Genomic DNA, 110,838 nt, shown 5'->3' on the forward strand with positions numbered 1-110,838 from the left:
ATCTGCACGGCGAGATCAGCGACCTTGCCCACCATCTCGGTGCAGAAAAGCTTTGCCGCCGAGGGGCCGAGACGTCGATCCTCACCGCTGACGTACCGCGCAGCCACCTCACGCACCATCGCACGCCCGGCCATGACACCGGCCTGCTGGTCAGCCAGCATCGCTTGAACCAGCTGGAAGTCACCGATAGCGGTGCCGCCCTGTTCCGTGACCACGGAGAACGCGACAGATTCGTCGAGCGCTCGCTGTGCTGCTCCCACCGAGAGCGCCGCGATATGGACTCGTCCGCGCGCGAGAGACGTCATCGCTGCGCGGTATCCGGTGTCCTGGTCGCCACCGACGAGGGCCGACTCGGGAACCCGGACGTTGTCGAAGGTGACCTCGGAGGTCCAAGCACCTTCCTGACCCATCTTCTTGTCCTTGGGACCAACTGTGACTCCTGGCGTGTCAGCCGGAACCAGGAAGACTGCAATTCCCGGACCATCGGAATCCGCCGGGCGAGTGCGCGCGAACACCACGAACAGCTGTGCCAGTGGAGCATTGGTGATGAACCGCTTGTTGCCGTCGATCACCCATTCGGATCCGTCCAGAACGGCCTTGGTCCGGAGGCCGGCCGGGTTTGAGCCCGCGCCGGGTTCGGTGAGAGCAAAGGAAGCCACGACGTCGCCGGAGGCGATGCGCTCGAGCCACTGAGCCTTCTGCTCGTCGGTACCGAAGCCGACCAGCACCTGCCCGGCAATTCCGTTGTTGGTACCGAACATCGAACGCAGCGCCAGGGACGTGTAGCCGAATTCCATTGCCAGTTCGACATCTTGGGTGAGGTCGAGTCCGAGCCCACCCCATTCCTGAGGAATCGCGTAGCCGAACAGCCCGATGGCTGCGGCCTTCTTGCGTATGTCCTCAGGAATGGCGTCGGTGTCGGCAATCTCCTGCTCACGCGGAACTACTTCCTTACGGATGAACTCCCGCGCAGTCGCCAAGATATCTGCGAAGTCATCTGCATCGACCTGCATTCCCACCACTCACCTTGCTGTTTTCCGAAGTCCATGCCGTCCTCCGAAGTCAATACCGTGAGGCAATCGGAGTCAAAGACCTGAAAACGAACCGAAGGTAAGGCAGAACCTATAGCAGGTGTCAGACGGTGCGCAGTTCCCGCTTGAGCAGCTTTCCGCTCTGATTTCGCGGGAGTTCGGCCACGAAACGCACGTGCTTGGGGACCTTGAACGGGGCAATTCGCTCCTTGACGTGGGCAATCAACGCCTCAGGCGTCAACTCGTCGTTGCCGTCCTTGAGCACGACGATCGCGGTGACGGCCTCGATCCACTTCTCGTCGGGCGTACCGATCACGGCAACTTCTGCCACAGCCGGGTGTGTGTAGACCACATCTTCGACCTCGCGCGACGCCACCAGGATGCCGCCGGTGTTGATGACGTCCTTGATTCGGTCGACGACCGTGATGAACCCTTCTTCGTCCCGCACGACAAGATCGCCCGAATGGAACCAGCCGTCACGGAAGGCCTCGGCGGTGGCTTCCGGATTTTCCCAGTAGCCGTTGCACAGCTGCGGTGAGCGGTAGAGAACCTCACCGGACTCACCGTCGGCAACGTCGTTTCCGTCGGCGTCGACGACACGGGTTTCGACGAAGAACACCGCTCGCCCGCAAGAAGACGGACGATCAGCATGCTCGCCGGGCTGGAGAACTGTTGCCAGCGGACCGATTTCGGACTGGCCGAAGCAGTTGTAGAAGCCGATGTCCGGGTAACGCTCACGCAGACGATTGAGCACCGTGACCGGCATGATCGAGGCGCCGTACTGCGCCTTCTTGAGCGAAGACAGATCGCGGGTCTCGAGGTCCGGATGGTTGGCCAACGGTACCCACACGGTCGGGGCCAGGAACAGCGATCCGATCTTTTCTGCTTCGACGCGGCGCAGGATCTCCGGGATGTCCGGCGCCTGCATCAGACTGACCGTCGCACCGACGGACAGGTACGGCAGCATGAAGACGTGCATGCCCGCGGAGTGGTACATCGGCATGCAGATCAGCGGGTTGTCGTTCTTGTCGAGCCCGAGCGCGATCACCGAGGACACGTACTCGTGAACCAGTGCGCTATGAGACATCATGGCGCCCTTGGGCTTCGAGGTTGTGCCCGAGGTGTACAGCAGTTGCGCCAGATCCGTCGACGTCGCACGCGGTTCGAAAACAGGCACCTCGCCGGCCTCGCTGATCGTGACCACCGACAGTTCCGCGTCCCGCAGTGCGATCACGTGGTCGAGATCGAGGTCGGAGCGAACCGAGTCGAGCGTCGACGCCAATGCCGGATCCACCAACACCGCGCGGGCGCCTGACTGCGCCACGAGGTACCGGAGTTCCTCCCCCTTGAGTGCGTAATTGACCGGAACATGCACCAAACCTGCTCGCGCACAGGCAAGGAATCCGATTGCATAGGCGTCGGAGTTGGTTCCGTATGCCGCGACGCGGTCGCCGTGTTCGAGGCCCAGACCGAGCAAGTGGGCCGCGACCCGCGTCACCGCGTCGTCGAGTTCGCGGTAGGTGCGAGTGCGATCTTCGAAGACGACGGCTACGCGGTCGGGGTACTTGGCTGCCGAGCGCCGAAGCACTCCGTCGACGGTGTTGGTGCGTGGATCCAGGCTCATTCGCTCAGGTTATAGGACGTCCAACTAAACCGGAAGAGCGATCGTTACTTATTGCGCCATTCAGGCTTTCGCTTGTCCACAAAAGCTTGCATACCTTCTTGAGCGTCGCAGGTCACGGCATTGGTTGCCATCGTTTCCGCCATCGCCTCGTACGCCTGGGCTTGCGGCAGATCGATCTGGTGATAAAACGCTTGCTTACCGATCTTCACCGTCAGGGGGCTGGCCGTCGTGATCTTGCCGGCCAGTTCGCGCACCTCTCGGTCCAGGTCTTCGGGCGCGACGACGAAGTTCACCAGACCCCAGTCCGCAGCGGTGTCGGCGTCGATCGTCTGCCCGGTGAGCAACATCTGCATCGAGCGCTTGCGCCCTACTGCCCTGCTCAGGGCCACCATGGGCGTCGAGCAGAACAGTCCGATCTTGACGCCGGGAGTACCGAAGACAGCGTTCGACGCAGCAACAACCAGATCACACGACGCGGCCAGTTGGCAGCCCGCCGCGATAGCCGGGCCCTGTACTGCGGCAATCACCGGCTGCGGAATCCGCTGTACGGTCTCCATCATCTCGGTACAGCCGTCGAAGATCGCCCGCTCGTCTTCGAGGGTTCTCCCGATCATCTCCGTCAGATCGTGGCCGGCGGAGAACACCGGGCCTTCGGCGCGCACGATCACGACCCGCACGCGCTCGTCTGCAGACAATTCGAGAATGGCAGCCGTCACCTCGCGCATGGTCTCCGCCGAGAGCGGATTGCGCCGCGCCGGCCGATCGAGCGTCAGGAATCCGAGTCCCACCGACTCCTCGACGGAAATCTTCACTGCAGTGTCTTCTACCTGTGTCTGCGACATGTGTTCTCTCTACCAATCGAATCCGTCCCGGTCAACGAGACGAAAGGGGCATCTGTTCGCGCCGCGTCGATACGGTCCGGTCAATACTTCGCCACTACGAGGAGTGCCCATGAGCACCGATGCCGCCGTCACCACCGATCTCGAAGAGATTCTGCGGGCCCAGCAGGAAGCAACTCGCGCCGCTGGTCTTCCGTCCGCGCAGACACGACGCGAGCGCATCCAACGCGTCGTCGATCTTCTGGTGGCAAACCACAAGGATCTGACCGAAGCGATCAACGAAGACTTCGGCGGCCGAATCCCGGCCTACTCGGTGATGAATGATGTTCTGGGATCCATGGTTTCACTCAAGCACGTTCGTGATTCGCTCGAAGAGTGGATGATTCGCTCACCGAGAGCCACCGGGGCGATGCAGGATCAGCTGGGTGCCACGGCGTACGTGTCGTACCAGCCGAAGGGTTCGATCGGCATCATCGGAACCTGGAATGCTCCCCTTTTCACTCTCCTGAGCCCGCTCGCCTGCGCCCTCGGAGCGGGAAATCGCGCCGTTCTCAAACCGTCGGAGATCGTGCCGAACACTGCGGCGGTCCTGGCCGAGGCGGCGCGTCGAACGCTCGACCCCGTGGAGGTCGCGGTGGTGACAGGTGGACCGGAGGTCGCTGATCTGCTGACGTCGCTGCCTTTCGACCACCTCGTCTTCACCGGCAGCACAACCGTCGGAAAGCTGGTCATGGCCAATGCTGCGAAGAACCTGGTGCCGGTCACCCTCGAACTCGGCGGCAAGTCACCGAGCGTCTTGAGCCGCAGTGCCGATATCAGCTCTGCTGCATCACGTTTGGCCATCGCGAAGTCGACCAATGCCGGCCAACTCTGCGTCTCTCCCGACCTGATCTACGTCCCGCGCGAGAACACAGAAGCGTTCATCGACGCGTTCACCGATCAGTTCACCGGACTGTTCCCCACGATCGCCGACAACAAAGACATGGTCTCGATAGTCAGCGATCGTCACCTCGCACGCATCGAGGGGTACATCGCGGACGCGGAAGAGCGTGGGGCACGAATCATCACCGTTCCCGACGAAGAACTCTCCGCAGACACTCGCCGCCGCCCACTGCGAATCGTGGTCGACCCTCCGACCGACGCGCAGATCATGAAGGAGGAGATCTTCGGACCGGCCGTCGTGATCCTGCCGTACGACCAACTCGACAGCGTCGTCGCCGACATCAATTCACGGCCGAAACCGTTGGCGCTGTATTACTTCGGAACCGACCTGGACGAGAAGGAATCCGTACTCGAACGCACCGTCTCGGGCGGCGTCACCATCAACGACGCGATGTCACACCCGGGCCTGAGCGACGCACCCTTCGGCGGCGTCGGAGCTTCGGGTATCGGGCACTACCACGGCCGCGAGGGTTTCCTCGAGTTCAGTCACGCCCGAACGGTATTCGAAGCAGCGCAGCATGACCCGCGCGGTGAATGGGGAATGCTCCCGCCGTACGGTGAGGGTTTCGAGCAGATGATGTTGGCTCAGGTCACGCCCTGAGGCCTCCGGCCCCGTGCGCCTTTTTGGTAGTGCACGCTACCGGAAAGGCGCACCGGCAAGGCCGCGGCTGAGGAACTCCACCAGCTGACCGGGTTCGGTATCCACCGACTCGATCAGTTGGATCAGTTCCCTCTTGTCCTCTGCTGCAAGCGGTTCGATGCCACCGAAGGTGCGCATCGTGGAGCCGGCGGGGAGAACGCGTGCACAGACGAGCGTGCCCGGCTCGAGATTGACTGAGCCCCACTCGTCCGTGACCTTCACCAGATGCCCGTTGCGGACGTCGCTGAGGGTCACCAACTGTCCCGGCTCCGTCGAGGCGACCTTGTACACCGAGCGCGGAATCGACAACCACTGATCGGCCAGTTCGCGTTCGTCGGCAGGCAACAGTTCTCCGCGCCGCTCGACAAATGCCGCGAAAATACCTGCATCGAACAAGGCAGCGTCGACGGCCAATCCGCCTTCGACGGCCAGCGTCAGTGCTTCTTCGCTGTTGAACTGCTCGGCACGGATGAGCGCAAGATCGAACACGGCGTCGAAGTACTCCGGTGTGCGCGAGAACAACTGAGCCTTGACGTAGAGCCAGTTGGCCCGATCATCGAACGTCACCTCGGACTTGCCCAGATGGCAGACCTTGAACTTGCGACCGGAACCGCACCAGCACTTGTCATTTCGGCCGAGTTCGGGGTGCTCGGCCGGGGCATAGCGCTGAAGAACCTCGTGCAGAACCTCGGACTCGCCACCCTCGATCCGGCCGAGAAGTGCCAGCGCGCGGGTCACGTCGCTGCGATCGGCCGCCAGTAGTGCCAGATCGAAGATCGCGGGAGTCCAGTCGGGATCGAGATCGTGCGCCGTTTCGTACGACGCCTCAGCGACAAGGATCTTGCCGAGACGATCCGAAGCCTTGCCTGCCAGCCAATGCGCTGCCGGCTTGACACGACGCGACCCTTTCTCGGCGAGAGCAGTTGCAACAGAATGCAATACGGAATCATGATCGTCGAGTTCGGACAACAGCTCCAACGCTGCCGCAGCCGCGGGCGGCTCGGCGATGCCGGCGAAGGTCTGCGGATCCTCCTTGATCTGCTTGCGCGCCCAGTCCGAGACATCCTCGACGGCTTCGGCTTTCGCGGCCATGACCACATCGACGAAGGCAATCACCGAGGCGGCTTCTTCCGGGTGCAGGTTCTCCCGAACCTCGAGCATGCGGGCTCGGTTCGCCAGGTGGTATGCCTCGAAATCGAATCCGTCGACCGCAACGTAATCACCGTCGCGGACGTAACCTGCCGCCTCGAGCATTTCGCCCAGCGGTGCGGTGGGCTGACGGAACAGCGACGGCTCGTCGAGCATCAATTGCCAGACAATGGCATCGAGGGTGTCAGCACCGATGTCTGCGAGGACCGTCCCCAGGCTCTCGCCGAATCCGGGTGCGGGATCCAGTACCTCGGGGATGGTGCAGAGCGTCAGCTCACGGTCAGCGACGAACAGTCCGATCAAATCGCCCGCAGAACATTCGGCGAGAGTATCGGTGTCGAGGAGAAAACCCTCGTCGTGCGGGAACTCCGGATCTTCGATCCCACGATCAGCCAACAGGTCGTCGTCGATCCCGCGGTGCACGACGCTGATGCCATGAATCTCGTCGTCGTCACGATCGAGGAACACCCGCAGCATCATCAGATCAGGGTTCGCGTCGAGAACGCCGGACTTTATTTCGGCTTCGGTGAGCCGATGGGTCAGCACTCGATGCTCGAACAACGTGTCGAGTGCGGCGTACCGCTCCTCACTCAAGTAGCCGAGCAGTGGGTCCTCGACGTACTCGACGAATTCGGCCATGTCGTCGGCTGTACCGTGGCCGGCATCGGCCAACAGGGTGCCCCAGTCCGCCGCTGTCTGCGGGCCGTGCTCACGCAACAACTCCATCGCGGCTTCGGCGATCAAGTCATTGGCATCCATCGGTTCGTTCACCTATCCAACTTTAACGGGGTCGACTCGATACATCGTCACCGGTCATCGGTCGAGTGATCGGCGCCTCCACGCGACTCGCGGACCAGTTCTTCGGCGTCGAGTTCCTCGGAAGCGAGAACCTCGAGTACCCTCGCAGCCTGCGATTCCGAGGACATGACGACAACGCCCACCGCAAGCGCACCAGTGGGGGCCGTCAGGAGCCTGGCACTGATCAGGTCGCCGGGCTTTCCTTCGACCGGGTGACCAACGGTGACGGTTTCCTCGGACACACGATCGAGCAGCACGACGCCGGTGTCGGAAGTTTCGATCACCTCGTACACCGACCTCCGGACCCCGAGCCACTGTGCGGCTGTCACTACTTCCGCCTCGGGAAGTAGTTCGCTGCGTCTGGCCAGGAAGTCGGCAAAGATCCCACCCTCGAACAGAGCCACGTCCAGTGCCGAGCCGTCGAAGATCGTGGCGGCGATCAGTTCGTCCTCGGAGAGATTCGCGTTTTCGAGATCGTCGAGCCCGGTCACGACGTCGACGAATTCGGAGGCAAACGCAAACAGGCACGCCTTCTTGTACAACCAGCGACCATCTGCCTTGACCGATTCATCGGCCTTTCCGAGGTGGCAGACCTTGTACTTGCGGCCGGAACCGCACCAACACTTGTCGTTTCGCCCGAGTTCCGGGTGATCGACTGGGACGAAGTCCTGCAGTACGGCGTAGAGATTCTCTTCACTTCCGCCGTCGATCCGCCCGAGCAGTGACAGCGCCCGGGTCGCGTCGCCGCGGTCCGACGCGAACTGAGCCAGCTCGAACAAGGCCGGACCCCAACCGGATTCGGCAAGGAGCGCTTTCTCGTAGTGCGCCTCCGCTTCGAGGACGCGCCCCAGCCGATCGACGGCCTTACCGGCGAGCCAATGAGCCGCCGCCCTGACCGACCGTGGCCCTCGCTCGGCCAGTTCGGACGCAAGCGCTTCGAGGATTGCGTCGGTCACCGGGTCCTGATTCCGAAATCCGAGATCGAACACGGCCACTGCAGCACCCGGATCTGCCAGTGAGACAAAGAAGTCCGGGGCGGCGCTGACGTGACGGCGAGCCCAGTCCACGATGTCGAAGTCGGCGATGACGGCATCGGTGTATCCGCGGTCCGCCAGATCGACAAATGCAACAGCAGCGACGGCCTCGTCGTGGGTCAGGTCGTAGGTACTGGCGACCAAAGCTGTCCGAATCTGCAGGTCGTAGGCATCGAAGTCGAATCCCCGCCGAGCCAGTAGTTCACGCTCGTGCTCGTAACCTGCCGCCTCGAAGATCTCACCCAGCGGCGCAACAGGAACCGTGAAGAGAGACGGATCCTCGAGCAGGAGTTGCCAGCACACCGAATCCAGGGCCTCGACTCCGTCCTCCTCGAAGAGTTCGCCGAGCGCCGGAGCAAGATCGGGTTCGTCCTCGATCTCGACCAGACGAAACGCAAGTCTTCCGTCTTCGACTGCCAGGCCGATGAGATCACCGTCGGCGCACTCGCCGAGGGTTCCGGCTGGAAGAACCACAACTCGTCGACTCCGGAAGGGAGCAGCTCCACGTTCCACGGCCGCTTCTTCCGCCAGGGCCACCCGGATCGCCCCGTCCTCGCCGTCGCCGAATGCCAAGATCGGTTCCAGATCGGGGCTCGCGTCGAGGATGTCGGACGCAATCTCGAGCTCGCTTAGCCGGTGAGTGAACACGAGCCCTTCGAGGACCGTGTCGAGGGCGACGTACTTTCCGTTGGGCAGGTACCCGAGCATCGGTTCGGACAGATACTCGAGCACGTCGGCCAACTCGGTCGCAGCTCCGTACTCCTCGAGATGGGTCGCCCACTCTTCGAGACTCAGCGGGCCTTGCTCGCGCAGAACAGCCAAAGCAGCGGAGGCAATGGAACCAGCAGCGTCGGAACCAGCGGTTTCGTCGTCGAAATCAGTCACCCGCCAATGGTAGGCGACTTATTGCAGTCCACTGAGCCCCTCGCCCAGCACGGTCGCACCGAGGATTGCCAGGATGACCGTCATCATCACTGCGTTGTTCGCGGTCATCCATGACTTCGCTGATGCGAGGATCTCGTCGGCTCGCTTGCCGGAGAACACCTTGACCAGGATCGGCGACGCGATGCCGACGCTCGCGATGACCGTGAAGATCACCGCGGCAACAATCTGTTGGGCAACAACATTCGTGGCGACCGCGATAGTGGCCGCACCGGATACCGCCAGCGCTGCATTTTTGGGATTGACCGCCGCGGACAAGAACGCCAACCCGAACGCCTTCCGCGGAGTCAAGCCGTCGATGCTCTTCATCCACTTCGGAACTGTCGGATCACTTCCGTCCCTCGGACGCGCTCGCCACTGCTTGTACGCCAATCCGAACAGAACGAGCCCCAACACGATTCGTACGACGCTCGACCACACCGAAGTCTGCGACGACTCCGACTCCGCAAACGAATAGTCCGCGATCACGATCGTCACCGCAACGACTGCCGAGATTCCGAGGACCCACCCGAGTAGAAAAGATGCCGCCCCTCGATGTGCTCCAGCGGTGATCATGACGAGCACGATCACCGCCATGGGCATCGAGACGAAAAGCAGGCCGAGGGCAATCGGAAGAGACAGACCGATCGCAGCTAGCACCAAAACCTCCAGTTGAATGCAAAATCGACGATCGATTCGAGGTCGAAATCACGACGGCGGAGGCAGCATGACCTCGATGAGATGCGGGCCGGGTTCCGCCAGCGCTGCGGCAAACTGTTCGGCCAACTCCTCCGCTGTGTTCGCCCGCGACGCGGGCACTCCCAACCCCTCGGAGATCTTGACGTAGTCCATGTTCGGAGACGACAGATCCAACATCGACTGTGCGACGACGCCGCCACCTTCTGCGCCGACTCGTTGCAGTTCGCCACGCAGGATGGCGTATGCGCGATTGTTGAGCAGAATCGTCGTGACGTTCAACTGTTCTCGCGCCTGCGTCCACAACGCCGTGATGGTGTACATCGCGCTTCCGTCGGCTTCGAGATTGATCACCGGCCGCTCCGGCGCTGCCACAGCGGCGCCCGTCGCCACCGGGATGCCCTGGCCGATGGCACCTCCGGTGAGCGTGAGCACGTCGTGGCGCGGCGCTCCGGCAAGGGCAATCGGGATCGCCCAACCGGAAGTGGCCGCCTCGTCGGAGATGATGGAGTCGTCTGGCAGCAGGGCCCCGATCACGTCGGCCCAATTTCGCACGTCGAGAGGCCCGCTCGGCAGCGACGGCCGATTTGCCTCCTGCAGAACGGGTTCCACTCCGGGTGCCACGAGTTCCGCCACTGCTTCCAACGCGCCGACAACATCGTCGCTGACATTCGCCAGCGTTGTCACCGCGGCGCCGTCCGGGACCAGATCGCTCGGTTTTCCGGGATACGCAAAGAACGAGACCGGCGAAACCGCGCCGGCCAGGACGAGCTGAGTTGTTCCGCGAAGTTGTTCGGTGGCGTGCTCGGCGAAGTATCCCAAGCGCTCGAATGACGGTAGTCCCGCACCGCGTTGAAGCCTGGCCGGAAAGGTCTCGACCAGAATCTGTGCACCGGTCGCGACTGCAATTCGGGAAGCGGCGCGCAGTCCGGCTTCGGAACACGCTACGCCGCCCAGCAGTAGCGTGGCGCGCCCCTCGGCATTGAGCGCGCCTACCACCGAGTCGATCTGTGCTGCAGTTACTTCCGCCCGCCCCGGTATGTCTCGAGGACCCGCAAGAACTCCACCTTCGCTCCACGAGACGTCGGCGGGGAGGACAAGTGTGGCAATGCGTCCGGGCGGATCCATGGAGGCGGCAACGGCGTCGGCCGCATCGCTACCGACGGTCGCGGTGGAGTCGGAACGTCGACTCCATCCCTCCAGCCACTCGGTCAGCGCGTCGATATTCGATTCGAGTGGAGCGTCGAAACCGTGGTGGTAGGTCGCGTGGTCCCCGACGATGTTCACGATGGGGGTGTGGGCGCGGCGCGCGTTGTGAAGGTTCGCCAGTCCGTTCGCCATTCCGGGGCCGAGATGAAGCAGCGTCGCGGCAGGCTTTCCGGCGATACGCGCGTACCCGTCCGCGGCACCGGTGACGGCGCCCTCGAACAAGCCGAGTACCGCACGCATCTGGGGAACGGAATCGAGTGCGGCAACAAAATGCATCTCGGACGTTCCGGGATTGCCGAAGCACACCTCGACACCCGAGTCGACCAAGCTCTGGATAAGCGATTGTGCACCATTCATTTCGGTCACCTCTTCTTCATGAAAGCTGCGAAGGCTTCTTGCGCTTCGTCGGATCGCCGCCGTCTCGCGAAATGATCCGACTCCACGTCGATGGTTTCCAGCAGGGCATCGAGATGTGGGCGGCGGAGGAGCATCTTCGTCAGCGTCACCGATTCAGCCGGGGAGTCTGCAATGCGCACCGCGCGCTCCAATGCCACGTCGAGCGCGGTCTCGGCCTCCACAACGCGATTGATCAGGCCAACTTCGGCAGCCTCCTCCGCCCCGAACATTTCTCCGAGCATCAGTAGTTCCGTTGCCCGCTTGAGCCCCGCGATCTGCGGCAACAGGTAACTCGATCCGCCCTCGGGCGAGAGCCCGAGCGGAACGAACGGCAATCGGAATCGTGTACCTCGCCCCGCGAATGCCAAGTCGCAGTGCAACAACATCGTGGTGCCGATTCCGACTGCAAACCCCTCGACCGCTGCGACAATCGGTTTGCGTGCGGTGACGAGTGCGATCAGCAGGTCTTTGGCCTCGCCGCCGTCTCTCCCGGCAGTGTCCTGGAAACTTCCGATGTCGTTGCCGCTGGTGAAGACACCACCGGCGCCCGTCAGCACCGAAACCCGCACTGCGTCATCGTCGTCAGACTCCCGGATCGCGTTCGTCAGTTCGCGGTAAGTCTTGGGGTCGAGCGCGTTGCGCCTCTCCTGGCGGTCCATCGTGAGCAACCGGACTCCCGGTGCGTGCTCCTCGATCCGAACAGTCATCCGTACCTCCGTCGTGGCCGAGAGTCTCGATTCAAGCTACTCGGTCGGGAGTTCAGCGTTCATAGCCCTTGCGCATATCGTCGACGATGCGCGGTCGGTCGAGTGTTGACGGCTCCATTTCCCGCCTCGGGCGATCGCGAGGAAACACCGAGGCCGACGCAAGGGTGGGCTCGTCGAGGAACCGCAGGTTCGGCACATCAGCGGGCAGACGAAGCTCGGGCGGCGTGGAACCTCTTTGCGCGAGCACGTATCCCCAGTCACCGAAGCTCGGCACGAAAACGTGATAGGGCGAGACGCTCAGTCCGACAGCCGATACCGTCGACACCGTTCTCCAGTACGCATCCGGCGTCGAGTACGGACTGCCGGACTGGACGACCATCAGCCCGCCCGGATTCATCGCGGCAGCGGCAAGTCCGTAGAACTCCATTGAATACAAGCGGCCAAGTGCGGGGGTGTCAGGATCCGGGAGGTCGACGATGACCGCATCGAAGCCTGGATCCGGACGCTCGCGCAACCACCGAAACGCGTCGTCGAGTACGACGTCCACCCGTGGATCCTCGAGTGCTCCCGCGTTCAGATCACGAAGACGCGTGTTGGCCAACTCGATGACTGCCGGATCGAGTTCCACCTGAACTATCTGCTCGACGCTGTTCATTCGCAGCACTTCTCGTGCAGCGAGGCCGTCACCTCCGCCCAGAATCAGCACGCGCCGCGGGTCGTTGACCAGGGCCGGATACACCAGCGACTCGGTATACCGATGCTCGTCGACACTGGAGAACTGCAGGTCTCCGTCGAGGAACAGTCGCACGTCGTTTCCCCGCTCGGTGACGACGATTTCCTGGTACACCGATCGCTCGGCGGCCACCACGGGATCGGTGTAGAGCCGCTGCCTCGACGTGGTCTCGATGTCCGAGGCCGCGATCAGCAGCCACCCGATCAAGCTCGCCGCCAACAGCATTGCGACGACGGCGATCAATCGTGCACGCAGGCTGAGCTGCCACCGAAGAAGTATCAGCGCGACAACTGCCGCAGCCACGAGATTGATCATGCCGGTGAGTGCGGCACCGCGAATCATGCCCGCCCACGGCAACAATACGAACGGCCACAGGAGGCCGCCGATCAGCGCGCCGAGATAGTCGGCTGCATTGAGGTTGGCCAATACCTTTCCGGTGCTCTGTGCGTCGTTGTCGCTACGACCGGACTGCAACAGCGTCATCAGCAGAGGCACTTCGGCACCCACGAGGATACCGATCAGCGCGGTCGCAGCCACCAGAACTGCTGCGCTGGAACCGAAGAACGTGAAGGTCACGTACAGCGTGACGGCACTGAATCCGCCGATCAGCCCGAGCAGGATTTCGACGGTCACAAACGAGATGGCCGCATGCCCCAACAGCGGTTTGGCGGCCAGCGCTCCGATACCCAGCGCCGCAACAAATCCCGCGACGATCAACGACGTCTGGGTGATGCCGCCGCCGGTCAGACTCACGCTGAGCGTCAACAGGGCCAGCTCGTAGATCAGGCCGCACGCCGCGCACGCGGCAACAGCCGCAAGGAGAAGCACGCGTGCGCGTGAGCCGAGCATCGTCGAACGCTCGGCAACTTTCACATCGCGATCAGCGGCAACCATCAGGTGAGCGCTGCGGCGTTCACCAAACCGATGGACAACAAGCTCACACCCACCGCCCACGCGGCGCCGCACATCTTCGGATCCTGCACCAGTGCAACCAACTTGCCGGGAAGGAATGCGTTCATCAAACGCAGCGCGATCGCTTGCAACACGATCGCGAACAGTCCGTACACCGCGGAGTCGGCGAGTCCCTGGGCAAAGCCGTCCGAACTGGTCAGGATTGCCGTCACCACGATGATCGCCAGCGCAAGATGGTTGGAAGCCAACAGAATCGCAGCGTTCGGGTTCTTGTCGACGTAAACCTGGTGGCGGAGATTTCCGGGTGTCATAAGGTCGAGGACCAGGAATCCCGTCGCCAGAACCGCTACGCCGACGACGAAGTAGGCGAGCGTGCCGAGAACGCCCCCGACGAGCAATGCCGGATCCACCGTTCCGATCTCGACGGAAGTGGATGCAAAGATGTTCGTCACGCCGTTCTCCTTCTCATTGAGCACTACCGTCATTTGGCACTACCCGAGCCGCCGCTGCCACTACTTCCACCCGCCGGGGATCCCGGGTTGAAGCCCGGTCCCAGGTACGCGTATCCGCCGCTGCGATACGTGCCGTCGATGTCCTCTACCTTGATGGTGCTGCCACCGCCCGAAGCCGAACTGACAGTGACGATGTCATCGTCGTAGCGCAGGTATTCGTTGCCGCCGTCAGCACTTCGCGCCGCTGGTTCGTCCGCGTCGACAATCCGTGAGACGGTCGTGCCCACTGGATCTTTCGACGAGTACAACACGACGTCGCCATCCTGGGACGTCTTGGAATAGTTGTCCGCGATGAAGTCTTTGGCTCCACCACCGCACGCCGACAACATAATTGCGGCTGCCACCATCACCGGAGCAAACCACGTCCGCCCCCTCACGGGCGCCACCTACTGCGCGTCTTCACGATCACTCCTGTCCCCTCCCCCGGGTACAAATGCCAACTCTGCCAACTCCACCCCTGGCGGTCTCGCACGCCACACAACGCGGTCAACGCTGTGTCGTCGCCGGGAAAGGATCCGCAGATCCAACCGTCCTGGCCGGCGGACTCTCTCAACGATGCAGCTTCCGAATCGAATTCGACTCGGTCCAGGATCAGCGACGAAGACTCGAACCGGTAGTTTCCCGTGGACTCCACTGCCGGCAAGGGTTCACCGCCGGCGGCAAGAGCATCGCACGAAACCTGCTCGGTCAGTTCCTTTCCCGACGCCCGGGCCGTCACCACGTGAGATGCCCCGAGCACTCCGAGTGTCAACGTCGCATCGGAGGTTTCGATCACCAACTCGGCGAGGGTCGGCGGCGAGGGAGCTCCCAGCACCAACCCCAGTGCCGAGGCATTCACGTCGGTCGGTTCCACATCGAGTCGATACAGACTCATTCCGGTGGGCCCGAGTGGATGACGGTGAGTTCGCTGCGGGTGACCGCACGTCCCGTGGAAACCTCCCACGACTGTCCGCGCGCCCACTTCTCGAATGCGATCAGCCCGGTCTTGTCGGCGGTCGCGTAGTCCGCGTATTCCATCGAGCCGGAGGGGGCCGTACCCGTCGTACCCTCGGCCGTGAACTTCGCCGTTCCACTTTCGATCTTGCGGTGAACCTTGTCGTCGAGAATGACGTCGCCGTTCGGGACCAGGTTGGTTCCTTCTCGACGCATCCAGAGAGTCATCTCGAGTTCGCCCTCGTCGTCCTCCACTGTCAGCCAACGACGACCGGTCGACCCGTCGAGAAGGTGCTCACGCCAGATGTATCCCTCTTCGTCGAGCGTGATGGTCCCTCGAACAACGTGGTCGATACCCGCGTACGTGATGATGTCGCCGACCCCGATCTTGTGGGGGTCGTACACCTCGGGATAGTCGGCGAGCGGGTCCACGCGAGCATTCGGCTTGCCCTGGCGTCCACGCAGGACCACAAACGCGACGGCAGCGATCACTACGAGTATCAGGACAACTATCAGCACGTTGGTCAACGGTTTCTCCGAAATCGTCTCGGCAGGGTTGCCGCGGGCCATACCCTACCGATCCGTTCTCAGCCTTTTCGGATGAGACTGCCGGCAAGCTGACCCGCCGCCGGCCGGGCAGGTCTCCAGCGCCGCGGGCAGATCGAAAGACTGCCCCGGCGCACCTTTGCGTTTACGCTCAGCCCGAGGAACTCCGCGCGAAAGAAAGCCGGTCGACTGACGATGAGCAAGAACCCGGAGCCGTCTGCCCGCACCGTCATGCACACACCACGATTCTGGTTGACGCCGTTGATAGTGGTCACCCTCTTGATGTCGGCGCTGGCAGCGCTGTACATGGGCGGAATACTCGACCCAAAGAAACACCTGGACCAGTTCCCGATCGCCCTGGTCAACCAGGACGAAGGCGACACCCTCCCCGGCGGCGACCCCGCCGACCGCAAGAATTTCGGAAACGACATCGTCGCCGGCCTCGAAAACGGAATCGACCACCAGAAGATCGACCTGCAGCAGATCGGTATCGCCGAAGCCCAATCTCGGTTGAACTCCGGCACGCTGTACGGCGCGATCGTGATTCCCAGTGATTTCACGAAGAGGACGATCATCCTGGCGGAGGCCAGTGTCGTCGCCGGTGACGTAGAGCAACCGATCATCACGATCTACACCAATCCACGTGCAGGTTCCGTCTCCGCATCTCTGGTCCAGTCGATCGGAACTACAGCCCTCGCCTCGGTCAACAAGAATATGGGCGAGCAACTCACCACCCTGGTCACCCAGCAGTTGGAAGCGGGAGGCACCGGAACCCAGATCTCAGGAGCGAGCCGCCTGCTGCTCGAAAATCCGGTGAACGTACTCACGGTGGCCCACGATCCGCTTCCCGACGGCACCGGATTCGGTTTGGTTGCATTCTATTTCGCGCTGCTGTTGGTCCTTGCGGGATTCACCGGAGCAACCGTGGTCAATTCCTTGGTGGACGGCATGCTCGGATATGCGCCTACCGAATTCGGTCCGCTCTTCGTTCAGAACGACGTTGTGGGTATCAACAGGTTTCGGACGCTGCTCGTCAAATGGGCGTTCATGATCGTGTTGTCCGGCATAGTCTCCGCGTTGTTCCAGTGGATCAGTCGCGCCCTCGGAATGCCGGTCACTCACGGGCTTGCATTGTGGGAGTACGGCGCGCTGGTCATCACTGCAGTCGGCATCACGGCGATGTCGGTGATGGCCGCATTCGGCTCGTTGGGCATGTTGATCAACCTGTTCGTGTTCGTCATTCTCGCGCTGCCCTCGTCCGGTGGCACCATCCCCCTCGAAGCCAGCCCCAGGTTGTATGCCTGGCTGGCGCAATTCGAGCCGATGCACCAGATCTACATGGGTACGCGATCGATCCTGTTCTTCGGCGCACGCGGTGAGGCAGGGCTGCTGCATGCCGTCTGGATGACGTTGGTGGGTCTACTGATCGGCGTCGTACTCGGCATCGTGACCACCCGTTTCTACGACCGCAAGGGCTACGAACGCACCCATCGCCCCAAGGTAGCGTGAGATGGTACCCAGCCGGGATTTGATCGAAACCTGTTGGGCCGATTCAATGTGATTGCGCGTTTCGGGAATCTTCGACCCCCTTCCGCACGTTGTACAACTATGGCTAATTACAAAACAGTCAATCCCGCGACAGGTGAAACCGTCAGGGAATTCGATACTTTGGATGACGCCGGAGTTGAAGCCGCACTTGCGAACACGCATCGCGGCTACTTGACCTGGCGCAACAGTGCGCCACAGCAACGTGCGGCAGTCCTGAGCAGGACCGCCGAACTGTACACAGAGCGGGCGGACGAACTGGCCCGAATGATCTCGTTGGAGATGGGTAAGCCGGTCCGCGAGGCCAAGGGCGAAGTACAACTCTCGGCCGCGATCTATCAGTGGTACGCAGACCACGGTCCGGCGTTGCTCGAGGAAGAACGGCTCGACGTTCCCGGGGCCGAGGAGTCGGTTGTGTACCGGCGACCGATCGGTGCCCTGATCGGCGTCATGCCGTGGAACTTCCCGTACTACCAGGTCGCCCGCTTCGCGGCACCGAATCTCATGCTGGGCAACACGATCATTCTCAAGCACGCGTCCAACTGTCCGCAGTCGGCTCTGCTGATGGAAGAGATCTTGCGACAAGCCGGATTGCCGGACGACGCCTACGTCAACGTCTTCGCGACCAACGAGCAGATCGCGGACATGATCGCCGATCCACGAGTTCAAGGCGTGTCACTGACTGGCAGCGAACGCGCCGGCACCAGCGTCGCCGAAACTGCGGGACGCAATCTCAAGAAGGTCGTCCTCGAACTCGGCGGATCGGACGTGTTCATCGTCCTCGATTCCGACGACATGGATGCCACCGTCAAGTCCGCAACCAAGGCGCGTCTGTCCAATGCCGGCCAGGCCTGCAATGCGGCCAAACGTTTCATCGTCACCGAAGATTTCTACGACGACTTCACCCGCAAATTGGCGACGTCCTTCGAATCCGTTTCTGCCGGTGACCCGTTGGACGAAACCACCGTCCTGGGCCCGCTGTCCTCACAGAGCGCGGCAGACACTCTGATCGAGCAGATCGACGACGCTGTGTCCAAGGGAGCGACGCTGCTCACCGGCGGAAGGAAGATCGACGGCCCGGGCGCCTACGTTCAGCCGACGTTGCTCGCAGACGTGACCCCGGACATGCGGGCTTACAGCGAAGAACTGTTCGGACCTGCCGGCGTCGTCTACAAGGTCAAGTCGGCCAGCGAGGCTGTGGAACTTGCCAATTCGTCGGTCTACGGTCTGAGCGGGTCCGTCTGGAGCAGCGATCTCGATTCCGCCCGGTCGGTCGCTGCCGATCTCGACGTGGGAATGGCGTTTGTCAACGAGCACGGAACGACGTTGCCCGGTCTGCCCTTCGGCGGAGTCAAGCGCTCCGGAGTCGGCCGCGAGCTCGGTCCGTGGGGAATGGACGAGTTCGTGAACAAGAAGCTGCTCCGCGTCTCCAAGAAGTAGCTCGGTGCAAAAGTAGCGCAATACAAAGGAAGGCCCTGATCTCTGTTGAGGTCGGGGCCTTTCCTCATATCCCACGGACCAGCAAGAGCAATGCCCTGGTCACTCGCTTGCCGGAGTGACACTCCCACGAGTGAGGCTCCACCCGAACCTCGTCGCGATGACAGCTGACAGCCTGTAACACCCATCCAGATGAAACCGACCTGCTGGTATGACACTTTCACGAATCGCTCGCACTACCGTGATCGCCGCCGCCATCAGCGCGAGCGCCGCCATCTGTTCCGCGACGTCAGCTTCCGCGGACGTAGTAGACGTCACGGTCCTTCCGGGTCTCAGCAGCGGGCCGACAACACCGTACGGGACGGGCTGCACGTATCTGGTGGTTGCCAGGACAGCAGCGTTGGACGAGTCGAACGTCTCGATTGTCGACCTGAACCGGGCGTCGACCATGTTCCCGCAGGAATTGATCTGGGACACCGTCAATCCCTATTTCACCTTGCCGGTTGTACTCGGCCACGCCGTCACGCTGTGGACTCCGACCGCACCCGGCGAACATTCTCTGATGGCCTACCAGACGTCCGCGGGCGGGCCGGTCACAACGGTCGATGTCAATCCGGCCACCCCGATCGGTCCGGGGTGTGTCGTCGCACCCTGATCCGCTAGCCCTCCAAGAAGTCGACGAGCACCCGGTTGAGTTCATCGGCGGGAACCATCGGAATACTGTGATGTGAAGCATCTTTCAGCACCTCGACACGTGCTGCGGGAATCCTCTCCCGCACCGACTTCGACACCGTTTCCGCATCATGCACCCGTCCGTCCTGTGCGAGGACCACCAGCAACTCGACATCCAGTGCGCTCAAGTCCTCTTTCGAAGGACGTTGAGGCACTACGAGATCGGGTCGCGGTAGATCCGAAGTGCCCACTTCCACAAGAGACAGCCAGTCGGAGTCGATACTCGACTCACCTGTCTCCCACTCCAACAGTCGTCGTCGGCGTGCTCGCGACGGGGACAGCAACAGCGGAAGCGCACGCAGAAGGTAGCCCGCCTTCATGCCGGCGAAACTCGAATTAGGATCGAGCAGAACAAGTTTCCCGACACGATCCGGTCGATGCAGCGCAAAGGCCAACGCAATCATTGCGCCGTAGGAATGTCCGATCACATCGACGGTGTCGGCGCCGGTGCAATCGACTATCGAGTCCATCCACTCGATCAGATCGTCGACGGACTTCATCGGATCACCATTGGGAATGCTGAGTCCGGCATCGCCCAGGGTGTCGACGGCAAAAACACGCCGGGATTTCGACAGCGCCGCAACGTTGTCGAACCACACCGTCGAAGTGGCACCTCCCCCGGGCAGAAGGATCAACGGCCGCGAGTCTTCAGGTCCACAGACGTTCACATGCGTTCGGCCGAACCGGCCTGAGAGATCCACACCCAGCGGTTTTTGCGGCCATTTGGTCAGTACGGCGTCGTATGCGCGATTGAAGTCCATTCCCCACCCCCATTTTCTCTCGACTATCGAGATAGTAGACAATCGAGAGACAACACACCAGGGCTGGAGGCATCCATGAGCGTCGGCGATGCAGAAGACGAAGCGATGGCGATCGTCCACTCGCTTCGCGCACTGACCGTCGACTTGAACGTGGCGGTTTCCGGCTTTGCGAACAAATACAAAATGCACTCCACCGACGTCCGCGCACTGATCTGCCTTCTCGATGCCGAGCGCTCGGACACACCGGCGACGCCTGGTTGGTTGGGCTCACAGCTCGGGATCAACTCGGCGTCGGTGACTGCACTGGTCGACCGGATGGTCAAAGCGGGGCACGTAGCTCGGGAGCGAGATTCAGCGGACCGTCGACGGGTGCTCTTGCAGGTCACACCATCGGCGGTCACTCTGGGCGAGAGCTTCTTCGGCCCCCTCATTTCACGGGCTGCGAGCACCGTCGGGAATTACACCGCGGCCGAGCGAGCTACCATCGCGAGTTTCATCGTGGCGATGCGAGCGGACGTGGAGCGGACTCGAATCGATCGGGAGCCCTCCCTGTGACTCGCATACTTCCCGCGGGAGAACGCGCATTTCTCGTAGACCTCGATTCCGAAGCTGACGTTCTCGCGTTCACCGAAGCACTGACGCGTAACACCCCGGTCGGGGTCGAAGACTTCCTCCCCGCAGCTCGCACGGTCCTGGTCACGTGCACCCAGGCGGCAGATCTCACGTACGTCCGGAAGTGCTTGAACGATCTCGAGCAAACCAATTCTGCCGCGACCACAGACGAGCATTCCGAGACGGATGCACTCACCATCGCCGTCAGGTACGACGGGCCCGACCTCGACGACGTCGCACAGTCACTCGGAATGAGCCGTTCCGAGGTGGTTGCGGCCCATACCGGGGCGATGTGGCGTTGCGCCTTCATCGGATTCGCACCCGGCTTCGCCTACCTGACTTCAGGCGACACTCGGCTCGACGTTCCACGTCGAACTCAGTCGCGAACCGCAGTGCCAGCCGGTTCCGTCGCCCTGGCCGCTGGATACAGCGCGATCTACCCGCGGGCATCGCCGGGTGGCTGGCAGATCATCGGGAGCACCGACGCCGTGATGTGGGATCTGAACGCCACACCACCGGCCGCCGTTCAGCCCGGGTGCCGCGTGCGCTTCGTCAACGAGGACGACCGATGAGCGGTCTGGAGATACTCGACACCGGGCCGCTGAGTTTGATCCAGGACCTCGGACGGACCGGACACCTTCGCTCAGGCGTCGGGGTTTCCGGTGCTGCGGACAGGCGATCGCTCAAACTCGGCAACCGGCTCGTCGGCAACGACGAGGGCGCGGCAGGCGTCGAGGTCCTCCTGGGCGGATTGAGCATTCGAGCGCAGCAACAGGCAACGATCGCGTTCACCGGGGCGCCCGCACAGGCCTACCGCGACGGCATTCCGGTCGGGCATTCGAGCGTGATCGCTCTCGACGTCGGTCAGACCGTCCGCCTCGACTACGCACCGAGTGGCCTGCGGACGTATCTGACCGTTCGAGGCGGCATTGTGGTTCCCGAGATCCTGGGATCGCGCAGCACCGACACCATGTCCGGGATAGGTCCGGCGCCTCTCGAGCCCAAGGTTGTTCTCCCGATCGGGCCTTCGCCGACCGCGTTCTCGCTCGTCGACCTTGCACCAGTTCCACCGATGACAAACGAGACTCTCGAGATTCGAGTCGTATTCGGGCCGCGCGCAGATCGATTCACCAACCCCGAATCGCTCCTGCGGGGGCAGTGGGCGGTCTCCACCGACTCGGACCGAATCGGGGCGCGACTCGATCGTGTCGGCACCGACGAACTGCTGCAACAAACGAATGACGCCGAACTCCCCACCGAAGGCGTAGCGCTCGGATCGATCCAGGTCCCACCCAGCGGCCAACCTGTCGTGTTCCTCGCCGATCACCCGATCACCGGCGGGTATCCGGTGGTCGGAGTGGTCGCGGACGCAGATATCGACCGACTCGGCCAAGCCCGCCCGGGTCAGCACATCCGGTTCGTCGGGGCCTGAGCAGCGCCGAGCGATGGCGTGTCGGACCCTGCCGTCACACTGATGTCGTGCGAGTTGTCCTGGTCCCCGGTAGTACGACGTCCACGGGAGCTGTGACGGCAACTGTCCTACGGACCGATCCCGGTGGAACGCCGCTCGCCGATCCCGTCGAATACCCCGACCTGATCGCAGCGGTGCGCACCATCGAGGAAGCCGAGCACCCGCGGTGGGTGTGGCCGAGTACGGCGACCGTGTACCCACCGCTACTGCGGGCAGGCGTACGGGTTCAGCGGTGCCACGACATCTCCCTGACCCGCGCGATACTCGGAATGCGCGTCGGCAAACCGTCACCGCCTGCCGAGGAGTTCGACGACGATCGACTCGGACTCTTCGACACTGCACCCGTTCTCGATCCTCTCGCCGTCGCCACCGAATTCGCCGATCAGCGCGCAACCATCGGCACGGACGCTCGACTGGACTTGTTGATCGCAGCAGAATCGGCCGGCGCTCTCAGCGCCGCCGAGATGACGCACACGGGCCTGCCGTTCTCGACGCAGAAGCACCGCGAACTCCTCGAAGAACGACTGGGGCCGCGGCCGACGGGATACGACCTCCCCGCACGCATGCAGGAACTTGCCGCCCAGATCAGCGAGGTCTTCGGGCGCACCGTCAATCCTTCGTCTTCGGTGGAGATCACCGAGGCGTTCGGGCGTCAGGGCATCGAACTGCCGTCGACGCGCAAGTGGTTTCTGCAGGAAATCGATCATCCGGCTGTGCCGCTGCTCCTACGTCACCGCGAACTCGCCAAGCTGTACAGCACCAACGGTTGGCAGTGGATGGACAGTTGGGTGCGGGGCGATCGATTCCGCCCGATCTACGTTCCCGGTGGTGTCGTGTCCGGCAGGTGGGCGAGCCGGGGCGGCGGGGCCCTCCAGATTCCGAAGACCATGCGCTCGAGCGTCGTCGCCGATCCGGGCCACGTGTTCGTCGTCGCCGACGCCGGTCAGCTCGAACCCCGAATTCTGGCCGCCATGTCCGGCGACCGCCGCATGATGGCTGCCGCCGGCGACGACGATCTGTACGCACTTGTCGGTGCCGAAGCCTTCGGCGGGGATCGTGCAAAAGCCAAGGTCGCAATCCTCGGAGTCCTGTACGGGGCGACGGCAGGTGAAGCCAAAGCACTGCTCATCTTGTTGCGGAAGCGATTCCCGGTCGCCGTCGAGTACGTCGAGCAAGCTGCCAAGGCAGGTGAGCGCGGCGAGGTGGTGAAGTCACTGCTCGGCCGGGCCTGTCCCCCACCGTCTCCCGACTTCTACTCCCACGGCGACGCTCATGCCCGCGGTCGTTTCACGCGAAACTTCGTCGTTCAGGCCACTGCGTCCGAGTGGGCGTTGTGCCTGCTCGCCGACCTCAGGCGACGCCTCGCCGAAGATCCGGACGGCGAGTTGGTCTTCTTCCAGCACGACGAAGTGGTCGTGCATACCCGAAACCCCGAGTCAGGTACCGCCCACGTGCTGGCCGCCGCGGCTTCGGCAACTCGATTGTTGTTCGGCGACACAGTCGTTCGTTTTCCCATGGACGTCGCAGCCCGCGAGACTTACGGCAAAGGCACTTCGTAGCGTCGTCAATTCCACTCCAAGTGGTTCCACCGCGCCCGTATTGCGTGTTCTACTGGAAAACGTTGCTTTGTTGGTGCTGGTCGACTGCGTTCGAGGAGAACCATGACCAAGCTGAATACAATTGATGCAGAACGGAACGAGCGCGGAACGGTCAAACGCCGTCGACTGCCGATCTTCACCGTGATCGCGCTTGCAATCTTTGCCTTCGTCGCAGGCGGATTCGGCGGTTCGTTCCAAGGCAAACTCGCCGAGGTTCAGAAGAACGACAACGCCTCGTACCTTCCGAGTTCCGCAGAATCGACGATCGTCAGCAATCAATCCGCGAACTTCCTCGCGGTCGAGACGATCCCTGGTTTTGTTCTGTTCCATCGAGATTCGGCCCTCACCGAGGCGGACAAATCTGCAATCAACTCGGCGTACGGCGCTATTGCCGGCATCTCCGGAGTAGACGCCGACGGAATGCAACCCACTCAGTACTCCGCCGACGGCACAACTGCGTCGATCTTCGTGCCACTCGTCGCCAAGGACGGAGACACATCCGTGGCAGGCGATGTCCTGGCGACCACCGAGCAGAACGTCATCGACGCAGCAAAACAAGCAGCTGGTGATGTCGAGGTACTCCCAGCCGGGCCAGGTGGGCTACTCGTTGCGTTCATCGACGCCTTTGCCGGTCTGGACGGAGCGCTCCTTGGCGCGGCACTCCTGGTCGTGATCCTCATCCTGCTTGTCGTGTACCGATCGCCGGTGTTGTGGTTCTTCCCGCTGTTCTCCGCGCTCCTCGCCATCGGCTTGTCGTCGATGGTGATCTATTTCCTCGCGAAAGCCGAATTACTCACTCTGACCGGACAATCTCAAGGCATCCTTTTCGTGTTGGTGATCGGTGCCGGTACCGACTACGCCCTACTCTTGATCTCTCGCTATCGCGAAGAACTGCACACGTATCCCAACCGCTTCGACGCGATGATCAAGGCCTGGCGCGAGTCTGCGCCGGCCATCACCGCTTCGGCTGTCACCGTCATTCTCGGTCTGCTTTGCCTGACGTTCTCTCAACTCAACTCCAACAAGAGCCTCGGACCCGTCGCCGCCATCGGGATCGCCTGCACCTATCTGGTGATGATGACGTTCATGCCGGTCGCTCTGGCCGCCACCGGACGGTGGGTCTTCTGGCCGCGCAAGCCCAAGGTCGATCACGCCGCAGACCTTACGACGCACGGGATGTGGGGCAAGATCGCCGAGGCCGTCGGCAGCAAGGACCGCCCACTGTGGATCGGCGCCACAGTCTTGTTGATCATCCTGTTCGCGGCCGGGATCGGCAGTCTCAAAACCGATGGCCTGACATCCACCGAAAGCTTCACCAATCGTCCCGACGCTGTTGTCGGACAAGAACTCTACGACTCGAAGTTCGATCCCGGAGCCGGCGCACCGGCCGTGATCACCGCAAACGCCGACCAGGCCGACGCCGTCATCAAAGCAGCCAGCGGCGTCGAAGGTATCTCGCAGGATCCCGGCGCCGTCTGCACCCAGGTGGACGTCGCAAAGGTCAGCGAGCTGATCAAGACCAACCCCGCTGCCGTCGCACAAGCCGCCGCTGCGGGTTGCGCCCCTGCGGCTTTCACCGTTGCACCGATCGACGGCCGAACCATGATCAATGCAACCCTCGCCGACTCTTACGATTCGCCGCAGGCACTCGAAACTGTCAAGCGACTGCGGACTGCCGTCCACGACGTGCCCGGCGCCGACGCACTCGTCGGCGGCAGCACGGCCACCACCCTTGATGTCCAGGCCGCCTCGGTCCGCGACAGAAACCTGATCATCCCGATCGTGTTGGTGGTGATCTTCCTGGTCCTGGCCGCTTTGCTCCGCGCTCTGCTGATCCCGGTGATTCTCATTGTCACCGTGGTGCTTTCCTTCGCGGCGACGCTCGGTGTGAGCGGATTCTTCTTCACACACGTATTCGGGTTCGCCGGGGCGGATCAATCGTTCCCACTGTTCGCCTTCGTGTTCCTGGTCGCTCTGGGTATCGACTACAACATCTTCCTGATGACCAGAGTCCGGGAGGAGACCGGAGAATTCGGTACCCGTGCAGGTGTCCTGCGCGGTCTTGCGGTGACCGGGGGTGTGATCACCTCAGCCGGAATCGTCTTGGCCGCAACATTTGCCGTACTGGGCATCCTGCCGCTGGTCTTCCTCGCCGAGATCGGATTTGCCGTGGCCTTCGGTGTGTTGCTCGATACGATCATCGTGCGCAGTGTCCTGGTGCCTGCGCTCTCTCACGACATCGGGAAACGTATATGGTGGCCGTCCGAACTGGCCCGCGCGAAAGACTGACCACTACAGAAACGCTTCCTTGGTCCACAGATGAAAGAGTGCGTACGCTCGCCAGGGTCGCCAGCGCTCGGACAACGCTGCGGCTTCTTTGCCCGACGAGACCCCCAACGCTCGCTTCAACACCAGATCGTCGGGTACGAAGGCGTCGCGATCACCGAGAATTCGAACAGTGAGATAGTCAGCGGTCCACGGTCCGATTCCCGGTAGCGCCAACAACTCTTGTCGAAATTGGACAGGATCCGCATCCCAGGAGAGATCGAGACCGTTCGCTGCCGCAGTTGCCAACGTGTGCACTGTTCTTGCGCGCGCTGTGGTCAATCCGACGGCTTTCTGTATGTCCTCCGGCGATTGCGCTGCAACCGCGTCCGGATCAGGGAAGGCAAGAAACTCCCCTTCCACCGGCGCTCCGAATGCGCCGACAAAACGACCACCGAACGTCCTCGCTGCGGCGAGCGAAACCTGTTGCCCCAGAACGGTGAGCACTGCGGTCTCGAAACCGTCCACCGAGCCGAGCACCCGCAATCCCGGACGGGCGGCAACGAGTGGGGCCAACAACTCGTCGCTACCGAACGCTGCTTCGACAGCAGTGTGATCGGCGTCGAGGTCGAGCCAACGACGCACGATCACCTCCAGCACTGCGGAATCCCCGGCTGGCACATCGGAATCCACGACGACGCCGCCGTCTGTCCACGACACCGACACGACAACCGGGCCGGAAGGCAACGGTATGACTCTGGTGTGAACACCGTCGTCGTGACGCTCGAGGCCTGCGACGCAGTGAGCCCGCAGGGCACCGGTGAGCGGTTCGACTGCATAGGGTGCCTGAAAGCACAGGATCACTGCGCTCACCGGCCGGCTTCCAGATCCAGCAGAATCGCTTTCAGTTCGGGGCCGCCGGCGTACTGCCCGAGGCTGCCGTCGCTGCGCACCACCCGGTGACACGGGACCACCAACGGCAGCGGATTCTTTGCGCATGCGGTCCCGACGGCACGCACCGCACGCGGGCTTCCCGACGCTACTGCGACCACCGAATAGCTTGCAGTGTGGCCGTATTCGATCTCGGGGAGATGACGCAACACTTCGCGTCGGAACCCCTTCGCGAGTTGGAAGTCCAAGCGCAGATCGAATTCTCGACGCGCACCGGCAAAGTACTCGTCCAACTCGCGAGCGACAGTGTCCAGCCTGCGCGGGTAATGAAGCACACGGGGGCTGACGGTGTCCGCCAAACGTTCCAGAACGAGGTCGTGCCCTTCGACGGCAAAGGCAACCCGCACCAGGCCGACATCGGTCGCCGCCAGGAGCAGCTTTCCGACCGGCGAATCGACGGTTCGATATGCCACGTCGATCAATTCAGCTTCGGACGCCTGCGCAGCCAGGCGCGCCCGTAGGCGGATCATGGCGTCGGCGTCAACGGCTGGAAGCGCCTCGAACACATCGTTACTCATGAGTGACTCCCTTCCGCAGCGGTAGCGGACAAGTAGGTTCTTCGTAGTGTGGCGATACCGTCGGCACCCGCGCGTCTGGCGGCCGCCGGGGTGTTGCCGAGGATGTCCGCGATCTCTGCGTACGGCAGCCCACCCAGAAAGTGATAGGCGACTGCCGCACGTTGTTTGAGCGGTAGCTGTTCGAGTGCGTCCCAGAGTTCGTGATCCCACGTTCCGGGTACGCCGATTCGCGTCGGCAACTCCGGAACCTCGTCTGTCGGCACGGCCACGCGGGCGCGCACTCGGGTGATGTCGATTGCCTTGCGGTGCGCGATGGTCACCAGCCAGGCTTCGATGTTCGCGTCCGGATTCAGATCCGGATATGCCCGCATCGCTGCGATGAACGTCTCGGACCACGCGTCCTCGGCGTCGACGGGACCGACCACCGCGCGGCAGACACGGAGGACCACTGCACCGTATTCGGTCACGACGTCTTCGAACGGTTTGAGTCTCACGATCGGTAGACGTTCCCGATCACCGAATTGTGAGCCGAGCGCATCAGAAGAGGACATCCGATTCGCCGCCGTGCTCGCGGTCGAGCAGGAACCGCTTGCGTTCGAGGCCGCCGGCGAAACCGGTCAGACTTCCGTCGCTACCGACCACACGATGACAGGGAACGATGATGCTGATCGGATTCTTGCCGTTTGCCGCGGCGGCGGCACGGATCGCAAGCGGGTTACCCAAAGTTTGCGCGAGCTCCATGTATGTCCAGGTTTCGCCGTACGGGATCGTTCGCAAGGTATCCCACACCCGCTTCTGGAACTCGGTACCCACGGGCGCCAGCGGCACGGAGAACTCCGTGCGATCACCCTCGAAGTACTCGGTGAGCTGCGATTCGACTTCACCGAAGACCGCCGCGGAACGATCACCGAACGTGGACTCGTCCGGCTTGTGGCGATGCTCCGCCATGTACAGCCCGCAGAGGTCGTCACCTGCTGCTACCAGCGTCAACGCCCCGATCGGCGAGTCGATCACGGTGTGCGTACGGATAGCCGTCATGTCTCGATCCTTCCAGGTTGCGCGGTGCAGCAGGCAGCGGGTGAATTGATTGTCCGCGCCGGCACCGACACCTCGAAGACGCCGCTGGCCTCGTGAATGTGAGATTTACCTGTACTTTGACGTCACATCAGGCAGTATCGAGGGATGGCTCTAGTTTTGCCCGGCAGCTCCACCGTCGTCCGCTCCGTCGGCGACGTGGTGCACTGGTCCCTGTCCACGGTCGCTTTTGCGGTCACCCTGCCCACTCGACTCGAGGCGCTCCTCTTCTCGGTCGAGAGGTTGGTGGCACGCATCAACCAGATCGCCGACAACGCCGACCGCGTCGTCATCGGAGCCGCCGCCGTGACCGTTCGAGCTGAGACGCTGGTCGAGGCCGTCGAACAGACCTCGGACATCGCGGGACAACTCCTCGAGATCTACGAGCCCATTGCGTTGCAGCTCGCGCCGCTGGCGGCCAGATTCGCCGACGACCTGTCCGAGGCAGAGGTCAGCGCCGCGATCAAGCTGATCGACCAACTACCGGAGCTCACCGACCGGGTGGCCGCGGTGCTGCCCATCCTCGGAACTCTCGACTCCGTCTCACCCGAGATCCACGAACTCCTCGGAGTGGTCAAGGACCTGCGGCAGGCAATCGTCGGAGTGCCTGGCTTTCACTTCTTTCGCAAGCGGGGCGAAGCCAAGCTGGATTGAAATTTCAGGCGGAGTAGCCGTTGGTCCCAGCACGCGTCATGACGACCTTCGGAACTACCGCTCGAGACGAGAGCTTGAGCAGACCGTCCACCAACTCCACGATGTCGTCGACCTTGATCATGGTGTCCGGTGTGATCCGATCGCGCGTCCACGCCGACATGTCGGTATCGACGTAACCGGGAGCGATGGCCGTCGCACTGACGCCGTTTCCGGACTCCTCGGCGTTGAGTGCCTCGACCATCGAAATCAGCGCAGCTTTGGTGGCTCCGTAGACGGCCAAGCCGCTCTCGGCATACACACCGGCCATCGAGGCGAGAGCGATCACCTTTGCTCCCCCGACGAGGTCCGCGTCCGCCGCTGTACGCAGGAGCGGCAGCGACGCTTGCAATAGTGCGAACGGTGTCCGGAGATTGACGGCAACGGTCTTGTCGAAACGTCGCATGGGGTAGTCAGCCACTCGCCCACTGGTTCCCACTCCGGCGTTGAGGACGAGGGCTCGCATGGAGCCGAATCGCTCGCCGTGCGTGGCTACGAGTGCTGCGGCGAAGTTCTCGTCCGCCATGTCGCCGGCCGAGACGACGACGTCCGGCGATCCGGCGCGCGTAAGTTCTTCGGCGACAACGGCGAGCCGTTCGGCATCACGCGCCGTGATGGTCAGCCCGTACCCTTGCGAAGCCAAGCGTGTTGCGATGCCGAGCCCGATTCCCTTGGAGGCGCCGGTGACCAGTGCTGATCGAGTCATTCGAATTTCCCTTGCAGTGCGTTGAGTCCGGCCGAGATCAGTTCCGGCACAGAAGATCCAGCCTTGTCGAATCCCCCGCCGACGGTGGCTCCTGCTCGGAATCGGTGATCGATGCCCTGCGCCACGACGGCGAGTTTGAAGAACCCGAGCGCCATGTAGAAGTTCCAATGCGCCAGTTCACGACCCGAAACGGACGAATACCGTTGCGCCAGATCGACAACGGACGGTAGCGACGGGCTCGTCCACGCAGCAGGCTCACCCAGAACCAGATCCAGCGCGGGATGCCGATAGACGCACATCATCGCGATGTCCGCCAGCGGATCTCCCAGCGTCGACAGTTCCCAGTCCACCACTGCGGCAACCTTGGTGACGTCGTTCGCCGCGAGAATCGTGTTGTCGATCCGGTAGTCGCCGTGAACGATCGACGAAGCCGATTCAGCCGGAATCAATTCCGCGAGGCTCGACGCCAACCTGTCCACATCGGCCGAGTCCTCGGTCTTGACGCGTGACCATTGACCGGCCCACAACTTCACCTGACGGGCTACGTAACCGTCGGGTCGGCCGAGTTCGCCGAGACCCACTGCGTTGTAGTCGACGTCGTGCAGGGCAGCGAGAACACGCACCAACTCGTCGGTGCACTGCGTGACCTGCTCTGCCGGAACAGCTTCCAACTCGGTTTTGGTCCGGATCACTTGACCGGTGACGAACTCGACCACCGTGAACGACGCACCCATCACCGAGGCGTCCTCGCACAGCACGACGGTCGGGGCGACCGGCACGGCGGTGTTCTGCAACGCCGAGGTGATTCGGAACTCGCGCGCAACGTCGTGCGCCGAAGGCGTGAGGCCGGCCGTGGGTGGACGACGCAGAATCCACTTCGAGTTGTCGTCGAAGATTCCGTAGGTGAGATTGGATTTGCCGCCTGAAATCAGTTCGGCTCGCAACTCACCGCTCACCTCGACGCCTGCGGCTTGCAGATACTTGTGGAGCGCCACGAGATCGAGTCCTGGGAAGTCCGTCACTTCGACTCCTCCCGAGCAGCGCGCTTCGCAGCGCCGACAACACGTTTCGCAATTGCCCAGCGATGAACCTCGGACGGACCGTCGTAAACGCGGAAGGGACGCACTTCGCGGGACAACCGTGCCAGCGGAAGATCGCCGGACACGCCCATTCCGCCACACATCTGAATGGAGCGGTCGACGATCCGGAAGATCGCCTCGGCCGCGTAGGTCTTGGCGATGGACGTCGCGTTGCTCGCGTGCCCGCCCTGATCGAGTTCGAAGCAGGCCTGCACCAGAAGTGCGCGACTGGCTGCGATGTCGATCTCGTTGTCGGCGACCATCTTCTGGATCATTCCGAGATCACCGAGTTTCGAGCCGAAGCCTTCTCGTTCGGCAACCCTGGCCACGGCGACGTCGTGGCCGCGGCGCGCTGCACCGAGCCAGCGCATCACGTGCGTCATCCGGGCGGGACCGAGACGAACCTGCGCGTAAGCGAAACCCTGATCGACCTCACCGAGAACGGCCTCGTCGGGAACGAAGAGATCCTCGAACGTGACCTCGCAGTGCCCGCCGATCATGGCCTTGTCGAGGGTGTCGATGTGTCGACCCACGATGAGACCCGCTGTGTCCGTCGGCGTCAGGAACATGGTCGCTCCGCCGCGCTGCCCGGGCTCGCCGGAGGTGCGCGCCATGATGATGAAGAATCCGGCGCCGTCGGCGCCGGTGATGAACCATTTCTTACCGTTGATCTTCCAGCCACCGGGGACTTTCTCGGCGCGGGTGTTCAAAGCCGAGGGATCGGATCCCGCTCCCGGCGCGGGTTCGGTCATGGCGAATGCCGACCGCATGTCCCCGCTTGCGAGCGGCGCGAGGAACTGCTGCTTCTGTGCTTCGTTCGCGACGTGGGCCAGCATGTGAACATTGCCCTCGTCCGGCGCAGCGATGTTGAGCGCCGTCGGCCCGAAGAGCGAGTAGCCGGCTTCCTCGAAGACAGGCGCGCGATCACTCATGTTGAGTCCGTGGCCGCCGTACTCGATCGGTGCATGCGGTGCGAAGACACCGGCTTCTTTTGCTGCCGCCTGCATCTCGATGCGGATGGCATCGCCACCCGCGACGGCGATGTCACCGGCGTGTTCGTCTTCGATGGGGAGCACTACGTTGCGCGTGAAGTCGCGCGTCTTCTCGATCAGCGCCACCACCTCGGGCGCGTACGTCAGATCGATTGCCACCAGCCACCTCCGAAAGAACATCCCGACCGAGCGATCGCTCGGTAACAGCACTCTCGCACATGCCGATGCGCCGGGTCAACAATCTTCGAGCATCGCCTCGCCCTGATCGAGCCGGCCGGCAACCACCATGTCGCGGTACAGATCGTCCTTGTCCATGAGCTCGTCATGGTTGCCGATGTTGCGGATCCGACCGTCTTCCATGACCACGATCCAGTCGGCGTCACGCACCGTTGAGAGCCGGTGAGCGATGGTCACCACGGCCCCGGTACGTGCACGTTCGTTGATCGCGTCGACAATCGCGGCTTCGGTGAGTGTGTCGACCTGGGCAGTGGCTTCGTCGAGCAGAAGCAAAGCACTCGGTCGCAGAACTGCGCGTGCCATCGCGATCCGCTGACGTTGGCCGCCCGACAGCGAGGTGGCCGTCAGAGCGGTGTCGAGTCCGTTCGGCAGGGCCTCGATCGCGTCGTCGAGTCGGAGCAAGCGCAGAACGGCCTGGACTTCTTCGTCCGTCGCGTCGGGATGGCTGAAGACGACGTTCTCCCGAATCGTTCCGGGCACCACCGGCGTCTCTTGCTCCACGTACGCGAGACTCTCGCGCACAGCGCGGTGATCGAGCGCGTCGTAACCGACTCCATGCAGGAGAACCTCACCCGATCGCGGTTCGACAAATCGCAGCACAGTCGAGAGCAAGGTCGTCTTTCCGGCACCCGACGGGCCGACGATGGCCATGTGCCCACGCGTCGGAATGACCAGCGAGACATCGCGCAACGCCGGCTGGTTCGATCCGTGATAACTCACGGTGACGTCGCGCAACTCGATCAGCGGCGCGGCAGCGCTTGTTTTCGCGACCACGTCCACGACCTCGTCGTACTGCTCGGTGGGCAACGACTGCATCTCGCGAATCCGGATAGCTGCCGCGATTCCCGACTGAACGGAAGTCACGTTCTGCGCCAGCTCCGACACCGGCCCCATCAGGGTGAAGGCGTAGAGCAGAAACGCGATGAGCGTCGAGACTGCCATTTCGCCGTCGGCGACTCGCCACGCACCGAAGCCCAGGATGGCAATGATCGATCCTTGAATGGCGGTCCACGCGACAGTCCACGCGGTTGCCGACACTCGAACCGCCGTGATTGCATGCTTTTTCGCATCGGACGCATTGTTCGTCACCAGAGCGCCGACGCGATCCTCGGCGAGGGAAACCTTGACCGTCCGGATCGCACGCAAGCCACCCTCGAGTACGCCGCCAAGCTGACCGAGCGATTCCTGGGTTCGCGCTTCGGCTGCGGAAATCCGAGGCATCAGAACGGCAAAGAGTATGGAGGCGAACACGATTGCCACCATGGTGACCCCCAACAACGGCAGATCCAGAACGCCCATCAGAACAATCGTTCCGATGGTCAACGCGGCTGCGTTCAGAATATTCACCGCGGCCGACGACGCCGCCTCCCGCAGCAGCAAGGTGTCCGACGTGACCCGGGTGACCAATTCACCCACGGATCGCGATTGCAGCGAAGGTACGGTCGCCGCCAGGAATCGCCTCACCAGCGAAGACCTGGCGTCGAAGACAACCTTCTCGGCGGCGGTTCCGAGAACGATCCACTGAGCACAACCGAGCACAGCACCGACGATCAGAAGGACGACGAGCGTGAGGATCGGTCCCTTCAGCGACGCACCGGTATCGAGGGTGTCGAGAACCCACTTGGTGACCATCGGCGTTGCCAGCGTCGCCGCCGAGCCGCACAGCGCCAGTACCAATCCGAGGAGGAGCGACGGCAGATGCGGTCGAGCGAACTCCGAGAGGACGCGGAGATTGCTCCATTTCGGTGCGGGCTGAGAAGCGTCGGATTCAAGCATGAATTTATGGAACACGAATGTTCCATAAAGGGCAAGAGAAATTCCGATTCGGAAACACTGGATACCGAAACCGGACACGGCTACGCTTCGAATTCGTGACAACGATCCACAGCGCACCAGAACAAAGCGCGACCCGCGAGCGCACACGGAAGGCCATCCTCGATGCTGCCGTTTCGGTGTTCGCATCCAAGCCTGCTGCGACCCTCAGCGAGATCGCTTCGGCCGCGAAGGTCGGCCGGACCACTTTGCACCGCTACTTTCCCGAACGATCCGACCTGGTCGACGCAGTCGCGGCCGAGGCCACTCGCGCCGTCGGTGAGGCCGCAGCAGCGGCGCGACTCGGTGAGGGCACCGGAGCCGAGGCACTGGTTCGCCTCTGCCACGAATACTTCGAACTGGCCGACCTTTTGACGGTCCTGTTCTTCACTCCCGGCGTCTATCAAGAAGATTCGTTTGCCGAGTCCGCGTCGAACGACGACGGAGTCACCGACGCCATCGAACGCGGACACTCCGACGGGTCCATCGACCCCGACATGGGTTCGGACTGGGTGCAGAACCTACTGTGGTCACTGCTTTACACGTCGATGGACTACGTGAACCGCGGTTCCGGGACTCGACTACAAGCCTTGGATCTGACGGTTCGCAGCCTCCGTCGCGGAATCGCCCCCGATCCCGCGGTCTAGGTTGTCGGCTGCTTGAACAGCGGCACGCCGCTTGGCCACACCTAATTTGCGGTAAATCGAGCGAATGTGAGTCTTCACAGTGGGATAGGCGATGCCGAGGTGCGCAGCGATCTCGTCTGCAGTCATCGTGGTGCGCAGAAAAGTGAGAATCTCGTTCTCGCGTTCGGTCAGGACTCCGGCGAGCTGGGCAGAGAGCCGGCTCCGTTTTTCCAGAATCGTGCGCAGGAGGTCCTGGTGTCTCGACCCCCGTATTGCGTGCGCGTTCAAGAGATCGACAATTACCGGATCGCCGCTGAGAAAGGGGGCGAGGATCTGCTCCGGGATTGCCTCAGCCAGCGCACGATCCAGCTGCTCGTGCGCCTGCGGCCCACGCCCTGCGACGGAGCTCAGCGCTGCAGAGGTGACAAGTGTGCTCACCAGCGCATATCGCGGCAGCGCGGCCGAGCTTGCCAACCGAAGCGCCTGCGCCGACGGTTCCGGATCCCCCAAGACTCGATAGAGCTCGGCGAGCAGCGCGTGAGCGACCGCAGCACCTGTTCTGGTCAGCGTGGGCTTCGCGATGCGGCGCGCTTGCTCGTCCTGCCCCTGAGCGTGGGCGAGCCAGGCCGTGGTGACGCGCCGCAGCGTATCCCAAGGAATGCCGTGCTTGTCCGCAGTGCTCACGCCTCGCAGTAGCCGAGCGGCGTTGTGGTACCGGTCTTTCCGGTTCAGAGCGATCAGGCTCATCACCAGGTACAGACGGGCGAGCGCCTCGAAGTTGGTTCCGGGACTGCCCTCGACGATGATCGAGTCGAACTGAGCGATCGCTTCCTCGAAGTCCCCACGCCAATAGGCGATGCAACCTCGATTCGACTGTGGGAGTCCACCTTCGAAGCGTTCCCAGTCGGATGCAACCTCTCGGGCAGGAAGGCCGTCGAGGATCTGTTCGGCTTCGGTGAACACTCCCGCGTGGGTGAGCGCAAAAGCCAAATTGGATTGCGCGAGACGCAACGTCTCCGCACGCGACTGCAACCGCGCTTCATCGCCGGCGGAGCGAAGTAGCGCGATGGCGCGAGGTAGATCACGACGAAGCCTGATCTCGGTCCACCCGAGGAGGAAAAGCGCGGACGGGTAATCGTCCTCCGGCTCGCACTGGGCGAGGGCGTGACGCGCGCGATCGGCGATGACGGCTTTGGTCGAGGTGTCCGGAGCGAGCAGTAGGTCGGTGAAACAGACGACAAAATCGTCGGATGCGACCCGTAGACCCTGCCCGCGGAGAAACTCCGCGCCGTACGGATCGCCGCTGAGGTCGCGGCAGCACGCCCGTATCAGCAGGATGTGTGGATCGTGTGGATCGGGATGCGCAAGGCAGAGTTGCTCGAGTTCCCTGGTATGAGATTCGAGAATCAGACGGAGCCAATTCTTCCGCAGGACGCGTCGAGCCTGCTCCGCCTCACCGGAGGCAAGTGCGTCACGCACGGCTTCGATCATGTGTCGAAGATACTCGAGACGTTCGACGGCCGTGGAAATCCCGTCTCATCCGCTTCGGATGAGACAGCGATCGAAGCATGCGGAAACCGGTGAGAATTGCCGGAATCAACTGAAAAGCGCGAGTCGGCGGAATGCCGACGCGCAGGCCTGACACGAACGGACAAGACACATGAGTTTCTGGGAAAGCCTCGGCTGGATGCTGTGGGCGACCGTCTTCGTCGGATATCTTTTCGCGCTGTTCGCGATCGTCGCCGACCTGTTCCGCGACCACAAGCTGAGCGGCTGGTTGAAAGCTGTTTGGATATTCTTCCTGCTCTTCCTACCCATCCTCACCGCGCTCGTCTATCTCGTCGCCCGCGGCGATGGGATGACGGAACGCAGCAACAAGGCCGCACGCGAGGCCGAGAGCGCGGCCGAATCGTATATCCGCGAAGTCGCAGGAAAGAGTCCCAGCGAGGAAATCGCCACAGCTGCAGCACTCCTCGAAGCCGGATCGATCAGCGAGGAAGAGTTTGCCGCACTCAAACTGAAGGTGCTCTCGTGAGTGACGCGCGTTTCGGCCCCGTCGACTTCTACCTTCTCGGTCTGCCGGGGCAGAGCCTCGACCCCGCCGCGTTCTCCGCGCTCACCGACCTCACGGATACCGGCCTGGTACGACTACTCGATCTGATCGTCATCTCCAAGTCCGACGACGGTGAACTCACCCTCGTCGAGGTCGAGGAATTGCCGAACGGCTTCGAGATCAACGTCGAAATGCTCGGCGCGTCCGGTCTGCTCGGGCATGAAGACATCACCGAACTCGCAGAGGCAATTCCCGCCGGCGCTTCAGCGCTGCTGGTCGCTCTCGAGCTGGTCTATCAGCGCGAACTCGCCGCCCGGACCGCCGAGTCCGGCGCGGTGTTACTGGGTTACGAGCGGATACCCGCACCCGTCGTCAATGCCCTCATGGACACGATCATCCCGAAATTGGAGGTCTGACATGCCGTACATCCCGAGACGAGGACGCCCCGGACTGCTGGGCCTCGCCGCCCGCACCGCGGTCGTGACCGGTACCGCGACCGCCGTCAGCGACGGTATGGCCACCCGCCGGCAAAGGAGAGCTCAGGCCGACTACGAGCAGGTGCAGTACGAATTCGCCCAGCAGCAAGCCGTACTCCCCACACCCGCACCCCCGGTCGATCTCGTCGCCGAGTTGCAGAAACTCGGCGATCTCAAATCACAAGGCCTACTGAGCGACGCCGAGTTCCAAGCCGCGAAAGCACGACTGCTGGGCTGATTCACCCGACGGGCCATGGATTACCGCGCCCGCTTCCGTACCCCGACACCGATTGGAACCCGCTATGTCCACGATCGCCGTCAACGTCCTGAACTTCAATCGGGCAGAATCCGATCTCATGTTCGCTCGCCTGGCCGCGGGCGTCGGCCTGGGCACGTGGAACCACACTCGCGAGCTCGGGTCACTCGACAACCAGCCGATCATCCGCCAGAACCGCGACACCCTGTACAGCAGCGCGATCATCGACGTGCACGAAAACGTCACGATCACGGTGCCCGATACCGGCAAGCGCTACATCTCCGTCTGGGTGGTCAGTCAAGATCATTTCGGTCCCGTCATCCTGCGCGATCCGGGAGAGCACCTGCTCACACGCGAATTGGTCGGGACCGACTACGCCGCACTGATCGTGCGCATCCTCGTCGATCCGAACAGCCCCGAAGACGTCGCCGAGGTGAACCGGTTGCAGGACGCCCTCACCATCGACGGCGGCGGAACGGGCGAGTTCCCGTTGCCCGACTACGACGAACAGTCGCAGACCGAGACCCGCGACGCGCTCCTCGCACTCGCGCGTGGCATCACCACCTACGACCATTCATTCGGCACCGCGACGGAAGTCGACCCGATCAGGCACCTGCTCGGTACCGCATCCGGCTGGGGTGGCCTTCCCGAGTACGAGGCCACCTACGTCAACTTCGACGAACGTCTCCCGGTCGGAGAATACCGTCTCCGCCTGAACGATGTTCCCGTGGATGCGTTCTGGTCGGTCTCGCTGTACAACGCAGCCGGATACTTCGAAGAGAACGCCTTGGGCGTCAACAGCATCAACAGCCTCACAGCCACCCCCGACTCCGACGGCAGCACCACCATCCGGTTCGGCGTCAATCTCGACGGCGTCGCGAACGCACTGCCCATCATGCCGGGCTGGAACTACGTACTGCGCCTGTACCGCCCCCGCCCCGACGTGCTCGACGGCACCTGGACGGCACCTCGTCCCGAGGCCCTCCAGCAAAGCGTTCCCCACGCACACACCACTCTCGGGTGACTCGACCTGATCACGGAGGTACAAGCCATGCGTCTGTTATTTCAGCTCGTTTCGCAATGCGTACTCGGCGCGATCGCGCTGATCGTCGTGCATTTCGCTCTTCCCGGGGTCAGCCTGAGCGTCAACGGTTTCTTGGCCGCTATCGGTGTATTCACCCTCGCCCACATGATTCTCGGCCCATTCGTGCTCAGCGTGGCACTGCACTACGCGGCTCCGCTCGCGGGCGGTGTCGGCTTGGTCGCCACGCTGCTCGCGCTCTGGGTTGCGACCCTGGTCCCCGACGGCATTGAGATCAGCGGCGTCGGGTCCTGGATCCTCGCCCCGATCATCGTGTGGGTGATCACCGCGTTGGGAGGATGGATCTTCATGGCTCTCGTCATCGACAAGTGGATCAAGAGACGCAATGCCGAAAAGCTCGTGCGCAGTGTGCAGAAGGCATGAATGATCAGTTCGGAAACGGAGCCCACAAGGAGTCAGCCATGCCAACTCACCCGCTCGATCGTCGCGTTCTCCTGAAGACCGCTCCGAACTTCCGGGATCTCGGTGGCATTCCCGTTGCTGATGGCACCGTCCGCGCCGGCGCGCTCTACCGTTCGGCGACGCTCGCGAAACTCGACGGCGACGACGTCGCCGCGGTCGCCGACTTGGACGTCCGGACGGTCTACGACCTGAGGACCGCTGCCGAGCGCGACGGCGCACTCGACAATCTCCCTGACTCGACGCGGACGGTCTGGCTCGACGTACTCGCCGACAATGCCCAAAACGCCGCGGCCACCGGACTACTCATGACGGACCCGGTCGCATACGCCGAGACCATCAGCGATGGACGTGGGATCGCACAGATGGAGGAAGCGAACCGCAACTTCGTCAGCCTGCCGTCCGCCCTCGACGCCTACCGCGCGTTCTATCTCGACCTCATCGACGAAAAACGCACCGGTGCAGCACTTTTCCACTGCACCACCGGCAAGGATCGCACCGGGTGGGCCGCGACCTCTTTCTTGCTCCTCCTCGGCGCCGACGAAGCCGATGTACGCGCCGACTACCTGGAGACGAACACCGATCTGGCACCTATGACGGAACCGATCCTCGACTTCGCCGCAAGCAAAGGCGTTGACGGAGAACTGCTCCGGCCGCTCCTCGGAGTCCGCGACAGCTACTTCGACGCCGCGCTCGACGAAATGCGCACGCAATTCGGCGCAGTCGAGGACTACGCAATCAACGGACTCAAGCTCACCTCAGAACAAATCACCGCGCTCCGCGAGCGGTTCACATCACGATCGGGCTTCGTCAGCGCGACGTGATCGGAGCTCTTACCGGGCAGGAATCCGTGCTCTCGTCCTGCTTCTTCGGTCGATTGTCCACCCGGGTGACCACGACGACGGCGACGATGCCCACCGCCAAGCCGAGAGCGGTGAACGGAGTGAAGGATTCTCCGAACATCAGTGCGCCCCAGACCGCGGTGACGGGGGCGATCAAGAACATCAAGGTGTTGACGGACGTGATGCCGATGCGACGAAGCAACAACCAGTACAGCCCGTATCCGCCGAAGGTCGACAACACGATCAACCAGAGCAATGCGATCCAGAATGTGCCGACACTCGGCGGTACGGCAGCACCCGAGACGATCGCCAGAGTTGTGAAAACTATTGCGCTGGTTGAGCAGTGGATGGCCAAAGCCTGCAGTGGCGGCGTGGACGTGGGAGCGCGTTGCTGGACGAAGGTGGATGCAACCAGGCTGAGCATCCCCAGGAACGGAATCGCGTACGCCCACCACGGGGCCGATGTACCGGCCCCGGCGTCGGCTGCCGTGACCATCGCGACGCCGGCCAGTCCGATCGCCAGTCCGATCCACTGCATCCGAGGGACTGCGACGCCGAGGACCGGACCGAGCAGCGCGGCGGCCGCCAGCGGCTGAATACCGTCGATCAGCGCTGTGGTTCCGGTGTTCACGCCGAGATCGACTGCCCAGTACACAGACAACAGGTAGCCGCTCTGGGAGAGTATTCCGATCACCACCTGCCTGCCGAAAGCCCGCGGTGTCGGCATCGCGTTCCGGCGCCGGGCGGACAGCCAGACAATCGGGACCAGTACCGCCGCAAGCGGGAGAAAACGCCACATCAGCAGCGTGGAGACCTCGGCACTGCCGGCGCCGAGTTTGGCTCCGATGAATCCCGAACTCCAGCACGCGACGAACAGGACCGACAAGGTAGCCGTCACGGCAGATCTCGAGGTCACGATCCGAGGTATACCGATCTGTTTACTCATGAGCTCGACTATACAGATCGGTATACTTTTGTCCATGGCAGACGAATCCGTACCCGAATTGACTCCGAAAGCACGTCGCATCCTGGAGTCGGCGTCGAAGCTGTTCTACGAAAAGGGAATTCACGCCGTAGGCGTGGATACCGTCGCACTGGACGCCGGGGTCACGAAGAAGACTCTGTACGAGCGGTTCGGCTCGAAAGACGGCCTCGTCGTGGAATATTTGAAGGATCGAGATCGGCGGTGGCGAGCCTTTCGCGACAAGAAGCTCGCATCAGCCGGGCACAGCCGCGCCGAGCAGTTGAGTGCGGCATTCGACGCTTCCGCCTCCTGGTCCAAGGCGAGCGGAGGCAAGGGTTGCAGCATGGTCAACGCTCACGCCGAGTTCAGCGATCGGTCACATCCGGTGTTCGCTGTCATCGCCGAACAGAAGCAGGAAATGTTGGACGTCTTTCGGCGCATTCTGGCGACGGACGGGGAAGCCGACGAACGTCTCGTCGAGGCAATCATGCTGCTTCACGAAGGCGCCCTCGTCGCAGACGGTATCGGTATCGGCACCGACCCCTTCGACGTCGGCCGGGATGCGGCCCTCGAAATGCTGAAGCATTCCGGGTGATCGCTCCTACGCCCCCACCATCCGACGCGCTATCTCCAGATACCTCTCCACCAACTCGTCCGGAGACAACTCACCGTCCGGTCGGTACCACACCGCGACGGCGACGCACATCGTCACGACAGCTCGGCTGGCATCCTCGGGATGGTCGGCATCGAACACACCCGAAGCAACGCCGTCGAGGACGATCCGGTCCACCTGCTTCTGCTGTTCGTCGCGCTGCGCGATGTAACTAGCCCGACTGTCGGGCTCCATGCTGCGGATCTCGGAGGAAGCGACGAACGACTGCTCGCGTCGAAACATGTGGAACCGCAACAGAGATTCGATCACCGCGTCGAAGCGATCAGAGGGATCGTCCCCTGCGTCGAGTTCGGCGGCGCGACTTCGCTCCAACAACTCCGTCATCACCACGGTCGCCAGACCGATCAACAGAGCCTGCTTGGACGGGTAGTGATGGTAGAGCCCCGGCACCGACAGCCCGGACCGCGACGCGACGTCACGGATCGAAGTCCCGTGATAGCCCTGCTCGACGAACGCCTCCAGCGCCGCAGCGAGCGGTTTCGGCAGTCCCAGGTCTTCGTAATCGCGCCAGGACCCGCGTACCGGAAGCTCGTTCGTCATACCGATACCGTAGATCGCCGTTGCGCCGCCGCCGAACGCGTCGGTGCCATTGGTTACAGTCGATGTTCACCGAAAGACAGGGACCAGTCATGATCCATGTTCGCCACTCCGCGGTTGCTGCCGTGCCGGTTGATGTCGCCTTCGACTACATCGACGACTACCGCAACGTCCCGACGTGGATGTTCGGTGTTTCCGAGTTCACACCGTTCGGAGAGTTCGATCAGGGGCTCGGCGCCACGTTCGACGCGGCCATGCAGATCGGGCCAAGCACGTTGCGCTCCAAGCTCGAGGTCACCGAGTGGGAGAAGAATCGGATCATCAAGCTGTCTTCGCTCGGCGGTGTATCCAACTCGTCCACGTGGGAGTTCGCCGCGATCGACGATTCCAAGACCGAGCTTTCCGTCGACTTCGCCTACAAACTCCCCGGCGGCATTGCCGGCAAAGCTCTCGGCCGCTTGATCGGGCCGTTCGTCGAAAACGCTGTCAGGAACAGCGAGGAGACGTTGCGCCACAGCCTCGAGCAGCAGTTCGCGGCCCGCGGCGAAGGCTGAAACTACCCGCGGTCGCCTTCGAGGCCCAGCGCGTTGGCCCACACCTGAGTAGCCGTCTTGACGACGTCCTCGAACGGGACGGGGTTGCCGTCGGCGCCAGGTTCCTCGGAGACGAACGAACTGTAGGCAAGACGGCTCACCATCGCCGACAGTGCTCGGGAAGCCAACAGCGGATCCAACGAGCCGTCTGCCTTGCCAGCTGCTTGCAAGCGTTCGATGGCTCGGGCATTACGAGAAATGAAGGTCTCGGCTCGGTCCCGACGCAGTTTCGCGAAGGCCGGATCGATGTGCGATACCTGCTCGAGCAGACCCATCAGTTTGGCGTTGCGGCGAAACGCCGTCAGGTAGGCACGGTTGCTCGATTCGAGGACCGCATACGGATTGTCGACGTCGCGGACCCGTCCCATGCCGGGGTGCAACATGTCTTCCTGCGCAACGTCGAGAACTGCGGCGAAGATCTGCTCTTTGTTGTCGAAGTAGGTGTAGAACGTGCCGGTGGAGCAGTTCGCTTCCTTGGTGATGTCCGTCAGACGGGCATCGAGATACCCTGCGCGCTCGAACACCGTTCGAGCCGCTGCGACCAGAGAAGCCCTGGTCCGGACGCCGCGGGCAGTCACCGGCAGGTCACGCAGAAGCTCCGTCGCAGCCATGGATGGTGGCGGACGGTCTTCCCAGTTCTCCTGAGGTTCGGCGCGAGAGGTCACCAGCTACTTATACGGCAAAGCCGGCGACATCTCGGCATCGGCGTCAGGTGATGGTGATTCCTCCGTCGACGGCGATGGTCTGACCGGTGACGTATCCGCCTGCCTCGGACGCGAGCCACACCATGGTGGCCGCGAGCTCTTCAGGATCGCCCATGCGGCCGAGGATCAGGCGCGGAGCCATCGCGTCCAAGTAGCCGTCGTTGTATTGGTCGGTCATTTCCGACTTGAAGAAGCCTGGCGCGATCGCGTTGACGCGAATGCCCTTGCGCGTTCCCCACTGCTGTGCGAGGTCACGGGTCAATCCGACGACGCCTGCCTTGCTCGCCGCATAGGCGGCCTGTGGGAGTCCGGCGGTCGTCAATCCGAGAATGCTCGAGATGTTGACGATGGAGCTGCCCGGGAGCATGACGCGGCCGCAGGCCTGCGCTGCCCAGTAGGACCCATTGAGGTTGATGTCGATGACGGCGCGGAACTGGTCCGGGGTCTCACGGGTTGCCGGAACAGCGGTTCCGACGCCGGCGTTGTTGACCAGTACGTCCACGCGGCCGAACTTCTCCATCGCGGCGTCGACCATGTTCTGAGCCTGAGCCGGATCGACGATGTCGGTGGCCACGCACAACGCTTCGCGGCCTGCGTCACGCACGAGCTTGGCCGTGTCTTCGAGCTTGTCGACGCGGCGAGCAGCGAGGACGACGTCCGCGCCGGCCTCTGCTGCGGCTTTCGCAAACGCCACCCCGAGGCCCGACGACGCACCGGTCACGATGACCACTCGATCGGTCAGAGAGAACTTGTCGAGAACAGACATGCGCGGTGATGCTCCTGTGTCGTCGGGTTCGGGAAGTGACGTATGGACTGCAGTGACATATGGACTGCAGTTGCGAAATTACAGGCCGAGATCGCGGCCGATGAGTTCCTTCATGATCTCGTTGGATCCGGCCCAGATCTTGGTGACGCGGGCGTCCATCCACGCGCGAGCGGCGCGGTACTCGGTCATGAAGCCGTAGCCGCCGTGCAACTGAACACAGTGATCGAGGACCTCGTTCTGAACCTGCGCGGTCCACCACTTCGCCTTGGCGGCGTCGATGGCGGTCAGCTCGCCGGCAGCGTGTGCTGCGACGCAGTTGTCGACGTAAGCCTGGGTGACCTCGATGCGGGTCACGAGATCCGCGAGAAGGAATTTGTTCCACTGCAGCGAGCCGATCGGCTGACCGAAAGCCTTGCGGTCCTTGGCATATTGCAGCGTCTCTTCGAGGATCGGAGCGGCGTGCGCGATGTTGGACACCGCAGCGCCGACGCGCTCCTGCGGCAGCATTTCCATCATGTGGATAAACCCGCGGTCGATCTCACCGATGATGTTGGTGGACGGCACGCGAACGTTCTCGAAGAACAGTTCGGCGGTATCGGACTCGTGCTGGCCGACCTTGTCGAGCTTGCGTCCGCGCTCGAAACCTTCCATGCCGGTTTCGACGGCAAAGAGCGTGATGCCCTTGGACTTCTTCTCGGGACTGGTCCGCGCCGCCACGATCACGAGATCAGCGTTGTAGCCGTTGGTGATGAAGGTCTTGGAGCCGTTGATGATCCAGTCGTCGCCGTCCTTGACCGCAGTGGTCTTGAGCGAGGCGAGGTCGGATCCGCCGGAAGGCTCGGTCATGCCGATGGCCGTCAGCATCTCACCGGTGCAGAACTTGGGCAGCCAACGCTGCTTCTGCTCTTCGGTGGTGAGCTGAACGAGGTACGGAGCAACGACGTCGGCATGGATGCCGAAGCTCGAGGCAACAGCTGCACTGGCACGCGAGAGTTCTTCGGCCAGAACAGCGTTGAAGCGGTAGTCGCCGGCTTCGCTTCCGCCGTACGCCTCTGGAACCTCGAGTCCGAGGAAGCCGTTGCGCCCCGCTTCGAGCCAGATTTCACGATCGATGAAGCGCTGGTCGATCAGCTTCTCTGCGACCGGAAGGATGTTCCGGTTGACGAATTCGCGGGCAGATTCGCGAAATGCCTCGTGATCGGGTCCGTACAGAGTGCGACGCATGACGAGTTGCTTCCTTTCGGCGTGGCAATGCCACACGTAACGATGTTCCTAAGCATTCGCTTAGAATCTAAGCATCTGCTTATAGTGAATCGAGAGCGGGATATTGTCAACATCGAAATCCGTCACACCTGGAGGAAACCGTGAGCGATTCACCTGACGTGGTGATCAGCCCCTCCAAAGCTGCGGCCCGTATACGCGCGGCAGCCGTGGACGCTTTTGCGTCCGCGGGCTACGGCGGCACCACCACGCGTGACATCGCCGCACGACTCGACATGAGTCCCGCCGCCATGTACCCGCACTACCGCTCGAAAGAAGAGCTGCTTTTCGCGATCAGCTTCGAAGGTCACACCGAAGCGTTGAAGGTGGTCGAGGGCGCCGACAGACCGGGTGAAGAGCCGTCCGTTCGCCTCCAGGAACTGGTCAGCACCTTCGCCAGTTGGCAGGCCGGGCACCACTCACTCGCTCGCGTCGTCCAATACGAACTCACTGCACTCACACCAGAGCACTACCGAACCGTCGTCGCGCTTCGTCGCAGCACGACGCGGGTGGTCCGGGAGGTTGTCGACGCCGGCGTCCAGTCGGGTGACTTCACGATCCCCGATGCCGAAGGCGTCACCCTCGCCTTGATGTCCCTGTGCGTCGACGTGTGCCGCTGGTTCCCAGCCGGCAATTACACGAATCCGGAAGACATTGGAAAACTGTACGGAGACCTGGCATTGAGGATGGTGGGCGCCGCCTGAATCAGGTGACACCGACCGCAGAAAGGACTCGGCCAGTGGCCAACCGCACCTATCTCTACTCGACCCCTGTTGCTCCGCATGAGAATCCGGCTGCCGCTCGCGCCCGAGGTCTCACCGGTATCTCCGAGTGGTCGTACGCGATACCGCTGGTCCCGAGGATCCTTGTGTCCGTGAATCCCTTCGCCCACCAGTCGGTCATCTGGGACGACACCCCAGACCTGATCGCGGTCACCGCGCCCTGCGGTCCTGGTATCGCCCGGCTCGAAGACTTCCTCGGCAGAATCGATCACCCCGAACTCGGCACGATGGCCGGCGATGCGCTGCGTTTCCTGCGCAGCCACACCGAGCCCGACCACTACTTCGTCCTCGAGTGCGGCGAGATCTTCGACATGGACGACGAACCGTTCGCCGAACAGGGCGCGGCCCTGATGACCGGTCTGGCGGACATCGACGCCGAGATGGAGGCGGCGCTGGCCACACTCGCACCCGCCAAGCCGCGCTTCTGGGAGCGGCTGTTCACGCCGACTCAGGAGAGCGTCGAGGAACCGCTACGCGAGCTCGGCCTCGGTTACTGGTCCGAGACCCTGTACTTCGATCTCGACGTCCCGCAATAACCACCGATCAGTCAGAGATCTCACCGAGCCGACGCTCCAAGTAGGCCCGCTCCGGTTCCGTACCAACCAAATTCAGCGCACGTCGGTATGCAGACATTGCCGCGTCGGTGCGCCCCAACCGGGCGAGCAGTTCGGCGCGCGCGAGGTGATACGGGTGGTAATCGGCAAGTTTGGGCTCCGCTGCCAGTTCTTCCAAAGCTGCCAGCCCAACCTCCTCGCCGTCGCGCATCGCCAGCGCCACTGCCCTGTTGACTGCGACGACAGGCGAAGGCGTCAACGTGAGGAGCACTCCGTAGAGCGCGCAGATCTGCGGCCAGTCGGTGCTCTCCACATCCGCAGCCTCGTCATGCAATGCGGCGATGGCAGCCTGCACCCCGTACGGCCCCGGCGCTCCCCCGGTCAACGCGACCACGACGAGGTCGCTGCCTTCCTCGATCATCGGCTGGTCCCAGCACCCGCGATCCTGATCTTCGAGGAGGACGATCCCGCCACCGGCGTCAGTACGGGCATCCCGACGCGCGTGGACGAGAAGCATCAACGCCAGCAACCCGGCGATCTCGCGCTCATCGGGAAGCAATGCGCGCAGGATCCTCGCCAGCCTGACCGCCTCTACCGCCAAGTCGACGCGTTGCAGATCCGGACCCGAACTGGCGGCATACCCTTCGGTGAACACCGAATAGATCACCTGCAGAACACCGGGCAGACGCTCCGGGAGTTCTTCGGCGCTGGGAGTTCGGAAGGGAATCCGAGCCTGACGTATCTTCTTCTTCGCACGCACGATCCGCTGCGCCATGGTCGCCGAAGGCACGAGGAAGGCCCGAGCAACCTCGGGCGTCGTCAACCCTCCGAGGCAACGCAAGGTGAGTGCGATTCGGTCGTCCTCGGCCAGCGCCGGGTGCGAGCAGGTGAAGAACAGCTGCAACCGCTCGTCGGGAAGTTCTCCGTCGACCGTGGGCGGCGCCGGGTCGGCACGATCGGCGTCCACCTGCATCACCGCCAATCGCGCCGCATAGGCCTGATCACGACGAAGCCTGTCGACGGCTTTGCGACGCGCCGTGGTCAGCAGCCAGGCGCCGGGTTTGGCCGGCACTCCGTCCACCGGCCAGTGCACCAACGCGGCCTCGACGGCTTCGGAGGTAACTTCCTCGGCCAGATCCAGATCACCGAAACGGCGGACGAGCGAGGCCAAGAGTCGTCCACGTTCCTCCCGGAACACTGACTCGATGGAGTTCTCGGCCTGCTCGTCCACGGCGAATCAGTCCCCGAACCCGGCCAGTGGACGCACCTCGACGCTGCCGCCGTCGCGCGCGCCGGGGCACCGCGCGGCCCAGGCCAGCGCCGCGTCCAGATCAGGAACGTCGATGACGTCGTAGCCGCCGAGGATCTCACGGGTTTCAGCGAAGGGTCCGTCGGTGACGGTCTTTTCTCCGGACTGCGAGACTCGAACCGTTGTCGTAGTCGTCAGGTCGGCGAGGGCATCGCCGGACACCCAGATACCGGCATCCTTCATTTCCTTGTCGTATTGCTGCCAGTCCTCGAACGTGCACTGGGGTTCGGTGTCTCCGCCGGGCGCGGTGTAGATGAGCAACATGTACTTCATGACTGACTCCTTGGTCTGTTGTTTCTCTTCCGGCTTTCTTGCCTTACAACATGACGACGAACGGTTCTCCCCGGAATCGACAGGCGACTCGAAAAAACTTTCGGCGGGTTCGTCCGAGGTGCTGCCGTTAGGCTGAGTGTATGACCGAACGCGACCGGGACGCCGCTGGAAAGCCCCTCAATTCGCGGCCCCGCGACGGACTCGGCCGTCCACTGCCACGTGACGCGGCGGGCGGCGTCCCGCGCATTCCCGACGATGTGCGCCTCCCTCCGGACGAGTCGATCACCGAGGCTCAGCGTCTTCTCGACCACGGGATGCCTTTTCACGCGCACGAAATTTTCGAAGGAACGTGGAAGGACGCCCCCGCCGAGGAGCGTGACCTGTGGCAGGGACTGGCTCAATTGGCCGTCGGGCTCACCCATCTACTTCGGGGCAACAACACCGGTGCCGTCTCACTCCTCGGCCAGGGTCACGACCGCATCAGGCACTACGAAGTGGAAAGCCCGCACGGCCTCGACGTCCCCGGCCTGCTGATGTGGTCCGAGCACTTGCTCGCTGAAATCGATCGCCCCGGCGATTTCCCCGCCCCTCCGATTCCGAGGTTGAGAATCCCCTGATGCCCATCTTCCCCATGTTTCCGCTCGGCTCTGCATTGCTTCCGGGTGAGGTGTTGCCACTGAACATCTTCGAGCCTCGGTACCGCGCACTGGTAGAGAACGTTCTCGAAGCTGCCGACGGCCCACTGTTCGGAGTAGTGCTCATCGCTCGTGGCCACGAGGTCGGTGGCGGTGAATCACGCCACGACGTCGGCACTCTGGCTCGGATCGAGTCTCATGTCGCAATGGGTGCCGGACGGTATCAGTTGTATTGCCGGACCGAAGACCGCATCCGCGTCAATCGCTGGCTGCCGGACGATCCTCACCCACTCGCCGAGGTCGAATTGTGGCCTGACGAGAACAACGGAACACCTGTCACCGCTTACGAATACGACTCTCTCCTCGAGCGCATCGAGTTCATGTACGGAATGTTGGGAAAGCTCGCACTTCGGGCCGGCGAACAGACTCCGCGAATGCCCGTCCCACCGGATCCCTTGGATCCGCTGGGTTCTCGGCTGTATGCCCTAGCCAGAAACATTCCGATGGGTGACGCCGATCGCCTGGCGATTTTGACCGCGCCAGGCGCCGACGAACGTATTCGCACGCTCTCGGAGGCGGTCGAGAACACCATCGAGGTGGCGCAGTTCAATCTGCTTTGAGCGCGACTACGCCATCGTCTGACCCATGTCGATGACGATTTTCGTCCCGGTGACCGCGCGGGAGAGGTCCGTCGCAAGGTAGACCACGGCGTTGGAGATGTCCTCGACGGTGGTGCGTGGGACGGACGTGAGCGGCCACTTGTACGAGTTCATGTACTCCGGATGAGTAGTGAGCACCTTACCCACGTTGGGATCGTTACCCATCTCAGTCTCCACCGCGCCAGGGTGGATGCTGTTGACTCGAATGTCGAAGCTACCCAATTCCGTTGCCGCAGTGCGAGCCAAACCCACGAGACCGTGCTTGGCCGCCGAGTAGTGCGCACAACCAGGCGCTTCGGCGACGCCTGCAGCACTGCTGACGATCACGATGGAACCACCGTTACCCGCCTCGATCATCGAGGGAACCGCAGCCGCCATCGTGCGCCACACACCATTGAGATTGATGTCCACCAGCGTCGACCACTGTTCTTCCGGCATCTCCCAGAAACGATTCCACGTAGCGATGCCCGCATTGGCGATCACGACGTCGAGGCGACCGAACTTGTCGACGCCCGACGCCACCGCCGCCCGCAGCGCCTCGAGGTCACGCACATCCGCTACCGCGGTGACGATCTCGCGCCCCTCTGCTCGCACGAGACGGGCCGTTTCTTCGAGGTCGGCTTCAGTCGCGGCCGCGTAACCCACGTCTTCAGACACCGACGCGCACACGTCGACAGCGATGACGTCGGCACCTTCCTGCGCGAGTCGGATCGCGTGATTGCGTCCCTGACCCCGCGCTGCACCGGTGATGAAGACGACCTTGCCTGCCAAGAGTTGTGTCATGGCCGGGACGTTAGACGCTGATGTGGCCCGCTGCCCCTGAGTTCCCGCTCGGCGGGAATCAGCCATCCACGATCACGACGTGCAGATTTCGCGGACCGTGTACACCTTCGACGCGTTCGAGTTCGATGTCGGAGGTTGCCGACGGGCCGCTGATCATGGTGGTGGGACGCTGCGGCGTCAGCCGCGCAATCGCCTCCGGCACTCCCACTTCCACACTGCTGCGATACACGACGCAGATGTGTGTGTCCGGTACCAGAGTCAACGCACGACGTCCCTGCTCCGGACCGGCGTCGAGGAAGATGGTGCCGGTCTCGGCGCACGCTACCTTCGAGCCGGTGACAACGGCGTCGAGGTTCTCGAGTTCGGGAGCCGGTACGTCCGGGCTGTCCACCACCAGCGTTCCGTCGAACCCGGCTACCCATGATCGGTCGAGGCCGGCGGGGATCCCCAGAGTGTTTAGTCCGCGCTGTCTCAGTATTCCGGCGACGGCATCGGCGATTTCTGTTGCAGCGCAATGGTGAACGTGCGCCTTGTAGTCCTCGAGGCGGTCGACGAACAAATCGATGAGCTCCCCGTCTGGCATGGTTCTGCCCGTCCGGTAGTTTCGCGGTATCTCGCCTTCACCGGCGGGCGCCAAGGTGATGGCATCACGAATGCGTCCGAGCACCACGTCACGTGAATTCATCTGTCTGCCTCCCCGTCACGACGAGCCTCGTCCAATGCCTCGCGGCCTTCGTCGGAGTCCCACCAGGATCGGAAGGTCTGCTTGGGCGGTGCGGGAATGTCTCTGGCAGCTGTCCAACCGTTCAGTGGAGGTGGCAATGTGGAGATCTTCCCCTTCTTGCCGGCCACGACGCGTCCGAGCCCGGCAGCTTTCTGAGCCAGCGTCCACCTGCCCTCGGTCGACATCGCCAGAGATGCGGCTTTCATCGCCAAAGACTCTGCCGTGACACCGGATTGCTCGACCTTCTGGTGCCGCAATTCGACCAGCAGCGACGGGATGTCGATCTTGACCGGGCAGGCGTCGAAGCACGCACCGCACAGACTCGAGGCAAAAGGAAGAGTCGAATTCGGATCGTCTTTGCCATGCATGCCCGCGAGCTGCGGAGTCAGTACCGCGCCGATCGGTCCCGGATAGGTCGATCCGTAGGCGTGGCCACCGGTGCGCTCGTAGACAGGGCACACGTTCAGGCACGCCGAGCACCGTATGCAGCTCAGGGCTTCCCGCCCGATCTTGTCGGCAAGCGCGGCGGTCCGGCCGTTGTCGAGGAGGACCAGGTGAAATTCCTGTGGACCGTCGTCAGGCGTCACGCCGGTCCACAGGGAGGTGTACGGGTTCATCCGCTCCCCCGTCGACGACCGCGGCAACAGTTGAAGGAAGACCTCCAGATCCTGATAGGTCGGCAGAATCTTCTCGATGCCCATGACGGTGATCAGTGTTTTCGGCAGCGTCAGGCACATTCGCCCGTTGCCCTCCGACTCCACGACGGTCAGAGTGCCCGTGTCCGCGATGCCGAAATTGGCGCCGGAGACGGCGACGGGCGTCGTCATGAACTTGTGGCGCAGAAACTTTCGTGCAGCTGCGGCAAGTTCGGCCGGGTTCTCCCCGAGGTTCGGATCGACATCTGGCATCTCACGCAGGAATATCTCGCGAATCTCTGACCTGTTGCGATGGATCGCAGGAACCAGGATGTGCGACGGTTTGTCGTGGCCGAGCTGGACGATCAATTCCGCGAGATCGGTCTCGTAGGCGATAATTCCCTTGGTTTCGAGATGCTCGTTGAGACCGATCTCCTGCGTTGCCATCGACTTGACCTTGATGACCTCGTCGGAGCCGGTGGCTTTGACAAGCTCGGTCACAATGGCGTTGGCCTCGTTGGCATCCGCTGCCCAATGCACCTGCCCACCGCGAGCGATTACTGCAGCTTCGAACTGTTCGAGCAGTTCCGGCAACCGCGCCATGACGTCGGCCTTGATCGCCGAACCCGCATCCCGCAGCTCCTCCCAATCGGGGAGCTCTCCAGTTACGTTGATGCGCTTGGCACGGATGGTATGCGTTGCCTTGCCGATATTGCGTCGCAGTTGCGCGTTGGCCAGCTCGTGATGTGCTGCGACAGGGAACTTCTCAGTACCTCGCAGGAACCCTGCACCTTCGGGTGACCTCGGCGGAAAGCTGGGCAGACCCAGCGTCACAGCGCTCATGCGTGCACCCGGCTTTCCACCGATGCCAGAATCTCCGCGAGGTGAATGGTCTTGGCGCCCATCTGCAGTCGTGACATCCCACCGCCGATGTGCATGAGACAGGACGAATCTCCGGCGCTGCAGAACTCTGCGCCGGTGTCGGCCACACGGCGAATCTTGTCAGCCAACATGGCCGTCGACGTCTCGGCGTTCTTGATGGCAAACGTGCCGCCGAAGCCGCAGCAGGAATCTGCTTCCGGGAGTTCGACCAGATCGATGTCGCGGACGTTGCGCAGCAACTGAAGTGGCTTGTCTCCCACTCTCAACATGCGCAGTGAGTGACAGGTCGGGTGATAGGTGACCCGGTGCGGGAAGTACGCGCCCACATCGGTGACACCGAGAACGTCCACGAGGAATTCCGAAAGCTCGTACGTCTTTGCCTTCACGGTCTGCACCTGCCCACACAGCGACGCGGTGCCGTAGCGCTCGGCGACGATCTCGTGTTGATGACGGATCGAACCGACGCACGATCCCGATGGTGCGACAACGGCGTCGATCGACGCATCACCGAAAGTATCGGCGTAGTTCGCGACCAGCGGCAGCGCTCCGGGCTGGTAGCCGGTGTTGACGTGCATCTGCCCGCAGCAAGTCTGCCCGGACGGAAACACGACGTCGTGCCCGAGACGGGCGAGCAGGAGGGCGGTGGCCTTGACGGCGTCGGGAAACATCGTGTCCCCGATGCAGGTGGCGAACAGCGCTACTCGCATGTGGTTCCCCGCAATCTGTCGGTGTGGTCTGACCACAGTAATACATCCCTGGACAGGCCACCCCGTAAACGGCGTCCACCCGGTTATGCTCTTGCCTCATGCCGACCGAGCCGAGCCCGCGAGCGTGGGAACAAGTACTGAGCCACCTCGAACGTCGGCTCGTTTCAGGCGAGGTGTCTCCTGGCCAGCGCCTGCCGGGAGAGAGAATTCTGGCAGCAGAGTTGGGCGTCGGACGGTCATCGGTCCGAGAAGCGTTGCGGGTCATGGAAGCACTCGGCCTCCTCAAGGCGCAGACTGGCTCCGGCCCGACGTCCGGCGCGATGATCGTGGCCAAACCGACCGGCGGCATGACCATGCTGATGCGGATGCAGGTTGCAGCACAAGGATTTCCGGTCTCGGATGTGGTGAAGACACGACTCGTTCTCGAATCCGAGGTGATGCAGTCCCTGGCATCGCGGACCCCGACGCCCGACCTCAGCACGGCCGTCGAACTGCTCGACTCGATGGATGACGTAGATCTGTCGGCCGAGGAATTCCTACTACTCGACGCGCAATTCCACGTGGCGCTCGCCGACGCGGCGGGCAATCAGGTGATCGCAGCCATGATGACCGGCCTACGAGAGTCCATCGAGGCCTACGTTCTCGCGGGCGTGCAGATCGACAGCTGGCCGAGCACCTGCATGCGACTGCGTCACGAACACCGAGGATTGGTCGATGCGGTCAACGCGGGCGACGGCGAACTCGCACGTCAGCGCATAGTCGGACACATCCGCGGTTACTACTCGGAAAGCGCGCACTCCAGCCGGTGACAGGGGGTGGTAATTGCACCCCCAGAAGTCGTGTACTGTTGGTTTCACACCGACGCGGGGTGGAGCAGCTCGGTAGCTCGCTGGGCTCATAACCCAGAGGTCGCAGGTTCAAATCCTGTCCCCGCTACAAAGAAGAGGCCCGTAGGTTGCGAAAGCGACCTACGGGCCTTTTGCTGTGCGCCTTTATTAACCGCCGGGGGTTAATAAAGGCGCACAGCAGTAGCTCACACCGCCACGTTGTGAAAATCGATCTCTGCGGCCAGCATGCCGGAGAACCACCGATCCAGGTCCTCGTCGGTGACGGACTCGGGCATGGCGTCCACCTCGCACGCCAGCACCGCCACCTGAGATACGAACGGGGGAGCGACATGCATGTCTACCCAGTCCTGCAACGCTGGTTCGCGCTCTACGTTCACTGCCGCCGCCTCCCGGCACCACGACAGATACAGGGTTTCCGCGGCGTACATGCCCACCAGGGCCGCCGCCCTGCCCTCTTCGCGAGCGAGGGTCAAGGCATGCGTCGACAGCACAGACGACTCCTCGACCAGAGCCGCTGCGTCCCCCGCGTACGGGAAGCGGGAACGCAACTGCGCGAAATACTCGCGCTGTTCGCCCACCAGGTTCGACATCGACGTCACGTGGTCGAACGCGTCGTCGAGCGTCGGGGATTCGGCGACCACCAACCCCAACACCTTGACGGCCGTCAGTACGAATGCCTCTTCGATCACGAGGTACCGGCGGAATCCCTCATCACTCAACGTCCCGCCGATGGTGTCCTCGATGAATGGAACCGCCCGCGCGGCAGCGAGATTACTCTGCTGCCGCGCGAGCAGGTCTGAGGAGCGACTCATTCGCCGGCGACCCAACTGATCAAGCCGTCGAACAGGTCGGTGTACCCAGGCCACTGCTCACAGAACTCCGGCGGAGCCCAGTGCGGCGAGCAGTCCGAGGTGAAGACGATCGACCGTCCGGCGCCGTATTCACCGGCAGCGACAAGCGGATCGCCGTTGATGGTGGCGGGAACCACGGCACCGTCCTTCGCGACGACGCGGTTGTATCCCAGGAGCGCCGGCCAGGTATCCCCGGCACCACCGAGAGCCGGGTGAGCAGCATCGACGACGGTGGGAACGATCCCGGCCGGTGTCTCGACGCGATCGTCTTCGGCCAGCATCGTCACGGGTAGTACCTCGGCGATCGCGGTCTGGCGGAAAGCTGCTCGCGCTTGGAACCCGGAGAACGAGAGGTAGCCACCGATCATCATCAGTGAGCCGCCGGCGTTCACCCAGTCACGAAGCGCGACAAGGCGATCCTCCCCGGCGCGGAACTGGTCGAAGACACCGGGAGCCAGCTGCAGCGAGTTCGCTCCGATGTCGGAGAGAACGACGACGTCGAACTGGGACAACGCTTCTGCGGTACCGGGGAACTGCGTCGGCACCAGGTGTGCGGGCATGTGTGTCACGTCGTGGCCACGTGAGGTGAGCGCATCCCGAAGCGGACCGACTCCCTCGACGTAGGAATGGACACTGAACTCGTCGACGCCCTTGACGTGCGTCGACGTCGTCATCCAGCTCTCGCCGGCGATCAGTACTCGTTTACCCATGACTGCTTCTGTTTCCTTTCGCGGCCTGCTCGAAGAGCGACCTCGGGTTGTCTCGCATCAGTGCGGACGCTTGCTGGGGATCTACGCCTGCGCGCACCAACCGGGCGGCGAAGACGAGTGGTACGTAGGAGAATCCGTTTCCGCCGTGCTTTCTGAGCATTGATTTGAGGAAGAGGTCGTGACTGAGCAGGAGCTGTGATGCGTGACCGGAGGTGACCAATCCGGCTACCGCAGTGGCTGTTTCCGCCGGATGCGGCGAAAGACCCTCGCCGGGGAAATCGAAAGGCATCCCGATCATGTCGAACTCGAGAAAGACACCGCGGTCGGCGAGCGATCGTTGGTAGTCGGCGTCGTGTCCGGACGGGTCCATGTGGCACAGGACCACTGCTTGCGGATCGACGCCCATCTCGTCGACCACGATGTCGACGACGTGATGTCCGACGCGCTGCCATCCCGGAAGGTGGACGAACAGGGGCACGTCCACCTCGCGCTGGGCGATGCATGCCGCCCTCAAGGCTTTCGCCTCGTTCTGAGTGAAGAGCGGGGAGACTCCGATCTCCCCGATCACGCCAGGAGCCAATTCCTTTGCCGGATCGAACTCCTCGACGAGCGAACCGGCCAGATCGTCGACGCCGAGTTCGTGGACCTCGACCGGATGGGTCGTCTCGAGGTACCACCCTGAACCCATGATCACTCGCACGTCTGACTTTCGCGAGAACTCCGCCAACTTCTCCGGTGCCCGGCCCAGTCCCGGCGGTGTCAGATCAACGATCGTCCGACCACCGAGGTGGGCGAAGTCCACAAGGTCTTCCACCACGGCCGCTGCGTCGTCGACTCGACAATTGTCGAGACTGTAATACGGATTGTCGTGAAGAAGCCAGGCATCCTCGGCGCGTACCGGACCGGCCAACCGCTGTGCCACAACCGGATCCGGGGCCTCGGTGTACGCACCGGTGACGTCGTTGTGCAGATGTTCGTGTGGGAGAACCAGTCCGAGTTCCGAACTGTCCACAGTTCCCGTGACAGTACGAACCTTGCTCATGAGCGTGCAGGCCCCGAGGGTGCGGACTGCAGGTGTCGCCACAGCGCGCTCAGGGTGTGTCCCCGCATGTTGATCCAGATGGCCAGGAGCAGAACGACACCGGTGATGATCGGTGTCAAGAACGGGCTCACACCGAGCAGGGTCAGTCCGTTGGCGATGATTCCGGTCAGGACAGCGCCGATGACGGTACCGATCACGGTGCCGCGACCGCCGAAGAGGTTGGTACCACCGAGAACCACCGCGGTGATCACCGTGAGCTCGAATCCCGTTGCGGAGTTGGCCGAACCCGAGCCCAGTCGAGCCGCGATCAGCAGTCCCGCGATACCGGCAGCCAAGCCGGTGAAGACGAGCGTCATCATGAGCACACGACGCGTGTTGACGCCGGACCGTCGCACGGATTCGACGTTGGATCCGATACCGGTGACGTAGCGCCCGAAGCGCATGCGGTTGAGCGCAATTGCTCCGATGACCACGACTACGAGAGCAATCCAGGCGCTGGCGGAGAACCCGAGGAACTCAGCAGTTCCGAGCTTCGCGAAGTAAGTGTCGGCCGGAACCGGAACGGAGAATCCTTCGGTCCGATACAGCGCGATACCGCGAATGACGGACATCGTCGCCAGAGTCACGATGAACGGCGGAATGCCCTGATAGGCAGCGAGCCATCCGTTGACCAGGCCCCAGGCCGCACCCATCACCGGGGCGGCGACGAAGACCAGGGACGAATCGACGCCGGCCTGGATAAGCTCGGCACTCATCGCCGCGACGAACGCGACGATCGCACCGACGGACAGGTCGATCTGACCTGCCGTGATCACGAAAGTCATCGCCACCGCGATGATCAGAACCGGAGCGATCTGGGTTGCCAGGTTCGACAGGTTCGTGAATGTCAGGAACGACGACGTGGTCGCCGAGAAGACGGCTGCGACAGCAACTGTCACCGCCAGCATCGCGAGGGTGGGCTTGTTGACGCTGTCCCACAAAGAGGGTTTCGCGGCGAGCTTGCGCTCGATCGGCGCCTGGGTCTTCTCGAGAGTGGTCATGCCGTGGCTCCCTGTGTTGCTGCCGATGTCCGTTGCGGCACCGGAGTTCGAGTGATGAGTCCGACGAGGGACTCGATGTTCAGGTCGCCGATCGGAACGTCGTCGACGCTCTGCCCCTCGTACATGACCGTGATTCGGTCACATACGCGGAACAGGTCCTGCAGGCGGTGTGTCACGAGAATGACGCCCACTCCGGCCGCTGCGACGTCCGTGATCAGCTTGAGCACCGACTCGACCTCGGCGACGGCAAGCGCTGCGGTGGGCTCGTCGAGGATCAGTACGTCTGGCCGAAAGGAAACAGCGCGGGCGATCGCGACGGTTTGCCGCTGCCCGCCGGACAGTTGCCCGATCTCCTGGTAGGTCGACTTCACCTTGACATGAAGGTCGGCGAGAATGTGAGCCGCCTTCTCGTGCATGGCATGCCGGTCGAGGAATGGACCTTTTCGCGGTTCTCTGCCGAGGAACAGGTTGCTCGCGACATCGAGCGTGTCGCACAGCGCCAGGTCCTGGTAGACGATGCCGATCTTCTTCTGCTGCGCGTCGAGCGGCGTCGAGAAGCGCACTGGTTCACCGTTGACGCGCATTTCGCCGCCGTCGTGCTGGACGGCGCCCGCGAGGATCTTCATCAGGGTGGACTTGCCGGCGCCGTTGTCGCCGACGACTCCGAGTACTTCACCCTTCGCCAGCCGAAGGTCAACTCCTTGAAGGGACTTCACCGGTCCGTACGACTTGGTGATGCCCGAGAGTTCGATCAGTGGAGGTGCCATGATTACTTCTCCAAGTAGTACATGTAGTCGGCTACGTTCTCCGGGGTCACGATCTGGGTGGGGACGGGGATGTTCGCCGGAGCGCCGCGACCACAAGCCAGGTCGATTGCCGAATTCATTGCCTCGTGGCCGAATTCGAAGGTGTTCTGCTGGACCACGCCTTTAAGCCAACCGGCTTTGAGTCCGCCTACCGCCTGATCCGAAAGATCCCAACCGACTGCTTCGATGCGATCCTGCGCCTTCTGACTGTTGACCGCCGCAACGAGTCCGATCAAAGCCGGCTCACCGGTTGCGTAGACGTACTTCATGTCGCCACCGCCGGTCAGCAGGTTCTCCGCTGCGGTCTGTGCGTTCTCCTGAATGTTACGTCCGTCCACGACGGTGCCGACGGTCATTCCGCGGCCGGTCACGGTCTCCGTGAAGCCCTTCTGCCGCTCCAACTGGACAGTGCTGTTGAGCGCGCCGACGATACCGACCGTTCCGGTGTTGTTCGCGACGTCGGCCAAGGTGTTTCCGATCTTGGCACCGCCCTCGGCATTGGCCGTACCGACCTGAGTCGACAGCGCCGGATCGTCGATGGTCGCGTCGACCGCGACGACGGGGATGCCCGCGTTCTTGGCCTTGACCACCGACGGCTTGATTCCGTCCGTGTCGATTGCATCGACGATGATCGCGTCGACTCCGGCGGCGATCAGATTGTCGAAGGCGTTGGCCTGCGCCACGGAATCGTCGTTGCCACTGATGATCTGCAGGTCGACACCTGCCTTGTCCGCGACGTTCTTGGCGGCATTGTTGATCTGGTTGAAGTACAGCGCCTGAAGGTTGATGGTCACCAGACCGACCTTGAGCTTGCCGTTCGTCCCGTCGCAGCTTTCGGCGACTCGGGTCGGCTGCGGGATGGACGAGCCACCCGATGCGTCCTTCGAGTCACTCGACGAAGCCGAGTCACAAGCGGTGAGCGTGAGCGCGACTGCAGCTCCCAGCGCCAGAGGCAATGCACGTTTCATCATCGAGTCTCCAAAAGGGTGTGAGGGGTCAATGTTGCTGTGAAGCTGTCCAATTCATCTCGGGTGGGGCATCCGCGGGGTCCGGCAGTGGCGCAAGCCAAGGCAGCCGAGGCTCCCGCGAGTCGTGCAGCGTCCACCGGTGAGCGCCCGGCGTCGACAAAAGCGATGTACGTACCGCCGAAGCAATCACCGGCCCCGACGGCATCGACGACGTCGACCACTACTGCCGGTTCGCTCGTCACCTCGCCGTCCGGTGTGGCCAGTGTCCAACCTCGCGAGCCGTCGGTCACCAGCAGGTGTGTGTTGTGCTCGGCGGCCAGTGCCTGCCACTGATCGAAACCGATCCCGAACTCGCCTTCCCACAGGGCACGCCCTACGACGACGTGGTCAGCGAGCGCGAATGCGCGCAGTGCCGCGGCTTTGTTTTCACAACCGTCCAGATCGATTACCAGACTTACGCTTCCCGGCAATCCCTCTGGCAGGAAGCCCGCACGGTATCCGTCGAGGAACAGCCGTCCACCACCGGCAGCAGCCAATCGGGTGATGACAACTCCGATTCGTTCGGCATCGTTCGGGTCGTCTTGACTGATGATGGAGCGATCGCCGTCCTGCGCGATGAGTACAACTGCCGTTGACAGGAACGCATCTCGCGGCGACCAACTGGTGTCGACGCCGTCAGCCTCGAGGGCTTCGAGAAACTCGGTGGATCGCGCGTCCGGGCCCACGGCACCGGCAAAGATCACCTGCGCGCCCATTCGGGCTGCGGATACCGCAGCATTTGCATTCATTCCACCGTCGATCTGACTGATGGCCGTTGCCTGCACGCGCTCTCCGAGCACCGGAACATGTGGAACATGTACCGTCACATCGTTGTTGGCGTATCCGCAAAAGACAATCATGGTTACTTTCCTGCGGCCCGGGACACTTCGCGGACCTTCTCGCCTGCGACCCGTCCCCACCAGCGTCCATTGTCCTTCACCGAGGATGCAACTATGGCGCCGTCGCATTCCTTCATCAGCGCTGCGACATTGGCAGCCGTGATGCCGGATCCGATGATCACGGGAAGAACGGTGTTGTCTCGGATCACGGAAACCTCGTCGACCGAAGCGGCGTCACCGGTGCGCGAACCGGTCGCGATCAGGACATCTGCGTCGAAGAACTCGGCGTCTTCGGTCTGTTCCGCGACGGTGCGGTCCGCAACAATGGCATGCGCACCATGCTTGACGTGCACGTCAGCGAAGATCCGGACCGGGTCGGCGCCGATGCGATGGCGGAAGCGCGTCGTCTTGGCCGCCTGACCCTCGATGAAGCCCTCATTGGCGATGTAGGCATTGGCCCACTGATTGACGCGCACAAAACTCGCGCCTGCCGCCCACGCCGCGGCCACTCCGCACTCGCCGGCGTTGGACAAGATGCTGACGCCGACGGCCTTGCCGAACTCACCGACCACCGCTGCCGTGATGACTCCCATGCTGGCGGCGGTTTCGTATCCGTGTTCACCGGGCTTGAGGAACGGTATGTCCCAGTGATTTTCGACGATCACACCGTCGAAACCGTTGTCGACGTACGCGTGCGCTTCCTCCACAGCGAAGCGAGCAATTTCCGAAACCGGCTGCCCGGTGTAGTGCGGGCTGCCCGGCAGAGCAGGGAGGTGGATGGCCCCGATGAGAGAAGGCGTGCCGGTGAACATCTCTGCCAACGCCGAGGGCTTGGGCGGAAAGACTCCGAGCGGTGATGCGGTCACTTCAGCTACCCCATTCCATGCGCAAGATTTGCGCTGTATGTCCATGCACAAGATCTGCACACGATGTAATCGATTGCCTTGATGAATTAGCAGGTTATGCGATCAACACCGGGTTGTGTCAAGGATTTCACAATTCGAATTTGTAAACGATTGCCTCAATCGCGTTACATGCGGGACACTGGACCGTGCGGTTCGATAACCTCGGACCCGAATCGAGCAGAAAACGGGGGACGCATGCGCAAGGCGACCATTCGCGATGTCGCGGAACTGGCCGGGGTCTCGACTGCCACCGTGTCGCGGGCACTGTCCGGATCCCGCCCTGTCTCGGACGAGCTTGCAGCGACGATCAAACGAGCCGCGGATTCTCTCGGATACTCGGGAAACATCATCGCCAGCTCACTGCGTCGTAATCGGACGGACACTGTCGGCATGGTGGTTCCCAGTATCGCGAATCCCTTCTTCACTTCGTTGGTGGTCAATGTCGAACACGTCCTGGCTCAGCGCGGCCTACAACTGTTCCTGTGCGATTCTCGTTCCGATCCCGACGTGGAAGCGCAGCGGCTCAAGTCGCTCGTCTCGCGGCAGGTAGACGGAATCATCATCAGCCCGTGCCACGGCGAATTGAGTGCCGAAGCAGTACGAGCCAGCGCAGCAACGCTTCCGGTCGTTCAACTGGACCGGTTTGCAATGGATACCCAAACGGACTGGGTCGGTGTCGACGACGACGCCGCTCAATCACTCGTGATGGAGCATCTGTCCGAGCGCGGCGCGCGATCGGCTGCCTTCATCAGTTCCGAGCTGACCAATTCGTCGACCGAACTTCGCCGGGCCGGATTCTTCCGCCATGCGGATCGAATGGGAATCGAAACTCGTGACGAGTGGACACAACTCGGCGAGTATTCGATCGAATGGGGACGCACGGCGTCCAACACCATCCTGACCGGCAAGACTCGCCCCGACGCCTTGGTCTGCGCCGACGACCTGATCGCGCTCGGTGTGCTGCAGACCTGCCACGCATTGGGCATCGACGTCCCCGGCGACGTTCTGGTCACCGGTTTCGATAACATCCCCTTCTCCGAACTGTGCAATCCGCCGTTGACCACGGTCGGACAGCCGCAGGAGAGAATCGCGGAAGAAGCTGTGCGACTTCTGGATCAGGCGATGAACAACTCTTCCGAGTCGACAGCCCACATTGCGCTTGCTCCTGAACTGATTGTCCGTCAGTCCACCGTCGGCCAAGCAGCAGCCACGGCACCGTAGGCAGCGATCGCATCGTCCAGTTCGGACACCTTGACGCTTTCGTTGGCCGCATGCATCAACGAGGGAGTGCCAGGGCCCCAGATCACGACGGGAGCGCCGGGGGCGGCCGCTGCCAGCACCGAAGCGTCGGTGAAGTACGAAACCGGTTCGGTTGCAACAGAGATCGGCAAGGTAGCCAACCACGGATCCGACGCGTCGGTACGCACACCTCCCAGGTGAATCGACGTCTCCACCGAGTCGACTTCCGGTTGGGCGCGCCACCATGCAAGCAGGTCTGCGCCGTCTCCCACCGTGCGGTGATCGATCACCGCACGTGCATTGTCCGGCACGATGTTCGGAGCCGAACCGCCGCCGACCAAACCGAGGTTCCAGGTTTCGGCGCCCAGAAACGCGTCGGACGACAGCGGAAGCTCACGCCGAGCTCGATCGACGACGTCAAGCAGTTTGAGGACAGCGTTAGTTCCTCGCTGCGGCGTACTCCCGTGCGCGGCTTTTCCTTTGACGGACACTTCGAGCCACAGTGCACCGCGGTGCCCCAGGTTGATGCGATTGCCGGTCGCCTCGGGAACGATGACAGCCCCGACCTCGAGATTCGCCACGGCGTCGGCCGAACGAGCGGCCCCGAGCGATCCGATTTCCTCGTCGCTCGTCAGCAGTAGTGCGACCGGAACTCCACGTTCGAAAGCGTCGACAACCGCGGCAGTAGCGGCAACAAGGCCGGCCTTCATATCCGATGTCCCTCTGCCGAGGAACAATTCGCCGTCGACCTGTGCGGCGTACGGGTCGAACTCCCAGTCGGAGACAGTTCCCACTGGCACCGTGTCCACGTGGCAGGCGAACAATAGTCTTGCTGCCGAGGGTGCAGCTTCGTTGGTGATCAAGGCCCAGGGATGATTGCCGGTCAGGTCTGACTCGACCTTCGCCTGTGGCGCACGTGAGAGAACCAACGAGACAATCGAATCCATCGCCCGCCGTTGAGGAGCGGCCTCCCCCGAGACCGTGTCGAGAGCTACCAGTTCCGAGAGAAGTCCGAGGGAATCCATGTACCTATTCTTGCACTGCCACGGATTCAGTGCGCTGCCAGCTGGGCGATGACGACGTAATTGTCGTCGGTCGACTCTCCTTCGACGACATCACAATTGGCGAGGATCAACCGTCCCGGAACCGATTCGCGCAACTCGTGAGTGCCCAGCAGCGAACCTTTGTGCAGCGGCCCGACTGTTTCGACGTCGTACTCGAGTGTGCCGTTCGGTGTAGCCAGGAGAATTCGATCGCCCGGCTCCACTACCCGGAGCGCCCGGAACGGTGCTTCGCGAGTGGTGTAGTTGTGCCCGACGACAACAACGGTCTGTGTGGTCTCCGTTCCCGGCATTCCGCTCTCGCCCCACCACACCGGCAGTTCGTCGACGGGATTCAGTTGCTGCCCACTCTCGCCGCCGCGCATCAGTTTCTCCGAGTGCAACGGACTGCTCAGGTACGTGACCCCGGACGCAGACCTCAACTCGATCCTCTCGGGTTCTGCCGGATCGACGGTCACCGAAGCCGGTGCAGCCGCGATATGCGACTGCACCGGCGAGCGGTCAGGTAGCGATCCCGCATTCTCGCCCGAACATCCGGATGCGAGGAGGGCGAGGATCGCTACCGCCGAGAGGCCGGCGCTACGCAGACGTGTTGCCCGGGCCGTCATGACGCTTGCGACGAACAACCACCGTCGTAGCTGCTGCGGCGGCAGCGCCCACGACTCCGACGCCGATCAATACAGCCGGCAGGTTGGAACTGCTGCTACCGCTGGTGCTGCTTGCAGTGTCACCGAGAGCAAGTTCGACGGGGGGCAGGCTTCCAGCGAGTGCCGGATCGCCGTCGGCGTCGGTGACGTAGTAGTCGACGACGTCGAAGGCTCCCTTGTTGTTGTAGTAGCCGACCAGCTTGACGCCGGTCTTGTTCACTACAGCGGTGGTCTCGTCGACCTTCGTGACCCCGGAGCCGTCGTCGGTGTGCTCACCGATGATCACTTCACCGCCGACGCCTGTTCCGTTGTCGATCTCCTTCTCGCCCTTTGCCTTGAGCTCGTCGACGATCTTCTGCGCTGCATCCGCTTCGGCCTTTGCGGCGGCTGCAGCGGCCTGAGCTTCCTTGGCCTTTGCTGCTGCGGCGTCGGCTGCGGCCTTCGCGTCTTCGGCGGCGAGGTAGAGATCCTGCGCCTTCTTGCTCGCCGCTTCGGCAGCTTCGGCCTTCTTGGCGGCTTCGGCAGCCTTTTCGTCGGCAATGGCTCGCTTGTCGGTGGCAGCCTCGCCCGCAGCATCGGCTTCGGCCTGGGCCGTCTCCGCGGCCTTCTGCGCAGCGTCGGCGTCCTTTCGTGCGGAAGCCGCGGTAGCTGCCGCTTCATCAGCAGCCTTACGGGCGGCAGTGGCAGCTTCTACCTCGGTTGCGGCCGCGGACTCGGCTGCCTTGGCCGTGGTTTCCGCAGCGGTGGCCACTTTCTGAGTTTCCTTGACGGTGATCGCGAGCTGCTTGGCGTTCCATGCGGCGGCCAGAGCCTGAGCCTTAGCGACGGCTGCCTTCGCGAAATCCCAGTTCTTGAAGGCTTCCTCGGCTTCCTTGTTCTTGTCCGCAACCAGCTTGGCGTTTGCATCCGCGGCAGCCTTCGCCTCATCGGCTTTGGCCTGCAGAGCATTAGCCTCGGCGCGCGCCTTTGCGGCCTCTTCGGTCTTGGGCCCCGAACCGGCGGCCTTCGCAGCCTCCTCGAGTTCAGCAGCCTTGGCTGCGGCGGCGTCTGCTTCTGCCTGAGCTGTTTTTGCTACCTCTTTCGCATCGGCCGCCGCGGACTCCGCAACCTTGGCTGCCTCTTCGGCTTCCTTGGCAGACTGTTCCGCGGCCCCTGCCTCCGCCTTGGCCTTGGTCGATTCGACCGCCGCCTTGGTTGCCTCGACGCTCGCCTGAGTCATTGCCTCGGTCGCCTTCACCGAAGTGTCTGTCGCTGCGGACGAGTCGACCCCTGCCGTCGCGGCTGCTTCGGCGGCCTTCGCTGCCGCGTCGGCTGCTGCTTTGGCTTTTGCTTCGGCTTCCGCCAGTGCTGCGGCGTCCGTACCTGCGGTTTCGGCACTGCCCGCGCCCGCGACCCCGGCTTCAACCTTCTCGGGTGTGGTCTCGGTGCTCGTCGCCGCGTCGGCGTCGGTGGTGGCAGCTGCCTCTTCCTCGGCGCAGGTCACCAGCGGATCGGTACTCGGAGTACACACGGTTTCGGGCTCTGCCGATGCAATTCCTGTGCCGCCCACCGCCAATCCGAGAGCTAGTACGGCACCGGCGGCCGCAGAGCGGACCCTCCGAGAATGGGCGATGGACTTCTCCGACATAGCGCTCAACCTTTCGGCCTTCTTTACGAAGACGGCAATTCCGGCGTGGACAGCCTTTACTTCGTCGGCTGAGTTCCAGACGTTACGACCGGTCGGTCCGAAAAATTGAAAGCTTATGTTCGAGTCGCAGGAATCAGGACCGCGGAACGCGCCCCATCAGGTAGAACTCCGGATTGGGCAGCATGCCGGAGAAGCTCGCCATGCGATTGCTCAGCCCGAAGAATGCAGTGATCGCGGCGATGTCCCACGCGTCCTCGTCGCCGAAGCCGTGCACACGGAGGGTGTCGAAGTCGACGTCGGCGATTTCGTGCGAGGCGGAGTTCACCTTGGTGGCGAAGTCGAGCATCGCGCGCTGACGATCGGAGATCTCTGCGGTGCGATAGTTGACCGCAACCTGGTCGGCAACCAGCGGCTTCTTCTCGTAGATACGCAGAATCGCGCCGTGCGCGACAACGCAGTACGTACATTTGTTGGCCGCAGAGATCGTGGTGACGATCATTTCTCGATCGCCCTTGGTGAGTGCGGAATCTTCCTTGAGCATGATCGCGTCGTGGTATGCGAAGAATGCCCGGAACTCGGCTGGCCGCCGAGCGAACATCAGGAAGACGTTGGGCACGAACCCTGACTTCTCCTGGATCTCGAGAATCCTGGCGGCGATGTCCTCGGGCACCTCGGTCAATTCAGCCTGCGGAAAACGGGTGCTCACTGTGCCTCCTGGTCAACCATCGATGTTCGATTCAAGATAATGATGATTAACTGAGTTGTCCAGATGCATTTCCTGCCCTACTTTTTCGGGCACGGATAGTCGGGTACGGACCAAGTGATCTGCGTAGCGTGAAACCCGTGAACAGGAAGACACGATGATCGACGGACTGAACCGCGCGCTCGACTACATCGAAAGCAATCTGAGCGGCGAGATCGACACAGCCGAGATGGCAAGGCTGGCAACCACCTCGGAGTATCACTTTCGGCGGATGTTCTCGGCCCTGGCCGGCATTCCCGTATCCGAATACATCCGTCGACGTCGACTCACCCTGGCCGGTGCCGAGTTGTCCGTCAGCAGATCAGGAGTGTTGGAGACCGCCGTGAAGTACGGCTACTCGTCCGCGGAAGCCTTCACACGAGCGTTCACCGCATTTCACGGCGTGAGCCCCGGCGCGGTCAAACGCGCTCCCGCCGTTCTCAAATCACAACCGAAACTTGTCATTCACGTGACGTTGGAAGGAGCCACACCGATGGACTACATGCTTGTGGACAAACCTGCCCTGACGGTAGTCGGATTCAAGACCCGGGTTCCACTGGTTCACGAAGGTCCCAATTCTGCGATCGAAGATTTCACCCGCTCCGTGGACAAGGTTGCGCTGCGCGGTTTGCGCGAGCTGTCCGATCAGGAGCCGGCAGGAATCGTCAGTGTCGTCGACAATTTGGCGCATCCCAGAACCGAAGGTACAGAACTGGATTACTACCTGGGAGTGGTCACCGGCAAACCTTCACCCACGGGTTTCGATGTGCTGACGGTCGACGCACACACGTGGGCCGTGTTCACCGCCGACGGGTCGGCAATCGAATCTGTGCAGTACTTGTGGCGCGATATCTACACGGAATGGTTCCCGGCCAACCCTTTTCGCTCCGTACCTGGTCCCGAGATCATGCGTACCGAATACAACGACGATTTCACCGTCGCACGGTTCGAGCTCTGGATTCCGGTCGAGAGCGAGCTGAAGAACGTCGGGGCGTAAAACAGCCGCCGGGTCGGATGGAAGTCACGACCCGGCGGCTGAGCCATCAGATGAAACATACTGTCAAAGAATCAGTTTCGCTCCGGTGGCAGCAACCACGTCCTCGACGCTGATGCCCGGCGCCGTCTCCACCAGGCGGAGACCGTCGTCAGTCACGTCGATCACGGCCATGTCGGTGATGATTCGCTGGACACAGCCCTTACCGGTCAGCGGAAGCGAGCACTCCTCGACGATCTTGTGCTCACCCTTCTTCGAGACGTGCTCCATCATCACGATGACGCGCTTTGCGCCGTGGACCAGATCCATCGCGCCGCCCATGCCTTTGACCATGTGGCCGGGGATCATCCAGTTCGCGAGGTCTCCGGTGGCACTGACCTGCATGGCACCGAGCACGGCAACGTCGACCTGGCCGCCGCGGATCATGCCGAACGACGCTGAGGAGTCGAAGAACGACGCACCGGGGAGAACGGTGATGGTCTCCTTGCCCGCATTGATCAGCTCGGGATCGAGTTCGTCCTCGGTCGGGTACGGCCCCACGCCCAGAACGCCGTTCTCCGAATGCAATACAACGGTGATGTCGGTCGGGAGGTAGTTCGGAACCAGCGTCGGCATACCGATGCCGAGGTTCACGTACTGCCCGTCCTCGAGTTCGCGCGCGACGCGGGCCGCCATCTCTTCGCGGGTGAGTTTGGTGGGTAGTACAGAAGTCATGCTCGTACCGTCCGATTCTCGATGCCGACCGTCACGGGGCCGACGTGGACAACACGCTGAACGTGAATGCCCGGCGTGTGGATCTCGGCAGGGTCGAGCTCACCCGGCTCGACGAGGTGCTCGACCTGCGCAATGGTGATGCGCCCCGACGTTGCTGCAGCCGGATTGAAGTTCTGGGTACTCGCGCGGTAGACGAGGTTGCCGTGCCGGTCACCTTTCCAGGCATGGACCAGTGCATAGTCGGCGACGATGCCGCGCTCCATCACGTAGGTGACGCCGTCGAAGTCACGAGTTTCCTTGGGCGGACTGGCAACTGCGATGCCGCCGTTGCCGTCGTAACGCAGTGGCAGGCCACCGTCGGCGACCTGGGTGCCGACGCCGGCCGGGGTGAAGAACGCGGGGATGCCCGCTCCCCCGGCGCGCATGCGCTCGGCGAGCGTGCCCTGCGGCGTGAGTTCGACTTCCAGCTCACCGGAAAGGTACTGACGCGCGAACTCCTTGTTGGAGCCGACGTACGAGCTGACAGTACGACGGATACGCCCCTTCTCCAGAAGCACTCCGAGCCCGAACCCGTCGGTGCCGCAGTTGTTACTCACCGTTTCGAGTGATGTCGCGCCCTGCTCTAGGAGCGCATCGATGAGGATTTCCGGCACTCCGACGAGCCCGAAACCTCCGACAGCGATCGTGACGCCGTCCGGCACGTCGGCGACGGCCTCAGCAGCAGTGGGAATGACTTTGTCCATCATGTCGATCACAGTAGCGCGGTGCGTACGTATTGTGAACCCCCGTGCGCATCACGAACATTTTTCGCCCCCGGCATTGCCTGGGTCACATCTACGAACTATTCTGTTCGCAGAGCGCAACACATGTACACATTGCGAACAACTTCACGTAACCGAACGACGAGGTTCCCTATGCTGCATCTACCGCCGAGGTACCAGCGGCCGACTGGCGTCAACGCCCCGGCCGATTTCGCGGACTACAAGACCACTTCTCTTCGCCACCCGAAGCAACCGCTGAAGCTGCTCCCCCAGCGCCTCACGGAGCTCACCGGGCCGGTATTCGGCGAAGATCGCGTCGGCGCCGGCGAAAACGACCTGACCATTGCCAACGGCGGCGAAGCACAGGGACAGCGCATCGTCGTTCACGGCCGTGTACTCGACGGCGACGGAAAGCCGGTCCCCCACACACTGCTCGAGGTGTGGCAGGCCAACGCCGGTGGACGCTACCGCCACACCGGCGACAACTGGCCCGCGCCGCTGGACCCGTTCTTCAACGGGCTCGGTCGCTGCGTGACCGACGCGAACGGCCACTACAGCTTCACCACGATCAAGCCGGGCGCCTACCCGTGGATGAACCACGACAACGCCTGGCGACCGGCCCACATCCATTTCTCGCTGTTCGGCACGGCATTCACGCAGCGCCTCGTGACGCAGATGTACTTCCCCGAAGATCCGATGTTCTTCCAGGACCCGATCTACAACTCAGTGCCCGAAGAAGCCCGTCACCGCATGGTCAGCGTCTTCGACTACGACGCCACAGTCCCCAACTGGGCTCTCGGGTTCCGCTTCGACATCGTCCTGCGCGGCCGTAATGCCTCCGTATTCGAAAACGAGGAAGACCACGATGACTGATCGCACCGCGAAGCCCGCACCCACTTATCCGGTCGTCCCCGGCGACTTCACCACCGCCCCCTTCGGGGTCACGCCCTCTCAGACCGTCGGACCGTACTGGCACATCGGCCTCCCCTGGACGGACGGCCCCGACGCTGCCCCGACCGACACCCCCGGACGAATCACGCTGGCCATCACGGTGATCGACGGCGCCCGCACACCCGTCGCCGACGCGATGATCGAAACATGGCAAGCCGATACGCTCGGGCGCTTCAACCATCCGGACGATCCCCGCGGCGCAGTGGACCTCACTCCGGCGGGTTTTCGCGGATTCGCCCGCAGCGCAGCAGATTCCACCGGCACCGCACTGGTCCACACCGTCAAGCCCGGAGCGCAGCCCACTGAAACGGATGCGGACGAGGCGCCGCACGTCAACGTGTCGGTCTTCGCTCGCGGCATGCTCGACCGCCTGGTCACCCGCTTGTACTTCCCCGAGGACACCGACGCACACGCAACAGATCCGGTGCTGTCCTCACTGAGCGAAACCGAACGCGCGAAGTTGGTTGCAACCAAGGTCGACGGTGGGTACTCCTGGACGGTCTATGTTCAGGACGAGGACGCGAACGGCGTCGAGACGCCCTTCTTCGAGTTGTAAGAGGAGTACACATGCCCACTCGCGGCGCACTGTTCGACCCGGTGTTCGGGGCCACCCGAGTATCGGAGCACCTGTCCGACCAGGCGTGGGTCACCGCGTTGCTCGACGTGGAGGCCGCACTGAGTTGTGCGATGGCCACCGTCGGGTTGGCCGACGGGGAACATTGCGCCGCGGTGGCGACCGCCGCAGCTGAACTCTCACAACCGGGCGGCCTGGACATCGTGGCGCTCGGCCGCGCGTCGGCCGCCGGCGGAAATCCCGTCATTCCGCTGGTGAAGATGCTGCGCGAAAGGGTGGGACAGGAAGGTGTGCCTGCCTCCGTGGTGCACCCGGGCGCCACCAGTCAGGACATCATGGACTGTGCGCTGATGCTGTTGACGCGACGCGCGGGCGCGGTGGTTCTCGCCGACCTGACCCGCGCCGCCGATTCCGCCGCCCACCTCGCCCGCATCCATCGCTCTACTCCGATGGTCGCGAGAACCCTGGGACAACAAGCACTTCCGACCACCTTCGGGCTACTGGCATCGAGTTGGTTCACCGCACTCGACGCCGCAGCGATTCGTCTCGAAATCGTGCTGTCCACGTTGCCGGTTCAATTCGGCGGAGCCGCAGGAACACTCGCTGCGTTGTATCCCGACGGGCTCAGGATCGCGGACGCGCTGGCCGACGAACTCGGTCTGGCCAGGCAGGTCACTCCCTGGCACACCGACCGCGTGACCATCGCAGAACTTGCGACCACACTCGGTATCGTCGCCGGCGCTGTTTCCAAGCCCGCCACCGACATCACCGTCATGGCGTCCACCGAGCTGTCCGAGGTTGCCGAGAGCGCTCCGGGCGGCTCATCGGCCATGCCGCACAAGCAGAATCCGGTTGCCGCGATCACCGCCCGCGCGGCAGCGCGACGTACTCCCGCCCTGGTGGCCACAGCCCTGTCGAACATGGATCACGAATTCGCTCGCGCCGCAGGCCCCTGGCACGCCGAGTGGGAAACCGTCACCGATCTCCTGCGTCTGGCAGGCGGAGCAGCGCACCAGCTTTCCGTGAGCCTCACCGGCCTGCAAGTACACACCGAGTCGATGGCTCGTAATCTCGACATCACCGGTGGCCTGATTCTCGCCGAGCGTGTCACCAAGGCCCTGTCCGCACACACTGATCGAGCACGCGACATCGTCACCGCGGCAGCCACTTCCGGAACCAGGTTGGATCGTGATCCCGCCATCGCAGAGCACCTGAGCGAAACCGAGATCGCCGAACTACTCGACCCCGCACACTATCTGGGCCACGCCACCGATCTGGTCGACCGCGCCCTCGCCGAACGCCCCACAGGAGGATCTCGATGAGCGTCGCGCTCAACTTTCAACAGACCGGCAATCCCGATGCCCCGGCAGTGGTTCTCCTGGGTTCACTCGGATCCGATCTGTCCATGTGGCAGCCGCAGATTCACGCGCTGTCGAATCGCTACCGCGTCATCGCCGTCGACCATCGCGGCCACGGCAAGTCACCGGTGCCTGCGGGCCCCTACTCCATTGCCGATCTTGCCGGCGATGTCATCGCTCTCCTCGATTCGCTCGAACTCGAGTCCGTACATCTCGTTGGGCTCTCCCTCGGCGGCGCTGTCAGCCAATGGATCGCCGCGCACCACCCCACTCGCGTCGAGACGTTGACGTTGATGTGCACGTCCTCGCAGTTCGCCCCGGCTCAGCCGTGGATCGATCGTGCGCAGGCTGTCCGTGCGGACGGCATCGCGTCCATCGCGGCCGCCGTCGTCGGACGCTGGTTCACGCCGGGACTGGCCGAAAACGATCCGGAGCTTGTCGCCCGCCACGTCGCGATGGTCGAAGCCACACCCAACGAGGGTTATGCCGCCTGCTGCGAGGCGCTTTCGATGTGGGACGGCCGCGCCGACCTGGCCCGCGTCGTCGCTCCGACGCTCCTCGTCGCGGGCGAGCAGGATCCGTCGACACCTCCGGCGACGTTGAGCGCGATCGCCGACGGTATCGCCGATGCGGTACTGCACGTGGTCGATCCCGGCGCACACCTCGCCAACGTCGAACAGGCCGGGCGCGTCACCAAACTGCTTGCAACGCATATTGCCTCGCACACATCTGCGCTCGCCCAACGTAGCGCCGCGGTATCGGCAGGTATGACCGTACGACGTCAGGTGCTCGGCGACGCCCACGTCGATCGTTCCATCGCCGGTGCCACCGAGTTCACGGCCCCGTTCCAGGACTTCATCACTCGCACGGCGTGGGGCGACATCTGGTCACGCCCCGGCCTCGATCACCACACCCGCAGGCTCCTCACTCTCGCGATCCTCACTGCCGTCGGCAACGAACACGAACTCGACATGCACATTCGCGCTGCGCTGCGTGCCGGGATCGATCCCGACGAACTCGTGGAAGTATTTCTCCATACCGCGGTTTATGCGGGTGTGCCGAACAGCAACTTGGCTTTTGCGCTGGGAAAGCAAGCACTCGCAGACCTCTCGGCCGAACCTGAGGAGAACGAGACAACATGAGTGAGAACAGCAGCGAGCAAGCGCCGGGACCGTCACCGGACTACGTGCAGTCGCTGGCCCGTGGGCTGTCCGTCATCAAGGCTTTCGACGGTGAGCACCCGCGTCGCACCCTCAGCGAGGTTGCCAGGCACACCGATCTCACGCGTGCGACTGCTCGCCGCTTCCTGCTCACACTCGTCGAACTCGAATACGTACGTACTGACGGTTCGGTGTTCTGGTTGACGCCGCGAGTCCTCGAACTCGGCTACAGCTACCTCTCCAGTCTGTCCCTTCCCGAGATCGCCGGGCCGCATCTGGAAGCCTTGTCCGCCAAGGTCCGTGAATCCACGTCCGTGTCGATCCTCGACGGCGACGACGTCGTGTACGTGGCCCGTGTTCCGGTCAGCCGCATCATGACGGTTTCCATCACCATCGGCACGCGCTTTCCCGCGTACGCCACATCCATGGGTAGGGTTCTGCTCGCCGGCTTGCCGGACGACGCCCTGGACGCCTACCTCGCCCGAGTGTCCTTCGCCCGCCTGACCGGCAAGACCATCTCCACCGCCGACGGTCTGCGTGCCGAACTCGAGAAGATTCGCGCCGACGGATTCGCGATTGTCGATCAGGAACTCGAAGAGGGTCTGCGCTCGCTCGCCGCACCCATCCGGGACGCAACCGGTGATGTGGTCGCGGCTGTCAACATCTCCACCCAAGCCGCCCGCTACAGCGCCGAAGCTGTTCGCGGTGAACTGGTTCCGGCCGCAGTCGCCACCGCGGACGCCATCTCCGTCGATCTCGGACGTACTCAGTCGTCCAACAATCACTCGGCAGCCACTCGCTGACCGGGCATACCCAAGGAAGAACCAATGCCTGACGTTGTCATCTGTGAACCGCTCCGCACCCCTGTCGGCCGCTTCGGCGGTGTCTTCCGTGACGTAGCCCCGGAAGATCTCGCCTCGACGTTGATCGCCGAACTCGTCACGCGTACCGGCATTTCCGGCGCGGAGATCGACGACGTCATTCTCGGCCAGGCTTCGCCGAACGGTGAAGCTCCGGCGATCGGACGCATCGCGGCGCTCAACGCCGGTCTGGGCGTCGATGTTCCCGGCATGCAGGTGGATCGCCGGTGCGGGTCGGGATTGCAGGCAATCATCCAGGCCGTCATGCAGGTTCAGTCCGGTGGCAGTGATCTGGTCCTCGCGGGTGGTGCCGAGTCGATGAGCCAGGCAGAGTTCTACGCAACCGGAATGCGTTGGGGTGTCAAGGGTGAAGGTGTTGCGCTCAGCGATCGTCTCGCGCGCGCCCGCGTGACAGCCGGCGGACGCGACTTCCCGGTTCCCGGCGGAATGATCGAAACGGCAGAGAACCTGCGCGCCGAGTTCTCCATCAGTCGCGAAGATCAGGACGCACTCGCTGTGCAGTCGCATCAGCGTGCCGTTGCCGCACAGAAGAACGGCGTCTTCGCCGAGGAAATCGTTCCGGTATCCGTTCCGCAGCGCAAGGGTGAGGCCCTGCTCGTCGACACCGACGAGCATCCGCGGGCCGACACTTCGATGGAATCGCTTGCACGCCTTCGTCCCATGCGCGCAAAGATCGACCCGGACTCCACCGTGACGGCAGGTAATGCCAGCGGCCAGAACGACGGCGCAGCGCTGGCGATCGTCACCACCGCAGACAAAGCCCGCGCACTCGGACTGCGACCCCTCGCACGCCTGGCAAGTTGGAGCGTTGCCGGAGTTCCCCCGCGCACCATGGGCATCGGTCCCGTCCCGGCGTCGGAGAAGGCACTCGGCCGCCTCGGATTGACCCTGGCGGACATGGATGTCATCGAACTCAACGAAGCCTTTGCGGCACAAGCACTTGCAGTCCTGCAGAGTTGGAAGCTCGAAGCCGACGACCCACGCGTCAACCCCAACGGCTCCGGCATCTCCCTCGGCCATCCGGTCGGTGCCACGGGTGGACGAATCCTGGCCACCCTGTTGCGCGAGATGGACCGTCGCGAAGCGCGTTACGGCCTCGAGACGATGTGCATCGGCGGCGGGCAGGGCCTGGCTGCAGTGTTCGAGCGCCTGTCCTGATCAAGCCCCGACGTGCGCGACGCCAGGGTCACCGAGTTCGCCGCGTAGACCGTCGAGAAAGACACGCAGCAGTTCAGTGAGTTCGGCCTGCTGCTGCTCGGTGAGAATCGACGTCAGTTCGGCTTCACGGCCGAGGACTCGGTCCACCAATTGCTCCACCAGTTCGTGACCGGCGGCAGTGAGGGTCACGAGCACTAGTCGTGACCCTTGCGCGGCGGAGGACCTCTCCACCAGACCCGCGTTCTCCGCGCGCGCGAGTCGCTGCGAGATCGCACCGGCCGTGACTCCGGTCTGCTCGGTGATCTGGCGAGTCGTCAACTGATACGGCTCGCCGGATCGCCGCAGGACACTGAGTAGGTCCAGCGTGGCTGTGTCCGCACCGGCCGAGGCGAGTACCCGTCGGCGATCCTCACCGAGCAGCTTGGCGCACATCCACAGCCTGGTCACGATGCCGATACCCTCTACGGGCGTGCCCGGCCTTTCGCGAAGCCAGGCCAACGCAACCGCGTCCACTGCGTCGTCCGGGTTGTAATCGCCCACCACTGCACACCTCATTTAGCTCTAAATGATACGTTCTTCGTATAGGTCTAAACGTAGCTCACGGAGGTAGGCATGACACGCACAGTTCTGGTAACCGGCGGCGGAACAGGGATCGGGCGCGCAGTTGCAGCAGCGTTCGCCCGAGAGGGAGACACAGTTTTTGTCACCGGCCGACGCACGGAACCACTCGAAAAGACCGCAGAGGAGTTGGGTTCCGATGTTCACGCCTTGACGTGTGACAACTCCGACCCGAAAGACCTAAAGCGGCTGCAGGATTCGCTTCCGGGAACCATCGACGTCGTGGTGCACTGCGCCGGTGGCAACACGGACTTCGATCGCGAAGCGCCGTCAGATCTGGAATCCCTGGCCGCCGGGTGGCGTGCGAATCTGGACTCCAATCTCATCTCGGCAGTGCTGACCACAGCCGCAGTTCGCGATCGAATCCCCAGCGGCGGTGCCGTCATCACCATCGGGTCGATTGCCGCCGACAAAGGCGCGGGCGCGTACGGCGCTGCCAAAGCCGCAGTTGCGACGTGGAATATCGATCTGGCCGCCGAGCTGGGGCCCGAAGGCATCACCGCGAACATCGTCTCCCCCGGCTACATCGCTGACACCGAGTTCTTCCGAGACTTTCTGACGGACGAGCGTCGCGCGATGCTGATCGAGTCCACCAGCACCAAGCGCGCCGGAACACCGGACGACATCGCATCAGCCGTCCACTTCTTGGCCTCACCGGGCGCCCGGCAGATCACCGGTCAGGTATTGGCAGTCAACGGCGGTGAGAGAACCAGTCGCTGATCATGCCAGGTGACGCTCGAAGAACGAGTCGATTCGCTTCCAGGCATCCTGCGCTGCAACAGGATCGGGACCGATTCCGAGGATGCGCTCCAACGGACGAAGCACCTTGGGTCCGGCCTCCGCGTCGTTGAGGAACGCGTGGCCGGCGGCGGGGTACTCCTTGACGTCGTTCTCGATACCGGCATTGCTGAGCGCCGTCTCCAGCTTCGCTGCCGCACCCCGGAGCGAGAAGTCCTTGCCTCCGAAACTCCCGACGATCGGGCACGCATCCACCACGGCCTCATCGAGTTTGCGTGGAAGCTGACCGTAGTTGACCGAGGCAGCATCGAAATCTCCGGCGCTGACCATCGCGAAGCCGCCGCCCATGCAGAATCCGATGACACCGATCTTTCCGGTGCAGTCCGGGGATTCCAAAAGCCAACTGCGAGCGACTTCGATGTCGGTGAACGCCTTGCCGTGTCCTCGAAGCATCGACGTCATGGTCGGCACGAGGCACCGCTTCGCCCCGCCCGCGCTGTAGAGGTCGACAGCGAGCGTCAGGAACCCCGCAGCGGCCAGTCGCTTGGCTTGCCGCTGCATCACCTCCTCGAGCCCGAAGGCCTCGTGAATCATCACTACCCCCGGCCACGGGCCGGGGGTAGTGGGTGTTTCGAGTATCGCTCGCAGCGGTTGTGATCCGCCGACTACTGCGGCGCGGCCCGTCAGATCTATGTCCACCATGTCTCGATGCTAGGCCGACGCTGCGTCCGTAGGCTCGGAAGCGAGGTCAGGGGAGCTGTTTTCCCTGGCCCGCCGCAAGCCCGGTCAAGACCTCGGCGAGCTGCGGCAAGGCGTACGGCGCGCTCAGTGGACCGAAATTGTCGACAAAGGCATTCGAGAGCAGAAGTTCGACCGGCGCATAGGCTCGCGCCTTCACCGCGGGGAGGTTCTGGAAAACTGCGAAGTTCTCCAACCCCGTCGTCGCTTCCTGATCAGAAGCGAGGCTGAGCAAGATGTCTGCGGGTGCGAGTACCTCCACCTGCTCCATCGACAGCGCAGTCATCTGCTCGGCGTTGTATCCGCGATAGTTGAGTCCGAGTTCGCGCAGCAGAACCCCGGGCGCACTGGCATCCCCCTGCACATACAACTGATCGCCGTACATCGAGCCGATCATGATCGTCTTGCCACCCAAGCCATTCAGCGAAGCGGCGGTGTCGGAGATCAGGGCGTCGGTCCGGGCGATCGCTGCAGCAGCGGCCTCGTCGACAAAAGCGGCCTGCCCGACCGTGGCGACGCCGTCACGCCACGAGGTGGTCCAGTCCAGCGCGATGACCGGCGCGATCTGGCTGAGCCTCTCGGCTGCCGGTTCGAGATAGGTCTTCATTCCGATGATGAGATCCGGTGAGTAGCGCGCGATGATTTCCGGGCTGATTTCGCCTGTGGTGTCGAAGCTTTCGAGATCGGCTATTCCAGCGGTGCTCTGCCAAGGCAGTGCACCGCGGTCCCACGCACCCGTATTGCCGTAGGCGACTGGGTGAACGCCGAGAGAGAGCAGAAATTCGAGATCCGTGAAGTCGCTGGCAACAACGATCCTTTCCGGCTTCCCCGAGATCGTGGTGGTGCCGAGCGCATTGATCACCTCGCGTTGTTCGCCGGCATCAGCGGCATCTGACGTAGTCGAACAACCCGCAAGGATGGCGGCCGCTGCCACCGCACCGACGCCGAAGAACCCACGGCGACTGAGCTGGTCCACCAGTTCAGACGTCGTAGATTCACAAATCGTTCCGTACATGTATGCACTCTCCTTCTCGGCTGCTGCGCGCGCCGAGGGCACAGCGAATGAGAGGTTAGCCCACCCTCATCTTCCATAGGGTTCCTACGTTTGCGATTCCGAGAGATCGGAGCGACAACTATGGACCGCGCTCGAGCGGACAAGTACATTCCCGCTGATCTATCACCGCAGGCAGTTGGGCGAGCCACCAGTCCCTGCCTTCGGCGATCGGGTCGCTCCAGCGTCGAAAATCAGTCGAAGATCAGTTGCCATTCCCTCCTCGAAAGCGTCCGAATTACCGTCTTTTGCACGTCGCCCACCGTTCGACTTGCGCGGCGTGGGAGGATAGACACATCGAGATCGGGACTTCGATGTGAGGGCCCGGATCGAGTTTGTAGGGAGTATCGGTATGGCACAGGGCATCGTGAAGTGGTTCAACGGCGAAAAGGGCTTTGGTTTCATCGCTCCCGACGACGGAACACCGGACGTGTTCGTTCATTACTCTGAAATCTCGGGCAACGGCTACAAGTCGCTCGACGAGAACCAGCGTGTGGAGTTCGAGGTTGGCCAGGGCCAGAAGGGTCCTCAGGCCACCAATGTGCGCGCTGTCTAATCAGTGACACAAGAAGAGGGCCGCACCCGCAAGGGTGCGGCCCTCTTCTGCATCAGATTCACATATGAATCACTGATCCTGAATGACGGCCAGCACTCCCACGATGTTCGACTCCGCCACCGACTTCGAGATTCCGAGATCAGTCAGAACACCTGATCCGTCTTCGAGTTCGAGCAGCGCGAGCAGGATGTGCTCGGTTCCGATGTAGTTGTGGCCCAGGCGAAGAGCCTCACGGAACGTCAGTTCCAGGACCTTGCGCGCGCGAGCGTCGTACGGAATAAGTTCTGGCAGTTCGGAAGTCGGAGCCGGGAGTACAACGGCCACTGCAGCTCGGACGGACCCGAGCTCCACCCCCTGCGCCACTATCGCCTTCGCAGCCAACCCGGCAGGCTCCTCGACAAGCCCCAGGAGCAGGTGCTCGGGCTGGATCTCTGCGTTACCGGCAGCGCGGGCTTCGTTCTGCGAGGCCATGACGACGTTCTTCGCCCGGGGAGTGAACCGGTTGAACCCTTCGTTCGGATCCATCGGCTTCTGATCACTCGGCGCCTTGGGAACAAAACGCTTCTGCGCAGCCTGCTTCGACACACCCATGCTCGCACCGATCTCCGTCCACGACGCTCCCGACCTGCGCGCCTGGTCGACGAAGTGGCCGATCAGGTGATCTGCAACTTCACCGAGATGATCAGCGGCGATCACGGCGTCGGACAGTTGGTCGAGCGCGTCGGTGTGCACCTTCTTGATCGCGTCGATGAGGTCGTCGAGTCGAACCTTGTTGGTCATTTCCACTGGTTTACTCATGCGTCAACCATAGGTTGACGCAATCGAAAACGTCAACCCTGGGTTGACGATCGTTTTCGCCGCCCAGCGATTAGCCGGAAAAGAACTCGCGCAGAGCCGGGACGATAGCGTCGTCGGCAACGCCGTGACCCTGACCGGGGATCTCCAAAGTCTTTGTCCCCGAGACTTTTGCAGCGATTCGCGTCGCCGAAGAAGGCGCCCACTGACCACTGTCACCGCCGTACATGACCAATGTAGGGACGGTAATGGAGGCAAGCCAGTCGAGCGACTGACAGCCGTGATCACACACGGCGACGTCGTAAGGCAAGGTGTGCGCAATGGCGCACATGTCGGGCCAATCGGCACTCCGCTTGATCTCGTCGACCATCTCCGGGGATGCACCGGTCAGATCCAGAAAACGCGTCACAGCACCTTCCCTGTCGCCGGCCGCGATCAACCGCTCCAGGTCACTTTGGGCAGTCTCGTCACGCTGGTCGTCGTCCATGTACGGCGCCTCGTAGACGGCGAGCTTACGCATCGGAACGGCCTGCGCAGCGGCTTCCAAAGCCAGCGCAGCACCCGACGACAATCCGTAGACCAGCGGCGTTTCACCGGCGGCAGCGACGACCGCTCGCAAGTCCTCCACCTCGGAGTCGATCGAGAACGCGCGACTGTCACCGCTGTCCCCGCGTCCGCGCCTGTCGTACGAGTACACCGTGAAGTCCGCCGCCAACGCAGCAGCGAGAGAATCGAACCATCCTCGATCGCAGAACGCTCCGGCAACCAGAACCACTGCTGGTCCGGCACCGGAGCGTTCGTATGCGATGGTCGTACCGTCGCGGGATTGCACTACCGCTGGGGATTGCTCTGTTTGCACGTCGATCTCCTCAGGTTTGGTCAATGCCTACCTGATTAGACCGCCCACGTTACCGAAACTCATCGGTCCGGCCGGCAGAGGCCTCAGCTGATCTTGTTGTACAGGGCATCCCAACCCTGTGCCACGTACGAAATCGTGTAGATCGAACCGTAGAACGTGGAGCCACCCAGACTGGTGACGTTGCCAGCCTGCACTGCCGGGAGTCGCTGCCACAGCTTGCTCGCCACCAATGCCTGGTACGCGGCACTTTCCTCGTTTTCGGTGATCATGAAGCCGTCGACGCCGGCCAGCACATCGAGGCCTTCGAGGCTGACGCCGCCTTCGGGATCAAGGCCCTCCGAGGTGGCAGTTTTGCCACCGATGTCGCCGAGCGTCATGTCGCTGGGCTTGTCGCCCTTCTCGGACGTACGGATGCTCGTGACGTACAGCGTGTTCGTGTCTGGCATGAACGAGACACTGGCAACGGTTTTGGACGCAATCTTCTCGGCATGACGACTGCGGATGTCGGAAATCAGATTGTCGTAGTCGAGCGTCAATCGATCGAGTGTGGCCGTTCGACCGAGCCAGCCCGACAGCCGCGAGAGGTTTGTACGCCAGTCGTCGGTGAACTCGGTCGTCAGAACCGGTGCGATGGTGGACATCTCGGCTACCGGCCACCACTCGCTCTCGTAGTTGAGGCACACGATCAGGTCGGGTTCGAGCGCCAAGATCTGTTCGCGGTTGGGGATCTCCGACAGGAACGGCACCGACGAATCGATAGGCACCCACGGTGTCGCCTGGGCGTACGTGTAGCCGACGAGCGGAAGTTCCAGAGCTACAGCAGGTTCCAGATCGAGCCGCGAGTCGATCGCGACAACCCTCTTCGGATTGACGGGAATGTCGTAGGTACCGAGAGGTGTCGTCACAGAACGCATTTCGGTTTCACCCGAACTGCTCCCGCTGTCACCGCAGGCCGCCAGGAACGCGCCCAGTCCGGCGATCCCGGCACCGAAGCCGAACTGCCGACGTGTGAGGTCCGAAACGAGGCGGTTGTCGGAGTAGCCCTCGGGAAGCAAGAGCGTGGATTGAGCGGGCATGCGTGTCGAACCTCCAGAAGAAATGAATCATCCACTGTTGCGAGCGGATAAGGATGCCCTAACAGCGTACGCAGGGAGGGTCGTCGCGATCGGCCCAGAAATAGTCGAATCAGGCCAATTCGCACCCCTTACTTGTCGAGTTTGCGCATCTCGACGAAGTAGACCGCACTGAACGCGAGGTAGGTGCCGACGATTCCGAGGACCGAGATGATCAGGACGAGAGCGAGAAACATAGCCATGATGGTCTCCACTGACACGGGTTATTCACGATGTCGATCGAGAGAAAATGGCTTCGAACTGCGGCGCTGCGACTCGAAGCGGGGCCGAAACTTGCGGTTACCCACACCACGCTAGCCCCAGGCGTCTCGAGTTTCGATGAACTCGAGGTGAACACTCCTACGGCTACGTCACACTTTTCTGTCGGACGGTCAGTTCGGTCCGAGCACCTGTCCGGACCATTCGACCAAGGGCGTCAGTGCGCGCCACGCTGTGCGAACTTCCTTCAATGTCCTGGCGCTGTCCAGCCACGACGGGCTTGGGTAACTACGACCAGCAGTCAGCGACTTGTGACGCAGCAATTCGATCCGCGGGTGGTCGACCGTGTATCCGCGAGGCGCCGTCTTGAGCTTGTCGCCGCCGATCGTGAATCCGGCCTTCTCGACGGAGGCCAGGATCTTCTCGAGCTCCGGCCCTCGAACGTCGTCGTCGACAGCCGCACGATAACGCGCGATGGTCTCCGAACTGCTGGCGTAGAAACCACCGGCCACCATCAACCCTGCCGCGTCGATCTGCACGTAGTAGCCACAGCTCTCGGCGAGACCGACGAACGCTCCCTGGTGCGTCTTGTACGGGATCTTGTCCTTCGAGAATCGAACGTCACGATATGGCCGAAAGAGCTTGGCCGTGCCGAATTCGTCCTCCAACGCCGCGGTCAACGACGCCATCGGACGACGAACCACTTCGTCGTACGTCTCCTTGTGCGCTGCCCACCAGGTCTTGCTGTTGTCAGCCTCCAGGTCTTCGTAGAAGTCGAGTGCAGCAACGGGTATGCCAGTGAACGCAGCCATGGCGTAAGCCTAGCTGCCTGTACGGCTTTGGACCGCCTGCCCTGCGACGATGCCCGGATCGGCCGGAATCCGTAGAATGCATGGGGATGATTTCCGAAATACAAGCATGGGAACTGACCGACACCAACCGAGACTGGCTGATACACCGACCCGTCGAGATCGCGATCTACGTGGCGCTCGCAGTCGTTCTGCGCTTCGCACTGCACCGCGGGATCGATCGAATGTCGAAGCCTCGCAAGTCTCCGAACGCCAAGGTGAACGAGCGCCGATCGCAGCGAGCCCGGACCATCGGTTCGGTACTCAAATCGACGGTGTCCATCGTCATCCTCGTCTGGTGTGTGCTGCAGATCCTCGGCATTCTCGGGATCAACGTCGCGCCGTTCATCGCATCCGCCGGAGTCATCGGTCTTGCCATCGGTTTCGGTGCACAAAACCTGGTGCGTGACTTCCTCTCCGGCATCTTCATGTTGCTCGAGGATCAGTACGGTGTCGGCGACGTCGTCGATCTCGGCGACGCGGTCGGCACCGTCGAAACAGTGGGCCTGCGTGTCACCACGATTCGAGATGCCAACGGCACCTTGTGGTACTGCCGCAATGGCGAAATCCTGCGAGTGGGCAACATGAGTCAGGGTTACGCCACTGCAGTTCTCGATCTCCCGATCGCCCACAACGCGAACGTGCACAAAGCGTGCGAGGTGGCGACGCGAGCTGTCCTCGAGGCGGCGGAGTCCGAACCGATCAGGGCGGACATGATCGACAAACCGGAGATGCTGGGAGTCAATTCGGTTACTGCCGAGGCAATTACCATTCGAGTGACGGCGCAGGTCAAGCCTGGGCGCCAGTGGGCAGTCCAGCGCGCATTTGCACGCTCGGCGCTGACTGCGTTCGAAGAGCAGGGAATCGAGGCACCTTACCTGCCTGTTCTGCGCTGACGGTTGAGACGGAATCGTCTGCCCTTTCCATCAATTACGCGAGCCCCCGGCGGGGTCGAAACCACCGGGGGCTCGCTGGTGCCTGAAGCACGATTCAGACGGTGGAGGTCGAGACCTCCCGATCTGCCGAGCTGTTGCCAAACACCCTGTGCAGGAACATCGTCAGAGCAATTGCTGCCACGATTCCGATCAGCGGCGGGATTCCCACCTCGAACTCACCGGAAAGCCATGCGAGGAACGCTGCGACGGCATAGACGGCGAGGTTTCGCCAGTGGACCGGCTGCGGGGTGTAACCCTCGGGAATGCCGCGCCGCCAGCGGCACAGGAAGTCCGCGATGATCACACCGCCCAATGGCGGGATGAACGTTCCGAGCAGGCTCAGATAGTCGACAAGATGGTTGTGCACACCGGTCAGAGCGAGCGCCGTGCCGATCACACACCCACCGATGACGAACGGGGTCTTGCGGGGCTTTCTGAACAATTCGGCGCCGGCCACCCCGAAGGCGTATGCGGTGTCGGCGTTGCTCTTCCAGAGGTTCCCGAACAGCAAGACCAGGCCCCAGCCGACAAGCCCGAGGTTGTAGAGAATCAGCACGAAGTCACCTTCGTGGAACGTGATGGCTCCGATGGCACCGAACAGGATCATCAATCCGTTTCCGAGGAGGAACCCGATAACGCAGGCCCACACCGCTTGTGATCCGGAACGGGCAAACCTGGTCCAGTTGGGCGCTTGCGTTCCCGCCGATACAAACGTGCCGACCACAGTGGTGATTGCGAGCGCGATCGTCATGGTCGTCTGCGGTTGAACCGAGACCAGGCCGGAGAACCCACCGACTTCCTCGAGGGACCGGAACACGACCCAGCAGGCCAACGCCAGGATCAAGGGCGTCGAGACGAGCGAGACCCAATACATTCCGCGGTAGCCGTAGCAGGCGGTGATGCACATCAAGATGCTCGCCGCGATCATCACCGACGCCCGCGCGAGATAGGAATCCCAGCCCAATGCCTGCGCGGTGAGATCGCCGATCGTGCCGATGATGACTCCGTACCAGCCGATCTGGGTACCGCCCAGCAGGATCGAAGCGAGCTTGGACCCGCGAGTGCCGAAACTGTAGCGCGCCATCACAACTGTCGTCAGCCCGGTTCGAGCTCCGACGAACCCCATCATGGCGACGTACACCCCCAAGATGGCGGATCCGGCGGCGATCACCACCATCAGTTTCCAGAACGAGAACGCGGTACCGAGCGCTGCTCCGGCCAACATCGTCGGTGTGAAGATGGTGAACCCCAACAACACCACCGCGAGCGAGAAGAACGGCTTTCGTGCATGAAGCGGAACCGGACTAACGGGATAGTCCGGATCGATCGGGTGGCCTGTGCTCTCCGAATCGCCTGCGACCGTGGCAGGTTCGACGGCGCTGCTCATACAACTTCGCCGATGTCTTCGAGCCACAGGCTCGGGCGCTCGGCCAGCATGCGGTCCATCAGTGCCACACACTCCGCGTCGTCGACGACGTCGACCTGAATTCCGCTGCTGCGCAACCATTCTTCCGACGCCTCGAAGGAACGATTTTCGCCGACTACGATTCGAGGGATCTCGTACAGGCGCGCCGTTCCGGCGCACATGAAGCACGGTGACAAAGTCGTGTAGAGGACACACTCGCGATACACTGAGGCCGGCAGTCGTCCGGCGCGCTCGATGCAGTCGGTCTCTCCATGACGGATGGCGCTGTTCATCTGGACCCGGCGGTTGCGTCCGACTGCGAGAACCTCGCCGCGGTGAATCAGCGCCGCGCCGATCGGCACGCCGCCCTCCTCCCAACCGATCTTCGCCTGTTCGATCGCAAGTCCGAGAAAATACTCATCGGTGTGTGCCGGGTGGTTCATGTGCGCTCCTGGAGTCTGACCAAAATCGTCGATTGTGGCTCGTGTCACAATCCGACCACGGTGGTAACAGCCCGACAAGGGACAACCTGTCAGTTCGGCAGAACTAGCTCTATGACGAAGTGCCCCCTCGGCGGACGATATAGAAATGCTCCCGACTCTGCGACAAGTTCTTGCGATGCCCTCGTTCAGGGCCGCCGCAATCGAGGTGCTCGCGGGCGACGTCGATACCGCGGTGGTCCGCTGGGTCCATTCGTCCGAGGTGTACGAGATGGGTGGGCTGCTGTCCGGAGGTGAGGTCCTCCTGACCACGGGCCTCGGTCTGCACGGGCGATCTCCCGAGCAGCTCACCGCCTACATCGACCAGTTGGCGGACGCGGGATGCGTCGCGCTCGCGATGGAGGTCGGCCGCTCGTTCCTCACGGCCCCTCCCGAACTCGTCGAAGCATCGCGCCGACGCGGGCTCGCGTTCTTGGCCCTGCACGCAGTAGTGCCCTTCGAGCGGATGGTCGAAGACTTTCACGACCTCATGCTCCGCCGCACTCTCGGTTCGGCTCAGGCGGGCGAGCCTGTCTGGCAAGAACTTCTGAGTCTCGTGGTGGCAGGCCAGGGTATGACCGCGCTGCTCGACAAGGTGTCACGACTCGCGGGGTGCGGCGTCGATCTCCTCGACGCGGATGGCAGAACCGTCGAGCGCAGCACAACCGGCGCAGAGCGGTCCGAGACCGAACGCACGATCCACGACGTACGCGGTCCGACGAACTCACTCGGTCGACTTGTCCTGTGCGGGCCCGCAACTACACGCCGAACCGCCGTCGCAAACTGCGCCGCCGTCGCGGTGGCTCTGGAACTCGGCCGTCACGGCGACCTCGGCCCAAGACAGTCACTCGCCCAATCGGTGATCACCGACGTGGTGGGCGGTGTGCTCACATCGCACGGCGACTTGTCCGAGCGACTGACAGCGGCCGGGTGGACGCCGTTGTCGGAGGGGCACCACGTCCTCGTCGCCGCTGTCGACATCGATCGGCAAACGCCGGTTCGAGAGCTCGCTGACCAAGTACGCGACGCCGTGCGGGCCGTGCTCGGCTCCTGTGTCGTCGGGACTGCGGCCAATCACGTCATCGTGCTCGCGCATGGGTGGGCGTCCGCATCCCCCGCTCGAGTGCGGACTGCTTTCACCGAAGCCGACGAGCTGCTACGCCGCGGGCCGGGCGGTTCCGCGGTACGCACGCTCGGAGTGGCGACGCCGGTCGAGGATCTGTCGGGCGTCGGGGCGGCGGTCGCGCAAGCTCGCGAAGTCGTCCAGATCGCACGGCGTTTCGGCACCCGGACCGGAGTGATCCTCGCTAGGGACGTCGGCGTCCAACGACTGCTCGCCGCCGGCACGACACCCGCTTCCTTGTCCTCGTTCGTCACGGAGCAACTCGGTTCGCTGATCGCTTACGACACAGCACATTCCGCCGACCTCGTCCGGACACTCGACGCGTACCTCGCACACCGGGGCGGCAAGGCGAGAACCGCGGATTTCCTCGGCATTCGGCGCCAGTCGCTCTATGCACGGCTCACTCGTATCGAGAAGCTGATGGGAGTTTCCCTCGACGATCCGGCGCAGGTGGTGTGTCTCGGGCTTGCACTGACCGCATGGCGCATGCGTACCGGCCTTGACCCACAAGCTGCGTTCGAGCGTCTCCCCGGGTGAGCGACAACCTCTGCGATGATGAACGAATGACCGGAGCAGCGGAATTGATGATCGAGATCCCTGCCGGCGAGGTGCATCTCAGAGACGATCGCAAAGGCACTGCGTGGACCTCGAAAGTCGAATCATTCCGCCTCGCTCGCCATCTCACCACCAGGGCACTGCTTCACGGAGATTCGGCGGACGATCCGAGCAAACCCGCGGTCGACCTCTCGTGGAAAGACGTCATCGCAACCTGCAACACACTGTCAGTCGCGGACGGTCTGTCGCCCGCGTATCACGACATCGACACCGAGTCTCCCCGGTGGGACCGGGCGGCAACCGGCTACCGACTCGCCACCGAGGCCGAGTGGCAGTACGCGTGCAAAGCCGGCACCTCCGGCTACCGCTACGGCGAAATCGACGAGATTGCCTGGTACAGCGACAATTCAGAAGGACGAGCACATGACGTCGGGATGAAGGCACCCAACAACTGGGGCCTGTACGACATGATCGGCAATGTCTGGGAATGGTGCTGGGATCTCTACGACCCCGAGGTCTACGGCACGTACCGGATCTTCCGCGGCGGCAGTTGGGCCGAAAGTGAGCGCGGTTGCGGCGCTACCGTACGGAGGCGAAGCCACCCGACGTTTGCTATCGATGACTTGGGATTTCGCCTAGCTCAGACGATCTGAGGGCAGACGGCCGAGGACTTCGAGCACAGCCTCGATCTCTTCTCGACTGCGCAGCCGAACTATCGGCAACGACGGCACATCGACAAGGACCGTGGCCATACGCCCGACGTTGCGTCCGTCGCTTCGCCAGGCCCAGCGCACCACATGATCCGGATCGAACAGAATGGTGTGCAGTGGCGGCTCCATGTTGCGATTCCACAACACCTCTCGCTGCAATCGCCGACGCACGGTTCGTGTGATCACCTGGCGCATCACCGTCCGCCGAGGCAGATCCAACCACAGCATCAGGTCCGCACGCTCGGCCAGAAGCTCACGCACCGCGCCGTACTGCCACTCGGTCACCCAGGCCGGCTCGCTGGAAAAGCGTCGTACTTCGGTTTCGAAACTCTCGAGCGGAACCCAGTCGGGCCCGTGGAACAGCGAGTCCAACTCAGTGTGTTCGATCCCGAGAAGCTGCCCGATTCGACCGGCGAGAGTCGTCTTTCCGGCGCCCGAGGTCCCCGCGACAAGGATCTTCTGCGGACGAGTCGTCAGCGAGGCGGGGTCTACGAAAGGCACCGATACACACTAGGTGCCTTACACTTCGCAGTCCACCCATTCGATGTAACCGGTGCCGTTGATCGACGCACCGTCGAAGCTTCCCCGGTAGGTGTACGCGCCGACGTATCCCTTACCGTGGCCATAGCGCCACTCCGAGTCGATCTCGGCCTCGAACTCGACAATCGCCCTGCCGTAATCGCGTACCTGCCAACGCAGTACGCGCGGCACACGCATCTCACGTCCCTGGGGGTCGACATGCAATGCGTCAGCGTACTCGAGTACGTCGAACACCACATCGTCGAAGACTCTTGCGCTGCCGTCCACCGTCCGAATGTAGGCGAGCTTGCACGCCGTAACCCCTGAAGCTCGAACATCGGTGAGCAACAATTGATGCCGGTCGTCGAGCTGAACGATCTGGTAGGTGAAGAAATCGGCCGGGAGCTTCCAGGACTCGGGAAGGGCGCGGCGGGTCAACGATTGCGGTGTCATACACCGCGCGTATTCGACGGTGCACGGAGCCGAAATACTCACCGGGCCATCCGGACTCGAGATCGTCCCGGAACACTGCGCCAGCAGACTGACGTGGTCGTAGACGGGATTGCGCACGAACCACGACGCTTGATCTGATGCCACGATCTCGAGATCGACGTCGAAAGAGTCGTATCGTCCGGTGACACGGAACTTCGGATAGCTGTTGTCGATGATCAGGTTGTCACCGAAGGCGATTCGCGAACCATCTTCTTCGAACGCACACTCATCGGCCGCGTCGTACGCCCGATAGAAGTGATGCCCCGGCGCTGCGGTAGAACTCAGCACGGTTGCAGTGTTTCGCGCGTCGGGTGCAGCGAGATAGTCGTTGTCGAACACCACCGTCCCGGTTGCACCGATCAACGTCATGATGTTGAGGTAACGGAAAGGCCCTGGCAGCCGGGGAACGAAGATCCCGTAGTGCGTCCACGCGAACTTCCGCGAAGCCAGGTGCGGACGCATCATCTCGGGCCGATCGAACGGGCGTACCGATTCCGCCATTCGCTTGTCGATCAGCGGTAGCGCGCCGTCCAGCAAGGCCCGAACCGCGGGTCGCCACAATCGGCGCGAGCGGGTGGCTGGAACAGGGTCGGAACGATCAACGGTTTGTCCGGTCACGCCCCTAAGTTAATGTAACCAGCCGTAACAAACAAGTGTCGAAGTTTCCTCGACGACCTCACACCCTGAACACCCGCGCCCTGCCCACGGGGCGAATAGCATGTGAGAATCCGCGTACCGGAACCGGTCGCAGAGAGGGCACAACAATGCAGCACGAAGAGTCGTCGTTCACCGGAGTCGCCGGCACCAAGATCGTCTACGACGTGTGGACACCGGACCGCGAACCCACCGGGGTTCTTGTCCTGTGCCACGGACTCGGCGAACACGCGAGGCGCTACGACCATGTTGCTGCGCGGCTCGGGGAACTCGGGCTCATCGTGTACGCACCCGACCATCGCGGACACGGGCGCTCTGGCGGCAAGCGCGTTCACCTGAAGGAATTCTCCGACTTCACCGACGACGTCCACACGTTGTTCTCGATCGTGACGGCGGCACATCCCGGTAAGGACAAGTTCCTGCTCGGCCACAGCATGGGAGGCGCAATCGCACTTTCTTATGCCCTCGACCATCAGGCCGATCTCAAAGCACTCGCCCTGTCCGGACCTGCTGTGATCATCGCAACCGGCACTCCGAAGATCGTGATGCAGCTGGGCAAGATCGTCGGCAAGTACCTCCCCGACGTGCCTGTCGAGAACCTGGAAGCGGCTGCCGTATCGCGTGATCAGAAGGTTGTCGACAAGTACAACGCCGACCCGCTGGTTCACCACGGCAAGGTTCCTGCCGGAATTGCGCGCGGCATGATCACCGCCGCGGAAGGCTTCCCGGCGCGCCTGCCATCGCTCACCATTCCCGTACTGCTTCAACACGGCTCGGACGACCGATTGACGGACCCCGCCGGCAGCAAGCTCGTAGCAGAGTTGGCCGGTTCTTCGGACGTCACCTTGAAGGTGTACGACGGCTTGTATCACGAGATCTTCAATGAGCCTGAGCAGGAAGAGGTTCTGAACGATCTGATCGAGTGGCTGCGCCCGCGGGTCACCGGAGCATAATCATGTCGACGTGCGGGATCCTGCTGGCTGCCGGGGCCGGATCCCGCATGGGCAAACCGAAAGCTCTCGTTACGGGCACGGACGGCCAGCCTTGGCTTCGCCACGGGGTGGCGACGCTGCAGTCCGCCGGACTCTCACCGGTCATCGTGGTTCTCGGCGCACAGGCCGAGGACGCCGTCGAACTGCTGCCCACCACCGATGTCATTGTGGTGAAATCGGATTGGGAACGGGGAATGAGCGCATCACTACGCTGCGGACTCGAGGCAGCCATGCAGATCGAGGGTGCCGAGGCGGCAGCGATCTCCCTGGTCGACGTCCCGGACCTGAACACCGACACCGTGACGCGAATCGCGGGTCAGGGCATCCCATCACGAAACATACTGCGAAGAGCTGTCTTTCACGGAAGGCCCGGCCATCCTGTCCTGATCGGACGCGACCATTGGCCGACGCTTGCAGAGTCACTCACCGGGGACGGCGGCGCCAACACCTATCTACGCGAACACGGCGTGGAGTTGGTGGAGTGCAGTGACCTCAGCAGCGGCGTCGACGTCGACTATCCCGAAGCCTGATCGCACTGTCACAATCCTCCCAGGTGGTGGGTGTCCGAATTCGGTGTAAGGATGATCCGATGAAACGTACCGTCGCCGCCCTGCTCGACATCGAGATCGACGAGGCGACCAACCTGGAGTTCAAGATCGCGGTGACGCGCGCGCCGGGTGTCGAACTGCTGGAAACGATGTCGTTCGTCCATGACGGCAATCCGATCGAACCCCGTGAGGTCATCGCCGAACACGGCACCCGGATTCACCTACTCGACTGTGCCCCAGGCAAACTGATCGTCAGCTACGATGCAACCGTCATCGGCCGCGCAGAACCGGCGTCGGTCAGCGACTACGACGTGTCGAAATATCTGCGCCCCAGTCGATATGCCGAGGCCGACAAGTTCTTCGGTTTTGTCGCCGGGCAATTCGATCTCGCCACTCCCCCGGCCGAACTCCTCCTCGAAGTCACGCGCTGGGTGAGTACACATTTGAGTTATGTTCCCGGCACCAGCCGCGGCACCGACAGTGCGGTGGACACCTTACTGGCAGGCGCCGGAGTGTGCCGCGACTACTCGCACCTGACCATCTCACTATTACGCGCCGTGGGGATTCCTGCGCGCTTGGTGGCCGTCTACGCGCCGGGCTGCGATCCGATGGATTTTCACGCCGTCGTCGAAGCCAGTATCGACAACGTGTGGCGCGTGGTCGACGCAACGCAATTGGCGCCGCGCAGCAATCTTGTGCGGATCTCGACCGGGCGAGACGCCGCGGATACCGCCTTCCTCGACAACCACGGCGGTTCGATCACGTTGCATGCCTCGGAAGTTCGCGCAGTCGTCGAGGGCGTTCTCGACAACGACGACTACGCAACACTCACGTCGATCGGCTGACAAACACCTCAGGCGCTGATCTGGTTCTGCGAGGCCATCGTTCGCTCGAGGAACTTGACCGTGAGATCAACGATCGCCTTACCCTCCCGAAGAGCTTTGCCGATCACCGGGAAAGCATGGATCTGCCCACTCCAGATGTGCGTTTCGACGGCTTGTCCTGCCTTGATCAGGTTTTCGGTCATGATCTCGACGTCCGGACGCATCAGTTCGTATTCGGCGGCCACCAGGAACGACGGCGGAATCAGACTGGCGTCGGCGTTGATCGGAGACTGCGCACCAGGAATCTCGTCCGGACCCTCCAGCCACCGGTCCTTGAGCTTCTCCACCTGTGACATCGGTAGGTAGGCATCGCGTTTCATGAAATCGGGATCGTGGTCCTCGAGGTTCACGTTGAGAAGAGGGGAATATCCCACCACGGCAGCGGGCCGCGTGATTCCGCGCAGTGCGGCAATTTCGGCGACCTTCATGGCCAGGTAACCGCCCGCCGAATCACCGGCAAGCACAATCTTGTTCGGGTCTTCCGCTGTCTCGAGCAACGCGGTGTACGCGGCCATCGCATCCTTGACGGAGGTGCCGATGGAACCTTCCGGCAGCTGACGGTAGCGCACGGAGATCACCGGCACTCCGGCCTTCGCCGAGAGCAAACCGCACAGCGCGCGGTGCGTTGCCAGACCGCAGAAGACGAACCCACCGCCGTGGAAGTAGAGGATCGTGGCTCCGGCCAACTCGCCCTGCGCTTTGCGTGGATGCTGCACCTTCTCGCTTGGCACACCACCAAGCGTGAAAGGCTCGATGTCGAGGTTCTTCGGCTTCGGCAGTTTGTCCGCCATCGCGTCGAGTCGCTCGAGTTGGCGGATGCCGCGTTCGGTGGTCGGCCAGAGGGTGAACATCGGCTTCACGAACGTCCTGGTCAGGCAGAAGATAACCCGCGCTCGGGGACTCACGTTCCAATGCCATACCGTCGAATCTCGCGTCCGCATAGCGTCCTCCCAGGTCAAGACGTTTTGTGCATGTGAGTTACACATACTTGTCGACTGCTGTTGTGAACGATAACTGACGCTGCGTCAAAACGACACGACGGGTAGGCATGAATTACTCGAGCGTGTGTAAGTTCGGCTCGCAATCACGGTTGGGAGAGATAAGCGGAGAGTCCGCGGTGCCCGCCACGCATCATCGCTTCATGATTCCACTCGAATACCGGCTTCGCGATCTTCGAGGCCAGACCGAGCGCTCCGAACACCGCTGCTTGTTGCCGAAAGTCGGCGACGCAGCCAGATTCAGCGGGGCGTACCACCCAGCTACTCCACCCAGTCATTGCCCCGGAGAGACGCACTTGCAGACGGCGGGCAACGGGGTCTTCGACCTCGCGTCGCCCGAAGACCAGCAGCGTCAGAGGGACAGCGCTGCGGATGGCCATGGAGCCCGAGTGCTCGTCGGTCGCCCGGACTCGGCGTATCTGAGGCCACCACTGCGAATACCGCTCGGCGTCCGCGAGAACGGCGTAGACGCGGTCGGCAGAGGCCTGGAGCGTCCAGACGCTGTGGAAGTCGAAGTCGGTCACGGCGTCCGAGCTAGCCGGTGCGCACGGTGAGATCGCCGAACAACGAATACGAGACGACACGAATAACCGGTGCACCTGGGCCAGGATCCTGTCGACCCCCGTCGAATTCCCGATCTCCGAAAAGGTCGAAGCCACCCAACTCGACTGAAACACCCTCCGGAACCCGCAGCCTCGTGTCCCCGAAGATCGACACGATGGTGATCGTCGAGGAGGACGCTGTGATGGTTGCCGATCGCAGATCGAACTTGACGTCCCCGAACAACAGCAGAGCGAGTGTCTTTTTTGCCAAAGACCAACGGCCGGAGCGCTTCGTGTCACCGAAGACACCGACGATCGTTGCTTGCGGCGGCGACACCACAGCAGGTGGTGCCGCACTGAACGGCACGATCTGCTCGAGCTGCCCTCGATCTGCGGTGGGCGACCACACCACTGCCGCCTTGTCCGAGTACTCCTCGAGGGTCAAACGCCCCTCACCCACCGCGACTTCCAGACGCGCTTGGGCATCGACACGCAATTGATCGACGTCGTGGCCTTCTTCAGCAGCAGTCACCCATGCACCGTAACCCGAACCTCGGGTGCTTACACGCCTGGCATGCTCAGTACTCGAACGTCTCCACCCGTCGCAGGATCTCCTCCGCGATCTTGGCGGGACTACCGCCCACGTCGACGACGATGGCCTGCTCGTCCGGGTCGACGGCCTCGAGCGTCGAGATCTGGGAGTCGAGAAGCGAGGCGGGCATGTAGTGATCGAGGCGCGCGGTCAATCGCTGGCCGATCTGATCCCGCGAACCGGCGAGGTGCACGAATACGACGTGCTCACCGCGAAGCACGTCGCGGTAGCTGCGCTTGAGTGCCGAACACGTGACGATGCCCGGCTGACCGGCGTCGGTATGGCTCTTGATCCAGACGGCGATCTTGTCGAGCCAGGGCCAGCGATCGTCGTCGTTCAACGGATGCCCGGTCGCCATCTTGTCGATGTTCGCCTGCGGGTGCAGATCGTCGCCTTCTTGAAGGTCCCAGCCCATCGCTCCGGCGAGCATGCCCCCGACCGTCGACTTTCCCGAACCCGAGACACCCATCAGGACGAGCACGGGATACTGCTTCTGCTGTGCCGCTTCGCTGTTCATGTGCTCGCCTACCTAGATGAATGCGCTCAAGACGAGCACTCCGGCCAGGCCCGATACCGAGATGATGCATTCCATCACGGTCCAGGTCTTGAGGTTCTGTACCACGCTGACGCCCAGATACTCCTTCACCAACCAGAATCCGGCGTCGTTGACGTGCGAGAGGAAGAGCGAGCCTGCGCCGATCGCCAAGACCATCAGCGAGACATGTGCGGACGAGAGGTCGGCCGCAACCGGAGCGAGGATGCCCGACGCCGTCACCGTTGCCACCGTTGCCGAACCCGTTGCGACGCGGATCAATACCGCTACCAGCCAGGCCAGGAACAGCACGGGAAGGCTGCTGCCCTTGATCGCGTCGGCGATCACTCCGGCGATACCGGTGTCGATCAGGACCTGCTTGAAACCGCCACCGGCGCCGACGATCAACAAGATGCCTGCGATGGGAGGTAGGGAACTCTCGAGTGACTTCGAGATGGCCTTGCGGTCCATTCCGCCGCCGCGACCCAGCAGCACCATTCCAACCAGAACCGCGAGACCCAAAGCCACAACGGGTGTTCCGAGGAAGTCGAGGACGGATTTGGGGAGTGCCTCGGAATCGGGTGCGATCACGTCGGCGAATGCCTTGCCCAGCATGAGAACGACCGGGAGGAGGATCGCTGCGAGAGTCGCCGCGAACGAAGGGCGCTGCTGCTTCTCTTCTTCACCTCGATCTTCGCCTGTGACAAAGAGATCCGGAACCTTCACGTCGACCCACCGCGCTGCGTACTTGCTGAAGACCGGACCGGCGAGAACAACAGTGGGGATCGCGACGAGGACACCGAGCGCGAGCGTGAGGCCGAGGTTTGCGTTCAATGCCGAGACTGCAACCAGCGGCCCGGGGTGCGGGGGAACCAACCCGTGCATGGCCGAGAGGCCGGCGAGGGTGGGGATCGCGATGCGCATCAGGGACAATCCGGATCGCCGCGCGACGAGGATGATGACCGGCATCAACAGAACGAGACCGATCTCGAAGAACATCGGCAGACCGATGACAGCGCCGACCAGAGCCATGGTCCACGGGAGTGCCTTGGTGCTGGAGCGGCCGACCAGTGTGTCGACGATTCGGTCGGCACCACCGGAATCGGCGAGGAGTTTGCCGAACATCGCGCCGAAACCGATCAGGATTCCGACGCTTCCCATGGTCGATCCGAAACCGGTGGCGAATGCTGCAACCGACTCTGCCGAACCGAGGCCGGCCGCCAGACCGACACCTACCGCGCCGATGGACAGCGCGAGGAAGGGATGCAGGTCGAGCCAGGTGATCAGCGCGATGATGACCGCGACGCCGGCGACTGCAGCGATGATCAATCGTGCGTCGCTACCAGCGGGGACGACCTCGGCCGCCAGCAATGCTGTGGTGTTCATAGGGACTCCCAGTCCGATGAGTGATTGAGGTCACTGTTCCTTAATTAACCTACAATTTCAAGAGCAGACACTAATTTGTAGTATTTATTCGCCTTGCACCGGGCTTACTCCATACGCATGGGACGATCTACGTATGCCTTCTGTCCCGTTTCAGCAGTTACACGACTCGATGCTGGAACAGCTCGGCCAAGACATAGTCGGTGGTGTGCTCCCCCCGGGAACCACGATCTCCGCCGACGAGGTGGCAACGCGCTACGACGTGTCGCGAACCGTCATCCGCGAAGTTGTCCGCGTTCTCGAATCTCTCGGATTGGCTTCGGTTCGTCGACGCGTCGGAATCACCATCCTGGGCTCCGAACACTGGAACTCGCTCGACCCCAATGTCATCCGCTGGCAACTGGCCGGTCCTGATCGGTTCGAGCAGCTTTCGATCCTGAGTGAACTCCGTTCCGGTATCGAGCCCCTGGCGGCGCGACTGGCCGCAACTCGCGCAACACCCGAGCAGTGCGGCGCTCTGACCGCAGCCGTCATCGGCATGTCAGCTACCTCTCGCGCTGCCGATACCGGTGCCTATCTCGGCCATGACTCCGACTTCCACCGCACCCTGCTCGCCGCCTCCGGTAACCCGATGCTGCGGGCGATGTCGCAGATCGTCGTCGAGATACTCGAAGGCCGCACACGCCACTCCTTGATGCCCCACGAAGCCGACCCCGAAGCGATTCACCTGCACGGAGTGGTCGCATCAGCCATTCAGTCCGGCGACGCCGACGCTGCAGAAACCGCGATGCGCTCGATCGTCGCGGAATCCGCAGAAGCGGTCGAAACAATGCGCGAAAGCCCCGAACCGCCGCCTCATCTGTAAGTCGAGCCACAGACTCGCCGGAATTGGCCCGCAACTGCTCCGCAAGTGGAACGCTTGGCGCCATGACAGCACTCGCTACCCAGAACAGCGCACTCTGATGGCCCGCCCGGTACGCGTCGTCGTCCTCGGTGCCGGATCGTGGGGAACCACGGTGGCCGGCCTCGCTGCCCGCAACACTCCCACCCTGCTGTGGGCACGAAATTCCGAAGCGGCCGACGAGATCAATTCGCAACGGACCAACTCCAAATACCTTGGTGAGCGCAAACTTCCCAAGGGACTCAAGGCAACCTCGGATCTGGTCGAAGCCGCTCGTGAAGCGGACGTACTCGTATGTGGGGTGCCTTCGCACGCCGTTCGCGCCACCCTCGCCGAGATCGCCAACGAGGTTCGGGCGTGGGTCCCGGTGTTGTCACTGTCCAAGGGCCTCGAGCCCGGCACCCGGCAGCGCCCCACCGAAGTGATCGCCGAGTGCCTGCCCGGCCATCCCGTCGGACTGCTCGCGGGCCCCAACATCGCCAAAGAGATCGTCGACGGCATGGCCGCGGCATCGGTCGTGGCCACCCAGGACGATCGCGTCGCCGCCGCGCTGCAACCCCTGTTCGCGTCGTCGGTCTTCCGTGTCTACCGCAACACCGACGTGCTCGGCTGTGAACTCGGCGGCATCCTCAAGAACATCGTTGCCATCGCCTCGGGCATGGCCGACGGCCTGGGAGTCGGGGACAACACTCGTGCGATGGTGCTCGCGCGCGGTCTCGCCGAAATGACCCGACTCGGTGAAGCGATGGGCGCCAACCCGCGCACCTTTGCCGGCTTGACGGGCGTCGGCGATTTGATCGCCACCTGCATGGCTCCGACTTCTCGCAACCGTCGCGTCGGCGAAGCTCTGGCGCAGGGATTGACCGTCGAGGAAGCGGTCGCCAAGCTCGGCCAGGTCGCCGAGGGAGTAAAAACTGCCCCTACCGTCATGGATCTGGCTCGCGAATACGGAGTCGACATGCCGATTGCCGCGGAGGTCGAGGCCGTCATCGGTGGTCGCCAAAGTGCCAGCGACGCATATCGCGGACTTCAGAAGGTTGCCCCGGGCGGCGAGCACGAGGTGGCGTGAGGAAGATCTACAGGTATCTAGCGATTTGGCTAGATACCTGTAGATCGCCCGAGATCACGGAATTGGAGCATCGACGAAAATGTCGATAGCCAACGGTGACTGACCGCCGTACTGCGAGAAGTCCGAAATCCCCGCCTCGCGCAGGACATCGACGTCGAGCACCGTCCGACCGGTATCCGTGCCGGCGGGACGTCCGAGAATCTCGATAGCCGCATCAGCCATGATCTCGGGTGAACGCGAGTGATCGATACTTTCGTCTCCCCCGAGCAGGTTTCCGACGGCCGCCGTGGCGATCATGGTCTCCGGCCACAGACAATTACTCGAAATCGGTGCACCTGAATACTCCGCGGCGATACCCAAGGCCGCCAATGTCATTCCGTATTTGGCCAGCATGTAGCCCGGATGAGCACCCAACCAGTGCGGCGAAAAGTTGAGCGGTGGCGACAGCGTCAATACGTGCGCGTTGGCCGAAACCCGAAGGTACGGAAGGCACGCTCGGGTGAGCGCGAAAGTGCCACGGACGTTGACCTGCTGCATCAGATCGAATCGCTTCATCGCGAGGTCTTCGGTTTTCGAAATGTCGAGGACGCTCGCGTTGTTGACCACGATGTCGATACCACCGAAGTGCTCTACCGCTGCATCGACGGCGTGCGCGATGTCGTCGTCGTTCCTCACGTCACCGACGACGGGAACGGCATGACCCCCAAGCTCGTTCAACTCGTCCACAGCCGTGTGGATTGTTCCGGGCAACCGGGGGTCAGGCGTATCGGTCTTGGCGAGCAACACGACGTTTCCGCCGCGGCGCGCTATCGCACGGGCGATGGCAAGTCCGATGCCACGGCTTCCCCCGGACATGATCGCGGTTCGTCCGCGGAAGTTCTTGTCGTCCAAAACGAATCCTTGTCATCGTCGACGGTCTTCGTCGCTGCGGTTGTGGCCGCGGGAAGTCCCGGCACGACCACTCGTCGACTTCCACGATATGAGCGCCTTCACGCGATGACTACGGCCGCGGAGCATCAATAATCGTTGATCAGTTGTCCCGTCAGGACAACTGATCAATGCGGTCAGCCACCCACCGGGCGCAGGATCCACCATCCGCCGAGCACGAGCACCGCGACGTTCACGAGCAGAAACAAACCGACCCAGACGATCGCGGGTATCGGTGAGAGCCTGGCCAATTGGTCGGCGTCCGAGTCCGGTGCCCCGCCTCGTCGCATTCGCTGCCGTTGAAGCTCCACGACTGGGCGTGGTCCGGCGAAAAGCAGGAAGAGCGTCAAGAAGTAGGCAGCAGCCACCTGCTGCTCCTGGGTCCCCCACCAGACGAGTCCGAACAACACGGCTCCCACCACGGCAAGTGAGAAGACTCCGTAGAGGTTTCGGATCAGAACCATCATCACCGCGATCACGAATACGCCGATCCACAACACCGAGACCGCACGCTGCGCGCCCAACAACCCGGCCGCGCCGAGTCCGAGAATCGACGGTCCGACGTACCCCGCGAACGTCATCAGAATGACGCCGAAGCCGGTCGGTTTGCCCGACGAAATAGCGACACCCGACGTATCCGAATGCAGGCGAAGACCTTTCAACCGTCGACCGACCAGGACGGCGACAATCAGATGAGCGCCCTCGTGTGCGATGGTGACGACGTTACGGGCGATCCGCCACAGGTGTGGTTCGAGAACAATGATCACGGCGATCAACGCGGCCAGTTGAACTACCCACGCCGGTGGGTTGGGACTGAGCGCCGCCACCCGATCCCACGCGGTTTCGAGCGCGTTCACTCCGCTTGTCCGCGCAGGTATCGGCCGAAGTGAGGGACCGTGAATCCGATGGACCCACGTTCTGCCGAATAGATCAGTCCCTTCTTGATCAGTCCATCGCGTGCCGGCGAAAGGGAAGCCGGCTTGCGCCCCAACTCGACGGCGATCTTCGCGGTTGCGACGGGTCCGTCGTCACCGGCGAGATCGGCCATGGCGCGCATGTACTCACGCTCCGCGGGCGTTGCTCGCTCGTACCGTGATCCGAAGAAGCCGACAGCGAGTTCTTCCTCAGCCGTCGGCGCGCCGACGCGCACGTCTTCCGACGTGATCGGACTCGACGCCGCCACATCCCACGTGGCCTTTCCGTAGGCCTGAACGAAGTACGGGTACCCGTCAGCCGCTTGGTACAGAGCGTCGAGCGCAGATTCGGTGAACTCGACGTCCTCACGCTCAGCAGGCGCAATCAGTGCCTGATCTGCAGCTTCCCGCTCGAGCCGATCGATCCGGTGGTAGCTGAACAGGCGCTCCGAGTAGCTTTTCGACGCCGACAGCACAGCAGGCAGATGCGGAAGCCCCGCCCCGACGACGATCAACGGTGCCGCGTCCTGACTCAACTCGTGGCAGGCCCCGCAGATCGCCGAGACATCCGCGGCACCGAGGTCCTGCATCTCGTCGATGAAGATTGCGATCCCGACGCCCACATCCCTGGCCAGCGACGACGCGTCGAGCAGCAACTCGACGAGGTCGATCTCGATGTCGCCGCTGTCTGCCCGACCTTTGATCGCGGGTGCATCGATGCCTGGCTGCCAGCGCTCGCGCATTCCCTTGTCCGCAGTGGCGCGTAGGGCAAACGATTTGAGGACTCCGAGGAACTGCTCGACCCGCTCGGGATCGCGATGGGAGACCGCGATCTCTCGGACTGCCATGTGCAGCGCCGACGAGAGTGGGCGTCGTAAATCCTGATCGGGGCGCGCCTCGATCTTGCCGGTCCCCCAACTTCGGGAGATCGCGGCCGAACGCAACTGATTGAGCAGGACGGTCTTGCCGACGCCACGCAAGCCGGTGAGGACAACACTTCGTTCCGGGCGGCCACGCGCAATTCGCTCGAGAACGACGTCGAAGGCGTCGATCTGCTTGTCGCGCCCGGCGAGTTCCGGCGGGCGTTGACCGGCACCGGGGGCATACGGATTGCGCACGGGGTCCATGCCCATCGACGGTACAAGCAGAGTAGACGAATATCCCGCTCTCTAGCGCGTGTCCTAGAGAGAACTAGGAACCGCAATATCGGCGCTACCTCGTCGAGCTCTCCCTCGACCGGAACCAAACCTGGGCCGGGCTCCATGAGGGCCAGCGCTCCTAGTCTTGTTTCCCTGTACGCGTACGACGAAACCGGTGGCGTACCTTCAGCGGCAGATCTTAAGAACAGCAAACTTACTCCTGCAATCACTCAAGAACTGATGCCATTCATTCTTGCGCGTCAAACCAGTAAGCGCGGATACGTTTCAAATACGGGTGCCGGGAACTGAAGTACTCCCCACGGGTCACTTCGAAGCCCTACGAACTTCTCAGAAACGAGGGTGTGTGATCCGGAATTCCCGCATGGCGCCTTCTGATGGTGGCGAAGCGGTGTCATCTGTTCGGATGAATCTGCAGAATTCCGTTGATGATTGCCCCAGATGGTCCTACCATGACCGACAGTTGGAAATGTAAATAGACCAAGGGAAACTGAAATGCTTCTACTGAGGCGGACCATGCAGGCAAACTCATTCCACTCGCGGCAATTAACTGTTTTACTAACTTTGACCGCAATATTCTTCGGTTCGTTAATCACAGCACCGACCGCACGTGCCGTTACACCAAAACCCGTGCAGCTAACGGTTCAACAAGCATGTTCTTCGGCAGACTATGTACTTATAGGAGCAAGAGGGTCAGGAGACCCGTCGGATGGGCAGTTCGGCGGCTTGGGTAGTGTCGTCTATTCCGCCTATCAATATCTTACCGACAAGTTAGCCAAGCGCAACACCTCTATTGCCGCAATACCCGTCACGTATCCTGCTCAAGAAGTCCAATCGTTGGCCCTCACACTAACAGGGAAAAGTTACTATTTCGATGGACTAGCCCAGGGTGTTAGCGATATCCGGAAATCAATTAACACTTTTGAAACGTGGCCCGGATGCAAAGGGAAGCAGCTAGTTCTCATCGGATATTCCCAGGGAGCAATGGTTATCAATCGAGTCCTCCAAGAGCCAAACAAGAACCATCCTGTCTTTTTCTCTGCCAATATTCTCATCGGTAACGGTGACCGGCACTCCAACGACCGCACGATACCGGTCGGAAATGCCAGAGCAAACTCCAAAGGAATCGGCTTTACACTTCCTCCGATGAGTGGAACAAAATTCGTCCCCCTGGCACCGCTCGACATTAACGCGGTAAATGTTTGCGTTGACGGAGACATAGTCTGCGCACCTCACTTGAACACCGTCAAACCTCCCTGGTGGTGCACTGCATTACTCAGTAAAGCTTGTTCCGCTTTCTGGTCCGTCGTTGCAGGAGTCGATCTATACAGACAGGTAAATTTACACCTTAACTCTTACGCCGGCAGTTCCATCTTGCGCCAAGCTATCGACAATCGATTCGATTGATTCCCGCACTCACAAACTAGATTGAGGTAAACCATGATGTCTATTAGAAGAAACCTGGGGCGGGGCGTCGGGTTCGCTTCGGTTGCACTGGCTACATACATATGCATCTTCTTCGCCTCATCGGCCAGAGCTGCCGGGCCGACCATTGAAATCAATGAATCCGGCTCCACCGTGACTGCAAGAATTTTAGAGATCCCAGAAAATCTTCCCTGCGCAATGGTTGCATGGGACGGCGCCAGGTACAGCGAGGCCGATTTAGATTCTTCCGAGAAGGCAGAATCCTTCAACGACCAGGCGTTGACGACACCGAATCCTCAGTTCATTTTCACCAATTCGAATGAATCAACCATGGAGATTGAATTTCCGTTACCAGGAAAATTTGTGATTGCGGTAGGGTGTACATCTCTGGAGGACGGCACAGATACCGTTTATTCGACCAAGGCAATAACAATTAGACAAAATGGGACAGGAAGCATTAACACCGGAAGCTTTGGAAGCTAGCCGGCAAGCAGCACGCAGATTCCATCTCCAATCATTTGCGCGACCCAACCAGCGTATACTGCCCGAACTTGCCAACTAGAAAGTATTCGCGGGATCCCGTCAGTATGTAAGTGCATTCGCTGCGAAAGTGCGAACCCCCACGGGCGGCTTCGATACGTCCCCCCGAGGGCAGGACCGTGGTTCCGAGTTTGCTGATCTTGCTTACCCCCCAGCGTCATCGCAGACGGATCGCCCGGCGCGATCGAATCCACTTCGATCAGGATGTACACGGCATCCCGCTTTGGGTTTTCTAAATCCTGGCGAGGCGGTCAGCAACAATCAACCATTTGGCTACTCGCCGCAAAGGACTTTGTCATCACAGAATCGTGCCGATACTCAGACCTTCGCTGCAAGCTAGAGTTTTGCCGCTCGGGCGAAGTCCCCGGCCACGTGGGCTCCAATTGCTCCGGCCAGAATGATCGCCGGATGAGTCGCGGCCAGATAGAGCCCCGACATGCCTTCGGCGAAGCCCAGCAGCGGGCGGCCACCACGCGGGATGGGACGGTCAGCGACTACCGTCTCGATCTGTTCCACGTGGTCACCGTCCACGAGCTGACTGCGGATCGCGTGCAGCGTCGGCCCCGCAAGCTCACGAGCATCTCCGGAGAACCCGGCCGGAACATCTTCAGCCGCAATCAGTGTCGTGTCGTCCAATTGCCGGATCTCGAAATCCAGAGAGGACAGTATTCCGTTCACCAATGGGTGGGGCGTCGAGAATCTGATGAGGCAACACGGGGAGGCGTCGACCTCGACGTCGACTCCCGCCGACGCCGCGAGTCCAGGGATCGCGGTACCCGCAGCGAGCACGGTGGCCGATCCGTAGACGGGACCGTCGGCAGTCATTACTCCGTACACCCTCATGCCCTCCGTGAGCACCCCGCGCGCACTGACATCGGAATACACTGTGGCACCGCACTCTTCGGCACCTCGCAGGAGCGATCGAGCGAACGCAACCGGGTCAACGCCACCGTCATCAGGCGCGTACGCTGCGACCGAGGGGGCCGTCCGCAATCCCGGCTCACGAGCAAGGATTTCCTCTTTACCGATGAGGTCGACGGGATGGCCGAGTGCTCGATGAGCATCTACGAACGCTCGAGTCTCCGCTTCCGTCTCTTCCCAGGTGATCGCGCCTCTGCGGCGCAAACCGATTGGCTCGACGAGTTCGCGCTCCAGGCGGTCGAATTCGACTGCAGCGCCTTGCCGGAACGGATCTGAGTAAGTTTCTGCGGCACTCTTCGAGAGGCCGACCCAGGCAAAGGAGTTGCCGGTCACCCCTCCTGCCACCGAGCCGTGGTCCAGCACCGTGACTCGGAGACCAATGCGCGCCAGGTGATACGCGATCGACGCGCCGACGACACCGGCACCAATCACCAGGATCGGACTGTCGTTTCGGCCATTCGGATGCGTCACCAGTGGACCATATCTGCGAGCCGCAACCTGGATCCACTCAATTTGGATGCGAGGGGCATGACGTGGTCAGCCGCAGAACAAAATGGACAGGGTATTTCTGTGGTGAACCTACACTTCTCGCCAGGCACTGTCTCAGGTGATCAGAAACTCCCGTCGAGGGTTGAGCTCGCCATGCGGTCAGCGTTGCGCAGTCGCTAGTGCTGAGGTGCACACCCCGATCCCATGAGAATCGAGTATGACGTGCAACTCACGGCAACAAATCTCTTGCTTGCGGTGCGAATCTCGATCGTGCTATCCCGGAGGCACTTTCACCGAGCGCCAGCCACAACGCAGTGATGTCATCGATCAGTTGCTCGCGACTGAGGAGTAAGTCTCCGTTCACCCACGAGAGGATCGTCTGGGCGGTTCCGCCGATAACGAAAGCCGGACCGGTCGAGGCCAGTGAATCACTCTCGAGTGCGACGTCGTGGATTTTCCGTGCATGTTCGACCAGCACTGTCGTCAGACCAGAGATGGCGGCCCGACGTTGGGCGTCCTGACTGGTCGCAATCGGCACACCCCCCAACAGAACCAACGCCTTGCGACGATCCGCTCCGAGTACGTCGACCACCGCTGCCACGGCATTTCTCGCTTGTTCGCCCAACGTGGACTCTACGGTTTCGAGGTAACTACCGATCGCGGCTGCCCCGACTTCAGTCGCAACCAGTTCGATGACGGCATTGGCAAGCTGGTCGAGGTCGTCGAAGCTTTCGTAGAAGTAGCGCTTGTTCAAACGCGCCTCGCTGCACAGGCTGGCAACAGTCACCGCACGCCAACGACTTTCCGCCATTTCGGTGAGCGCGGCGTCTAGCAGACTGGCCCGCCGCTTCTCGACCCGAGCGGCTGCACTCGCACCGCCGTAGATGCGCTCACCACCAGTCACAGTGGCAATTCTCGCACGTCCAGCCTTCAACACTCTTGACGGTCTGATCATATCTGGTACGGTTTCGTACCAGAGTGTCAACTGGCACCAGTCCGTACCAGATCAGGATGGCTTGTGATGATTGCACCGATGCAGCAAATCAACTCGTCTGCGGAAGCGAGCCGGGACACGTCTGCAGTCAAATCAATGGTCGTCGAACTGCGCGAGTTGTCCGAGATGCGCCCAACCGTTGCACGGGCCACAGCCTGGCGATACATCAAAGAACTCGGTGATCGCAATGATCTGGCAGCGTTGGCTGAGCTGTTCGGCGAAGGCACGGCTCCGGAAGGACCAGACGGCAAGCTTGAAGGTCTCATCGTCGGGAAATTGTTCGGGATTCCTGAAGCGCACCTTGCCAACCCACTGATGCGTATCAACCCCACCTGGCACGGAAAGACGTTCGACCTCCACGCCGGCACAGGCTTCAATCGCCTTTCCACAATCGCGCAGCTGGTGATGCCGTTCGTCGCCGCGGGGTATCGGGGCCTACGGCGCCGTAAAGGCGAGGTTGAAGGCTTTGATTTCAATCATGCGATCGAAGAAGGCCGCATCGAGCCCCGAGTGATGGTTCGAGCGCTCGATTACGCTGTGCCCCAATACAAGAACCCCAGTGTCCGCACATTCCCGATCAAGCGAACCCGCGATGAGATCGTCGAACTGGTCCCCGGGGTCTATTTCGGCCGCACCCTACTGACCATGCGAACGGGCGAGGTTCGCCTCATTGCCCACTTTGCTTTGCGCCAGCCGATCGGCAGTCCGCTGTGATCGACCTCAAAGGAGCTCGTGTAGGCGTGACGGGCGGGGGCCGCGGAATCGGTAGAGCGACTGCCGCCGCGTTGGCTGCGTGCGGCGCCATCGTCACGATCGGCGACATCGACCTCGACGTTGCCGTCTCCACCGCCGAGGACATCGGAGTCCACGCACATCATCTCGACGTCACCGACGAAGCGAGCTTCCGAGACTTCCTGATAGCCGCTGCGAGTGGCGGAGATATCGACATGCTGGTGAACAACGCCGGCGTTCAGCTGATGGGCCGTTTCGTCGAGAACAGTCTCGATGCTCTACACCGCGAATTAGCCATCAACCTCGGCGCGGTGGTCACCGGAACTCGGTTGGTCCTGCCCGACATGATCGCTCGCGGTCGCGGACACATCGTCAATGTCTCCTCGATGGCGGGCAAAGTGTCTACTCCCGGCATGGCAACCTACTGCGCATCCAAGTTCGGCGTCGTCGCTCTATCACGGGCGATACGCGCTGAGCTGGCCGGAACGGGGGTCAGCCTGACGACGGTGATGCCAGCGGCCACACGCACCGACCTCACATCCGGTGTCACGTTGAGGCTACAGCCGACTCTGGAACCGGCGGACGTCGCAGAGGCCATCGTCGCCAGCGCCCGACATGGCCGGTCGGAGATGACGGTGCCGCGCTGGCTGGCTCCGATGGGCCTTGTCGAGCAGGGCGTCCCCGAGGGGCTACTACTCGGCGCCAAGCGTCTGGTCGGCGGAAAGGAACCCGGAGCCTTCGACCCCGGTCGACGCAAGACATACCTCGAGAGAACACAAACGCCATGAGGACTCTTTTCCGGCAGGCGATCGAGGACACCAGCATTGCTGGCCACTACATTCCACGAGGGACCGAGATCGCTCCGAGTGTGCACACATCGATGCGGATTGACACATGGTGGCAGCAACCGGACGTGTTCAACCCGGAATCCTAACGGCGGCCGACTTCGGGTTGATTCGTGGCCTGAGGTCTCGTCGGCCCGAGAATGCGATCGAGGAGACGCTCAACCAACTGGACCGCCAATTCTGCTGTGGCGTAGCCGGGAAGCATCCCCTGGGCGAGCCCGGCGACAGCCGCCAGAATGAGCTCGGCGTCGAGGTCGGGATCCATTGACGGCGCAACCGCGTCCCGATTGGTCACTCGTTGAAGCTGGCCGGAAATGAGCGCTGTCAACTCTCTTGGGGCAGTGAGGGTTTCCTCGGCGGCGATTCCTTGTCCGGTCAGTGCGGCAGCGTGGAAGGCGCCGAGAACAATCGCTTCCTCCCGACGTTGTCGATCGAGTGGGAGCATGCCGACAAGGAACGCTGAAATAACCTCGCGGGGTGTCGCTTCCGCGCCAAGAACAGACAACTCCTGCATCAAGCGAGCACCCGCATCCTGACGCACAGCTTGATGCGTCGCGAGAAGGAATTCCCGCTTCGTGCCGAAGTAGTACTGCACAAGTCGCACCGAAATCCCAGCCTCGGCAGCAACGGACTGAAATGTCACCGCCGCGAGCCCACCGTCGACAATCACTCGCCGCACCGCATCGGTGATCTCCCGTTGCCTCACTTCATGGTCGACCAGTCGCGGCATGAGGCTGTCCTTCCCCTTTCGAATGGATGACTTTGACTCGTTAATGATACGCACGTACCGCATTAGTGATACGGTCATACCATCAAAATTGAATGCAGCGAGAGGGAGGCTCATGCCGAAGATCGGACGATTCAAGAACGAAGCATCAAAGCAGGCGTACGAGAGCATCTACCGAGAACTGGAGGGCACCTGGCCGGTTCCGTCGACACAACTCGACGTGCCGACATCGTTCGGAACCACCCATGTCCGTAGGTCGGGGACCGGCACGGAGACGCCGATCGTCCTGCTGCACGCAGTCGGCGCCAATTGTCTGCAATGGCACATCGTCATCGAGGACCTGTGCCGGGACCGAGTCGTTTATGCGCTGGACACGATCGGTACTGCAGGCCGCAGTGTGCAGACCGCTCCATTGACCGGGGAATCCGACTTCGCCACCTGGGTGGGCGAGGTATTGAACGAACTCGGGGTCGATCGCGTCCACCTGGTCGGCTACTCGCATGGTGCGTGGCACGCCGTTCTAGTAGCACTTCACGCCCCTGAACGACTGGCGAGTGTGACCCTAATCGAACCGGGCGGAGTCTTCGACAAGCCCTCGTGGCGTGTGCTGCTGAAGATGGTCCGCGCCGGTATGCGCCGCACCGACAAAAATATTCGCAAGCTCAACGATTGGCTGTCCCCCGGGTACGTCATCGGCGATCGCGAGTTCGCTTTGGTTACGGAGGCATTGAACTACCGGCCCGGTGTCGGGTGGGCACGAATACTCAAAGATGCAGAAGTGCAGTCGATCTCGGTTCCAATGCTCGTAATCTCCGGCGCTGAGACGGTTGTCTCCAGCCCCGAGCGGGTGGCCGCGAGGTTAGCTGATCTTGTACCTGAAGCCGAAGTGGAGATTTATGCCGGAACCGGCCACGGAATCCTGGGACACATACCTGATCGGGTAATTCCCCGACTCATGAAGTTCGTCCGCAATCATGACGACGCGAAGCGGACGTGATCTCGCGGACCAGCCGCCGACAAGGTAGTGATGAAGCCGGTCAATCAGCCGGCCAAGGCGGTACAACTGACAGATGAGAACATTCCTCTCCGACCGCCGCGGTCAGGTAATGGTGGCCGTTGCCGCCGCCATTTTGGTCGTAGCGGGAGGTCTGTGGTGGACGAAGACCATCTCCTTCACCGAAACTGCAGTAGTTCAGTTCAGTAGTAATCGAACCGGACTCTACGACGGGTCCCCGCGCGATGCGTACATCGGCGAACGGGAAGCCTCCAACGGCATGTCTGTTCCTGCTGAAAAACTCGCGCAGATACTCGGCGGCAGTGCTTCCGACTACGAGTCCGATCTGACGATCACAGATGCGGACGTACCTGGGCTCGCGGTGACGGCCCGAGGTCGAACCCCCAGCGCCGCCCGAGCATTGGCGACCGACGCCGCCGAAGCTCTCTGTTCGATGTTCGAAGAAGCCAACGCAATGACTTCCGGAGGGTTCACGTTCACCGTCGTTCCACCGGGGAACTGACGGATCTATGGTCAGTAGCGCGGCCGCGCGAGGTTTATGCCTGTTCCCGCTCGGCGGCGAGGGCGACCGCCTGTGCAAAGGTATGGACGAGCACTGCACGTCGAGCGACCTTGTGATCCTCGTCCGGTTCGAGTTCGTCAATGTAGCCATCCCACACGCGCAGATATCGATCGCGCCAGTCGATCAGCACTTGCGTCGATGGAAAGGTCACACCGACTCGTTTCGTCTGGGCAATATCGGTGAGGATCTCGAGCCACGCCGGCACCATCTCCCCGCCCCATTCATCCGGCTCCAGACTCGAATCGTCTTCGAACTCGGCAGTGATGTCGTCCACGATTCGACCGGTCAGGGCCCCCAACCCATCCGCGACGGTGTCACTGTCAAAGTTTCCCGGACCCCAGACTCCCACAAGCCCCCCCATATCGATTGCGGATAATTTCAGGTCGACAGTCGCGTTCCCGTCGCAGCAGGCCGTGAGCGTGCTCGCAGTTTCAGGTCGGCAATTGCAAATTGGAGAATCTGCCGCCCGCTCAGTCAGAGCTTGCGGTCATTGGTGCCCGCCCAAATCGGACTGTCGACTATCTTCCGAAACTTCGGCGACCCGCCGATTGCTGAAATTTTGAGCATCAACCAGTTCCAGATTCTCATAGTCACCTCCGCGTCGTATTTCACCGTCAACACTAACCGACCGGCAGGACTCTTTTGGCTACCGGCACACCACTATGCGTCGACCAGTTAGATCAGGTGTGAACTCGAACTGGCGCAACAGATCGCCGGGAACTGAAGGAGCGCTTGGGTCTTTCCCAGAACCGTCTGGCCCTTTGTGCGTGACGGCGATTGGTTCTGGGTGCATCGATCCGGTCGGAAGCACTGCGATGTTGTCGGCACACAGAATTGTGCTCGGTGGAGATCGAGGATCCGTATCCACGGGTGTCGCAGGCAATTCCTGAAGGTTCGTAGGGGAAATAGCTGCGCATCGCCACCCCCAACAGCGATTCCGTCGATTGTGTAACAACCACACGAAGAACAGCCATCGATGTCCGAAAGGAAGACTGATCCGGCGAGACCGCGAGGTAGTGTCACATCTGCCCAGCAAAACTCGCCACGATCTCGAGAAGACGGTCGGCCTTGCCAACTGCCACCTCTGACGTTACGACGTTGCTGGGCAGGTGTTTACGAAGAAGGATTTCGCACGCGGGGTACCGATCGCTGATGGGACTGATCACCCCTTCTCCGAAAGGTATTGGTAACGAATCGAACCCGGAGCACAGAGGTGCAACGATTGGGCGAGTTGATTCAACGCCCCCGGTGTGCGATCTATCTATTTGCGCCAATCATCCTCGACAAAGACTTAATTCGCCGAACGGGGCCGGGTACCGCAATAGCTGGTCGAGTATTCGATCACGCGTCTTACGCTAAGGAAGGACCGAGAACATGACTGAAGTAATTTCGTGGATTGTCCAGAATCCGATTGGTGCGGTCGTCGCGTTTGTTGCCGACATCGTAATATTGACGATGTCGTCTGTCGCGGGATACTCGTAACCAATCCGCCCGTCCTTCACGGTATTCCTAAGTCGAGGAACTACATTCGA

The 110,838-nt window shown here is 62.3% G+C and carries 120 protein-coding genes and 1 tRNA gene (1 of these 121 only partly in view); 50 read left to right on the top strand and 71 right to left on the bottom strand.

From position 1 onward, the window contains the following. From GJB56_RS18305 to GJB56_RS18315, 3 genes are all read right to left on the bottom strand, one after another. Positions 1-1,013, bottom strand: the 5' portion of a protein-coding gene (locus GJB56_RS18305; protein WP_019745415.1) for an acyl-CoA dehydrogenase family protein. The gene continues 154 nt to the left of window position 1, outside the view; only the first 1,013 of its 1,167 coding nucleotides appear in the window; the start codon lies at positions 1,011-1,013; its stop codon lies off the left edge, out of view. Between the two features lie 121 nt (positions 1,014-1,134). Beyond that, positions 1,135-2,655: an acyl-CoA synthetase gene (locus tag GJB56_RS18310; protein ID WP_113682599.1), complete on the bottom strand. Its 1,521-nt coding sequence runs from the start codon at positions 2,653-2,655 to the stop codon at positions 1,135-1,137. Positions 2,656-2,699: 44 nt separating this feature from the next. Then, positions 2,700-3,497 (bottom strand): enoyl-CoA hydratase, encoded by a 798-nt coding sequence (locus GJB56_RS18315; RefSeq protein WP_113682600.1) that lies wholly within the window; start codon positions 3,495-3,497, stop codon positions 2,700-2,702. Positions 3,498-3,606: 109 nt separating this feature from the next. On the opposite strand from GJB56_RS18315, the gene GJB56_RS18320 reads away from it, so the two are divergent. Continuing rightward, entirely contained in the window at positions 3,607-5,037 is a 1,431-nt protein-coding gene (locus GJB56_RS18320; protein ID WP_019745418.1) for a coniferyl aldehyde dehydrogenase, read from the top strand. 36 nt (positions 5,038-5,073) lie between these two features. Here GJB56_RS18320 and GJB56_RS18325 read toward each other — a convergent pair whose 3' ends face one another. From GJB56_RS18325 to GJB56_RS18370, 10 genes are read right to left on the bottom strand one after another with little or no spacing between them, the layout of a single operon-like run. After that, positions 5,074-6,996: an SEC-C domain-containing protein gene (locus GJB56_RS18325; protein WP_230091006.1), complete on the bottom strand. Its 1,923-nt coding sequence runs from the start codon at positions 6,994-6,996 to the stop codon at positions 5,074-5,076. A 35-nt stretch (positions 6,997-7,031) separates the two neighbouring features. Further along, the gene (locus GJB56_RS18330) at positions 7,032-8,942 is read right to left on the bottom strand and encodes an SEC-C domain-containing protein (RefSeq protein ID WP_021345623.1); all 1,911 of its coding nucleotides are present in this window, start codon (positions 8,940-8,942) and stop codon (positions 7,032-7,034) included. A gap of 18 nt (positions 8,943-8,960) precedes the next feature. Beyond that, complete coding sequence (locus GJB56_RS18335) at positions 8,961-9,638, bottom strand: GAP family protein (RefSeq protein WP_019745421.1); 678 nt, start codon at positions 9,636-9,638, stop codon at positions 8,961-8,963. 48 nt (positions 9,639-9,686) lie between these two features. Then, positions 9,687-11,240, bottom strand: a complete 1,554-nt coding sequence (locus tag GJB56_RS18340; protein WP_170320384.1) for an acetolactate synthase large subunit — start codon at positions 11,238-11,240, stop codon at positions 9,687-9,689. A 5-nt stretch (positions 11,241-11,245) separates the two neighbouring features. Then, positions 11,246-11,986 carry an enoyl-CoA hydratase/isomerase family protein gene (locus GJB56_RS18345; RefSeq protein ID WP_113682601.1) on the bottom strand — a complete coding sequence of 247 codons (741 nt, stop codon included), beginning with the start codon at positions 11,984-11,986 and terminating at the stop codon, positions 11,246-11,248. Between the two features lie 52 nt (positions 11,987-12,038). Then, positions 12,039-13,613 (bottom strand): polyamine aminopropyltransferase, encoded by a 1,575-nt coding sequence (locus GJB56_RS18350; RefSeq protein ID WP_019745423.1) that lies wholly within the window; start codon positions 13,611-13,613, stop codon positions 12,039-12,041. Beyond that, positions 13,613-14,116 (bottom strand): DUF350 domain-containing protein, encoded by a 504-nt coding sequence (locus GJB56_RS18355; protein WP_019745424.1) that lies wholly within the window; start codon positions 14,114-14,116, stop codon positions 13,613-13,615. The genes GJB56_RS18350 and GJB56_RS18355 overlap by 1 nt, the downstream gene beginning before the upstream one ends. Continuing rightward, entirely contained in the window at positions 14,113-14,490 is a 378-nt protein-coding gene (locus GJB56_RS18360; protein ID WP_044480673.1) for a DUF4247 domain-containing protein, read from the bottom strand. Before GJB56_RS18360 ends, GJB56_RS18355 begins: the two co-directional genes overlap by 4 nt. Positions 14,491-14,516: 26 nt before the next feature. Next, positions 14,517-15,017 carry a DUF2617 family protein gene (locus tag GJB56_RS18365; protein ID WP_019745426.1) on the bottom strand — a complete coding sequence of 167 codons (501 nt, stop codon included), beginning with the start codon at positions 15,015-15,017 and terminating at the stop codon, positions 14,517-14,519. Then, the gene (locus GJB56_RS18370; protein WP_019745427.1) at positions 15,014-15,646 is read right to left on the bottom strand and encodes a DUF4178 domain-containing protein; all 633 of its coding nucleotides are present in this window, start codon (positions 15,644-15,646) and stop codon (positions 15,014-15,016) included. The genes GJB56_RS18365 and GJB56_RS18370 overlap by 4 nt, the downstream gene beginning before the upstream one ends. A gap of 171 nt (positions 15,647-15,817) precedes the next feature. On the opposite strand from GJB56_RS18370, the gene GJB56_RS18375 reads away from it, so the two are divergent. The 3 genes from GJB56_RS18375 (at position 15,818) to GJB56_RS18385 (ending at position 19,259) form a co-directional block, all read left to right on the top strand. After that, a complete protein-coding gene (locus GJB56_RS18375; protein WP_020909240.1) occupies positions 15,818-17,131 on the top strand; it encodes a YhgE/Pip domain-containing protein in 1,314 nt (437 codons plus the stop codon). A 99-nt stretch (positions 17,132-17,230) separates the two neighbouring features. Then, the gene (locus GJB56_RS18380) at positions 17,231-18,607 is read left to right on the top strand and encodes an NAD-dependent succinate-semialdehyde dehydrogenase (RefSeq protein WP_113682602.1); all 1,377 of its coding nucleotides are present in this window, start codon (positions 17,231-17,233) and stop codon (positions 18,605-18,607) included. A gap of 208 nt (positions 18,608-18,815) precedes the next feature. Further along, a complete protein-coding gene (locus tag GJB56_RS18385; RefSeq protein WP_113682603.1) occupies positions 18,816-19,259 on the top strand; it encodes a hypothetical protein in 444 nt (147 codons plus the stop codon). Positions 19,260-19,263: 4 nt separating this feature from the next. Here the strand turns inward: GJB56_RS18385 and GJB56_RS18390 are convergent, their stop codons facing one another. Beyond that, positions 19,264-20,097 carry an alpha/beta fold hydrolase gene (locus tag GJB56_RS18390; protein WP_047888295.1) on the bottom strand — a complete coding sequence of 278 codons (834 nt, stop codon included), beginning with the start codon at positions 20,095-20,097 and terminating at the stop codon, positions 19,264-19,266. A gap of 75 nt (positions 20,098-20,172) precedes the next feature. Between GJB56_RS18390 and GJB56_RS18395 the strand changes: the two genes are divergently transcribed. The 5 genes from GJB56_RS18395 (at position 20,173) to GJB56_RS18415 (ending at position 26,067) form a co-directional block, all read left to right on the top strand. Further along, positions 20,173-20,652, top strand: coding sequence for a MarR family winged helix-turn-helix transcriptional regulator (locus GJB56_RS18395; protein WP_019745433.1), 480 nt, complete (start codon positions 20,173-20,175; stop codon positions 20,650-20,652). Continuing rightward, the gene (locus GJB56_RS18400) at positions 20,649-21,281 is read left to right on the top strand and encodes a 5-oxoprolinase subunit B family protein (RefSeq protein WP_020909245.1); all 633 of its coding nucleotides are present in this window, start codon (positions 20,649-20,651) and stop codon (positions 21,279-21,281) included. The genes GJB56_RS18395 and GJB56_RS18400 overlap by 4 nt, the downstream gene beginning before the upstream one ends. Beyond that, on the top strand, positions 21,278-22,141 hold the full coding sequence (locus tag GJB56_RS18405) for a biotin-dependent carboxyltransferase family protein (protein WP_070385172.1): 864 nt from the start codon (positions 21,278-21,280) through the stop codon (positions 22,139-22,141). Before GJB56_RS18400 ends, GJB56_RS18405 begins: the two co-directional genes overlap by 4 nt. A 47-nt stretch (positions 22,142-22,188) precedes the next feature. After that, entirely contained in the window at positions 22,189-23,739 is a 1,551-nt protein-coding gene (locus tag GJB56_RS18410; protein WP_113682604.1) for a bifunctional 3'-5' exonuclease/DNA polymerase, read from the top strand. A gap of 102 nt (positions 23,740-23,841) precedes the next feature. Next, a complete protein-coding gene (locus GJB56_RS18415) occupies positions 23,842-26,067 on the top strand; it encodes an MMPL family transporter (RefSeq protein ID WP_113682605.1) in 2,226 nt (741 codons plus the stop codon). Positions 26,068-26,070: 3 nt separating this feature from the next. Here GJB56_RS18415 and GJB56_RS18420 read toward each other — a convergent pair whose 3' ends face one another. From GJB56_RS18420 to GJB56_RS18435, 4 genes are read right to left on the bottom strand one after another with little or no spacing between them, the layout of a single operon-like run. After that, complete coding sequence (locus GJB56_RS18420) at positions 26,071-26,916, bottom strand: DNA-3-methyladenine glycosylase family protein (protein ID WP_113682606.1); 846 nt, start codon at positions 26,914-26,916, stop codon at positions 26,071-26,073. After that, positions 26,913-27,512 (bottom strand): methylated-DNA--[protein]-cysteine S-methyltransferase, encoded by a 600-nt coding sequence (locus GJB56_RS18425; RefSeq protein ID WP_080909903.1) that lies wholly within the window; start codon positions 27,510-27,512, stop codon positions 26,913-26,915. The genes GJB56_RS18420 and GJB56_RS18425 overlap by 4 nt, the downstream gene beginning before the upstream one ends. After that, positions 27,509-28,063, bottom strand: a complete 555-nt coding sequence (locus GJB56_RS18430; RefSeq protein ID WP_020909250.1) for an RNA polymerase sigma factor — start codon at positions 28,061-28,063, stop codon at positions 27,509-27,511. The genes GJB56_RS18425 and GJB56_RS18430 overlap by 4 nt, the downstream gene beginning before the upstream one ends. Next, positions 28,050-28,550, bottom strand: a complete 501-nt coding sequence (locus GJB56_RS18435; RefSeq protein WP_019745441.1) for a methylated-DNA--[protein]-cysteine S-methyltransferase — start codon at positions 28,548-28,550, stop codon at positions 28,050-28,052. Before GJB56_RS18435 ends, GJB56_RS18430 begins: the two co-directional genes overlap by 14 nt. 144 nt (positions 28,551-28,694) lie before the next feature. On the opposite strand from GJB56_RS18435, the gene GJB56_RS18440 reads away from it, so the two are divergent. Then, positions 28,695-29,240, top strand: coding sequence for a hypothetical protein (locus tag GJB56_RS18440; RefSeq protein WP_007729604.1), 546 nt, complete (start codon positions 28,695-28,697; stop codon positions 29,238-29,240). A 4-nt stretch (positions 29,241-29,244) separates the two neighbouring features. On the opposite strand, the gene GJB56_RS18445 is transcribed toward GJB56_RS18440, so the two are convergent. The 4 genes from GJB56_RS18445 to GJB56_RS18460 all read right to left on the bottom strand — a co-directional run bounded on the left by GJB56_RS18445 (position 29,245) and on the right by GJB56_RS18460 (position 34,066). Next, positions 29,245-29,982, bottom strand: coding sequence for an SDR family NAD(P)-dependent oxidoreductase (locus GJB56_RS18445; protein WP_113682607.1), 738 nt, complete (start codon positions 29,980-29,982; stop codon positions 29,245-29,247). Next, positions 29,979-31,004: a phosphotransferase family protein gene (locus GJB56_RS18450; RefSeq protein ID WP_113682608.1), complete on the bottom strand. Its 1,026-nt coding sequence runs from the start codon at positions 31,002-31,004 to the stop codon at positions 29,979-29,981. Before GJB56_RS18450 ends, GJB56_RS18445 begins: the two co-directional genes overlap by 4 nt. Next, complete coding sequence (locus GJB56_RS18455; RefSeq protein WP_020970898.1) at positions 31,001-32,212, bottom strand: acyl-CoA dehydrogenase family protein; 1,212 nt, start codon at positions 32,210-32,212, stop codon at positions 31,001-31,003. Before GJB56_RS18455 ends, GJB56_RS18450 begins: the two co-directional genes overlap by 4 nt. Positions 32,213-32,287: 75 nt before the next feature. Next, on the bottom strand, positions 32,288-34,066 hold the full coding sequence (locus GJB56_RS18460) for an ABC transporter ATP-binding protein (RefSeq protein ID WP_113682877.1): 1,779 nt from the start codon (positions 34,064-34,066) through the stop codon (positions 32,288-32,290). Between the two features lie 95 nt (positions 34,067-34,161). Between GJB56_RS18460 and GJB56_RS18465 the strand changes: the two genes are divergently transcribed. Then, positions 34,162-34,749 (top strand): TetR/AcrR family transcriptional regulator, encoded by a 588-nt coding sequence (locus GJB56_RS18465; RefSeq protein WP_019745447.1) that lies wholly within the window; start codon positions 34,162-34,164, stop codon positions 34,747-34,749. Here GJB56_RS18465 and GJB56_RS18470 read toward each other — a convergent pair. Further along, positions 34,684-36,219, bottom strand: coding sequence for a LuxR C-terminal-related transcriptional regulator (locus tag GJB56_RS18470; RefSeq protein ID WP_113682609.1), 1,536 nt, complete (start codon positions 36,217-36,219; stop codon positions 34,684-34,686). The two genes, GJB56_RS18465 and GJB56_RS18470, sit on opposite strands and share 66 nt — an antisense overlap. 169 nt (positions 36,220-36,388) lie before the next feature. Between GJB56_RS18470 and GJB56_RS18475 the strand changes: the two genes are divergently transcribed. The 6 genes from GJB56_RS18475 to GJB56_RS18500 all read left to right on the top strand — a co-directional run bounded on the left by GJB56_RS18475 (position 36,389) and on the right by GJB56_RS18500 (position 39,838). After that, on the top strand, positions 36,389-36,763 hold the full coding sequence (locus GJB56_RS18475) for a PLDc N-terminal domain-containing protein (protein WP_019745450.1): 375 nt from the start codon (positions 36,389-36,391) through the stop codon (positions 36,761-36,763). Beyond that, complete coding sequence (locus GJB56_RS18480; protein WP_021331904.1) at positions 36,760-37,197, top strand: DUF6325 family protein; 438 nt, start codon at positions 36,760-36,762, stop codon at positions 37,195-37,197. Before GJB56_RS18475 ends, GJB56_RS18480 begins: the two co-directional genes overlap by 4 nt. Before the next feature lies 1 nt (position 37,198). Then, positions 37,199-37,495 (top strand): SHOCT domain-containing protein, encoded by a 297-nt coding sequence (locus GJB56_RS18485; protein WP_021331903.1) that lies wholly within the window; start codon positions 37,199-37,201, stop codon positions 37,493-37,495. A gap of 64 nt (positions 37,496-37,559) precedes the next feature. Continuing rightward, positions 37,560-38,537, top strand: coding sequence for a DUF1214 domain-containing protein (locus GJB56_RS18490; protein ID WP_113682610.1), 978 nt, complete (start codon positions 37,560-37,562; stop codon positions 38,535-38,537). Between the two features lie 27 nt (positions 38,538-38,564). Then, positions 38,565-38,978 carry a phage holin family protein gene (locus GJB56_RS18495; RefSeq protein WP_003940418.1) on the top strand — a complete coding sequence of 138 codons (414 nt, stop codon included), beginning with the start codon at positions 38,565-38,567 and terminating at the stop codon, positions 38,976-38,978. A gap of 38 nt (positions 38,979-39,016) precedes the next feature. Then, entirely contained in the window at positions 39,017-39,838 is an 822-nt protein-coding gene (locus GJB56_RS18500) for a tyrosine-protein phosphatase (protein WP_230091007.1), read from the top strand. On the opposite strand, the gene GJB56_RS18505 is transcribed toward GJB56_RS18500, so the two are convergent. Beyond that, on the bottom strand, positions 39,825-40,754 hold the full coding sequence (locus GJB56_RS18505; RefSeq protein ID WP_113682878.1) for a DMT family transporter: 930 nt from the start codon (positions 40,752-40,754) through the stop codon (positions 39,825-39,827). The two genes, GJB56_RS18500 and GJB56_RS18505, sit on opposite strands and share 14 nt — an antisense overlap. A gap of 82 nt (positions 40,755-40,836) precedes the next feature. Between GJB56_RS18505 and GJB56_RS18510 the strand changes: the two genes are divergently transcribed. Then, a complete protein-coding gene (locus GJB56_RS18510) occupies positions 40,837-41,415 on the top strand; it encodes a TetR/AcrR family transcriptional regulator (protein ID WP_029256349.1) in 579 nt (192 codons plus the stop codon). Positions 41,416-41,421: 6 nt separating this feature from the next. Here GJB56_RS18510 and GJB56_RS18515 read toward each other — a convergent pair whose 3' ends face one another. Further along, a complete protein-coding gene (locus GJB56_RS18515; RefSeq protein ID WP_113682611.1) occupies positions 41,422-42,033 on the bottom strand; it encodes a TetR/AcrR family transcriptional regulator in 612 nt (203 codons plus the stop codon). Positions 42,034-42,122: 89 nt separating this feature from the next. Here GJB56_RS18515 and GJB56_RS18520 point away from each other — a divergent pair, with 89 nt between their 5' ends. After that, positions 42,123-42,584: an SRPBCC family protein gene (locus tag GJB56_RS18520; protein WP_019745480.1), complete on the top strand. Its 462-nt coding sequence runs from the start codon at positions 42,123-42,125 to the stop codon at positions 42,582-42,584. A gap of 2 nt (positions 42,585-42,586) precedes the next feature. Here GJB56_RS18520 and GJB56_RS18525 read toward each other — a convergent pair whose 3' ends face one another. From GJB56_RS18525 to GJB56_RS18535, 3 genes are all read right to left on the bottom strand, one after another. Continuing rightward, positions 42,587-43,234, bottom strand: a complete 648-nt coding sequence (locus GJB56_RS18525; protein ID WP_019745481.1) for a TetR/AcrR family transcriptional regulator — start codon at positions 43,232-43,234, stop codon at positions 42,587-42,589. 97 nt (positions 43,235-43,331) lie between these two features. Then, positions 43,332-44,093: an SDR family NAD(P)-dependent oxidoreductase gene (locus GJB56_RS18530; RefSeq protein WP_003939707.1), complete on the bottom strand. Its 762-nt coding sequence runs from the start codon at positions 44,091-44,093 to the stop codon at positions 43,332-43,334. A gap of 78 nt (positions 44,094-44,171) precedes the next feature. Further along, the gene (locus GJB56_RS18535; protein WP_007730036.1) at positions 44,172-45,317 is read right to left on the bottom strand and encodes an acyl-CoA dehydrogenase family protein; all 1,146 of its coding nucleotides are present in this window, start codon (positions 45,315-45,317) and stop codon (positions 44,172-44,174) included. 140 nt (positions 45,318-45,457) lie between these two features. Here GJB56_RS18535 and GJB56_RS18540 point away from each other — a divergent pair, with 140 nt between their 5' ends. After that, positions 45,458-46,057, top strand: coding sequence for a TetR/AcrR family transcriptional regulator (locus tag GJB56_RS18540; protein WP_020970923.1), 600 nt, complete (start codon positions 45,458-45,460; stop codon positions 46,055-46,057). 35 nt (positions 46,058-46,092) lie between these two features. Beyond that, entirely contained in the window at positions 46,093-46,671 is a 579-nt protein-coding gene (locus GJB56_RS18545; RefSeq protein WP_080909892.1) for a DUF7822 domain-containing protein, read from the top strand. Positions 46,672-46,678: 7 nt separating this feature from the next. Here GJB56_RS18545 and GJB56_RS18550 read toward each other — a convergent pair whose 3' ends face one another. Continuing rightward, entirely contained in the window at positions 46,679-47,920 is a 1,242-nt protein-coding gene (locus GJB56_RS18550; RefSeq protein WP_113682612.1) for an RNA polymerase sigma factor, read from the bottom strand. A gap of 6 nt (positions 47,921-47,926) precedes the next feature. Then, positions 47,927-48,271, bottom strand: coding sequence for a YciI family protein (locus GJB56_RS18555; RefSeq protein WP_007730031.1), 345 nt, complete (start codon positions 48,269-48,271; stop codon positions 47,927-47,929). A gap of 140 nt (positions 48,272-48,411) precedes the next feature. On the opposite strand from GJB56_RS18555, the gene GJB56_RS18560 reads away from it, so the two are divergent. Both GJB56_RS18560 and GJB56_RS18565 read left to right on the top strand, forming a co-directional pair. Beyond that, positions 48,412-48,888, top strand: coding sequence for a DUF309 domain-containing protein (locus GJB56_RS18560; RefSeq protein WP_019745486.1), 477 nt, complete (start codon positions 48,412-48,414; stop codon positions 48,886-48,888). Further along, on the top strand, positions 48,888-49,526 hold the full coding sequence (locus GJB56_RS18565) for an LON peptidase substrate-binding domain-containing protein (protein ID WP_113682613.1): 639 nt from the start codon (positions 48,888-48,890) through the stop codon (positions 49,524-49,526). The genes GJB56_RS18560 and GJB56_RS18565 overlap by 1 nt, the downstream gene beginning before the upstream one ends. A 6-nt stretch (positions 49,527-49,532) precedes the next feature. Here GJB56_RS18565 and GJB56_RS18570 read toward each other — a convergent pair whose 3' ends face one another. From GJB56_RS18570 to GJB56_RS18585, 4 genes are read right to left on the bottom strand one after another with little or no spacing between them, the layout of a single operon-like run. Then, entirely contained in the window at positions 49,533-50,348 is an 816-nt protein-coding gene (locus tag GJB56_RS18570) for a mycofactocin-coupled SDR family oxidoreductase (RefSeq protein ID WP_019745487.1), read from the bottom strand. A gap of 58 nt (positions 50,349-50,406) precedes the next feature. Continuing rightward, on the bottom strand, positions 50,407-51,033 hold the full coding sequence (locus tag GJB56_RS18575; RefSeq protein ID WP_113682614.1) for a LutC/YkgG family protein: 627 nt from the start codon (positions 51,031-51,033) through the stop codon (positions 50,407-50,409). Then, positions 51,030-52,550, bottom strand: a complete 1,521-nt coding sequence (locus GJB56_RS18580) for a LutB/LldF family L-lactate oxidation iron-sulfur protein (RefSeq protein ID WP_113682615.1) — start codon at positions 52,548-52,550, stop codon at positions 51,030-51,032. The genes GJB56_RS18575 and GJB56_RS18580 overlap by 4 nt, the downstream gene beginning before the upstream one ends. Continuing rightward, on the bottom strand, positions 52,547-53,296 hold the full coding sequence (locus tag GJB56_RS18585) for a (Fe-S)-binding protein (protein ID WP_113682616.1): 750 nt from the start codon (positions 53,294-53,296) through the stop codon (positions 52,547-52,549). Before GJB56_RS18585 ends, GJB56_RS18580 begins: the two co-directional genes overlap by 4 nt. A gap of 98 nt (positions 53,297-53,394) precedes the next feature. Between GJB56_RS18585 and GJB56_RS18590 the strand changes: the two genes are divergently transcribed. Both GJB56_RS18590 and GJB56_RS18595 read left to right on the top strand, forming a co-directional pair. Further along, the gene (locus GJB56_RS18590) at positions 53,395-54,105 is read left to right on the top strand and encodes a FadR/GntR family transcriptional regulator (RefSeq protein WP_029256358.1); all 711 of its coding nucleotides are present in this window, start codon (positions 53,395-53,397) and stop codon (positions 54,103-54,105) included. A gap of 53 nt (positions 54,106-54,158) precedes the next feature. Next, a tRNA-Met gene (locus tag GJB56_RS18595) sits at positions 54,159-54,232 on the top strand. A 97-nt stretch (positions 54,233-54,329) separates the two neighbouring features. Here the strand turns inward: GJB56_RS18595 and GJB56_RS18600 are convergent. The 8 genes from GJB56_RS18600 to GJB56_RS18635 are packed head-to-tail and all read right to left on the bottom strand — an operon-like array spanning position 54,330 to position 61,305. After that, positions 54,330-54,956 (bottom strand): TenA family protein, encoded by a 627-nt coding sequence (locus tag GJB56_RS18600; protein ID WP_113682617.1) that lies wholly within the window; start codon positions 54,954-54,956, stop codon positions 54,330-54,332. Further along, positions 54,953-55,705: a glutamine amidotransferase gene (locus tag GJB56_RS18605; RefSeq protein WP_113682618.1), complete on the bottom strand. Its 753-nt coding sequence runs from the start codon at positions 55,703-55,705 to the stop codon at positions 54,953-54,955. The genes GJB56_RS18600 and GJB56_RS18605 overlap by 4 nt, the downstream gene beginning before the upstream one ends. Beyond that, the gene (locus tag GJB56_RS18610; RefSeq protein ID WP_230091008.1) at positions 55,698-56,789 is read right to left on the bottom strand and encodes a phosphotriesterase family protein; all 1,092 of its coding nucleotides are present in this window, start codon (positions 56,787-56,789) and stop codon (positions 55,698-55,700) included. The genes GJB56_RS18605 and GJB56_RS18610 overlap by 8 nt, the downstream gene beginning before the upstream one ends. Further along, entirely contained in the window at positions 56,744-57,787 is a 1,044-nt protein-coding gene (locus GJB56_RS18615; RefSeq protein ID WP_003939698.1) for an ABC transporter permease, read from the bottom strand. The genes GJB56_RS18610 and GJB56_RS18615 overlap by 46 nt, the downstream gene beginning before the upstream one ends. Continuing rightward, positions 57,784-58,554, bottom strand: a complete 771-nt coding sequence (locus GJB56_RS18620) for an ATP-binding cassette domain-containing protein (RefSeq protein ID WP_003939830.1) — start codon at positions 58,552-58,554, stop codon at positions 57,784-57,786. The genes GJB56_RS18615 and GJB56_RS18620 overlap by 4 nt, the downstream gene beginning before the upstream one ends. Positions 58,555-58,556: 2 nt before the next feature. Continuing rightward, positions 58,557-59,564 carry a substrate-binding domain-containing protein gene (locus GJB56_RS18625; protein ID WP_019745494.1) on the bottom strand — a complete coding sequence of 336 codons (1,008 nt, stop codon included), beginning with the start codon at positions 59,562-59,564 and terminating at the stop codon, positions 58,557-58,559. Continuing rightward, positions 59,561-60,460: a carbohydrate kinase family protein gene (locus GJB56_RS18630; RefSeq protein WP_046379367.1), complete on the bottom strand. Its 900-nt coding sequence runs from the start codon at positions 60,458-60,460 to the stop codon at positions 59,561-59,563. Before GJB56_RS18630 ends, GJB56_RS18625 begins: the two co-directional genes overlap by 4 nt. 2 nt (positions 60,461-60,462) lie before the next feature. Beyond that, positions 60,463-61,305, bottom strand: a complete 843-nt coding sequence (locus GJB56_RS18635) for a BtpA/SgcQ family protein (protein WP_029256362.1) — start codon at positions 61,303-61,305, stop codon at positions 60,463-60,465. 234 nt (positions 61,306-61,539) lie between these two features. On the opposite strand from GJB56_RS18635, the gene GJB56_RS18640 reads away from it, so the two are divergent. Next, on the top strand, positions 61,540-62,565 hold the full coding sequence (locus tag GJB56_RS18640) for a LacI family DNA-binding transcriptional regulator (protein WP_019745496.1): 1,026 nt from the start codon (positions 61,540-61,542) through the stop codon (positions 62,563-62,565). On the opposite strand, the gene GJB56_RS18645 is transcribed toward GJB56_RS18640, so the two are convergent. From GJB56_RS18645 to GJB56_RS18660, 4 genes are all read right to left on the bottom strand, one after another. After that, entirely contained in the window at positions 62,526-63,608 is a 1,083-nt protein-coding gene (locus GJB56_RS18645) for a M20/M25/M40 family metallo-hydrolase (protein ID WP_069145539.1), read from the bottom strand. The genes GJB56_RS18640 and GJB56_RS18645 overlap by 40 nt on opposite strands. Positions 63,609-63,634: 26 nt before the next feature. Beyond that, a complete protein-coding gene (locus tag GJB56_RS18650) occupies positions 63,635-64,252 on the bottom strand; it encodes a sortase domain-containing protein (RefSeq protein ID WP_113682620.1) in 618 nt (205 codons plus the stop codon). Further along, the gene (locus GJB56_RS18655) at positions 64,224-65,918 is read right to left on the bottom strand and encodes a hypothetical protein (protein WP_113682621.1); all 1,695 of its coding nucleotides are present in this window, start codon (positions 65,916-65,918) and stop codon (positions 64,224-64,226) included. Before GJB56_RS18655 ends, GJB56_RS18650 begins: the two co-directional genes overlap by 29 nt. Before the next feature lie 133 nt (positions 65,919-66,051). Next, entirely contained in the window at positions 66,052-66,624 is a 573-nt protein-coding gene (locus tag GJB56_RS18660; protein ID WP_019745500.1) for a peroxidase-related enzyme, read from the bottom strand. Between the two features lie 154 nt (positions 66,625-66,778). Between GJB56_RS18660 and GJB56_RS18665 the strand changes: the two genes are divergently transcribed. After that, the gene (locus tag GJB56_RS18665; RefSeq protein WP_113682622.1) at positions 66,779-67,657 is read left to right on the top strand and encodes an AraC family transcriptional regulator; all 879 of its coding nucleotides are present in this window, start codon (positions 66,779-66,781) and stop codon (positions 67,655-67,657) included. Positions 67,658-67,720: 63 nt separating this feature from the next. On the opposite strand, the gene GJB56_RS18670 is transcribed toward GJB56_RS18665, so the two are convergent. Both GJB56_RS18670 and GJB56_RS18675 read right to left on the bottom strand, forming a co-directional pair. Beyond that, a complete protein-coding gene (locus tag GJB56_RS18670; protein WP_007730017.1) occupies positions 67,721-68,368 on the bottom strand; it encodes a CoA transferase subunit B in 648 nt (215 codons plus the stop codon). Then, entirely contained in the window at positions 68,365-69,111 is a 747-nt protein-coding gene (locus GJB56_RS18675) for a CoA transferase subunit A (protein ID WP_007730016.1), read from the bottom strand. Before GJB56_RS18675 ends, GJB56_RS18670 begins: the two co-directional genes overlap by 4 nt. Positions 69,112-69,282: 171 nt before the next feature. Between GJB56_RS18675 and pcaH the strand changes: the two genes are divergently transcribed. Genes pcaH through GJB56_RS18705 form a run of 6 tightly spaced genes read left to right on the top strand, consistent with a single transcriptional unit; the run spans position 69,283 to position 75,211 of the window. Continuing rightward, positions 69,283-70,002 (top strand): protocatechuate 3,4-dioxygenase subunit beta, encoded by a 720-nt coding sequence (gene pcaH, locus GJB56_RS18680; RefSeq protein WP_046379373.1) that lies wholly within the window; start codon positions 69,283-69,285, stop codon positions 70,000-70,002. After that, a complete protein-coding gene (gene pcaG / locus GJB56_RS18685; RefSeq protein WP_021331870.1) occupies positions 69,995-70,636 on the top strand; it encodes a protocatechuate 3,4-dioxygenase subunit alpha in 642 nt (213 codons plus the stop codon). Before pcaH ends, pcaG begins: the two co-directional genes overlap by 8 nt. A gap of 11 nt (positions 70,637-70,647) precedes the next feature. Next, positions 70,648-71,976 carry a 3-carboxy-cis,cis-muconate cycloisomerase gene (gene pcaB / locus GJB56_RS18690; protein WP_069145534.1) on the top strand — a complete coding sequence of 443 codons (1,329 nt, stop codon included), beginning with the start codon at positions 70,648-70,650 and terminating at the stop codon, positions 71,974-71,976. Beyond that, the gene (gene pcaDC / locus GJB56_RS18695) at positions 71,973-73,154 is read left to right on the top strand and encodes a bifunctional 3-oxoadipate enol-lactonase/4-carboxymuconolactone decarboxylase PcaDC (protein ID WP_113682623.1); all 1,182 of its coding nucleotides are present in this window, start codon (positions 71,973-71,975) and stop codon (positions 73,152-73,154) included. The genes pcaB and pcaDC overlap by 4 nt, the downstream gene beginning before the upstream one ends. Next, positions 73,151-73,975, top strand: coding sequence for an IclR family transcriptional regulator domain-containing protein (locus tag GJB56_RS18700; RefSeq protein WP_007730008.1), 825 nt, complete (start codon positions 73,151-73,153; stop codon positions 73,973-73,975). The genes pcaDC and GJB56_RS18700 overlap by 4 nt, the downstream gene beginning before the upstream one ends. Before the next feature lie 24 nt (positions 73,976-73,999). Continuing rightward, positions 74,000-75,211, top strand: coding sequence for an acetyl-CoA C-acetyltransferase (locus GJB56_RS18705; RefSeq protein WP_020970946.1), 1,212 nt, complete (start codon positions 74,000-74,002; stop codon positions 75,209-75,211). Here the strand turns inward: GJB56_RS18705 and GJB56_RS18710 are convergent, their stop codons facing one another. Then, the gene (locus tag GJB56_RS18710) at positions 75,212-75,751 is read right to left on the bottom strand and encodes a MarR family winged helix-turn-helix transcriptional regulator (RefSeq protein WP_020970947.1); all 540 of its coding nucleotides are present in this window, start codon (positions 75,749-75,751) and stop codon (positions 75,212-75,214) included. Between the two features lie 72 nt (positions 75,752-75,823). On the opposite strand from GJB56_RS18710, the gene GJB56_RS18715 reads away from it, so the two are divergent. Further along, positions 75,824-76,549 (top strand): SDR family NAD(P)-dependent oxidoreductase, encoded by a 726-nt coding sequence (locus GJB56_RS18715; RefSeq protein ID WP_070385190.1) that lies wholly within the window; start codon positions 75,824-75,826, stop codon positions 76,547-76,549. Here GJB56_RS18715 and GJB56_RS18720 read toward each other — a convergent pair whose 3' ends face one another. Together GJB56_RS18720 and GJB56_RS18725 are read right to left on the bottom strand one after the other, a co-directional pair. Beyond that, the gene (locus GJB56_RS18720; protein WP_070385191.1) at positions 76,550-77,269 is read right to left on the bottom strand and encodes a dienelactone hydrolase family protein; all 720 of its coding nucleotides are present in this window, start codon (positions 77,267-77,269) and stop codon (positions 76,550-76,552) included. It abuts the gene before it with no gap. Positions 77,270-77,315: 46 nt separating this feature from the next. Continuing rightward, positions 77,316-78,320 (bottom strand): ABC transporter substrate-binding protein, encoded by a 1,005-nt coding sequence (locus GJB56_RS18725; protein WP_113682879.1) that lies wholly within the window; start codon positions 78,318-78,320, stop codon positions 77,316-77,318. Between the two features lie 388 nt (positions 78,321-78,708). Here GJB56_RS18725 and GJB56_RS18730 point away from each other — a divergent pair, with 388 nt between their 5' ends. Then, positions 78,709-78,912: a cold-shock protein gene (locus tag GJB56_RS18730; protein ID WP_003939930.1), complete on the top strand. Its 204-nt coding sequence runs from the start codon at positions 78,709-78,711 to the stop codon at positions 78,910-78,912. A 69-nt stretch (positions 78,913-78,981) separates the two neighbouring features. Here the strand turns inward: GJB56_RS18730 and GJB56_RS18735 are convergent, their stop codons facing one another. The 4 genes from GJB56_RS18735 to GJB56_RS18750 all read right to left on the bottom strand — a co-directional run bounded on the left by GJB56_RS18735 (position 78,982) and on the right by GJB56_RS18750 (position 82,709). Further along, positions 78,982-79,710: a Clp protease N-terminal domain-containing protein gene (locus GJB56_RS18735; protein WP_031333815.1), complete on the bottom strand. Its 729-nt coding sequence runs from the start codon at positions 79,708-79,710 to the stop codon at positions 78,982-78,984. Between the two features lie 70 nt (positions 79,711-79,780). Next, the gene (locus tag GJB56_RS18740) at positions 79,781-80,566 is read right to left on the bottom strand and encodes an alpha/beta fold hydrolase (RefSeq protein WP_113682880.1); all 786 of its coding nucleotides are present in this window, start codon (positions 80,564-80,566) and stop codon (positions 79,781-79,783) included. Positions 80,567-80,649: 83 nt separating this feature from the next. Continuing rightward, positions 80,650-81,642: an ABC transporter substrate-binding protein gene (locus GJB56_RS18745; RefSeq protein WP_113682624.1), complete on the bottom strand. Its 993-nt coding sequence runs from the start codon at positions 81,640-81,642 to the stop codon at positions 80,650-80,652. Positions 81,643-82,070: 428 nt separating this feature from the next. Continuing rightward, the gene (locus GJB56_RS18750; RefSeq protein ID WP_003939783.1) at positions 82,071-82,709 is read right to left on the bottom strand and encodes a DUF2461 domain-containing protein; all 639 of its coding nucleotides are present in this window, start codon (positions 82,707-82,709) and stop codon (positions 82,071-82,073) included. Between the two features lie 80 nt (positions 82,710-82,789). On the opposite strand from GJB56_RS18750, the gene GJB56_RS18755 reads away from it, so the two are divergent. Next, complete coding sequence (locus GJB56_RS18755) at positions 82,790-83,641, top strand: mechanosensitive ion channel family protein (RefSeq protein ID WP_020970954.1); 852 nt, start codon at positions 82,790-82,792, stop codon at positions 83,639-83,641. Between the two features lie 94 nt (positions 83,642-83,735). On the opposite strand, the gene codB is transcribed toward GJB56_RS18755, so the two are convergent. Together codB and GJB56_RS18765 are read right to left on the bottom strand one after the other, a co-directional pair. After that, a complete protein-coding gene (codB, locus tag GJB56_RS18760) occupies positions 83,736-85,067 on the bottom strand; it encodes a cytosine permease (protein WP_021345682.1) in 1,332 nt (443 codons plus the stop codon). After that, a complete protein-coding gene (locus tag GJB56_RS18765) occupies positions 85,064-85,528 on the bottom strand; it encodes a nucleoside deaminase (RefSeq protein WP_003940577.1) in 465 nt (154 codons plus the stop codon). Before GJB56_RS18765 ends, codB begins: the two co-directional genes overlap by 4 nt. A gap of 175 nt (positions 85,529-85,703) precedes the next feature. On the opposite strand from GJB56_RS18765, the gene GJB56_RS18770 reads away from it, so the two are divergent. Further along, the gene (locus GJB56_RS18770) at positions 85,704-87,224 is read left to right on the top strand and encodes a PucR family transcriptional regulator (RefSeq protein WP_230091009.1); all 1,521 of its coding nucleotides are present in this window, start codon (positions 85,704-85,706) and stop codon (positions 87,222-87,224) included. A gap of 26 nt (positions 87,225-87,250) precedes the next feature. Continuing rightward, positions 87,251-87,895: a formylglycine-generating enzyme family protein gene (locus GJB56_RS18775; protein ID WP_030243927.1), complete on the top strand. Its 645-nt coding sequence runs from the start codon at positions 87,251-87,253 to the stop codon at positions 87,893-87,895. On the opposite strand, the gene GJB56_RS18780 is transcribed toward GJB56_RS18775, so the two are convergent. Next, complete coding sequence (locus GJB56_RS18780; RefSeq protein ID WP_020909296.1) at positions 87,878-88,453, bottom strand: hypothetical protein; 576 nt, start codon at positions 88,451-88,453, stop codon at positions 87,878-87,880. The two genes, GJB56_RS18775 and GJB56_RS18780, sit on opposite strands and share 18 nt — an antisense overlap. Before the next feature lie 18 nt (positions 88,454-88,471). After that, entirely contained in the window at positions 88,472-89,581 is a 1,110-nt protein-coding gene (locus tag GJB56_RS18785) for a DUF6670 family protein (protein ID WP_060937911.1), read from the bottom strand. A gap of 146 nt (positions 89,582-89,727) precedes the next feature. Between GJB56_RS18785 and GJB56_RS18790 the strand changes: the two genes are divergently transcribed. Genes GJB56_RS18790 through GJB56_RS18800 form a run of 3 tightly spaced genes read left to right on the top strand, consistent with a single transcriptional unit; the run spans position 89,728 to position 92,002 of the window. Then, positions 89,728-90,570: an alpha/beta hydrolase gene (locus GJB56_RS18790; protein ID WP_020970959.1), complete on the top strand. Its 843-nt coding sequence runs from the start codon at positions 89,728-89,730 to the stop codon at positions 90,568-90,570. A 2-nt stretch (positions 90,571-90,572) separates the two neighbouring features. Then, entirely contained in the window at positions 90,573-91,139 is a 567-nt protein-coding gene (locus GJB56_RS18795; protein WP_019745523.1) for a nucleotidyltransferase family protein, read from the top strand. A gap of 59 nt (positions 91,140-91,198) precedes the next feature. Then, positions 91,199-92,002, top strand: coding sequence for a transglutaminase-like domain-containing protein (locus GJB56_RS18800; protein ID WP_070795608.1), 804 nt, complete (start codon positions 91,199-91,201; stop codon positions 92,000-92,002). Between the two features lie 8 nt (positions 92,003-92,010). On the opposite strand, the gene GJB56_RS18805 is transcribed toward GJB56_RS18800, so the two are convergent. From GJB56_RS18805 to GJB56_RS18825, 5 genes are all read right to left on the bottom strand, one after another. Further along, positions 92,011-92,982, bottom strand: coding sequence for an alpha/beta hydrolase (locus GJB56_RS18805; RefSeq protein WP_020970961.1), 972 nt, complete (start codon positions 92,980-92,982; stop codon positions 92,011-92,013). Between the two features lie 143 nt (positions 92,983-93,125). After that, positions 93,126-93,563, bottom strand: a complete 438-nt coding sequence (locus tag GJB56_RS18810) for an SRPBCC family protein (RefSeq protein WP_113682626.1) — start codon at positions 93,561-93,563, stop codon at positions 93,126-93,128. A gap of 10 nt (positions 93,564-93,573) precedes the next feature. Then, complete coding sequence (locus GJB56_RS18815) at positions 93,574-94,113, bottom strand: LiaF domain-containing protein (protein ID WP_019745527.1); 540 nt, start codon at positions 94,111-94,113, stop codon at positions 93,574-93,576. 46 nt (positions 94,114-94,159) lie between these two features. After that, positions 94,160-94,690, bottom strand: a complete 531-nt coding sequence (locus GJB56_RS18820) for a gluconokinase (RefSeq protein WP_020909302.1) — start codon at positions 94,688-94,690, stop codon at positions 94,160-94,162. Between the two features lie 12 nt (positions 94,691-94,702). Next, positions 94,703-96,091 (bottom strand): GntP family permease, encoded by a 1,389-nt coding sequence (locus GJB56_RS18825; protein ID WP_019745529.1) that lies wholly within the window; start codon positions 96,089-96,091, stop codon positions 94,703-94,705. Between the two features lie 133 nt (positions 96,092-96,224). On the opposite strand from GJB56_RS18825, the gene GJB56_RS18830 reads away from it, so the two are divergent. Both GJB56_RS18830 and GJB56_RS18835 read left to right on the top strand, forming a co-directional pair. Then, complete coding sequence (locus GJB56_RS18830; protein ID WP_019745530.1) at positions 96,225-96,953, top strand: FadR/GntR family transcriptional regulator; 729 nt, start codon at positions 96,225-96,227, stop codon at positions 96,951-96,953. Between the two features lie 97 nt (positions 96,954-97,050). Further along, a complete protein-coding gene (locus GJB56_RS18835; protein ID WP_019745531.1) occupies positions 97,051-98,058 on the top strand; it encodes an NAD(P)H-dependent glycerol-3-phosphate dehydrogenase in 1,008 nt (335 codons plus the stop codon). A gap of 54 nt (positions 98,059-98,112) precedes the next feature. On the opposite strand, the gene GJB56_RS18840 is transcribed toward GJB56_RS18835, so the two are convergent. The 3 genes from GJB56_RS18840 to GJB56_RS18850 all read right to left on the bottom strand — a co-directional run bounded on the left by GJB56_RS18840 (position 98,113) and on the right by GJB56_RS18850 (position 101,026). After that, the gene (locus GJB56_RS18840; RefSeq protein ID WP_046379384.1) at positions 98,113-98,949 is read right to left on the bottom strand and encodes an SDR family oxidoreductase; all 837 of its coding nucleotides are present in this window, start codon (positions 98,947-98,949) and stop codon (positions 98,113-98,115) included. Between the two features lie 173 nt (positions 98,950-99,122). Then, on the bottom strand, positions 99,123-99,842 hold the full coding sequence (locus GJB56_RS18845) for a M50 family metallopeptidase (RefSeq protein WP_003940327.1): 720 nt from the start codon (positions 99,840-99,842) through the stop codon (positions 99,123-99,125). After that, the gene (locus GJB56_RS18850; protein WP_113682627.1) at positions 99,839-101,026 is read right to left on the bottom strand and encodes an ATP-binding protein; all 1,188 of its coding nucleotides are present in this window, start codon (positions 101,024-101,026) and stop codon (positions 99,839-99,841) included. The genes GJB56_RS18845 and GJB56_RS18850 overlap by 4 nt, the downstream gene beginning before the upstream one ends. Positions 101,027-101,572: 546 nt before the next feature. On the opposite strand from GJB56_RS18850, the gene GJB56_RS18855 reads away from it, so the two are divergent. Both GJB56_RS18855 and GJB56_RS18860 read left to right on the top strand, forming a co-directional pair. Further along, positions 101,573-102,463, top strand: a complete 891-nt coding sequence (locus GJB56_RS18855) for a cutinase family protein (RefSeq protein ID WP_162793410.1) — start codon at positions 101,573-101,575, stop codon at positions 102,461-102,463. Positions 102,464-102,496: 33 nt separating this feature from the next. Further along, on the top strand, positions 102,497-102,964 hold the full coding sequence (locus GJB56_RS18860; protein ID WP_154606691.1) for a hypothetical protein: 468 nt from the start codon (positions 102,497-102,499) through the stop codon (positions 102,962-102,964). A 393-nt stretch (positions 102,965-103,357) separates the two neighbouring features. Here GJB56_RS18860 and GJB56_RS18865 read toward each other — a convergent pair whose 3' ends face one another. Beyond that, entirely contained in the window at positions 103,358-104,413 is a 1,056-nt protein-coding gene (locus GJB56_RS18865; protein ID WP_113682629.1) for an NAD(P)/FAD-dependent oxidoreductase, read from the bottom strand. 247 nt (positions 104,414-104,660) lie between these two features. Continuing rightward, positions 104,661-105,335 carry a TetR/AcrR family transcriptional regulator gene (locus GJB56_RS18870; protein WP_113682881.1) on the bottom strand — a complete coding sequence of 225 codons (675 nt, stop codon included), beginning with the start codon at positions 105,333-105,335 and terminating at the stop codon, positions 104,661-104,663. A 117-nt stretch (positions 105,336-105,452) separates the two neighbouring features. Between GJB56_RS18870 and GJB56_RS18875 the strand changes: the two genes are divergently transcribed. The 3 genes from GJB56_RS18875 to GJB56_RS18885 are packed head-to-tail and all read left to right on the top strand — an operon-like array spanning position 105,453 to position 107,091. Further along, positions 105,453-106,139, top strand: coding sequence for a hypothetical protein (locus GJB56_RS18875; protein ID WP_230091010.1), 687 nt, complete (start codon positions 105,453-105,455; stop codon positions 106,137-106,139). Then, entirely contained in the window at positions 106,136-106,945 is an 810-nt protein-coding gene (locus GJB56_RS18880) for an SDR family NAD(P)-dependent oxidoreductase (protein WP_113682630.1), read from the top strand. The genes GJB56_RS18875 and GJB56_RS18880 overlap by 4 nt, the downstream gene beginning before the upstream one ends. After that, positions 106,942-107,091, top strand: a complete 150-nt coding sequence (locus GJB56_RS18885) for a cytochrome P450 (protein ID WP_113682631.1) — start codon at positions 106,942-106,944, stop codon at positions 107,089-107,091. The genes GJB56_RS18880 and GJB56_RS18885 overlap by 4 nt, the downstream gene beginning before the upstream one ends. On the opposite strand, the gene GJB56_RS18890 is transcribed toward GJB56_RS18885, so the two are convergent. Next, positions 107,088-107,732, bottom strand: coding sequence for a TetR/AcrR family transcriptional regulator (locus GJB56_RS18890; protein ID WP_003939902.1), 645 nt, complete (start codon positions 107,730-107,732; stop codon positions 107,088-107,090). The two genes, GJB56_RS18885 and GJB56_RS18890, sit on opposite strands and share 4 nt — an antisense overlap. Before the next feature lie 112 nt (positions 107,733-107,844). On the opposite strand from GJB56_RS18890, the gene GJB56_RS18895 reads away from it, so the two are divergent. Both GJB56_RS18895 and GJB56_RS18900 read left to right on the top strand, forming a co-directional pair. Continuing rightward, positions 107,845-108,726 carry an alpha/beta fold hydrolase gene (locus GJB56_RS18895; RefSeq protein WP_019745539.1) on the top strand — a complete coding sequence of 294 codons (882 nt, stop codon included), beginning with the start codon at positions 107,845-107,847 and terminating at the stop codon, positions 108,724-108,726. A 73-nt stretch (positions 108,727-108,799) separates the two neighbouring features. Beyond that, a complete protein-coding gene (locus tag GJB56_RS18900; protein WP_020970971.1) occupies positions 108,800-109,246 on the top strand; it encodes a hypothetical protein in 447 nt (148 codons plus the stop codon). Between the two features lie 34 nt (positions 109,247-109,280). On the opposite strand, the gene GJB56_RS18905 is transcribed toward GJB56_RS18900, so the two are convergent. Further along, positions 109,281-109,580, bottom strand: coding sequence for a DUF4259 domain-containing protein (locus GJB56_RS18905; protein WP_230091011.1), 300 nt, complete (start codon positions 109,578-109,580; stop codon positions 109,281-109,283). Between the last annotated feature and the right edge of the window lie 1,258 nt (positions 109,581-110,838).

This window comes from Rhodococcus sp. AQ5-07 (genome assembly GCF_009707305.1).
GTDB classification, from domain to species: domain Bacteria; phylum Actinomycetota; class Actinomycetes; order Mycobacteriales; family Mycobacteriaceae; genus Rhodococcus_F; species Rhodococcus_F erythropolis.

What these genes read in the sequence shown, in the direction of transcription:
- GJB56_RS18745 (WP_113682624.1), bottom strand. Translation starts at nt 81,642, where the DNA reads ATGCCCGCTCAATCCACGCTCTTGCTTCCCGAGGGCTACTCCGACAAC.
- GJB56_RS18390 (WP_047888295.1), bottom strand. Translation starts at nt 20,097, where the DNA reads ATGGACTTCAATCGCGCATACGACGCCGTACTGACCAAATGGCCGCAA.
- GJB56_RS18405 (WP_070385172.1), top strand. Translation starts at nt 21,278, where the DNA reads ATGAGCGGTCTGGAGATACTCGACACCGGGCCGCTGAGTTTGATCCAG.
- pcaH (WP_046379373.1), top strand. Translation starts at nt 69,283, where the DNA reads ATGCTGCATCTACCGCCGAGGTACCAGCGGCCGACTGGCGTCAACGCC.
- GJB56_RS18620 (WP_003939830.1), bottom strand. Translation starts at nt 58,554, where the DNA reads ATGGCACCTCCACTGATCGAACTCTCGGGCATCACCAAGTCGTACGGA.
- GJB56_RS18520 (WP_019745480.1), top strand. Translation starts at nt 42,123, where the DNA reads ATGATCCATGTTCGCCACTCCGCGGTTGCTGCCGTGCCGGTTGATGTC.
- GJB56_RS18440 (WP_007729604.1), top strand. Translation starts at nt 28,695, where the DNA reads ATGGCTCTAGTTTTGCCCGGCAGCTCCACCGTCGTCCGCTCCGTCGGC.
- pcaDC (WP_113682623.1), top strand. Translation starts at nt 71,973, where the DNA reads ATGAGCGTCGCGCTCAACTTTCAACAGACCGGCAATCCCGATGCCCCG.
- GJB56_RS18475 (WP_019745450.1), top strand. Translation starts at nt 36,389, where the DNA reads ATGAGTTTCTGGGAAAGCCTCGGCTGGATGCTGTGGGCGACCGTCTTC.
- GJB56_RS18575 (WP_113682614.1), bottom strand. Translation starts at nt 51,033, where the DNA reads ATGAATTCACGTGACGTGGTGCTCGGACGCATTCGTGATGCCATCACC.
- GJB56_RS18425 (WP_080909903.1), bottom strand. Translation starts at nt 27,512, where the DNA reads ATGAGTAACGATGTGTTCGAGGCGCTTCCAGCCGTTGACGCCGACGCC.
- GJB56_RS18630 (WP_046379367.1), bottom strand. Translation starts at nt 60,460, where the DNA reads ATGATTGTCTTTTGCGGATACGCCAACAACGATGTGACGGTACATGTT.
- GJB56_RS18560 (WP_019745486.1), top strand. Translation starts at nt 48,412, where the DNA reads ATGACCGAACGCGACCGGGACGCCGCTGGAAAGCCCCTCAATTCGCGG.
- GJB56_RS18705 (WP_020970946.1), top strand. Translation starts at nt 74,000, where the DNA reads ATGCCTGACGTTGTCATCTGTGAACCGCTCCGCACCCCTGTCGGCCGC.
- GJB56_RS18340 (WP_170320384.1), bottom strand. Translation starts at nt 11,240, where the DNA reads ATGAATGGTGCACAATCGCTTATCCAGAGCTTGGTCGACTCGGGTGTC.
- GJB56_RS18600 (WP_113682617.1), bottom strand. Translation starts at nt 54,956, where the DNA reads ATGAGTCGCTCCTCAGACCTGCTCGCGCGGCAGCAGAGTAATCTCGCT.
- GJB56_RS18875 (WP_230091010.1), top strand. Translation starts at nt 105,453, where the DNA reads ATGATTGCACCGATGCAGCAAATCAACTCGTCTGCGGAAGCGAGCCGG.
- GJB56_RS18850 (WP_113682627.1), bottom strand. Translation starts at nt 101,026, where the DNA reads ATGGACCCCGTGCGCAATCCGTATGCCCCCGGTGCCGGTCAACGCCCG.
- GJB56_RS18365 (WP_019745426.1), bottom strand. Translation starts at nt 15,017, where the DNA reads ATGAGTCTGTATCGACTCGATGTGGAACCGACCGACGTGAATGCCTCG.
- GJB56_RS18670 (WP_007730017.1), bottom strand. Translation starts at nt 68,368, where the DNA reads ATGACTTCTGTACTACCCACCAAACTCACCCGCGAAGAGATGGCGGCC.
- GJB56_RS18395 (WP_019745433.1), top strand. Translation starts at nt 20,173, where the DNA reads ATGAGCGTCGGCGATGCAGAAGACGAAGCGATGGCGATCGTCCACTCG.
- GJB56_RS18490 (WP_113682610.1), top strand. Translation starts at nt 37,560, where the DNA reads ATGTCCACGATCGCCGTCAACGTCCTGAACTTCAATCGGGCAGAATCC.
- GJB56_RS18650 (WP_113682620.1), bottom strand. Translation starts at nt 64,252, where the DNA reads ATGACGGCCCGGGCAACACGTCTGCGTAGCGCCGGCCTCTCGGCGGTA.
- GJB56_RS18435 (WP_019745441.1), bottom strand. Translation starts at nt 28,550, where the DNA reads ATGACGGCTATCCGTACGCACACCGTGATCGACTCGCCGATCGGGGCG.
- GJB56_RS18625 (WP_019745494.1), bottom strand. Translation starts at nt 59,564, where the DNA reads ATGATGAAACGTGCATTGCCTCTGGCGCTGGGAGCTGCAGTCGCGCTC.
- GJB56_RS18350 (WP_019745423.1), bottom strand. Translation starts at nt 13,613, where the DNA reads ATGGTTGCCGCTGATCGCGATGTGAAAGTTGCCGAGCGTTCGACGATG.
- GJB56_RS18590 (WP_029256358.1), top strand. Translation starts at nt 53,395, where the DNA reads ATGCCGACCGAGCCGAGCCCGCGAGCGTGGGAACAAGTACTGAGCCAC.
- GJB56_RS18640 (WP_019745496.1), top strand. Translation starts at nt 61,540, where the DNA reads ATGCGCAAGGCGACCATTCGCGATGTCGCGGAACTGGCCGGGGTCTCG.
- GJB56_RS18495 (WP_003940418.1), top strand. Translation starts at nt 38,565, where the DNA reads ATGCGTCTGTTATTTCAGCTCGTTTCGCAATGCGTACTCGGCGCGATC.
- GJB56_RS18500 (WP_230091007.1), top strand. Translation starts at nt 39,017, where the DNA reads ATGCCAACTCACCCGCTCGATCGTCGCGTTCTCCTGAAGACCGCTCCG.
- GJB56_RS18715 (WP_070385190.1), top strand. Translation starts at nt 75,824, where the DNA reads ATGACACGCACAGTTCTGGTAACCGGCGGCGGAACAGGGATCGGGCGC.
- GJB56_RS18730 (WP_003939930.1), top strand. Translation starts at nt 78,709, where the DNA reads ATGGCACAGGGCATCGTGAAGTGGTTCAACGGCGAAAAGGGCTTTGGT.
- GJB56_RS18830 (WP_019745530.1), top strand. Translation starts at nt 96,225, where the DNA reads ATGCCTTCTGTCCCGTTTCAGCAGTTACACGACTCGATGCTGGAACAG.
- GJB56_RS18580 (WP_113682615.1), bottom strand. Translation starts at nt 52,550, where the DNA reads ATGAGCGCTGTGACGCTGGGTCTGCCCAGCTTTCCGCCGAGGTCACCC.
- GJB56_RS18860 (WP_154606691.1), top strand. Translation starts at nt 102,497, where the DNA reads ATGATGTCTATTAGAAGAAACCTGGGGCGGGGCGTCGGGTTCGCTTCG.
- GJB56_RS18510 (WP_029256349.1), top strand. Translation starts at nt 40,837, where the DNA reads ATGGCAGACGAATCCGTACCCGAATTGACTCCGAAAGCACGTCGCATC.
- GJB56_RS18770 (WP_230091009.1), top strand. Translation starts at nt 85,704, where the DNA reads ATGCCCTCGTTCAGGGCCGCCGCAATCGAGGTGCTCGCGGGCGACGTC.
- GJB56_RS18570 (WP_019745487.1), bottom strand. Translation starts at nt 50,348, where the DNA reads ATGACACAACTCTTGGCAGGCAAGGTCGTCTTCATCACCGGTGCAGCG.
- pcaG (WP_021331870.1), top strand. Translation starts at nt 69,995, where the DNA reads ATGACTGATCGCACCGCGAAGCCCGCACCCACTTATCCGGTCGTCCCC.
- GJB56_RS18615 (WP_003939698.1), bottom strand. Translation starts at nt 57,787, where the DNA reads ATGACCACTCTCGAGAAGACCCAGGCGCCGATCGAGCGCAAGCTCGCC.
- GJB56_RS18825 (WP_019745529.1), bottom strand. Translation starts at nt 96,091, where the DNA reads ATGAACACCACAGCATTGCTGGCGGCCGAGGTCGTCCCCGCTGGTAGC.
- GJB56_RS18565 (WP_113682613.1), top strand. Translation starts at nt 48,888, where the DNA reads ATGCCCATCTTCCCCATGTTTCCGCTCGGCTCTGCATTGCTTCCGGGT.
- GJB56_RS18460 (WP_113682877.1), bottom strand. Translation starts at nt 34,066, where the DNA reads ATGCTTGAATCCGACGCTTCTCAGCCCGCACCGAAATGGAGCAATCTC.
- GJB56_RS18735 (WP_031333815.1), bottom strand. Translation starts at nt 79,710, where the DNA reads ATGAGTAAACCAGTGGAAATGACCAACAAGGTTCGACTCGACGACCTC.
- GJB56_RS18375 (WP_020909240.1), top strand. Translation starts at nt 15,818, where the DNA reads ATGAGCAAGAACCCGGAGCCGTCTGCCCGCACCGTCATGCACACACCA.
- GJB56_RS18445 (WP_113682607.1), bottom strand. Translation starts at nt 29,982, where the DNA reads ATGACTCGATCAGCACTGGTCACCGGCGCCTCCAAGGGAATCGGGCTC.
- GJB56_RS18805 (WP_020970961.1), bottom strand. Translation starts at nt 92,982, where the DNA reads ATGCGGACGCGAGATTCGACGGTATGGCATTGGAACGTGAGTCCCCGA.
- GJB56_RS18385 (WP_113682603.1), top strand. Translation starts at nt 18,816, where the DNA reads ATGACACTTTCACGAATCGCTCGCACTACCGTGATCGCCGCCGCCATC.
- GJB56_RS18535 (WP_007730036.1), bottom strand. Translation starts at nt 45,317, where the DNA reads ATGCGTCGCACTCTGTACGGACCCGATCACGAGGCATTTCGCGAATCT.
- GJB56_RS18310 (WP_113682599.1), bottom strand. Translation starts at nt 2,655, where the DNA reads ATGAGCCTGGATCCACGCACCAACACCGTCGACGGAGTGCTTCGGCGC.
- GJB56_RS18890 (WP_003939902.1), bottom strand. Translation starts at nt 107,732, where the DNA reads ATGCCGCGACTGGTCGACCATGAAGTGAGGCAACGGGAGATCACCGAT.
- GJB56_RS18675 (WP_007730016.1), bottom strand. Translation starts at nt 69,111, where the DNA reads ATGGACAAAGTCATTCCCACTGCTGCTGAGGCCGTCGCCGACGTGCCG.
- GJB56_RS18885 (WP_113682631.1), top strand. Translation starts at nt 106,942, where the DNA reads ATGAGGACTCTTTTCCGGCAGGCGATCGAGGACACCAGCATTGCTGGC.
- GJB56_RS18665 (WP_113682622.1), top strand. Translation starts at nt 66,779, where the DNA reads ATGATCGACGGACTGAACCGCGCGCTCGACTACATCGAAAGCAATCTG.
- GJB56_RS18355 (WP_019745424.1), bottom strand. Translation starts at nt 14,116, where the DNA reads ATGACGGTAGTGCTCAATGAGAAGGAGAACGGCGTGACGAACATCTTT.
- GJB56_RS18470 (WP_113682609.1), bottom strand. Translation starts at nt 36,219, where the DNA reads ATGATCGAAGCCGTGCGTGACGCACTTGCCTCCGGTGAGGCGGAGCAG.
- GJB56_RS18835 (WP_019745531.1), top strand. Translation starts at nt 97,051, where the DNA reads ATGGCCCGCCCGGTACGCGTCGTCGTCCTCGGTGCCGGATCGTGGGGA.
- GJB56_RS18900 (WP_020970971.1), top strand. Translation starts at nt 108,800, where the DNA reads ATGAGAACATTCCTCTCCGACCGCCGCGGTCAGGTAATGGTGGCCGTT.
- GJB56_RS18855 (WP_162793410.1), top strand. Translation starts at nt 101,573, where the DNA reads ATGCAGGCAAACTCATTCCACTCGCGGCAATTAACTGTTTTACTAACT.
- GJB56_RS18700 (WP_007730008.1), top strand. Translation starts at nt 73,151, where the DNA reads ATGAGTGAGAACAGCAGCGAGCAAGCGCCGGGACCGTCACCGGACTAC.
- GJB56_RS18525 (WP_019745481.1), bottom strand. Translation starts at nt 43,234, where the DNA reads ATGGCTGCGACGGAGCTTCTGCGTGACCTGCCGGTGACTGCCCGCGGC.
- GJB56_RS18750 (WP_003939783.1), bottom strand. Translation starts at nt 82,709, where the DNA reads ATGGCTGCGTTCACTGGCATACCCGTTGCTGCACTCGACTTCTACGAA.
- pcaB (WP_069145534.1), top strand. Translation starts at nt 70,648, where the DNA reads ATGCCCACTCGCGGCGCACTGTTCGACCCGGTGTTCGGGGCCACCCGA.
- GJB56_RS18755 (WP_020970954.1), top strand. Translation starts at nt 82,790, where the DNA reads ATGGGGATGATTTCCGAAATACAAGCATGGGAACTGACCGACACCAAC.
- GJB56_RS18775 (WP_030243927.1), top strand. Translation starts at nt 87,251, where the DNA reads ATGACCGGAGCAGCGGAATTGATGATCGAGATCCCTGCCGGCGAGGTG.
- GJB56_RS18605 (WP_113682618.1), bottom strand. Translation starts at nt 55,705, where the DNA reads ATGGGTAAACGAGTACTGATCGCCGGCGAGAGCTGGATGACGACGTCG.
- GJB56_RS18320 (WP_019745418.1), top strand. Translation starts at nt 3,607, where the DNA reads ATGAGCACCGATGCCGCCGTCACCACCGATCTCGAAGAGATTCTGCGG.
- GJB56_RS18795 (WP_019745523.1), top strand. Translation starts at nt 90,573, where the DNA reads ATGTCGACGTGCGGGATCCTGCTGGCTGCCGGGGCCGGATCCCGCATG.
- GJB56_RS18380 (WP_113682602.1), top strand. Translation starts at nt 17,231, where the DNA reads ATGGCTAATTACAAAACAGTCAATCCCGCGACAGGTGAAACCGTCAGG.
- GJB56_RS18585 (WP_113682616.1), bottom strand. Translation starts at nt 53,296, where the DNA reads ATGCGAGTAGCGCTGTTCGCCACCTGCATCGGGGACACGATGTTTCCC.
- GJB56_RS18895 (WP_019745539.1), top strand. Translation starts at nt 107,845, where the DNA reads ATGCCGAAGATCGGACGATTCAAGAACGAAGCATCAAAGCAGGCGTAC.
- GJB56_RS18360 (WP_044480673.1), bottom strand. Translation starts at nt 14,490, where the DNA reads ATGGTGGCAGCCGCAATTATGTTGTCGGCGTGCGGTGGTGGAGCCAAA.
- GJB56_RS18790 (WP_020970959.1), top strand. Translation starts at nt 89,728, where the DNA reads ATGCAGCACGAAGAGTCGTCGTTCACCGGAGTCGCCGGCACCAAGATC.
- GJB56_RS18800 (WP_070795608.1), top strand. Translation starts at nt 91,199, where the DNA reads ATGAAACGTACCGTCGCCGCCCTGCTCGACATCGAGATCGACGAGGCG.
- GJB56_RS18345 (WP_113682601.1), bottom strand. Translation starts at nt 11,986, where the DNA reads ATGACTGTTCGGATCGAGGAGCACGCACCGGGAGTCCGGTTGCTCACG.
- GJB56_RS18415 (WP_113682605.1), top strand. Translation starts at nt 23,842, where the DNA reads ATGACCAAGCTGAATACAATTGATGCAGAACGGAACGAGCGCGGAACG.
- codB (WP_021345682.1), bottom strand. Translation starts at nt 85,067, where the DNA reads ATGAGCAGCGCCGTCGAACCTGCCACGGTCGCAGGCGATTCGGAGAGC.
- GJB56_RS18720 (WP_070385191.1), bottom strand. Translation starts at nt 77,269, where the DNA reads ATGGTGGACATAGATCTGACGGGCCGCGCCGCAGTAGTCGGCGGATCA.
- GJB56_RS18655 (WP_113682621.1), bottom strand. Translation starts at nt 65,918, where the DNA reads ATGTCGGAGAAGTCCATCGCCCATTCTCGGAGGGTCCGCTCTGCGGCC.
- GJB56_RS18315 (WP_113682600.1), bottom strand. Translation starts at nt 3,497, where the DNA reads ATGTCGCAGACACAGGTAGAAGACACTGCAGTGAAGATTTCCGTCGAG.
- GJB56_RS18725 (WP_113682879.1), bottom strand. Translation starts at nt 78,320, where the DNA reads ATGTACGGAACGATTTGTGAATCTACGACGTCTGAACTGGTGGACCAG.
- GJB56_RS18820 (WP_020909302.1), bottom strand. Translation starts at nt 94,690, where the DNA reads ATGAACAGCGAAGCGGCACAGCAGAAGCAGTATCCCGTGCTCGTCCTG.
- GJB56_RS18645 (WP_069145539.1), bottom strand. Translation starts at nt 63,608, where the DNA reads ATGGATTCCCTCGGACTTCTCTCGGAACTGGTAGCTCTCGACACGGTC.
- GJB56_RS18430 (WP_020909250.1), bottom strand. Translation starts at nt 28,063, where the DNA reads ATGTCCTCTTCTGATGCGCTCGGCTCACAATTCGGTGATCGGGAACGT.
- GJB56_RS18485 (WP_021331903.1), top strand. Translation starts at nt 37,199, where the DNA reads ATGCCGTACATCCCGAGACGAGGACGCCCCGGACTGCTGGGCCTCGCC.
- GJB56_RS18370 (WP_019745427.1), bottom strand. Translation starts at nt 15,646, where the DNA reads ATGGCCCGCGGCAACCCTGCCGAGACGATTTCGGAGAAACCGTTGACC.
- GJB56_RS18515 (WP_113682611.1), bottom strand. Translation starts at nt 42,033, where the DNA reads ATGACGAACGAGCTTCCGGTACGCGGGTCCTGGCGCGATTACGAAGAC.
- GJB56_RS18555 (WP_007730031.1), bottom strand. Translation starts at nt 48,271, where the DNA reads ATGAAGTACATGTTGCTCATCTACACCGCGCCCGGCGGAGACACCGAA.
- GJB56_RS18765 (WP_003940577.1), bottom strand. Translation starts at nt 85,528, where the DNA reads ATGAACCACCCGGCACACACCGATGAGTATTTTCTCGGACTTGCGATC.
- GJB56_RS18530 (WP_003939707.1), bottom strand. Translation starts at nt 44,093, where the DNA reads ATGTCTGTTCTCGACAAGTTCTCTCTGACCGATCGAGTGGTCATCGTG.